Below are 115343 nucleotides of genomic sequence, written 5' to 3'. Positions count from 1 at the left end.
GATATGGTTCATTTTGGCGAAATGCCTGCAATTGTGCAGGAATTTTCGATAAAAATGAACTATAGCCCCTGTTCGCGGCGAAAAGCCTGCACAATTGCAGGAATTTTTCGCTGCCAGCACATCAACGAGCAAAAAACTGTACTTTTGCAGGTTTTCTTCGCGCAACTAGAATGCGACCCGCTTCGGCGTATGGGTTTCTGGGCTGCCCGCACTTTCGCAGCTTTCAGGGCTCCTCCCCCACAGCTTCACAAATGGCTGGGCTGAACCTGTGGGCGGCAATCAACCAAACCTTTCGCAACAACCAGCGAAAGTACATCTTTTGCCGCTTTATGCGCCTGCCGCGGAGCGCTTCCGCCCAAAGGCCCCCACCCCGCCCCGCACGAATCCCGGACGTACGGGCCGGGGTAGGGCCGGCGCCCCGCGCGAATCCCGGACGCACGGGCCGGGGTGGGCCGGCGCCCCGCGCGAATCCCGGACGCACGGGCCGGGGTAGGTCCGGCGCCCCGCGCGAATCCCGAACGCACGGGCCGGGGTAGGCCCGGCGCCCCGCGCGAATCCCGAACGCACGGGCCGGGGTAGGCCCGGCGCCCGGCCCCCGCGATTCCCGCACGCGAGTCGGCGCCGGCGCCTGGCGGCGGTCAACCCCCAGCGGCGGCCCTGCCGCTTTGGCGGCGCCGCACCGCGGGGCGACCCTCCCGCGCCTGCAACCGCGTGCGGTCCGGCGGCCCCGGCCGCCAGCGCTGCCGCGAACCGCCGGGTCACCCCGGCTCGAGCAGGCCCCTTTCCAGGCAGGCCGCGACGGACAGCCGCTTCTCCCCGGCCTGGAAACGGATCAAAATCGTTTCGCTCCCGAGCGACACGATTTCCCCGTTTCCGAATACGCCGTGCTTGACGGCGCCGCCTGCCTGCAGCCGGTCCCTCCCGCGGATCGCGCGCGGGTTGACGGGGGCCGGCGCGGCCATTTTCACCGTAACCGTAAGCGCCCGCGGCAGCTCCTTTTTAACCGGCGCAGGCTTGCCAGGCTGCAGCAAAAGCCGGACATCCGCAACAAATTGGGATTCCGCAGCCTTTTCCCCGTCCCTCGCTCTGTAAGTCAGCAGCTCCAGGTGCGTACGGGCACGCGTCATGCCGACGTAGAACAACCGCGCGGATTCCTCCATCTGCGCTTTGCTGCCTTTGGCGAATTTTTGAATATCGTCCGCAGCGGGCAGGATGCCGTCGACTAAATCGACCATGAACACCTGGTCGAACTCCAGACCTTTGGCGCTGTGCAGGGTGGACAATGTGACCGCATTTTCATGCTTGTTGAATTTCGACGTTTTCAGCGCCGATTCCAGATGCTTGAGCCGGGCCGCAAACTCCTCCATCGTCTCCAGCGTATCGGCGATCGCTTCCAGCGTGTTCAAAATGCCGATCAATGCCTCCCTGCGAAAACCGAGCCGCTCGCACATTTTATCAATCGCCTTCTCGTATCCGAGCAGCCCCCGGATCATGCGGATAGCGTGGAGCGGAGCGACGCCTCTCATTTGCTGAAAAGTTTCTTTGGCTTCCTTCAGCTGCTTTACCTGGTAATCCTGCAGCGGGACGCGGTCCAGCAATGTATCGAATACCGAGACTTGGCCGTCTGCAATGCCCATAAGCGCCGCCATCTGCTTTTTCGTAATATAGCCGATGCATTTGGTATGAATTTTCTCCAGCAGGTCCGGACGGCGGTCGCTAAAGCTCATGCGCATAAAGTTCAATACGTCTTCAACGACCCAATGGGAAAAAAAGCGGTTATCGGTGTCCTTCATGTAAAAAGGGATTCCGGCCCGGTCGAATTCGTTCATCAGCATGATCGAGGACGCGTTGTTCCGGTAAAGTACGGCCGCCTCGCGCAGATCGGCAAGCTCCGCCACTTTTTCCGCCACGTATTTGGACTGATATTTATAATCGGCGAAGCTTCTCAGGACGATCGGCTTTTGCCGGGGATTGTGCGTAAACATGTTTTTGTCGTAACGGTTCTTGTTGCGCTTGATAAAACGGTTCGCCACATCGACGATATCCTTCGAGGAGCGGTAATTTTGCTCCATCATCAGCGTCGCCGCATTCGGATACACGCTGCGAAAATGGAGCAGGTACTCCGGCTCCGCCGCCCGCCACGTATAGATGCTCTGATCGTCGTCGGCCACGACGCACAAATTGCCGTGCTTGCGCACCAGCTTTTCGATGATCGCATGCTGCACGAGCGAGGTGTCCTGACTTTCGTCCGTCAGCACGTAATCATACCTTTGCTGGTATTTCCGCAAAAGCCAGCTGTTTTCCTCAAGCGCCTGATTGCCAAGCGTCAGCATGTCGTCATAATCGATCAAAAGCTTGTCCGCTCCGGACTGCTTGAAAGTCTCGTACTGCCGCATAACCGCCTCCGCCAACGGAACGTCGCACGGAACCCCGGCCCATTCGTGCTGCGGAAGCATTTTGTTCTTGACGAAGCTGATGTATGTAGTCAGCTCTTCCATCTGGTCGTCGGTGATATTCTCGCCTGCGATCTCCTGAAACAGCCGGCGCAAAATAAACTTTTTGTGCAGCGGCGGACGTTCCGGGTCGAATACCCCCTGCTCCTCCAGGTTCACTTCCCCCTCGATCAGCTGATACGCGGTTCCCGACCTGCGCAAATGCTCCCGCATCACTTCAAACGCCAAACTATGTATCGTCGAAAAATGAACGGGCGGCACCCCGGGGAAAAAGCGCTTGAACCGCTCCTGCATGTCGGCGGCCGCGGCTCGGCTGAAGGTCACAGCCTTGATTCTCTCCGGCTTCACCCCTTTTTCCTCAATGAGGTAGCCGATTCTCATCATGAGTGTCGTCGTCTTCCCGGAACCGGGCGACGCCAGGAGCAACAGCGCTCCGTCGGTATGAAGAACCGCCCTTTTCTGGGCGTCGTTCAGGGCCACGCCCGTTTCCCGCTTTTTGCGGTCAAAAAAATGTTCCCTGGTCAACATGGTACAAACCCTCTTTGCAATGAACATGATCATTCGCTATTATAATCGATTGCCCATATTCATGCTATTCAAACCAAACGGCACTTTTGCAGATTATCTTCGCGCAGCCAGGCAGGGTCTGCGATCGGCAGGAAATGCCTGCGAAAGTGCAGGCTTTTTCCGGGAAACCGGTTCGTTTTGGCAAAAAGCCTGCGATTGTGCAGGAATTTTTCGATGAAAATGAACCTGAGCCCATATTCGCAGCAAAAAGCCTGCACATTTGCAGGAATTTGTCTGGCCAGCGTATCCATCGAGCAAAAAGATGTACTTTCGCAGGTTTTCTTTGCGCAGCCAGACCCCGCCCCCCACGTATTGAAAAAAAGCGCTGCTCGCGTGCAGCGCCTTTCATTTATGAAAAATGCATGACGGACGGCTCCGTCAATACGTCGACTTCACTGATGTTCCGCGCGTCGGGCAGCATGCTCTCGGAAATCCAGATATGCTTCAGTTCCAGCGTGTTTTTGATGCGCACCATCCTCACCTGATGCAGGTCCGGGACGTTGCATGTCTTGATCGCCGCTTGCACCGCCATTTGCTCCGTCGGGAGGAACATCGGGACTTTGACCGGCGTCAATACCGTGCTTGTAAAAGCGTTCATATAGCCTTTCTCCCAATCGATTTGGTCGAACAGGCGCTGCGTAATGACATCCGCCGGGCCGATGCCGAGCGCGTTGCCTTGCGTTTTGTCCGTCAGGCCGAGGATCACGATACGGCTGATGGCGGGAGCCGTGTTTTTCACGTAAGGCGTATTGAAGCGCCCGGTTATATTCGGGTCCATGCCGCTGCCGGATATGTCTTTGCCGATCTCATCGACGATCAGAACGTCGATCGGGTCGAACAGCAGCCGCGGCATGAACGACTTCGCTTCCAACAGCAGCTCCGGCTCTGCATGTTCGATCCGCTCGGCGGGTACGGCTACGATTTTGGCCGGGCGGTCATACGCATTTTCAACGGAGGCCAGGCCGAACGCGACCGGTAGCTTGGCAAGCGCGATGCGGGCCATCGCGGGAACATGCTCCGCCATGCTGCCGAACCCGTAGGCGTGAGCGGCATCTGCGCCTTTATGCTTGCCAAGGCCGATGGTCACCATCTTCATCAAGCCGCTTTCAATGGAACCGCTGAACGCGGTGTGCGGCTTGATCCGGTTGATGACGATAATTTTACGGCTTCATAAGCTAGTTTGTCGGTGTACACGGGCAAGCCTTTGGGCAGCCTCCCGACCTCCACGACTTCCATGCTTGACCGAATCGGCGCTCCCACTGAAGTCTCCGTGACCCCCAATTGCTCCAACACTTCGGCTTGGCCCTCCGCCGTCGCCCCGCCATGGCTGCCCATAGCGGGCACGATGAAAGGAAACGCCCCGGCCGATTTAACGGCACGGACGACTTCCCTGACCAGAATCGGGATATCGGCTACCCCTCGGCTGCCGACTGCGATCGCTACCTGGTCCCCCGGAAGAATGCGTGACATAACGCCTGCCGCTTCAATGGCTTGATGAACAGCCTTTGCCGTATCGTCAAGCTCGGGGGCAACAAAGTTTTGCTGAACTTTTGCCATTCTCGGAATCGGGATATCCCTCAGCAATTGTTCGATTTTTTTCAGCATAGGCTTTACTCGACGAATCCTTGTTCGCGGTACTCCTTCACCATCTGCTCCAGCTTTTCCTTAGCCTGCTCCGTAACAAGACCGACCGGCTTACGCGACGGTCCGGCCGGAACGCCGATCATGTTCAGCACTTCTTTCAAAACAGAGGGAAGCGTTCCGAGACTGAAGGCGCCGCGAAGTTTTCTCAGCACTCTTTGCGCCTCCTCGGCTTTTGCGACTTCGCCTTGTTTCCAGTATTCATAAATCGACACGACCTGCTGCGGGAATACGTTCGCCGTCGAGGCAATGGCGCCATGTCCTCCGGCCAGCAGCGTGGAGAGAATTAAAGAGTCCGTCCCGGCCAAAACGGAAAAATCGGCAGGATCGGTAGCTTCGAGATAAGCCAGAATGTTATCGTAGCTGCCGCTGCTGTCTTTGATGCCGACGATATTCGGGATGCGGGATAGTTGGGCTACGGTCGCAGGCTGCAAGCTGTTCCCGGTCCGTGCCGGAATGTTGTACAGCACGATCGGCAGCGAAGTCGAGCCGGCCAGACTGATGTAGTGATCCGACAGCTCCTTTTGAGTAAACGCCAAAAAGTAAGGGGTGATCACGGACACGGCATCGACACCGATTGCTTCAAATTTGCGGGTCAAAACAATCGTTTCCTCCGTGCTGATCCCGCCTGCACCCATATAGACGGGAACCCGGCCTTTTGCTTCTTCAACGACAATCTCCGCAATTCTGATTTTTTCTTCGGAAGTGAGCGAGAAAAACTCGCCGTTCGTCCCCAGAGCGAACAAACCGTGAACGCCCGAATCGATAAAACGGCGGGTCATCTGGCGCAAAGCCGTTTCGTTCAACTTATAATCCGCCGTAAACGGAGTGACCATGGCGGGAATTATACCTTTTGGAATGAACATTTCAGCATCTCCTTTTTCATTGCATCACATGCAGTAACCGTTATTATGATTTGCAGTTGTTCGTCATTGCTATTGAATCGGTTTTACTTTTCCGAGCAAGAACAAGTAATTGAGAATTCCGATGACGATGAGCGCGGCCGAGAACAGCAGAGCGGGCACGAACGAACCGTAAGCCGCAACGAAAAATCCCGTTATAATCGGCCCCACTACGCCTCCCATATTGGAAACCGTGTTCTGCATGCCGGCAACGATAGAGGTCATGTTCTTCGGTGCAACATCTCCCGGAAGCGCCCAAACCTGGGAAGCGGCTACGGTCGTGCCGGACTTGGCGATGCACAAGAGCACTACGGCCAGCACGGCCGAATGGGCGAACGCGGCAAACCCGATGCAGCAAGCCATCAGCAGGCCGACGATCAGGAACAGCTTTCTTGTCGCCGTTAACGAGAGCAGCCCTTTGGCATAAATACGGTCGGACAGCCAACCCGCCACCACTTCCATGACCATGGCGCACAACAATGGAAGCGATGCCATAAAACCCATTTCAATCAGGCCCATGCCTCTTTCTTTGACCAGGTAAGTCGGCAGCCACGTAATGAAGAAATACGAATTGTAGTTGATCATGAAAAATCCGATGCACATCGCCCAAATATTCCGGTATTTGAGCAGATGGTACCATTTCATCGGACGCTCGGCGCCGTCGCTTTCTTTTGTCGCCTGGCCGCCGCGGATATGTTTCAGTTCCGCCTCGTTTACGCCTTTATGATCTTCCGGCCTCTCTTTAAAATACCACAACCAGACAGCCGCCCATACGATCCCGAGCAAACCGATTATGGCAAACGTCATTTTCCATTGAAACATCGAAATGAGCCAGACGATCAAAGGGATGGCGACAGCACCGCCGAACTTGGAACCGCTGTCAAAAATACCGGCTACCGTCGCCCGCTCCTTATCCGGAAACCATTTGGACGCGATCCCCGCGTTGCTGGGATAAGCCGCCGCTTCGCCGATCCCCAGCGCTACCCGAAAGCCGAAAATCGACTTAAAGCCGGTCGCCAGACCGGTGACCGCCGTTGCGAGCGACCACCAGATAACGGCGAAGCCGAGCGTTTTCTTTTGCCCGATTTTGTCCGCGACCCATCCGGAAGGAATCTGCAATAAGGCATAAGACCAGAAAAATCCCGATAAAATAAGGCCCATCTGTGCGGCATTCAAACCGAACTCCTTGGTGATATACGGAGCCGCTGCCGAGAGAACAGTGCGGTCGATATAATTGATGGCGATGGCCGCCCACATCAGAAACGCGACTACCCAGCGTACGTTTGATCTTTTATTCATGTTTGCAACTCAACCTCTCCGTATCCGATTGTGTTATAGCCCGTTCATCACATGGTCGGGCCTTTTGTTGTTTACGAGCACTTCAACGATATTTTTGGCGCAGGTCAGGCTTAATGCGTTAATGGCTCCGCTCGTATACCCGGCGATATGAGGCAGCGCGATAAAATTGGGCAAAGCGAACAGTCGGTGCTCCTTCAGCGGCTCTTGCTCGAACACATCCAATGCGGCGCCGGCAATCGCCCCTGTCGTCAACGCTTCGTACAGCGCATCTTCAACGACGATGCCGCCTCTGGACGCGTTGATGAGGTAAGCGCTCTTTTTCATCATGCCAAGCTGGGCTGCGCCGATTAAATGTTTCGTTTGGTCGGTCAGAGCAATGTGAAGCGTGACAAAATCGCTGCCGGCCAAAATTTCCTCCATCGTTACGAACTTAACCCCATGCGCTTGGGCAAAAGCATGATCGGGATAAGGATCGTAAGCCAAAATCTCCATATCGAAGCCGAACGCTCTGCGGGCAACTTCTTTGCCGATGCTGCCGAGACCGATAATGCCGACCGTCGCCTGATACACGTCGGAGCCGAAAATGCGCGGCCACTCGCCTTTTTTCGTCAGGTCATTGGCAAGCGGAATCTGTCTGGCTAACGACAGCATGAGCGCAAAAGTAAAATCGGCTACCGCATGCTTGTTGGCGTTCGGAACGTTCGTCACCCAGACGCCGCCCGCTTCCAGATGAATGTTATCCACACCGACTCCATGCTTGCACACGATCTTCAAGCGCGGAGCGTGCGCAAACACGTTAGGAGTCATTTCGTTAAAAGCGACAATCGCCGCGTCCGCATCCCGGACTGCTTCAATAAACTGCTCCTCTTGAATGTCGGACGGTACGTGGACGACCTGGATGCCGTGCTTTTCCAAATAATGAATCGGCTCCTGCGAATACTTGGCAAAGGACGGTGAAGTTGATACGACTTTCATAACAGAATGCTCCTTCGCTCTAGTTTTTCGGGGACAAATCGGCAGCCGACCCGATCGCGGCCAGCATGCTTCGCTCATCCGCGATATTTTTCCCGGCGATATCGAATGCGGTGCCGTGGTCGACGGAAGTGCGGATCACACCGCCTTTTAGGCCCACGGTAATATTGACGCCTTCTTCCAGCCCCAGCACTTTGATCGGGACATGCCCCTGATCGTGATAGCAGGCGACAACGATATCGAAATCTTTGCGGACAGCCCGGAAAAATAAAGTGTCGGCCGGATACGGGCCGCTCGCTTGGATGCCTTCGGCGGCGGCTTGTTCAATAGCGGGAATCAGCTTCTCCTCTTCTTCCCCGTTGCCGAAAAGCCCGTTCTCCCCGGCATGCGGGTTGATGCCGCAAACCGCGATTTTCGGATTCGAATAGCCCGCGCGGCTTAACGTTTCATAAGCGAGCTTGATCACTTTGTAAGTCCGCTCCGGCGTAATGGCCTTAATCGCATCGATCAAGCCTACATGCGTCGTCAAATGAATCACTTTCAGCTTAGGCGAGGAAAGCATCATGGAGTAATCGGCCGTATCCGTAAGATCGGCCAAAATCTCCGTGTGCCCCGGATACAGGTGCCCGCCTTTTTGCAGCGCTTCTTTATTTAAGGGCGCCGTGCAAATCGCATGGATGCGCTTCTCCTTGGCCAGCTCGACCGCTTGCTTCAAATATTGAAAAGCGGCATCGCCGGCGGCGGGGGATATTTCCCCGAACGGCAGATCTTCCGGCAGCAGATTCATATCCAGGCAATCCACCGTGCCCGGGACGAACTTGCCGTCTTCGACCCGGCGGACGGTTTGAAGATTGACTTTCGCCTGTGTAACCTGAATAGCGCGATTCAATATGCCGGCATCCCCGATTACAACCGGACGGCAAATGTCATAAACAGAACGATGGGCTAACGCTTTCACGATGACCTCGGGGCCGATCCCCGCCGCGTCTCCCATCGTAATTCCGATAATGGGCTTCATTCTGATCCTCCTTGAAGTTTGCGGACTGCCTTGACCATAGCCTGCTGCGTACCGAAGCTGCCGGCTTTCGTCACGACAAATACCTCTTCGTCCGCAACAATTTTCCCGAGCGGAATGCCCGGTTCGACCTCATCCAGCAAATGGAACTCCTGCGCATGCAGTTGGCGAAACACTTGATGGGCCGTATCTCCGCCGGTTAGAAAAAGATGGCGCAATGCATGCCGCTTCACGAGCGAAACCGCCATCTCCCCCAGCGCCTCCGATACCCTATTGCTGATTTGAACGGGGCTGCAGCCTTGTTCGGCTCCCAATCGCTGCGTCCGTTCCACCTCATTCGAAGAAAACAGCGCAACATGCAGTCCATTGCGAAAAGCGTTCCCGGCTTCCTCCATCACCCGGTTCCGCTCCCGCTCTTTGCCTGCCCCATCTGCAATCACTTGATCCGACCGCATCTCGATTCCGGCAACATCGGCATTCGCCAGCAATTGCCGCAGCTGCTCCCGCCCGACCTTGCTGACGCTGCCGGCAACGAGCAAAACAGGGCTGTCATGCTTGGGCACACTCGCCGCGGCACGTCCGCGCCGCATCCCGTAAGCAAGCGGCAAATAATTCATCAAGCCGGCCGAACCGGCCCATATGACAGAGAACGGAGTCTGCTTCATCCATACGACAAGCGTCTCCAGATCCGACTCCGTAACGGAATCTGCCGTCACGTAGGAGATGTTCCGCTTTTTAAAAGCCGACAGCTTCTCCATAAACCGCGGATAATCTTGCTTCAGATCGTCATGCGTCAGATGACCGACTTCTCTATGTGTTTGAATTTGCATCAACCGCATAATGTTGGATTCGGTAACGGGCGTTTTCGGGTCTTTGGCCACCTCGGTTTCATGCAGCTTCTTTCCGCCCAGAAGATGAATCCCATCCTTCACCTGGCGCCCGATTTCCGGATACCCCGGGGCGATGACGACGAAATCCGGTTGAAAAACATCGTATACCGCGTTGATTTCCTGCCCGATATTTCCTCTCATCGTGGAGTCGATCTTCTTGTACACCACATCGAAAGACTCGTTTTTGATCCACTCGCTGACATTCCGCACCCTGCGGTAAGCTTCTTCCCCGGATACGGAACGGCTGTCGGTGTCCAAAATAACGGCTTCCTTCTTGCCCAGGCCTTCGGCCTTGCGGTCCATAACGACCGAAACGTCCATCCCGTACCGCACGAGCTGCCCTCCGCAATCGCTTGCGCCCGTCAAATCGTCTGAAATAACGAATATCCTCATGTTTTCATCACCTTTTAGCTAGACAAGCAATCTGCGATAAATCGTTTCCATATCGGTTAAAGTGAGCGACTTCGGATTGTTGTTGAGCAGACGCGTTACTTTGGAAGCGGATACGGCCAGGGCCGGCACGTCGTCTTCTTTTACGCCAAAGCTCCTCAAATCTTGCGGAATTTCCAAAACATTCGTCCATTCCACCATTTTCTCGACTACCTTCCCGGCGGCCTGCGCGGCGGAAAGTCCTTGAACGCCGATGCCCATCGGCTCAGCGACCCGGGAAAGCCTGTCCGTAATCGCATCCATGTTGAATTCCATCACATGAGGGAGCAGCATTGAATTGGCGACTCCGTGGGCCACTTTAAATTTGCCGCCAAGCGGGTAAGCCAGCGCATGAACCGCAGCCGTTCCGGCGGCAGTCAGGGCCATTCCTCCGTACATGGAGCCTACGAGCATGTTCTCCCTTGCATCGACGGACGAGCCGTTCCGGTACGCCTCCACGATGCTTGCCGAGATCAGCCGGATTGATTCCAAAGCGAACATGTCGCTGAACGGGTTGGCTTTGTTCGAAATATACGATTCCAGGGCGTGAGTGAAAGCATCCATTCCTGTTGCAGCGGTAATAGGCTTCGGCAAGCTTAACGTCAGCACCGGATCGAGAATGACCAGCTTGGGCAGCAAACGCTTACTTACGATCCCTATCTTCAGCTCCTCGTCGGGCAAAGTCACAATCGCATTCGGCGTTACTTCAGATCCGGTTCCCGAAGTCGTCGGAATCAAAATCGTCGGAATGCCCGGATTTTTCACCAAATCCGTCCCCAGCAGCTCGCGAACCGAATTGTCGTTAGTCGACAGCACGGATAAAATTTTCGTGGCATCCAACACGCTTCCGCCGCCAAAACCTATGAGCGCATCGTAACGCTCGCCGGAAATGCTCCTAAACACTTCTTCAATATTGTCTGCCGTCGGCTCGGGAGCAATTCCCGTATTAATGTCAGCGCTTATTCCTTGAGCGGTTAGTCTGCTTACAAGATCGTCAACGAATCCAAACGCTTTCATGGATGGCTGCGTAACGATCAAAACCGATTTCACCGCAGCTCCAAGTGTATGAATATAATCTCCTAAAGATTGAAATGAGTTGCGCCCTGCCACAATTCGCTCTGCAGTTTGAAATTGATACAGCGTATTCATATTCCACCTCCACATCATGTTCCATATTGAAACATCAAATTGAAACAAGGATTGTATAATTGGATTATAATCATAATTGTTTTATTTATCAACATATAAATTTAATAAAAGGAAAAATGAATAATATTGATGCATAATGCAATATTTTTGGGGTGAAATCCTGACTCATCCTCGGCAAGAATACTCCCGGACAGAAGCTATCGGCGCGAAAAAAGGCAGCCGCCTCTTTATTTTCTGGCCGCGTGCCTCTCCCGGGGCAGGTCGTGTAACTGCACGACTGGGCAGAAATCAGCTTGCTAGGGAAAAAAACCTGCGAAAGTGCAGGAATTTTCGCTGAAAGTGGCTTGTTTTGGCGAAAAGCCTGCGAAAGTGCAGGAATTTTCGCTGAAAGTGAGTATAAGTCTATATGTTTGGTGAAAAGCCTGCACTTTTGCAGGAATTGTCCGTGGACAGCGATCAAGGACGCAAATTCATGTATTTTTGCAGGTTTTCTTCGTGCAGGCGGGCAAATTATGGTTATCTCCTCGAACGTGGGGGCTTTTCAATTTATGCGCCGCAGTGTATATACTTCGAAAAATCCCTGCAAGCGGAACAAAGCCAAACCGATTTGCATCGCCCCTACCTTATGCCTCAGCAGGAAGCCTTCACCAAGGTCTATCGAGACGTACAACCGCATTCAGAGGCAAATTGCCGGAATGTTTTTTTGCACGCCGCTTGAACAACAGCACCATGAAGCATGCTGAGTACCAACAAGCATAATTTCCCAAACGACAAAAAACGCCCTCCGGCTTGGCCCTGTAGGCCCCAGCAAGAGAGCGTTGCAATTTCTAGTAAATTTTGCGGCCGTGTACGTCAGCGATACCGCTTTTCCGGTAAAAATACGTGTTGATCATATCGCGCCATTCCTTGGCATGCTCAGCCTGCTCGGCCAGTCGCTCTTCCACCTGCCCGTGCAATCCGTCGGCCACGATTCCCTTCAATGCGCTCCACGATTGCTCCAGCTGTTCCGCCCGCTCCACGCCTTCAAAATGAGTATCGTAAATGTGCTGGATGACCGTTTTGCCGGAATGCAGCACATGCGTGTACGGAACATGGTGGAAAAAGAGCAGAAGCTCATCGGGGCACGACTCCGCGGACTCGTACATTACCGCGTTCGCTCCTTGATATTGTCCGGCATATCCCGTTCCCGTCGCCACCGTCCGGTCGACGCCGATGCCGTGGCAGTCGGCAAAATGGTACGTGCCCCATTTCGAATATTCATAGCCGTCGACATTCGGCCCGTAGTGATGATTCGGGTTGACCATCCAGCCTACGCCGAGCGGCGACGTATAGGATTCGTAAATGCCCCACGAATCCAGCAGCATGGCCGCAATCGTCCGTACCACCCGCTCATCGCCCCCGAATGTCAGCCGAATCCACTCCTCGGCAATCGCTTCGGAGGTCAGATCCGGGTTCCAGGCCAGACGGCCGAAGCCGTACAGGTTGGCCTGCGCCAGCAGATGCCCCGTCCAATTGGCATCGTCTCCGATGTTCGAAACCGCGGCGAAGCCGTTGCAGCGGTTGCCGTACAGCGCACCGCCGGCGATCCGCTTCACCGTAGAGCCTTCGCCTTTGGCGTAAGTTTCAAAATCGAGCACCTCTTTCCACTGCGGAACGAGGTAACAGAGATGCCGCTGTTGTCCCGTGTATTCCTGCGTAATTTGAAATTCCAGCACCTGATTTGTCGCTTCCATCGCGCCGAACAGCGGCGAGACGCCTTCCCGCACCTGGAAATCCATCGGACCGTTCTTCACCTGCAAAATCACGTTATCCTTAAACCGGCCGTCCAGCGGCTTGAAATGATCATAGGCCGCCCTCGCCCGGTCCGTCGAGCGGTCGCGCCAATCCTGCTTGCAGTTGTAAACGAAGCAGCGCCAGATCACAATGCCGCCGTACGGCTCAAGCGCTTCGGCCAGCATGTTCGAGCCGTCCGCATGATCCCGTCCGTAGGTGAACGGGCCGGGCCTGTTCTCGGAGTCGGCTTTGACGAGAAAGCCGCCAAAATCCGGGATCGCCGCGTACACCTCGGCGGCCGTATCCCGCCACCACCGGCGCACATCCGCATCCAGCGGATCGGCTGTGGACAAGCCGCCGATTTCGATCGGGCTGGCGTAGTTGACGCTCAGAAACAACTTGACGCCGTAAGCCCGGAAAACGCCGGCCAGCTTGGCCACATCAGGAAGATAACGCTCCGTAAGAAACATCGTTTCATACTTATGTACGTTTACATTGTTGATCGCGATCGCATTGATTCCCGTAGAAGCGAGCAATCCGGCATAATCGCGCACGCGTTCCAGATCGGATGTAATTTCATTATCGGCGTAAAAAATCGAATTGCCGGCATAACCGCGTTCGATGCTGCCGTCGATATTGTCCCATTGATTGATCATGCGCAGCATGCCGGCCGGTGCTTCCGCGATATCGAGACCGCCGACCGCGCTGCCTGTACCGATCAATCTGAGCAAATGAAACACGCCGTACAGAACGCCCGCTGCGGTCGCCGCCCCAATCGCGATGCAGCTCTCCTCCGCATTCGCTTTGATCGCGAAGCCCTCCGCCCCCACAGCCGAACGCGCAGCTTCGCTGAAGGTCCGGCCGACAATTTCATTGCCGCCGCCAAAAGTTCCGACGGCGATGCAAGGAGCCCCTTCCGCATGCCCGGCCGCGACGGGACGCTGCCCGAGCATCGACTCGATGCCTTTTATCCATTCCGATACGGCCGTCCGGATCACTTCATCCGTCTCGGTCGCGACAATTTTGCCGAACCATGCTTCATATCCCCCGCCGGGCCCGTTCTCCGTCAATCGGTTATACCCAAGCCAGCCGTTATAGCCCGTCTCTGCGCCAAACCTCGTTACTCCACTCATCCTAGTTCCTCCCTCGCTATTACCGCTTGCAGCCTATCCTGAGTTCCCCTTACCCTTTTCTTCCATTCCCCAACATCAAACCGCTCTCGCCTTTTGCCGTTGCCTTCCAAAGCTTTGTACATTCCGGCTGCGCGGGATCGAATCCAATTTGCGCATATTGATCAGCTGCCAGCCCGGATTAACGCCCGGAACCGGCAGATTCCCGTCCATCCTAGCACAGCAACAGGCCGGCTGACCATTGACAAATCGATCAAAAATTTACCCAAATCGGGCGAGTTAGGTTATACTGACTGCATAACGATCAGCAGGCAAAGGAGAACAGCCTATGGCCGCAACATTCACCCCTCCAACATTGGGACAAATTATTCACGACATCGTGCTGCCGGATATCCGGACGACCGTCAACCTGTTCGGCATCCATCTGCGCAGCGTCAGCGGCGAATGGGAGTATCCGGCGCATGAGCATCCGCAGTACGAGATCAACTATTTGCTGGAGGGTCGGCAGCTCATGACCGTCGGCGGGCGTAAACTCGTTCAGGAGGCCGGCGATCTCATCCTGCTTCGTCCGGGGGATGTCCATTCCAGCCGCAGCGCGGATCGGGAGCCATTTACTTATTTTTGCATTCATTTTGATATCGACGATAAAATATTCCTGTCCCTGCTCAGCCGCATGGAGCAGGTGCTGTTCCCGCGGGACGGCTCCGTGACCGGGCACATCCAGCCTGTGCTATCCAGGCTGATCGACATTACGAGCCGGTCCGGGGAGGCGACGATGGCCCAGCGGATGCGGCTGCATTCCGCGATTTTTGAGCTTTTCGGCATGCTGTGGGAAGCCATTTCCCAGGAAGCCGTCCTCGTGTCTTCCACCGCTTACGAGAAGGTCGAGCTTGCCCATCAAATCCGCAACCGGCTGCAGGCGCTGGTCAGCCAGCATTTCAAGCAAGGGATCGCCGTGGAACAGCATTACGGCATCGACGACATTGCCGCAGGGCTGGGGATCAGCACCTCCCATTGCAACCGCATTTTCCGGCACGTGTTCGGCGTCTCGCCGCGCGCCCATCTGTCCGAGCTGGTGCTGCACGAAGCCAAGCTGCTGCTGTCCAATGCGCGGCTGTCGGTGCAGGACATCGCGTCCATGCTCGGCTACCGGGACATCGCCCACTTCAGCCGCCAATTCAAGCGGTGGTCGGGCTTGTCGCCGAGCGAATACCGGCGGCAGAACCCGCCGGGCAGTTGAACGGCCTGCTTTTGCAGCAGGCCGTTCGATGTCGCATGGCGGCGGTCAACCGCGCCCGATCAGGACTGCCGCGCCGGACGCCCGCCACCCTTCCTTTTCATCGCGCAATTGGTCGCGTACACCCCTGCAACGATCAGCGCAGCGCCTAGCAGATGATACAAATGGAGCGATTCCCCGGTGAATCCCGTCGCGAACAAGGCGCTGAACAAGGGAATCAGATTGAGAAAGCCCGCGCAGCGCTGAGGCCCCGCCAGCTCAATCGCCCGATTCCAGGACGAGAAGGCGATAACCGAGGCGAACAAGCCGATATAGAGCAGACCGATAAGCAGCGACGGCGTCCAAACAATCGGCGAAGCGGCAGCCGCCAGCTCAACCGCAGAAAGCGGAAGGAGCAGCAGCAAGGCGACCGCCACTTGAACAAGCAAAAACGGGCTAGCCGGAAATAAACCAGCCGCTCTTTTCATGCCGACCGAGTAGAGCGCCCAGCACAAAATAGCCAGCATCATCCACAAATCGCCTTTATTGAAAGACAGGCCGATGAGCGCGGCCAGGCTGCCCCGGCCGATAATCCAGAACACCCCCGCCATGGAAACGACGATCCCGGGGATGGCGGACCAGGCGATCTTCTCCTTGAACATCAGACGCGACAGAATGACAACCATAATGGGAGTTGCCGAGTTCATCAAAGAAGCATTGATCGAACCGGTGTACTGTACAGCCACATACGTCAGCGTATTAAAGCCCGCTACCCCTGTCACGGAGAGGAACACGATCATTTTCCAATGGCGAAGAAAGTCGGCTCTCAATCGCCACGCTTCCTTGCCGAACAACGGAAGCAGGCAAACGAAGGCAATGCTCCACCGCAAAGCCGCAAGCGTCAGCGGGGGCATTTGCGTAACCAGCGCCTTGCCGGCGACAAAATTGCCGCCCCAAATGCAAGTTGCCAGAATGAGTAATATGTAGGGCGAATTTCGAAACATTAGCGTCCAGCTCCTTCCACGCAGTAACTTTCATTAGAAAGTATACCGCCCCCGCGCAATATTTGTTAATACCTCAACCACAGAATAAGCAACCACTAGCTCCTTTGTTCAAATAATACTGCTTTCATCAATAAACTCTAGCTGTTTAGATAATGTTTTTTTGACTGGACAGTTCATTACCTTTCTTAATACTACTTCCTTGGTTTCTTTATCGATTGATCCTGAAATGTCAATGTGGTACTTAAATATAGTCTTTGCTTCGTTGCTTCTATCCATTTCAACTTTAACAGTAACTCCGTCGTAAGATACATTCATTGAGTCCAATATCATTCTCGCAGTAATATTTAAACACGAAGCAAAGCCGGATTCTATCAGATCATGTGGTCTAAAATATTTTCCACTCCCCCCTTTCTCTTCGGTAACATCTGAATAAATTTTAGAAGTACCGTTAAAAATCTCAGTAATATAAGTTTCGCTTCCACTTGTTGAGATAACCATTGTATTCCCTCCAATTATAAATTTTTCACTTCATACATCAGGATAACTTTATTATTGCTCTTGCGATGATATAAGTGAAATATATTAAAGCAATTTATTTAATAGTTATTACCTATAAATTATCCTTAATCGAAAAGTAAATGACAAAAGCTAAAGCCGCCCTTATAAATAAGGGATAGCTTTAGCTTCTTTTGCCGCCGGTTCCTGTCGGGGCCGTTGCACGGTACTACGTATTGGGATTTCTTCGAGCTACGCCTGTTTCGATGGCTGCTTGTATGACTTTCTGGCGGACAGATTCGACGACCTTGTGGTTGAACACGCTCGGAATGATATACTGCTCGTTCAATTCATGCTCTCCAATTATGGAAGCGATCGCCTGCGCAGCGGCGATTTTCATTTCTTCGTTGATTGTCGTCGCCCGGCAATCCAGGGCACCGCGGAAAATGCCGGGGAAGCAGAGCACATTATTGATCTGGTTCGGATAATCCGACCGTCCGGTCGCCATCACGCGCACATAAGGCGCCGCTTCTTCCGGGCTGATCTCGGGGGTAGGATTCGCCATGGCGAATACGATCGGATCCTTGGCCATCTTTTTAACGTCTTCGACTTTCAGAACACCGGGGCCGGACAATCCGATGAACACGTCGGCTCCTTGAATGGCGTCGGCGAGCGTCCCTTCCGCCAATTCCTCGTTCGTATTCGCCGCGTACCATTCATGTACAGGGTTGGTGTACGTATGATTGCGGTTCAGTATGCCTGTCCGTTCTACGCCAATGATATGCTTCACCCCGGCGCGCTGCAAAATTTTCGTGCAGGCCACCCCTGCGGCGCCGACGCCGGTGAAGACGACCTTGATCTCTTCCATGCTTTTTCCTACGATTTTCAATGCGTTGATCAAACCCGCCAGCAAAACGACAGCCGTGCCGTGCTGATCATCGTGGAATACGGGAATATCCAGTTCCTTCTTCAGTCTTTCTTCGATTTCAAAACAGCGCGGCGAGGAAATATCCTCCAAATTAATGCCGCCAAAAACCGGGGCAATCGCTTTTATTATTTGAATGATTTCTTCGGTATCTTTCGTGTCCAGACATATCGGAAAAGAGTCCAAATCGGCCATTTCCTTGAACAGCATCGCCTTACCTTCCATCACCGGCAGTGCGCCGAGCGGACCGATATCGCCTAATCCGAGAACGGCGGTGCCGTCGGAAATGACCGCAACCGTGTTGCGCTTAATCGTCAGCGAGTACGCCTTCGACGGATCGTGGTGGATCGCCATGCTGACTTTGGCGACGCCCGGCGTGTATACCCGGGACAAATCGTCACGGTTTTTTACCGGAACTTTAAGTTTAGTTTCAATCTTGCCTCCTAGATGAAGCAAAAAGGTCTGATCGGAAACATGCAGCACCTCGATACCCGGATGCGCCTCGAGAGCTTGTACAAGTTGGTTTTGGCGGGAGTCGTCCGAAATATTGATCGTTATATCTCGCACAGTGGAATCCTGCAGCGTTCTGATCATATCCACAGCAATAATCTCTGCGCCCCATTCATTCATCATAGACACAACTTCAAAAAAGGAGACGGCCCGTTCAATTTCCAAACGCAGAATGACGCTTTGACTTCCCTTTGTTTCTACCGACATTGTTAAACCTCCCACAAATAAAAATCCGACATCATATTTGAGATCAACCTGCGCCATCTCATATAATCATTATATTTTTCGCGACATAAATCGCAACATTAAAATATTTATTGCATACTAAATAATATTTTATCACCCATTTAATGTGTGTTATTATTTTACATCTGCATCTCTCGTAAAAACAAAAAAAACCGGCGCCGCCGGTTTTTTTATGAAAAATGGCCCCTAGGAAAAAAATGGTTGAAACCAATCCACTTTCACAAAGGTTTAAAATCGGAATATACGGTTGAGCCATGTTGGTGGTAATAGTATAATTATTCACATATGCGGTAATGGATGAATTCGTAAATGTAAATTGAGGATTAAATTTATGGGGGGACTACTTGATGAATAACAAAACGGATAACCCCAGTGATGGCTTGGAACCTCGCGACCACACGGATCGACGCGTGCGCGCCGACGCACAGCGCAACATCAATGCTTTGCTCCAGTCCGCGATGACGGTGTTCGCGACCTCGGGAGTGGACGCTCCAGTGCGGGAGATTGCGGAGAAGGCCGGCGTCGGCGTCGGCACTGTTTACCGCCATTTTCCACAGCGCTCGGACCTTATCGAGGCCGTCTTCCGTCACGAGGTCGATGCTTGCGCAGATGCCGCGGAGGATTTGGCCGCCAAGCATGAACCCGGTGAGGCACTGGCGCGATGGATGCAGCGATACGTGGACTTCATAGCGGCTAAACGCGGACTCGCGGCGGCTCTGCATTCAGGCAACCCGGCATACGAGACCTTGCCCTCCTACTTCGAAAAGCGACTAAATCCCGCGCTGAGAACCTTGCTTGAAACGGCGACCGCTGCCGGTAAGGTGCGTGCCGACGTTGAGCCAGACGATTTGCTGCGGGCGGTCGCGAGCCTTTGTACGGTGGTACACAACGGCGATCCCGTGCATGCGCGGCAAATGGTTGCTCTGCTCGTAGATGGGTTGCGCTACCGCGCGATCCCGTCAGCAAACACGCCCTCCTAGAAGTCTGTCCGATGAACCTCCAATGCAATTTGACCATGCAATAAGTAAAAGGAACTCTCGCGTACCGTGCCAACAGATCGAGAGCTCCTTCCAATTATTGTGCAGATTTTACATAGTAACAAATTGGCAGTAGGAACGGTTCAGGTTCTTACCGCCATAATAAGGTATGTACAGTCGATAGGGGAAGCCATGCAAATGGCTCCCCTTTTCTCTTAGCTAATGGAAGCCTCTATCGTTTGTTTCTTAACGAAGCTACCCGTTCGACATGCGTTCGGATTTATTCGAAACGAAGTGCCCATCAGGCCCTTACTTGGACTCGATGCGCCCCAGCGGGCTGGCGCTCTCTTCCAGAGCCGCGCGAGCTGCCGGCCAACTGGAATCGTCGAGGTCGAGCGCGTTGCGAAGGTAAGCCCACGTGAGCCGCTGGACCACAGCGACTCGCTCGGGGTTCTCGTCCGTGGTCTCGGCGACGTCATATCCAGAGACCCCGCCGAGCCCGTGCTCTGCGTCAAACAGGGTGAGCAGGGACTTGGGGCCTGGGGAGAGGAAGTACGGATCGGTGTGCCAAGCCGGACCCCGAACCGTCAGGTGAGTAGACGTGTCTTTATCGCCGGCGACCACGAGCGCAGGCGTCGTCATCTCGGAGAAGTCCGTGGTCAAGAAGAAAGGATACTTCTCGGCTGCGAACTCGCTGAGGGCATCGCCGCCTCTGCCGGGCGCGGCAAGCAGTACACCCGCCTTGATCCGGGGCTCGACCAGGTTCACTTCCGTTCCGTCGTGCGGATCGGTGAGCCGGGCGCCCAGCAGCAGGCTCGCGGTGTGCCCACCCATCGAGTGCCCGGCTACGGCGACCTTGCTTCGGTCCAGGCGCCCGAGGAGCTGCGGGACAGCGGCCTCGATCACGTCGAACTGGTCGAGGATGCGCTTCATGTCCTCGGCCCGCGATCGCCAGTACAGAGGCGCCTCAGGGTCGCCGGTATCCAGGCTCAGCGTCCTCGAGCTCAGATGGGTGGGCTGGATCACGACGAAGCCGTGCGCCGCCCAGAAGTTGGCGAGGGGGGCGTATCCGTTCAGTGAGGAGAGGTTGTTCGAGTAGCCCTGACCGTGCGAGAGGAGGATGACCGGCAGGTCGCTCCCGGTCATAGGCGCGGAGACCCGTACCTCCAGGTCCACGGCTCGGCCGGGAGCTGGCAGCACTACCGGACTGACCGAGAGGACGGGAGCGGGCGTGCTGAGGGCCTTATCTATAGCCGGCGTGGTTGTGTTGCTCATGGAATGATCTTTCATAGTAAACTCCTTTTTTCATCGATTTATGGCCAACCCGCCTTGTTGTGCTAAAGACAAACACAAACGGAACCACGTTCCAATTATATATGGAACATCGTTCCGTTTGCAATAAGTATTTCGATTAAACACTCGTTTAGATTGAAAAAGGGCACGCCAAAAGAGGTAATTGAGGTTTATCCTAGGAACTGGAGAGAAACCTCACATATTACCTGATCATCGGCTTTTCGTAACTATGGCTTACTTATAAAGAAGCTGTGCGGGCTGTATTGCTTAAGGCAGCAATCATCGTCGATAAGTTTCGTGTTGTCCGTATAGCAAACCAGGGCTTCAAAAGGAACGCAGACCTGCCGAAAAATATGGGCGATTAAAGGCTTTGCGCGCTATTCACAAACTTCCCTCTTACTCCGCGTCGTTCCCGGCATTTCCCAACATCGTGCGGATAAAAGCATCCTGTTCCGCTTGCGCGCTCAGTGAGCGGCAGCAGCTCTCCGACGATTCTATCGTCCAGCCTGCAATCCGGGTGCCTGCCGCGACCGCGGTTCCGAGGTCTTTACCGTTTGCCAGGGCCATAACCGTCCCCGAGAAAAAGGCGTCTCCGGCGCCGCTCGTATCGACCAGTTTGACCGGCTGGACAGGCTGGAACCCGGATTCGCCGGTTCGGGCATCGTGATAGATTGCCCCGCTTGCTCCAAGAGTTACGACCATCTGCTTGATGGAACGGGACGTCATGAATTGCCGCAGCATTTGCGTCTGGGCCTCCCTGCTCAATTCGGCCAGAGACGGGCTGCCGAACAACCGCGCCGCTTCGAACTCATTGCAGATGAAGCACTCCAACCCTTCCAACACCTCGGGATGAGAAGCGATCACGCTAAAGTTGCTGGGCAGCCCGTAAACGTTTTTGTTCAGCTTTTGCGCCTGACGGAGAATTCGTTTGGTCAACTGCTCGTTCAAATCAAGGACAAGCACCACATGGCTTGACTCGGACAAAATTTGCTCGCCCTTCTCTTCTACCATCCGCTCTAACGCCCCAAGCTCCGGCATGTCCGAAATAGAACCGACCAAGTTGCCGTTTTCGTCCAAAATCGCAAGCCAAAAACCCATCCCTTTCTCCGGAATGGGCTTAATGTACTCCGTCCGAACTCCGCAATCCCGCAGATGCTCCACCACGGCCCTGCCGTTGCCGTCGGCATTCACGGTAGACATCATCGATACCCGGACGCCGAGCCGGGCCAGATTTTCCGCTACATTTCTTCCGACCCCGCCGTGTACGAAACGAACAGCCCCCAGATTCCGCCCGTTGTGCCGGTAAGCGTCTGATGAAAATCCTTTGCAATCCATAAGAATAGTGCCGATAACCGTTACATTCGTATCCATCATTCAAATCCTTTGGCTAAGTATACTCATTTTTCTTCTGCCCATTATACACGCATACCCTAGCTTATGAAAGCGGGCGAATGCGCGTTTGGTTTGGAGCACAAGCAAGGCGTTTGACGGCTGGCATATGTACGAAAAACGCATCATAAATTTGTAAAATGACAGCCGACCGCATGCTAAACAGAAACGGCGGTCCGGCGAAAGGAGGACGTTTGAATGGGTGGCAGGCCTTTATCGGGGCGGCCGGCGTATGTCAATATCCCGCAGCCCATCAGAAGCGATGGCGCCGGGGCGACGGATTTCGGCCCACGGGACGTTATGCGGGATTTGGAAAACCCCGACATGCTGGTCCCGCCGGCGACGGATGCCGGAACGATTCCCAACATGAAGTTTTCTTTTTCCGATACTCATATGCAGCTGAATTACGGCGGGTGGTCGCGGGAAGTGACCGCAAGGGAACTCCCCATCGCTACCACGCTGGCCGGGGTGAACATGCGGCTGACGCCGGGCGGCGTCAGGGAGCTGCACTGGCACAAGCAGGCCGAATGGGCCATTGTGACGCTGGGGAGGGCGCGCATCACTGCGGTCGATCAGGATGGGCGGAACTTTATCGCCGATGTCGGCGTGGGCGATCTGTGGTATTTTCCTCCCGGCATCCCGCACTCGATTCAAGGGCTGGCGGAAGGCTGCGAGTTTCTGCTCGTCTTCGATGACGGCAATTTCTCCGATATCGACACTTTCTCGATCTCCGACTGGTTCGCTCATACGCCGAAAGATGTGCTGTCGGCGAATTTCGGCGTACCCGAGAGCGTCTTTGCCCATGTTCCGAACGGACAGAAATATATTTTTCAAGCCCGGGTGCCCGGTTCTCTCGAAAGTCGGCAAGTTGCCGACCCGTACGGTACGGTGCCCAAAAGTTTCACATACCGGCTGCTCGCGCAAAAGCCGCTGGTAACGCCAGGGGGAACGGTGCGCATCGCCGACTCCACCAACTTTCCTATTGCGACCGCGATAGCCGCCGCTTTGGTGGAAATCAAGCCCGGCGGAATGCGCGAAATGCACTGGCACCCTAACAACGACGAATGGCAGTATTACCTTTCGGGCACGGGGCGCATGACTGTTTTTGCGGCTGAAGGCACAGCCCGCACGTTCAACTACCGGGCGGGGGACGTAGGGTACGTACCCTTCGCTTTCGGACATTACATCCAAAACACCGGGAACCAAAACCTGTGGTTTCTGGAAATGTTCAAAAGCAACCGCTTCGCCGACATATCGCTCAACCAATGGATGGCCCTGACCCCTTACGAGCTCGTGCAAAATAATCTGGATGCGGAACCGGCGTTGATGAACGCTCTGCGCAAAGAAAAATGGCCTGTCGTCCGCTACCCGGCGCCCGCGCCCATACATAGAAAGCCATAAGACAACTAATACTAGCTGTCTTATGGCTTTTGTTTTTATTTTCCCAACCCATCGATAAAACGGCGCATCCGGAAAATTGACGAATTTTCCGAAAGCCCTGCAACTTTTTCCACGCCATTTCCGTTTTAAGGTTAACTCTAGAGGACAACAACATAAATCATGAATAATAAGGAGCGAAATAACATTGAAAAAATTAATCGCATTAACCTTAACGTCTTTAATGGTCGGCAGTCTGACATTTAGTACGGCATTCGCTTTTTCGGATGTCGAAAGCGGACAAGCGGAAGCTGTATCGGCGCTGCAAAGCCGCGGCGTCGTCAGCGGAATCGATAGCGAGCACTTCATGCCCAAAGGCAAGATCAGCTATGCACAAAGCGTGCAAATGATCGTAAAAGGCTTGAATTTAAACTTAGACACGATCAAATTTGTCAAAAAGCCGGAGGCATCGGATACTTACACCAACATTCCAAACAATGCCTGGTATGCGGACGCGTTCATCATCGCTCATTACAACGGCCTGGAGATTCCCAAGGATGTGAATCCGAACGCCATCATTACACGGGAACAGTTCGGGAACTTGCTGGTTCACGCCCTGGAGAAAGACGGGAAGTTCCCGCTGGTGAAAATGTATGTCGAGATCAAGGATGCCGATCAAATTACGACTGAGTATCAAGGCGCGCTGCAGCGCATGCTTTTGTATAAAATCACTTCGCTCGACAAGGACGGCAAGCTGAATCCGAAAGGCGAGCTTACCCGCGGGGAAGCGGCGACTTGGGTTTACAACGCGGCTAAGGTCGCAGCCGCCCACACGCAAAAACCGGCACAGGCCGAGAACGTTTCGGTGGCTGTCGAAAAAATCAACGACGACATCAACAAAGTGACGCTGTCCCGCGGTTCCAAGCCCAGCACGGGCTATGGGATAACAATTACCGGCATCCGGTTCGAGCAGGACGGCCAAGCCGTCATCACGTATACGCTGCAGGACCCGCAGCCGGATTCGATGAACTTAACCGTAATTACCGAGCCGCAGGCCGTGACTTACGTTTCCTCCAAATACAAAGCAGTGGCCGAACCAGCCGCTGCGAAGTAATGCTAGAAAAGACGCCTCCGGCACCCGCTGTACCAGTGGATGGGGGGCGTCTTTTTCGTGTTGTAGCAGCTTGGCCGGGAGCGCTGTACGATGCATGGTCGCACTGCGCTCAGCTCCCAGCGCGCGGTGGTGCTGCTGCATAACGGCGGTCGGTCGGCCACATCGTTACAACATCGATCCAAGCCTCCTTCAACGACCCGAGGCACTCTCTCCTCCAGCTGTGCACGATGCATGGTCGCACTACGCTCAGCTCCTTGCGCGCGGTGGTGCTGCTGCATGACGGCGGTCGGTCAGCCACATCGTTACAACATCGATCCAAAGCCCACTTCAACGACCCGAGGCACTCTCTCCTCTCGCTTGTACACGATGCATGGCGGTCACAACCCATCGTTACAGCACCAAGGGGGGTGTGAGGGATGTCGGAGGGTGCGGGAAGGCTGGGGAGTGCTGATAGGCAGGTTTTTGGGTACAACTTTTCAGCGGCTGGAGATAAGATGAGCGTATTGTCCGGTAACAAGTGGCTAGTTTTGTCAGTCGAGGGATGATTTCGCCCACCCGTAATCGGCTGATTCGGTTTGATCAACAGCTTCAGGGCCAGAAAAACTGCAAAAATACAGGCTTTTTCGAGGAAACCGGCTCGTTTCGAGGAAAAGCCTGCAATTGTGCAGGAATTTTCCGAAATGATGGGCCTGTGCTTGAGTTCGGGCGTAAAAACCTGCAGATTTGCAGGAATTCTTCGAAACTAGCACAGTTGGCTGCAAAAAGATGCACTTTTGCAGGCTTTCAGCGCGCGATGCCGACGATGCCTTAGCAAGCAGTGTTCCAGCACGGCATCTCGCAGGAACGGAACGACGACGCACCCGCTCCCCCCTGAAGAAAGCCAAACCCACCCCACAAGCGGCATCAGCGTTTGTGGAGTGGGTTTTGGTGCTTGCGGGGTGGCATCAGCGCTTGCAGGGCGGCTTTGGTGCCTGCAAGCGGCATCAGCACCTGCGGGGCAGTTCTTACAAGCTGGAGAGCTCTTCGAGCAGCGCGGACAGCTTTTCGCCCGGCAGGCTCACGAACGGCAGCTCCGCCAACTGCTTGAAAGTGGACTTTTTCACGATATGGAAGGCGCCGCCACCGAAAAGATCCGGCAAGTGCTTTTTCAGCACTTCGGTCGCCGCCGGATCGCTCAGCACGTCGTCGATTCTCGTGTTCACCGTGTAGATGACGCGGAACAAATTCGCATTCGTGTAGGTGAAGGAGTACGCTCCCGAACCGATCATCAGCCGCACTCCCTGCTCGCTCTCACCGATCAGTTGGATGCCTTCGGCCGAGCCCAGTTCCACACCGCTTTCTTTCAGGCCGCCGATCGTCGCGCCCCTAAGCACAACCTCAGCGGTCGTGTTCGCCGGAATCCGCACGTTCACTTCAATCCGGTCGCCGTCGACCCGCCACCCGGATTCAACCCGGCCGTACATCGATCGATGGGCGGCTGAAGCGTAAGCGAGCTTGTTCAGGCCGAACAAAGGCTCGATATGCATCCGTTTGAACGCCGGCACCGCGGCATCCATGTCCAAGCCGGCTACTTTGCGGTACATCCAGTCGCCGATGGCGCCGTAGGAATAATGGTTGAAAGAGTTCATGTCATCGCTCCAGAACGAACCGTCCGGCTTGATGCTGTCCCAATGCTCCCAGATCGTCGTCGCGCCTTTGGAGACGGAGTACAGCCAGCCCGGATAGCTTTCCTGCAGCAGCAGCTTCACGGCCGTACGGTGGTAGCCGTTATTCGAAAGCGCGAAGCACAGGTATGGCGTCCCTACGAAACCTGTCGTTAAGTGGTACTCGTTGTCCACGAGCAGCTCGTTCAAATCATGCGCGACTCTCGCTCGAACGCTATCGTCGACCAAATCAAAAACAAGCGCAAGCACATGAGCCGTTTGCGTAGGAGCGGCGACCCTGCCGGTTTTCGTGACGAACTCTTCCCGGAACGCTTGCACGACCTTCCCGTAAAGCTCGCCGTACAGCCGGGCATCGTCCTCTTTGCCGAGAGCGAGTGCGGCATCGCGGAGGAGACGCGTCGAATACGCGTAGTAAGCGGTCGCGATCAAAGCCGTCGGAGTCGCTCCGATGTAACTGTTCTCCTTGGCGTCAAGACCGAGCCAATCGCCGAAATGGAACCCCGTGTTCCATAAATATTCGTTTTCGCCTTGAGCACGAATGTACTCGACCCAGGCTTTCATGCTTTCGTACTGCTCGGCTAACAGACGCGTATCCCCGTAGTATTGGTAAACGGTCCACGGGCAAATGACCGCGGCGTCGCCCCATGCAGCCGAATTCGCGCCGCCCGCCACGTCCGGAATGACGAAAGGAACTCCGCCGTTCGGCAGCTGCTCCGCCTTCAGATCGTGCAGCCATTTGGTAAAAAACGGCCCGCCCTGGAAGTTAAACAGCGCCGTGCTGATAAATACCTGTGCGTCCCCGGTCCAGCCCAGCCGCTCGTCGCGCTGCGGGCAATCGGTCGGCACATCCAGGAAGTTGCCTCTCTGCCCCCACTTGATGTTGCTTTGCAGCCGGTTCACCCGCTCGTCGGAGCATTCGAACTCGCCGGTCGGCTCCATGTCCGTATGAATCACTTCGCCCGTAAAAGCATCCAGCGGCAGTCCGTTCTCCTGGCCCGGGAAGCCCTCCACTTTCACGTAACGGAAGCCCATGAACGTGAAATAAGGAGCATAGCTTTCCTCGCCGCTGCCTTTTGCGACATACTCAACGGTCTGCTTCGCGGGACGAAGGTTGCCGAAATAGATGTTGCCGTCTTTGTCCAGCACTTCCGCATGCCGCAGCTGAATGCGGGTTCCGGCCGGAGCGTTCACTGTAAACCGAACCCGGCCCACCATATTTTGCCCCATATCCAGCACATGATCGCCGGCAGGCGTTACAAAGTAAGAAACGGGGCGCAAGATTTCGGTTACCCGCGTCGGATCGTTCTCTTGAGCGACCAGGACGCTTAGCGGCAAACCTTCGCAAATCTGCACGGACTTCCACTGCCCTTCGCTCAGCTCCGCGCCGCTCCAGCCTTCTTGCTCCAATCGCGCATCGTAGGTTTCTCCGTGGTAGATCGTCGAATACAAAATCGCGCCTGTAGAAGCCTTCCATGACGAATCCGTGGCAATGACCGTTTCCGTTCCGTCCTTGTATTGAAGATGAAGCTGCAGCAGCGCCGCCCGGCGGTCGCCGTACTTGTAGTTTTTATTTTCAAAGCCCATCCCGCTCTTGTACCAGCCGTCCCCAAGCATGATGCCGATTCCGTTGCCGCCCTCAAGCAGCAGCTCCGTCACGTCGTACGACTGAACCTGCAGCCGGTTGTGGTAGCTGGTCCAGCCCGGAGCAAGCACTTCCTCGGACACGCGCCGGCCATTCATATACAGTTCGTAAACCCCTGCCGCTGTCGCATAAATGCGGGCGGACACAAGCCCTTCTTTCGCCTCGAACCGTCTGCGGAGAAGAAAAGCCGGCTCGGCGTCAGGATCGATCTCATCCGCATGCGGCGTAATCCATTGCGCATGCCATTCGCTTTGATCGAGAAGCCCCATTTCCCACCAGGCGGTTTCACTCCATTCGGATTCGCGGTCGAAGCGGTCCCATACTTTTACCCGATACGAGTAGCGCATGCGCGATTTCAGCCCGGGTCCCGCGTACGGAATTTGGATCGACTGCTCCGATTCGACGAAGCCCGAATCCCACAGCGGCGCGCCAAAATCGCCGTCCATGCCGGCTACGACAATCCGATATCCGCGCTGCATCGTGCTGCGGCGGTCCGATTGAAGCTGCCAGCTAAACCGCGGGCTCGCGACTCCAATGCCAAGCGGATTCGTGCGGTATTCGCATTTTAGTGCTTCAACTGTCAATTTCCCCATAAAATCTCTCCTCTTCTTTGGCCTTATGATTAACAGCATAAATATTAGCGCTATTAATTAACCTTTGACTGCGCCTGCGGTCATGCCGGCCACAATCTTTTTGTTGAAAAAGATGAACAAAATCAGCGGCGGCAAAGTAATGAGCAAAATATTCATAAACAGCAAGTTCCACTGCGTGACGTACTGGCTTTGGAAATTGTAAAGCGTAAGCTGCACCGTAGCGTTTTTCGCTCCCGGGAAAAAGTACAGCGGATTCGTAAAGTCGTTGAAGATGCCGACCGAAGAAGTGACGATAATCGTTGCGGTAACAGGTTGAAGCAAAGGGAGGATGATCCGGTAAAACAGCTTGAAGCCGCTGCACCCGTCAACGACCGCCGCCTCGTCGATCTCGCGCGGAATCGCGGACATAAAGCCTTTGTAGAGCAGGACGCCGAACGGGAAGCCGAGCGCAACCTCGACCAGGACAAGTCCTGGCATCGTTTTAAACAGTCCGAGACCGTTCAGCACCCAGATCGTAGGCACGATGGCGGGCGGAATGATCAGTCCCGACAGGACGAGAAAGTTCAGCCACGGCGTAGCCCTGTCCTGCCTGCGCTGCATGACGTACCCGGCCATGGCGCAGACGATAACGAGCACGACGATCGATACGACCGTGAGCAGCGTGCTGTTGTAGAACGCCCTTATCAGCATATAATCCCGCGCAGCGATCACTTGTTTTAAATTGTCCCAAAAATGAATCGTCGTCGGCCACGCCAAGTTCAAGAGCGAGGATTCCTGCTTATCCTTGATCGCATTGACGATAACGAAATAAAAAGGGATCCAGAAAACGACAACCGTCAGAAGAACGGCAACGGCCTCCACACTGAACCTTCTTATCCCTTTGCTCATAGGTCAACCTCTTTTCTATTCAAGTACGTATACAGCGGGAAAGCCAATGCCGTGACGAAAATAAACAGAATGACGTTGCCTGCCGTCGCCAGACCGTAATAGCCGCCTTGGTACTGCTTGTAAATGATCGAAGCGATGAGGTCGGTCGTAAAGCCCGGTCCCCCTTTGGTCATCGCCCATACGAGGTCAAAAGAGCGCAATCCGCCGATAAACGCCAAAATGATGACCGAGTTCGTCGCCGGACGGCTGAGCGGAAGGATGATGTTCCAAAACTTGCGGAATGAGCCGCCGCCGTCGATTTCCAGCGCTTCATAATAGTCTTGAGGAATCGACATGATTCCGGCAATGTAAATGACGGTGGCGAAGCCGACGCCTTTCCAGACGTCCACAAGCGCTACGGACAACAGCGCGATGCGGGTATCGCCCAACCAATCCGGCCCGGTGATGCCGAGCACGGCTAGCGAAGTATTGATCAAGCCTTGAGTAGGATGCATCATCATGCTGAAAGTAATGCCGACCGCAATGGCGCTAAGCAAAGTCGGGAAAAATATGACAGACCTCAGGTAACCTTTGGTTCTTATTTTTGAAGTTAGAAATACGCCCAGCAAAAGTCCCAAAACCACTTTCAGGACGCAAGTGACGACCGCGTAAATGAATGTATTTTTGAAGCCGATAACGAGCGATGCTTCCTGGAAAAACATTTTGAAATTGTCCAAACCGATAAATTCCCAATCCGCCAAATTCCACCTGGTCAAGCTGAAGAAAAAGGACATGACGGTCGGCAGCAGGAAGATCACCAGGTAAACAACCGCCGCCGGGATCAGAAAAGCGTATGAATACGTGCGTTTGAAAATCTTGGTCATCGAGTTCACCCCTGTATCTTAAAGAAGGGGAGCCGGTCCTGCATCTAATTTGCATGAGGACGGGCTCCCCTCAGATTCTATCCGTTAGCGACTACCATCCTTGAAGACCAAGCTGCTTCGCTTGTTTTTCTACATCTTTGTCGTATGCCTCCGCACCTTGTTTGCCCGTCTTGATGCCTGCGCCGACTTCCGTCGTAATTTGCGGCATGCTGGAGCCTTTGACAGGAGATACATACTCCAGCGCCGGAGCCGTTTTGCCGGAATTGAAATACGGGAACATATCCTTAACCGCTTGCGATACATTGTCAGGAAGCTTGGCGTCCTTGATCGCATACGGTCCCGTAGGCTTGGAAACCGAAAGCGTCGCGGCGATGCCTTCTAAAGATGCGGTGAAGTTGAGGAATTTTTTGGCTTCTTCGATGTGCTGGCTCTTCTTGTAAATATAAGCTCCATTCGGCATCCAAAGGGTCAAACCGTTTTGATCCGCGCTGTCCCCGGGCTGTGCGAAGAAGCCGATATCCTTCATTTTGTCCGGATAATTCTGTTCCAAAGTAGGAATCGCAAAGGAAAGCATCGGATATTGCGCGCCCTTGCCTTCCGCCAGCATTTTCAAACCGGCATCATAATTCGTGGCCAAAAAGTCTTTATTCATATACCCTTTCTTCGCAAGTTCCTCCAGCTTCTCAAAGCTTCTCAGAGCGGCCGGATCGGTCGAGTATTTGGCTTTGTTGGCCGTGTAATCGTCCGCGAATTTCGGATTTTTAGCTTGCACATTGTAATAGTCCGCGAGCACGACGATCTGAGAGGTCCAATCATCCTTGTAGGAGCCGATGACAGGCGTAATGCCGGCCGCTTTGATCTTCTCGTTATTGGCCATCAGTTCATCCCACGTTTTCGGAACGGAAAGACCCAGATCCGCATAAATCTTTTTGTTGTAAAACCAGCCGCCGCCCGATGTCGAGCCTTGCGGGGCCCCGTAGATTTTGCCTTTAAAAGTAACCGTAGGCTTGAAGGAATCGATCACATTCGCCATGAACGGCTCGTTAGTCAGATCCAGCAAGTTTTGCTCCGGATTAAGCGCTTGCATAAGAGAACCGGCATTATACCAGAAAACGTCGGACATATCCCCCGTAGCAAGACGGGTTTTTACGATATTGTCGCCTTCGCCGCCGCCCGGACGGGTTTCCGTTTCAACATGAATATTCGGATATTTCTTTTCAAATGCCGCGACAACCGCGTTGGAGGTATTGACGGCATCCTGCGAATTGTCTACAAGCAGCGAAATCGTCACTTTTTTCCCCGAAGCGTCGGTTTGAGCCGCCGGTTGTCCGCTTTTATCTCCGGCTTGCTGCGATGCGCCGCCGCAGCCTGCGAGCGCGCCGGAAAGCAGCACCGCGGTTGACAATGACGCGACAAGCTTTGTTCCCTTTTTATTCATCGGTTAAGCCCCCTTATGATGTTGACTTGTTGTGCAGAGTTCGATCCCCCTGCAGTTTTATTGTAATACCGGCTCATGGGGTGCGGCAGTGCTTCATTTTTTTGTTTCATGTCCGTTTTTTTCTGATTGCACCGCATCTATTTCTGAATGTGCACGTATATCCATATAATGTACATGCTGCTCTTTATATTGCCCCGGCGCTACCCCTGTATACTTTTTAAACACCTCGGAAAAATGTCTATACGTATGATAGCCTACCTTCTCGCTGACTTCGTTCACCTTCAAGCCTTTGCCAAGCAGCGATTTGGCCAGCTCCATCCGGTACCGGGTCACATATTTGATGTACGACTCGCCCATCTCCTCTTTGAACAGCACGCTGAAATACGTCTGGTTCATGCCCACGTGCTCGGACACTTCCTGCAGGGTCAAATCACGGGTGCAATTCTGCCGGATAAAATGGCACGCCCGGACGACGGCGGCATGTCGCGAATCGCCACGGGCATCGATCGTGACGTCGGCGATCCGCTCGATCTGGCTGCGGAACCATTCAGCGACCCGCCCTTTCGCGGCCATTTCGCCGAACTCGACATGCGGCATGCTGTCATGCAGCCGGAAAGACTTGTCTCCGGCGCTTTTTTTCGCTTCCTCCAGCAGCAAATAAATCAGCTTGAGCATCTCATGCTCCGTCACTTCCGGATCGAACTTCCCGCTTTGCAGCCATTGAATAAAGCTGTCGATCTGCTCAAGCAGCACCGCTTTGTTGCCCGAGCGCAGACTCAGAATGATCGCTTCCTCCCGCTCCGTCACCCCTTCGGGCACATCCGCAAGGTCGCCCAAATCCTCAAAGCGTATCATCCCCTTCTCGCCCAAAAAACGCGCCGTTCTCAGCGCGCGAAGCGCCTCTTTGCAGCTGAGGGACGCTTCCGAAACGCGCAGCTTCGTCCCGCCGCTGCCGACCGGCATTTCGGCATGCTCGAATTCGCCTATCGCATGCTCCCAGAACTCCTGCGCCGGAACGTCGTAATGGAAAAAAACGATCATCCGCTCCTGCCCGTGCCTGACGGCGACCGCATCGTACGCAGCGCCCTCCGGAGGCGCGAGCTCGTCCGCCGCAGCGGCGATGACGGTTACGGCCTGCACCCGCTGCGCGTCCGGCCCGAAGCTCTCCCGCCACTTCGCCTCGGCTTCCGCCCCGATCAGCAGCAGATCGAGCGTCGCCTTTTCGAGCAGCTCCCGCCTGTTATTTTGCGACGCCCGCTTTAATTCCCGGATCTCCTTTTGCCGGCCAATACGGTCAAGCACTTTGCGGATAGCTTTTTCCACGCTCTGGATCGTAATCGGCTTCTCCAAATAATCGACAACGTCCAGGTTGATAGCCCTTTTCACATATTCAAACTCGTTGAATCCGCTGAACACGACACAATACGTCTCCGGTGCTTCCCGCATGACCTCCTCGATCAGCTGCAGCCCGTCCATGCCCGGCATCCGAATGTCAGTAAATATCATATCCGGCCGCTCGCTGCGAAAAAGAGACAGCGCGGACAAACCGTCGCTTGCGGTACCGGCCAGTTCGATGCCGAAGCCCGCCCAATCGATCATTTCCCGAAGGCCTTTGAGCACGATATATTCATCATCAAATACGGCTGCTTTCAGCATCAGTCATCCCTCTTTTCCATAATTGGGTTAAAGCGAATTTCGATCTTCGTCCCTTGATTCACCCGGCTCGAAATCGTCATGGAACTGCTCGCTCCGTAATACAAAAGCAGCCGTTCCCGCACATTCCGCAAGCCGTACCCCTGCTCCGTCCGTTTCATATCTTCAATGCCGACCCCGTTATCCTCGACCGTAAAAATAAGAAATCCATCCTCCCTCCTGCCGGTCAGATGAATCGTGCCGTCCCCGACTTTGGGCTCCAGGCCGTGATAAATCGCATTCTCGACAAGCGGCTGCAGCAGCAGCTTCATAATCTCCATCCCCATGATGAAGGGCTCCACCTCTTCCACATATTGGAATCGGTTGTCATACCGGATATTTTGTATCGTCATATAATGCTCAATGTGCTTCAATTCCTTGAACACCGATATCATATCTTTCCCTTTATTCAAGCTCAGCTTGAAGCTTTCCGATAAAGAGACCGCCATTTGGGCGATATCGTTGTTTTTTTGCAGTGTAGCCATCCAGTAGATCGAATCCAGCGTGTTATACAAAAAATGAGGCTTGATCTGCGCCTGCAGCGCCCTTAATTCGGCTTCGCGCTCTTTGAGCTCGGAGAGGGTCAGCCGCTCGTTCAAATCCTTGTTTTCCGAAGCCAGCCGCTTGAACGTCTCGCCGATCGTTCCGACTTCATCCTGTTCGAACGTCTCCGTAAAATCGCGGGTTCCTTTTGTCCACTCGACCATCATTTTTTTGATCTGCAGGAGCGGCCGGGTAATGGTGCCGGAAATAAAAATAGATACGATAAGCGCGACAAATCCCATCGAAACCGCGATGGAGGTTGTGACCATGGCGATTCTATTCGATTTTTTCAGCAGCTCCTGAATTTTAATCAAGTGGACAAAGGTCCAGCCCGTCGTCTGATTCTGATATTGGCTGATCAAAAATCCGTTGTCCCGCAGTTCGCTAAGCACGGCGCCAAGGTCCCCTTCCCGGGAAGACGGCAAATCCGGCATGCCGTTATTAAATACGATGTTGGTCTTTCCCTGATCGGGTTCGAGCGCCATAAAGCCGCCGTAATCGTTACTTGCATTAAATATGTTGTTGAATATCGATTTCGATACGTTGACGACGAGCAGACCGATCGGCTCGCCGTTCGGATCGGAAGCGTCCCGGAACAGTTTTACCGTAGAAAACGAATCCTTCGACTCCCCCAGCACGTCATAGCCGAAAAAGACGACCCTCCCCTGGGCGTTAAAAGCGTTTCGATACCACTCCGTTTGTTGGATCAGCGCCTGCTTGTTCGGTTTCTCATAAATGCCGGCATCATCGGACCGCCCGGTGCAAAACGTCCGGAAATCGAGATTGAATACACAGACGGAATTCACGAATTTGGTGTCGGAAAGATTGCTATTGACCAGCTTCTGAAGCCTGCTGGGCGTCCATTCCAGCGAGCTGCCTTGCCCGAAGATCGGCTGCGTGCCGCTGCCGGTGTTGCTGCTGCTCAGCACGCCCCGCATTTCGTCGTTCATCACGATCGACCGGTGCAGATTGACAATATTCCGCAGCAGCAAGTCGGCCACTTCGCTGGACGTTTCCAAGTGATCCTCATTCGTCTGCGCGTTCGTCTCCATGAGCGTGCTTTTGGCGATATTGAAGGAAATGTACCCCAGTATGAACAGCGGGGGCAAAGATACGACAATCATCGCCGCGAGAAAGCGGCTTCTAAGCTTTTGGAAACGTAATTTGCTGCGAAGTAAACGCATCCAAGATTTCATGCTGACCCCCCTGTCGTCGCTTTCGTTTTGTGCGGCGTTCCGCAACGCCAATCAGCGGCCTGAAGAGACGAAACAGGTCGCTGAACAATACAAATCCTATAAGGCTATTATATATAGGGTGTACAAACATACAAAATGTACACATTTTTTTGGCGGATGTCCGATTTTTTTGGGTGAGCGGTACGCTCCCCGCATCGCACCGATACAACAAAAAAACACGCGTCAGCGTGCACCTTGTTAGCGGGGATAATTTTTTTTTGGGGGGGGCGGCTGCCGGAATGCCTCATAAACGATACCTCGACCATCGGACAGACAAAAAACACTACCCCGACCATCTGGCAGACAAAATAATGAAGAACGCTCGCCGCAAGTTCCCCCGGCAAATTCCCCCGATTGAAGAAACTGATTCCACCAAAATTTGCTCATGCACCACTCGCTATAGGTTCCCCGGTCCGACTTGGTTCCATACGTGGAAATCCTGACCTTGAAAGAACAAAATCACCCCGACGGCTGACAAAGCACTTACCCCCAACTTTATGCACACTTTATCCACAAGCAACAAAAATCATAATTTCCTAAACAGTGAGATAAACCTCTATCGAGGTCTTTTCGAAGATGAGCGACCGCGTTCAGAGGTAGGTTTATTCGCCAATAAGAATGCTGTTCTACGCGCTTTAGCGCTGTAAAGAACTTAAACATTCTTATGTGGTAAAAAAATGCTCCTTTCGGAGCATTTCTGAGACCTGTCGCAAACTCGCTAGCCCATCGCTGAAGCCGGCAGCGTGCACAATTCCTGCAAAACATACAAGTCACAAAACATTCCTGCACCATCACTCACCATCGCAGGCTGTTGAAAGACTCGCCCGCTACTCGCAAGCACATCTACTCGGCAACGCGGTGAAAACCTGTAAAAACCCCCATGACGCCGTGGACGTCACTCCACAGAATGAAAATAATCAGGCACACTGCGTTCTATTTTCGTATAAAGTGCAGGTTTTCACTCGTGCTTACGCCAGCAGCGAGAAATTCCTGCAAAAACCCCCATGACGCCGTGGACGTCACTCCACAGAATGAAAATAATTCAGGTCTACTGCGACTATTTTCGTATAATGTGCAGGTTTTTGCACGTGTTCACCCCAGCAGTGAGAAATTCCTGCAAATGTGCAGGTTTTTGCTCGTGCTTACGCCAGCAGCGAAAAATTCCTGCAAATGTGCAGGAATTTCATCGAACATACGGGCCCAAGCTCATTTTCACCAGAAATTCCTGCACTTTCGCAGGCTTTTCGCCAAAACGGACCCCTTTTACGGAAAAAGCCTGCACTTTCGCAGGTTTTTTGTAGCGCCTCCTCCGGCTGCCTGGCCAAGTATCGTGACTTTCTCGGTCAATCGCACATCTACAGCATGTCGGGCCGTGTTTTGCCTTCTATGACGTGTAGGTTTTGCCGAGCCCCAACTCGGTAAGAAGCTGGCGGTACGCGATGGAGGTGCGGTCCGCCGGAATATGCGCTTCGGCTTGCAAATCAAGTGGCAGATCTTCCGGCGTCTGCGCTTCGACCATATCCCGGTCCTCTTGGAACACCTGCAGGTTAAACTTGATGGTGTCCTCGACGGGCGCGTTTTTATCGAAATTTCGCGATATCGGGCAAAACAATCTCGTATAGCGCGCCGAAACCGGCGATGCGCAGTTCAAGATCATCAGCTTGCCGTCATTCGGGAAATATACGGTGAGCGAAGCCGCAAACGGAGGGAATACGCGGAATTCGCGGAGCCACATGAATCCGTCCGGCGCCGGATTTTCCTGGCCTCTTCCGTAATTGCTGACGGTGCTCCAATACTCGGCCAACAGTTGGTTGCCTTCACGCGTTACTTTGTATTGGGGAACTTCGGTGTTGTTGCGGTCGCCAAATGTTTCGGTATGCACAAAGGCGAAATGCGACACATCCAGAAAGCCTTCCATCTGCCGCCCTGCCGATCCCGCAATGTCGAAACTCGGCGGCAGCACGTTCATATAATCCGGATCGTCCCATCCGGGAAACGATGGAAGCTGTTCTTCCGTTGAAGCAAGCGAGGTCCATACCAAGCCGTATCGTTCAACGGCCGGGTATACGATCAATTTCAATTTCGGTGAAATTTTAGCGTCCGGATGCGCCGGAACCGCTGTACATTTGCCTTCGCAATTGTAACGGAAGCCATGATAGGGGCAGACGATTTCCCCGTTCTCCACCCAACCCATGCTCAACGGGGCGCCGCGATGAAAGCAGAGGTCCCGGGCAATCACGATTTTGCCGTTGCTGCGGTAGCACACGAGCTTCACATCCAAAAGCTTGACAGCAAGCGGCTTATCCCCCACTTCGCTGACTGCGGCTACCGGATACCAATATTTGGACAGCACTTGCCAATCTTGAGGTGTAAACGTGCAATCCCGTGGAAGCTGAACTTCGGCACTCGCTGTCATACTCTCATTTACCATCATCGTATCCACCCCATCATATTTTGGATAAAATCAAATCACGACCGGCCGGCTGCCCCGGCCTCGCATCCCACGCATGGGGTTTGGCGCCCCCGTCGTGGAGAGCCACGACGTGCGTTGGGGGAGAGATGCCTCACGCCCTATGCACGGGATCTAACCCCCGGCTACCCGCTCCGGGAAAGAGGCGGCCTCACGCCGCTTCCCTACTTCGCCAGCACGCTCGCGTCGAGGGCGCATACTTCCGGCAAATTGCGGTATTTGCCGGCATAGTCGAGGCCGTATCCGACGACGAACTCGTCGGGAATCTCGATGCCTTTGTAATCGACATGGACTTCGACCCGGCGGCCGGAAGGCTTGTCGAGAATCGTGCATATTTTGACGCTGCGGGCTTGGCGGGCCAGAAACAGCTCTCTCAGAAATTTCAGGGTGAACCCGGATTCGACCAGGTCCTCCACAATAAGAACGTCCTTGCCCACTACATCCACATCGGTATCTTTCTTGACGGTGATCTCTCCCGAAGTTTGCGAGCCGCTGCCGTAGCTGGAAACCGACATGTAGTCCGTCTCGACAGGGAACGCAATCTCCCGCATCAAATCGGCCATAAACACCGCGCCGCCCTGCAAAATACCGATAAGCACCAGGTCTTTGCCGCGATAATCCGCGGTTATCTCCCTGCCCATTTCCTGCACCTTGCGATGCAGTTCCGCTTTGCTGACCAGCACTTTTTTGATTGCTTCCGTCACCATCCAGCCCCCTTTTCCGATGCCGGTATCAGTTCGACCGGTCCTGTTCCTTCAGGATGACATCATGCGCCCCGCCCTCAACAATGCTGGTCGAGGAGACTAGCGTAATTTTGGCCTTTTGCTGCAGCTCGGGAATAGAAATCGCGCCGCAGTTGCACATGGTGGATTTGATTTTGCTGACGGTGATATCCAGATTGTCTTTCAGCCGGCCGGCGTAAGGGATGAACGAATCGACGCCTTCCTCGAATTCCAGCTTGGATTCCTTGCCTTCGCCGCCAAAATCGTACCGCTGCCAGTTGCGCGCCCGGCTTGAGCCCTCACCCCAATACTCCTTGACAAAATTGCCGCCGATCAGAACTTTGCGTCCGGGGCTCTCGTCGAAACGGGCGAAATATCTGCCCAGCATGACAAAATCCGCCCCCATCGCCAGAGCGAGCACGATGTGGTAGTCGTGAACGATGCCGCCGTCGGAGCAGATCGGGACGTATTCGCCCGTCTCCTCGAAGTACCGCTGTCTCGCTTCGGCGACTTCCATGACCGCGGACGCCTGGCCGCGTCCGATGCCTTTCTGCTCGCGGGTGATGCAGATCGAGCCGCCGCCGATGCCGACCTTGATGAAATCCGCGCCCGCCTCCGCCAAATAGAGGAAGCCGTCGCTGTCCACGACATTGCCGGCGCCGACCTTGACCCGATCCCCGAACGTATCCTTGATATAGCGGATCGTATCCGCCTGCCACTCCGAATAGCCGTCCGAGGAGTCGATGCAGAAAATATCCGCCCCGGCTTCGATCAGCGCCGGAACCCGCTCGCGGAAGTCTCGGGTATTGATGCCCGCTCCCACAATCAGCTGCTTGTTCTCGTCGTGCAGCTCCAGCGGGTGTTCCCACCCGCTGTCGTAATCTTTGCGGAAAACGAGATACAGCAGGTTGCCGTTTTTGTCGACAACAGGCAGGCAATTGAGCTTGTGCTCCCAGATCATATCGTTAGCCTCGGACAGCGTAATGCCTTCTTCGGCATAGATCAGGGAAGAGAACGGGGTCATGAGCTGAGAGATCGGAGTGTGGTGCGGGGTCCGGTTTTCGCGGTAATCCCTGCTGGTAACGATGCCCATCAGCTTGCCGGTCGGCAGCCCGTCTTCCGTAATGGCGATGGTGGAATGACCGCTGTCCGCTTTGAGCCGCAGCACATCTTTCAGCGTGTCCCCGGGCCTCAGATTGGAGTCGCTGACGACAAAGCCTGCCTTAAACTTTTTAACTTTCTTCACCATCTCCGCCTGCTGCTCGATCGGCTGCGAGCCGTAAATAAACGAAATGCCGCCGCATTTGGCCAAAGCGATCGCCATTTCATGATCCGATACGGCCTGCATGATCGACGAAGTGACAGGAAGGTTCATTTCCAGCGCGGGCCGCTCGCCGCTCCTGAATTTTGTTACGGGGGTTCGGAGATTTACATTTTCCGGAATGCAATTTTTCGCGGTCAGATTGGGAACAAGCAAAAATTCGCTGAAAGTTCTTGAGGGCCGCTCGTAATAAAACGCCATGTCCATCCTCTCCCAAAATAAAGTTCTGCCGATTATACCTTACTTAAAAACCGCGTCGGAATCCCGAAGTCATCCTCGAGCTTCCGGTAATGCTCGCCTTTGACGAGAATGACTTGCACGCCGACAAGCCTGACTTCCATTTCTTCCAATTGCTTGACAATAGAGCGAATCGTAGAGCCCGAGCTGATTACATCGTCGAGGATCAACACGCGGTCATTTTTTTGGAAACCGTCAAAATAAATATAATTTTCGTTATATGCGGTCTCCCGTTTTATGCAAATTTGGAAATCTTCGTACAATTCCGTGCTTAGCCTGAGAATGTTCATCGGTTTTTGCAGCTTGTAGGCCGTCAGCATCCCCCACGTATGACCGCCCGGCTCCGGCGAAACGATATAGTCGAATTCCGGAAATTGCTCCAAAATGCTCTCCGCGAGATTGTCCGTAATCTCCGTCAGCAGCTCGGGAACGATATACGTCCCCCGCTCCCCAAAGGGATACAACTTAAAATCGTAGACGGTATCGCGGTCTTTCATAATCTTTACTGTTTTTGCGCTGCTGATCGACTCATTCAGCCTGGCACACATGTTGTTCATATTCGTTCACTCCTTCCGAGGTCACCTGCGCGTATTGCAAATAACCCCAGAGACAAGAGGCGCAGTACGGACAATCCCCTACCTGAACACAGCGATGCGCCCAAAGGGAAAGGAATTCGTTAACTGCTGCCTCTTATAGCCTGGGGCAATTTACGGTTGCCTGTAGAAACGCTCACACCATATTAATGAGCTTATACAAGAGTTATCGCGCTTTAATGTTATAATTTCTAACATTTATTATTTTTTACATAGTATCACCGCACTTTTTCGCTGTCAATAACTAACTACACATTAAAATACATTACATAAATCTGCACAAAAAGAAGCCTTGTTTTTGTATATGTAACACAAATATCACAACAAATATGATCAACCGACCGCCATCAAGCAGCGCATCAACGCGCGCCGGGAGCTGCGCGGTGCATGCTATCAAGCAGCCTCAGCTCCGCCCCAGCCACCTCCCGCCGCCTGGTCACCCTCCGGCAAGAGCATGCCAGGCTCGCCGAAAACCGCTCGAACGCGACGGCAAAAAAGCCGCTCCCGATTGGAAGCGGCCTGCCGGCAAAAGCACTTATGCGTCGTACCCTTGTTTCTTGGTCAACATAACGATCAACCCTACGACAATCAACCCGATCGCCAGCGAAGACTGCCCCATAATGTTCAGGCTGATGATACTCCCAAGCGTGAAGATGGCGAAAAAGATCACCGAAACGCTTCCCAGAATAAAGACGGGAAGGAGGATCCATCTGTTTTTGCCGCCGAACCAGTAAAACTCCAGCAGCCCGAACGCTACCGCCAGCGGGAATCCCGGCCACGTATACTCCCAGATGTCGAACAGCATGGAAATCTGGCATACGCCTCCGGCCACAAGGAGAATCCCTCCCGGAATCAACAATCCGGCCCCACGCCGCCGAGTCGCATAGAAATACATCCAATGAAACAGGAGCCCCAAAGGAATGACAAACAAACTTGGCCAAAAATAGGCGAACACCATCCCAGGATCCATCGCATTTCCCTGACTCGTAAAGAAGAAGAAAATTCCCGCCAAGACGAGAAGTGCTCCAAGCAGCGTCTTCTTATCCACCGTTTACCTCCGCTATTCCATAAAATCAATATTTACTTCATTCTAGAATAAATCGGCTTGCTCCGCCAGCACCCCTGGAACGATTTTCCCTACGTCCCGAGACGGAGGCGCGGCCCCCTCCCGGGTACAGGTACGGTTAGCGGCGGCGCATGAGAAAACGGTTAGCGGCTTAGCAATTCGTTGGCGGAGACAATGTTGTCGTTTTTCTTTTTCGGCTTGTTCCAGAACTGCTCATTTCCGGGCAAATCATCGAACCAGGCCGCATGCTCAGGGCAGTCGAGCGCCATAAATTTTCCGTACTGGTCGTCCCGGGATTGATGGTATTTCAAATAAGCCTTCCCATTCTCGATGGCCAAAATTTCGATTTTGCCGGAAGTGTGACTCATCGATAGGCGGACACGCTTGCCCAGGCCGGACGTGAGGGCCTTCGCCTCTTCCACGATCCGGTACACGCGTTCCAGCGGCAGTACGAAATCTTTATTGCCGGCGACGGGCCGGTTAATGAAAAAATAATAAGGCGTGACACCCGCCCACGAAAGCTTATCCAGCAGCTCCGCAAGCACCTCGGGCCGATCATTGATCCCTTTTAGAACAGGCGTTTGGTTCACGACAATCGCTCCCGCTTGATGGAGCGCTTCGAAGCCCCTCTTCGCTTCCGCCGTAATTTCGCGCGGATGATTGATATGCGCCATCACGTAGATGCGGCGCTCCGAGTCGGAATGCTTCCGGATGGACTCCAGCAGCTTCTCGTCTTCGTAGATCCGCATCGGATTGAACACGGGAATTTTCGAGCCGAGCCGAATGATCTTCACATGGTCGATCGCTCTCAACCGTTCGAAGATGCCGTTCAGCCTTGCCGTGGAAAGGATCAAACTGTCCCCTCCCGTCAGCAGCACATTGTTGATCTCCTTGTGCCGGGCGATATAGGCCAGCCCCGGGTCGACGTTCGACATCGCCTCGCTGACATCGTTGCGGAACAACCGCTTGCGGAAACAATAGCGGCAGTAAGCGCCGCAAACCTCGGATACGATCAAAAGGGCCGTCGTCCTGTATTTATGCTGGCAGCCGGGAACGACGTAATTCGTGTCCTCATCCGACGCGTCCCACCTTCCATATTCGGACAGCTCCCCGTCATTGGGAACGATCAATTTCTTGATCGGATCTTCCGGGTTGTTCCAATCTATCAGTTTCAAGTAATAATCGTTTACGCGAAACACGAATTTTTCCGTTATTTGCTTCAACCTTGTTCGATCGCGTTCGGGAATCTCCAGGATTTTATCAATATCGGTAATATATTTCGGTTGCGGCATATTTCATCCTCCTTGAAAAGACAGAATGTTGGCTTTCAACGAATCCAAGACGGCTATCTATCTCCTCCTTCCGCGGATCAAAGCTGCAAAATAAAAATGACCCGTCTTATAGCCGGCAAGAGGACATGTCGATGCCTCCGGGCCGAAAACTATACGTCGGGTCCAATTGAACGCAAAAAGACCCGAATAAACGGGTCAGCAAATGCAAATATAACACAATGCAACTATGACCCACCTACTGCTGACGAGGTTAGCTGCCGGGCTCGGGAAAGATGGTTCCCTACATAAACATCATGATTCGCCCCAAAAAGATTGGTTCCCCCGCTTTCCGATTCGTTAAACCGGAAATTAAGCGTATTTTTATCTTACACAAACACCGCCGGAGAGTCAATGACGCAGCGGGATTCCGCATTAAATCAGATCGGACTTTCGCAGAAGTCTTTGAACAATAACGGAAACCTCCGCTCTTGATATGAAGGCTCCAGGATCCAGCACGGCGCCGTTTCGTCCGGAAAAGATCCCGGATGCCAAGCAGTCGGAAATCCCGTTCTTCGCCCAATTCGATATCGTACCCGCGTCGGTGAAGGAGTTCAATAGCTGTCCTGCATTTGCGGAAGACTTCGCTTTGAGCCCTGTAATAGCCATTGCTCTGGCCATGATCACCATCGCTTGTTCGCGTGTAATCTTATCATTCGGGCGGAAGGTGCCGTCTTCAAAACCACTAATCAGGTTGTACGCGAAGGCCGTTCCAACCGCGCCGGCATACCAATCTTTCGAATTAACGTCAGAGAAAGACAGTGCCCCTGCTTTTGGCTGCACTCCTAATCCGCGAATCAAAATTGCCGCAAACTCCACTCGTGTAATATCTTGATCGGGATTGAAGAAGCCTTTGCCGACGCCATTGATGATCATACGCGATCCCATATCGTTTATCGCTTCTTTGGCCCAGTGCGCCTCCGCATCCTTAAACTCAACCGGATGCCATACGACGGAATAGGCACTATTCGTCATGCTGTTTATCTTGGCATAAAGCTTGCCGTCCAGCCGCACGATCTTGGTCGGCACATGGCGCAGCGTTCCATCCGTTTCAACCACGACACCAGTTGTGATTTTGTCAGGATCAACGCCATCCGGAATCGCTATTGTACGTTCAACATAAGCTTTGAACCCGTTGACTTCGATCGTCTTGTCCTTATAAAAAGCTCTTACCGTAAAATCAAGCGGCGGGACAACGACCGAAATTTTCCCTTCCCCGGATTCTTTCAGAACCCCTTGCGCCGGCGTTTTTGACACAGCAATTTCGATTTGAATCTTGATATCCTCCAAGGCTGCCGATTTGCCCAACTGATTCGAAATCGATTGGATGTCGATCTGCCCGGCCGGTAAGTTATAGGTCGCTTTATCTGTTTTTATTTCCAATACCGCTTGCTGCAGTTCCATTTTGCTGATCATCTGTCCGTCAAGCTCTCCGCGCACGACATCGGATTTGGCATCCGCCAGCATCGTCACCACAGCGAATCGCCCTTCCTTCGCCAATAGATCCCCCAGCTTGTCCCGGTCAATGCTGATGGTTGTTACCGTCTGTGAATTTACGCTCGTCACCTTGGCCGTCCCAACATTCACCGATTTGCCGTTAATGAGAACGGTAACGCCCGTTTTATCAGGTTGCGATGTAGTCGAAGGCATCGACTGTGGCGGCGTACTTCCACCACTGTCGCCGTCGGAAGGGATCTCCAGTCTTACGGTATTAGAAACGGCAGAAACAGGGCTGCTGCCAACGCTGTTAATCGCCGCCACAGTAAACGTATAGGTCGTGCCATACGTTAAGCCCGTAACTGTGATTGGGCTGCCGGTTCCGGTTGCAGTCAGTCCTCCCGGAATCGAGGTCACGGTGTAGCCGACGATCTCACTGCCTCCATTGCTGGATGGCGCATTGAAGCTTACCTTCGCTCCGCCGTTGGCTGCAACGGCGGTTACGCCCGTCGGGGCGTCAGGTACCGCAGCAGGCACTCCCGGCGCTGTCGGTGTCACGCTGTTCGATGCGGCCGAAGGGCCGGAGTTTCCTGCGCTATTCGTCGCTACAACCGTAAACGTATATGCCGTCCCATACGTTAAGCCCGTAACCGTGATTGGGCTGCTTGTACCCGTCCACGTCAATCCTCCCGGACTTGAAGTTACCGTATAGCCGGTTATGAGGCTGCCTCCATCGTTGAGCGGGGCCGTAAAACTGACCTTTGCTTGCGATTGGCCTTCCGCCACCTCCGATTTTACATCGGTCGGTACGTCCGGAGGGGTAGTTATCTCAGATAATTTCTGGATACGGTGGTTGCCGAAATCAGCGACATATACAGTGTTTCCGCTATCTATCGCTACACCGCTTGGACTAATAAATTCCCCAAGGCCGCTTCCCTCTCCGCCTCCGCTCTTCTTCCATTCTCTCCACACCCCCGTGGAAACGTCCAGCTTCTGGATGCGATTGTTGCTCATGTCAGCAACGTATACATTCCCGCCGGCATCTACCGCCACGCTGTAAGGCTCGTCAAATTCTCCAAGGCCTTTCCCCGAACCGCCGCCGCTCTTCTTCCACTCACTCCATACTCCTGTAGCTGCCGTCAGCTTCTGGATACGGTGGTTATTGGTATCCGCTACATACACATTTCCGCTGCCGTCCACCTCGATGCCGGAAGGTCCATAAAATTCTCCGAGGCCGCTTCCCGCGCCCCCTCCGCTCTTTTTCCACTCGCTCCATACTCCCGTGACTGCATCCAGCTTCTGAATACGACTGTTATTCGTATCCGCCACGTACACATTCCCGCTGCGATCTACCGCCACTCCGCTCGGATAATCAAATTCCCCACGGCCGCTTCCTTTGCCGCCTCCGCTCTTCTTCCACTCTCTCCATGCTCCCGTGGATGCCGTAAGCTTCTGGATACGGTGGTTATCACGATCGGCCACGTATACATTCCCATTGCTGTCTACAGCAACGTCGGTCGGATTCTCAAACTCTCCAAGACCGTCACCCGAACCGCCTCCGCTCTTCTTCCACTCGCTCCATATTCCTGTGGAAACCGTCAGCTTCTGGATGCGATGATTATCGTAATCGGCCACATACACATTCCGCTCGCTGTCCACCGCCACACCGCTCGGATAACTAAACTCGCCCAAGCCTTTGCCGGCAACCGCTCCCCTATATACCCATTCGATCCATACTCCTGTGGATACCGTCAGCTTCTGAATGCGCTCATTGCCAGAATCGGCCACATACACATTCCCGCTTCCATCCACCGCTATGCCTTTGGGTTGATTAAACTCTCCCAGGCCGCTGCCCGAACCACCGCCGTTCTTCTTCCACTCGCTCCATACTCCTGTGGATACCGTCAGCTTTTGAATGCGATGGTTGCCATACTCGGCCACGTATATATTCCCGTTGTTGTCTACGGCAACGTCGTACGGATTATTAAACTCGCCCGGACCGCTTCCCGCGCCTCCTCCGCTCTTCTTCCACTCGCTCCATACTCCCGTGGATACCGTCAGCTTCTGAATGCGATGGTTGCCGGTATCCGCCACGTACATATTGCCGCTGCTGTCCAGCGCAACGCGGGATGGAAAATTAAACTCGCCTAACCCGCTCCCTTTACCGCCCCCGCTCTTCTTCCACTCGCTCCACACGCCAGTAACTGCATCCAATTTCTGAATGCGATGATTCCAAGCATCCGCCACATACACATTCCCGCTATTGTCTACAGCCACGCCTCTCGGATTATTAAACTCGCCCAGGCCGCTTCCCGCGCCCCCTCCGCTTTTCTTCCATTCGCTCCATACTCCTGTGGATACCGTCAGCTTCTGAATGCGATGATTACTGGTATCCGCCACATACACGTTCCCGCTGACGCCTACCGCTACGCCTGCCGGATTGGAAAACTCGCCCAAACCGCTTCCATACGCCGGCCCATCGCCGCTCTTTTTCCACTCGTTCCACACTCCGGTGGCTGTATCCAGCTTCTGGATACGATGGTTATTGTTATCCGCCACATATACATTCCCACTACTGTCTACCGCTACTCCGGTCGGATTCGAAAACCCGCCGGGCGCATTATTGCCGGTCGATCCGATCTTGGCATATTGACTCCATAGTTCCGCTGCTTGCACAGGAAATGTGAGTAATGTATTACAGACCATAATAAATACAATGCCCCACACCCATAGCTTTCCTGCAGCCGGTTTTGCATATCTCCGATTCATAACTCCCATTCTCCTCCTCTGGCTGAACTTACACGCAATCCCTCCTGCATTTTACCAGGCATCTCTCTCAAAATTCTCACAAATGTGCCTTCAACAACAAAATGAAAGCGCATTCAAATGTGAGCAAAGTACAAGCATGCCAAAAATCGCAGGACAACGATGATAGCGGGGCATTCAAAAAATCACAGGACAACGATGATAGCGAGACATTCGAGGAGATAGTTTGCGCCGCTCCGAAAAATCGAAGAATTGTAACCACCGGCACCGGCTTAGGCGCTAACTTCCATCGCCCCCTATAAGGGAGGGCATGTTAATCATTCGAGTTCAAGGGATGTCTAACTCGTAGCTATAAGCTTTCCTGACGCACGAATATTTGCGGCGGCGATCTGCAGGGCCGGGGCGGCAAATCCGGCACGGCCTGCGTTTATTATCCGGCGGCAGCTAAGCCGGATTCGTCATAGCGGAACGGGCCGCTGCGGGAGGATCGGCAGCACCGCCTGGAGCAACCGCCGGCCGGCCGGGTGGCGCAGTTCGTCAAGCCGCGATGCGTCATCCAGCGTCTCGACGATTTCGCCCCGCTCCATGACCGCTACGCGGTCGGCAAGAACCCTCACGGCCGACAAGTCGTGGGAGATGAATAAATACGACAGGCCGAACTGCTCCTTCAGCCGGCCGAGCAGCCGCAAAATACCGGCCTGCACGAGCACGTCCAGGCTGTTGACCGCCTCGTCCAGCACGATCAGCTTCGGCCTGAGGGCAATCGCGCGGGCGATGCCGACCCGCTGCAGCTGCCCGCCGCTGAACTCGTGCGGGTATTTCCCGGCGTCGTCGCCGTGCAGGCCGACCGCTTCCAGCAGCTCCCGGACGCGTTGCCGCTGCGCAAGCGCAGTCATTCGCTCGTGAACGCGCAGCGGCTCGGCGATGATGCTCTGCACGTTCATGCGCGGATTGACCGCGCTGTGAACGTCCTGAAACACCAGCTGCATGTCGCGTCGCAGCTGCTTGCGCTCCTTGGCCGAGACGTCATGCAGCCGACGGCCCAGAAACAGCACTTCCCCGCTGTCCGGGCGCTCCAGTCCGAGCACGATTTTGCCCAGCGTGCTTTTGCCTGAGCCGCTTTCGCCGACGAGCGCAAGGCACGTCCCTTCGTCGAGGCGAAGGGAGACGTTTTTAACCGCTTCGATCGCGGTGCGGCGGTTCCAGCCAAGCCGGCGGGAGCGGTACGTTTTTGACACGCGATTCAGTTCCAATATGTTCATCGTTTCACCCCGCCCCCGAAATTCGCCACCCAATGCCCGGGCGCCGCCTCGAACAAACCATCGTCCGCAGCGCCATCCCCTTCTGTGTTTGCAGGCTGGGCCTCGTGCCAATCGGCCGCCATGCCGACGCTGCCGTCGACACCGCCTTGCCGCGCCGCAAGCAGCGCCTGCGTATACGGATGGCGCGGGCGGTTCAGCAGCAGCGCCGCCGGGCCTTTTTCCAGCAGCCGCCCCTTACGCATCACGGCCACTTCGTCCGCAAGCTTGGCGATGACGCCAAGATCGTGGGACACGAGCAGCATGCCCATGCCGCTCTGCCCGCGCAGCATTTGCAGCTCGTCCAGGATAGCGGCCTGCGTGGTCGTGTCGAGCGCGGTCGTCGGCTCGTCGGCGATCAGCAGCGCCGGATTCAGGCAAGCGGCCATGGCGATCATCGCCCGCTGCAGCATCCCCCCGCTCAGCTCGAAGGGGTACATGCTCAGCAGCCTTTCGCCATGCGGCAGCCGGAACCGCCGGATTTGCGCCGCCGCAAGCTCGCGAGCTTCCGCTTTTCGCATGGGCAAATGGGCGCGAATCGTCTCGATAAAATGGCCGCCCACCGTCATCATCGGATTGAAGGCGGACATCGGATTTTGCATAATAACGGCTATGTCGCGCCCGCGCAGCCGGCGCATTTTCTCGGCGGGCAGGTCCAGCAATTCCTCGCCGCGAAAGCGGATGCTGCCATTGACCCGCTGCCCTGCGCCGAGCAAGCGGACAATCGCCGAGCATATCATCGTTTTGCCGCTTCCGCTCTCTCCGACGATCCCCAGCACCCGCCCCTGACCGAGCGCCAAGCTTACATTGTTCACAACGCGCTTCGCCGCCCCTCCAGGGACAGGCAAATCAACTTGCAATCGCCGGATATCCAGCAATATTGGTAGTCCCATACACAACTCCTATCGTTTAGACGGATTTCGGATCAAGCGTATCGCGCAGCGCGTCGCCGAACCAACTGAACGCCACCACGGTGGCGAAGATCATCATCCCGGGCGCGATCATCAGCAGCGGATGGCTGCCCATCAAAGATTTGCTGTCGTTGATCATCATCCCCCATTCGGCCATCGGCGCTTGCACGCCCAAACCGAGAAACGACAATTCCGAAATTTGCAAAATGACCGCACCCATCTGCAAAAATTGAACCGCCATCATTTGCGGCAGCACGAACGGCACAATATGCCGAAGCACAATTCCGAAGCCGGAAGCTCCCGTGATTTTCGCCGACAACACATAATTCCGCTCTTTTAAACTGACGACCGACATCCGGATCATCCTCGCGTAGCCGACCCAATTGACGACGACCAGCGCAACGACCAGATTCACCACGCCGCCGCCCAGCAAACCGACAATAGCCAGTGCGAAAATCAAGCTCGGAAAAGCAAGAAACAAATCGCAAATGCGCATCAAAAGCCTGTCCAACCAGCCTCCTCTGTAGCCCGCAGCGATTCCTACAATCAGGCTCAGCGCAAGGGTGATCGCCGTAACGACAAAAGCCGCAGCGAGCGATACGCGCGCGCCGGCGATGATCCGCGACCAAACGCAGCGGCCCAGATGGTCCGTACCCAGCGGGTACTCCCAGGAAGGCGGCTGCAATTTGCGGACGATATCGACCTCATACGGATCGTGCGGCATCAAGTACGGACCGAGCACGGCCATCATCACGAGCGCCAGCAGGCAAATCCCGCTGATCATCAGCGCCGCCGGACGGCGAAGCTTGAGGTTAAAGCGTTCGCCCATGCCGTCACGCTCCTTTCGCGCGAATGCGCGGATCGATGATGGCGCAGACGATCTCGGCCAGCAAATTGACGACGACGAAAAAGACGCCGATCAGCAGCACAAAACATTGCACAACCGCATAATCCCGGTTCATCATCGACTCGATCAAGTATCGGCCGATGCCCGGGATGGCAAATACGTTTTCAACGATGACGGTGCCCCCGAGCAGATGGCCCAGCGTAATCCCGAGCGATGTTACGACGGGCAGCAGGGCGCTCTTCAGCACATGGCGGACGATGACGAGCGGTTCCCGTACCCCGCGCGACCGCGCATACCGGACGTGCGGCTGTTCCATATGCTCCAGCATGCCGGTGCGAATGAGCCGGATGTAATACGTGCTGTAGGTGAGCGCCAGCGCGAGAGACGGCAGCACCATATGCGCCGCCGTCCCCCGTCCCATGAGCGGAAATAAGCCCCACTTCAATCCGAGCCAATACACCAAAACAAACGCCAGCCAAAAACTCGGCATCGAGGCGACTGCAAATACACCGAGCCGGGTTATCCGATCGAACCAGCCATTTTTGCGCACCGCTGACCAAATGCCTGCCGGCACGCTGATCAGCAGCATCAAAACGAAGGATACGACCCCAAGCTGAGCCGTCACTGCGAAGCGCGCTCCCAGCTCGGCCAATACAGGCTTTTTCGATATAAAAGAAACGCCGAAATCCAGACGCGCCGCATCGCGCATCCACTGAACGTACTGTTCGAGCAAAGAGCGGTCGAGTCCGAGCTCCTTGCGTGCCGCCTCAAGCGCAGCTTGCGTAACGGGCACTTTGGACAAATTCAGGTAAGCTTCCGCCGGATCAACCGGGATAAGCCGGATTAACAAAAAAGCTACGATCGTTATTCCCAAGACGACAACCAGCATACTGCCGATTCTTCCGGCCACAAAGGATACCATGACCGCACCTATTTGATGTCGAACGCATCGAAAGGAATTTCAAACTGCATCGGGTAAAATGAAACACCGCTCACATGATTGTTCGCAACAGCCACATTGACCGTGTAGGAGATCGGCAGGTACACCGCCTGCTCATGCAATGTCGTCAAAATGTATGTATACAGTTCCTGCCTCGTTTTCTCGTCGGTGCTCGTGATCACTTGCGTAATTTTATCGTCGATTTCTTTTTTCATCGGCAAGCCCGCCTGCGCCTGATAGTCGGCATGACCCGACTCGCGCATCGAGGCCACGACCGTATGCGGATCGTAAGGAATGCCCCACGTTTCGTTGAAAGCGAGATTAAATGCGCCTTCTTTTTGCCGGTTCGTAAAAGCTTGCTTCTCTTCGCCTATCATGCTGCCTTTGATCCCGATTTTGCGCCATTCTCCCTGCATGTACTCAAAAATCGTTTTTTGAACCTGGTCGTTGCTGTCATAGGCCAGATCGAGCTCCAGCACTTTCCCGTCTTTTTCGCGAAACGGCTTGCCGGCCACCTCTACCCAACCCGCTTCAGTCAAAAGCGATTTTGCTTTTTCCAAATTGTACTCGTACGGCTTCAAGTTCACGTTGCTGTAAGGCAAAGTCGGCGCAAACAGCGTGTCAGCCTGCTTCTCGATGCCATTGAGCACATGCTCGATCACGGTCTTTTTGTCCAGCGCGTATTCAAGAGCCTGGCGCACGCCCAATTCCCGCGTCGGACCTCTGTTCGAGTTGATCGCCAGCGATCGCGTGGACAGCGGCTCGGAGACGTACGTCTGGTATTTGCCCGTATCCTTCAGCGATTTGAACGCATTCGGGGTCAACTGACCGCTGCCGAAAATCAAATCGATGTCTTTATTCTCCAACGCCATCGCCCTGGCCTGCGGGTCGGGAATGATTTTGATCGTCACCTTTTCCAACTTCGGCTTCTCGCCCCAGTAATGTTCATTGCGCGTAAATACCGCTTGTTCGTCTTTTTTATAGTCGGTCAGCACCCAAGGGCCCGTTCCTATCGGCTGTTTGATCGTCTGGGCCGTACTCCCGTCATCGGGAAAGCCGGCATTGCCGAGGATGCGAAGCGGACGAATAAGCGACAGCTCCTGCAGGAACGGATAGTATGCATTTTTCAGCTCCACCTTAAAAGTTTGCGCATCCACCGCTTCCGTTTGCCGGATTTCGTTTACCGCCTCAAGCCAGCTATGGCGCTTGCCGTTAGCCAATACGGCGTCGAAATTTTTCTTCACAATCGCCGCATCGAATGCCGAGCCATCGGAAAATTTTACGCCCTGGCGCAAATGAAACGTGTAAGTTTTGCCGTCCGGCGCAACGTCCCACCTCTCAGCCAGCGCAGGCTGCATGCTGCCATCCGCTCCGTATTTCACAAGCGGCTCATACACCATCGCCTGGGCGAAAAGCTCGTTCGGCGCATACAGATGCGGATTCAGGCTGCCGACATCTTTGACCCAGGACAGCGTGATGGCTTTCGGTTTCGCCGCATCCGCTCCCGCAGCGGAATCTCCCGCAGACTTGGCGCAGCCGGTCAATGCTATCGCACTTACGGCGGCCGCCACAATTAATTGAGTTACCCGTCGTTTCATCGTTCTCATTCCCCTACACTTTCTACGCAAAAATCTTAATAGTAATAATTACTATTATATGAAAACGGACATATATTGCAATACTTTATTTACAAGCCTCTAATGATATATGATGAGATGGGGATTCCCCCAGATTGACTTGCAGAACAGGAGCGATTCACAGCTATGATCATCCAATTCATTCGTTTGCGGTAATGTGAGGTGCAGATCATAAAACCGGCCTTTTTTTCAAATTCAAAGGTCAGGTTTATTTGTCTGTGCCTTTTTTCATTCACCGAATCCGAATGAATGGGGTGCTTTTTTTTATGAATACCGCTCATTTTATCGCTTCTTTTCGCGATATTTTCCGATGTCCGCTATGCTTCGCTTCAATGAATGCCGCGAACGACGGTAAAAGTTTCGTATGTCCGAATAAGCATTGCTTCGATCTGGCCAAACGCGGGTATATCAATTTGCTGCCCCGCCCTGTCGCAACGAAATATGACAAGCAGCTTTTCGAATCCCGCAGGGCTATTGGCGTCAGCGGCTTTTGGAAGCCGGTGGATGCGTATATTTCCGAGCAGATCATTCATGCGCTTGGAACAAAATGCGATACGACAAAAGTGCTCGACGCCGGCTGCGGCGAAGGTTCTCATTTATCGGGCATCAAAAAGATAATCGCCCGTGCGACCGGGAAAGACGTGCTCGGAGTCGGCCTCGATATTTCCAAAGAAGCAATCGTCCTGGCCGCCAAAAACGACGCCGATTCGATTTGGTGCGCAGCCGATCTGGCCAAATGCCCGCTCGCCGATAAGCAATTCGATTTTATTCTTAACATCCTCTCACCTTCCAACTATTCGGAATTTCAAAGATTGTTCAAAGGTGGCGGGAAGCTGATCAAGGTCATACCCGGGAGCAGTTATTTGCAAGAGCTGCGGGCCCTTTTTTACGATCAAACCGGCAAACAGGCGTACTCCAATCGCGACACGCAGGAGCGCTTCGGCATGCATTTCGAACTGCTGGAAACCAAGCGTTTGCACTACAAAGCTCATCTGCGCCAGCCCCTTATTGAACATTTGGTGCGCATGACGCCGTTAACATGGGGAGCGCGGGCAGAGCGCCTGCAAAGAGTTCGTGCAATGGAGATTATGGAGGTCACAATCGATTTGACCGTTTTGGTCGGCAAAAAGCGCGGCTGATTTAGCGTGAAGCGTTGCCGTTACTGACAGCGAGGAGATTGGAGCAGGTGCCGCAGCGCCTGCTCCAGTTCGTTGAAGTAACGGGAGATTGTGCAACAATCCAACAAGGCGATAGCATAATTATCGGCTAACTGGATAAGTCTCACAAAAAATTAGTTGCAATAACATCCTATTTGCCGTATAGTGAAATTAGTTGCAATAACATCCTATTTTCACAAACAAGGAGGAGGCTAATTTGAGCGAGCATTGGAGACAAAATGACAAGGGTCCAGCGGAATCGCACGGTCAATACATTTCAGCCATCTATCGGCACATGCAGATATTCATCTCAGCCGAGTTGGCGCCATATCGAATCGGAAGCGGACAGTATATTTTTCTGATGGCGATTGCGTTTCAGCAACCAATCACTCAGAAGGCGCTAAGCGAGAAACTGCTCATTGACAAAACGACTACCGCTAAAGCGATTACCAAGCTGGAAGCAGAAGGTTACGTGCGGAGAGAAGCCGATCCCGCCGACAACCGCTATCATCTGCTCTATTTGACGGACTCGGGACGTGAGGTGGTACCTAAGGTGCAGGAAGCACTGGCCCGCGTTAAGAACAAAACCCGGAAAGGCATTACCGATGAGGAGTATGACTTTTTACTGAGCCTGCTGAACATCGTGCTTCGCAATCTGACCGAGTAGGAGGAGAGATGAAACATGATTAACGAGGCATTCCCTTATGAGAAAAAGCGAAATCAAGTATTCGGGTTAGAGATGGCGTATGTGGAGGAAGGAAGCGGTGACCCGATTGTTTTCCTGCACGGCAATCCGGCATCCTCCTATCTCTGGCGCAACATTATTCCTTATGCCCGGAAGTTTGGCCGCTGCATTGCGCCCGATCTCATTGGAATGGGCGATTCCGCAAAGCTTCCGGACAGCGGGCCTCACGCATACACCTTTGCCGAGCACCGCCGCTATCTTGACGAGCTGCTCAATCAGCTTGGCGTGAGCGAGCGTGTGACTTTCGTGGTGCACGATTGGGGATCGGCACTGGGCTTCGACTGGAGTAAGCGGCATCCCGACGCGGTCAAAGGCATCGCATACATGGAGGCGATTATTAAGCCGCGCAGTTGGAGTGAAATTCCGGAGACTGGACGCAAAATCTTCCAGACGCTCCGGACGCCGGAAGGAGAGCGAATGGTGTTAGAGCAAAATTCGTTCATCGAGTTCAACTTGCCGGTCAACATATCGCGCAAGCTGACGGATGAAGAGATGGCACAGTACCGTCGACCGTTCCTAGAGCCGGGCGAAAGCCGCCGTCCTATGCTCAGCTGGGCACGCCAACTTCCGTTCGACGGAGATCCGGCTGATATAACGGAGATTGTCACCGAGTATGGAGAATGGCTGGCGCAAAGCGCTGTTCCCAAACTATTCGTTCAATGCGACCCCGGCTTATTGCCGCAATCCCACATCGATTTCTGCCGTACATGGCCATCGCAGATCGAAGTTACTGTGCCAGGCCGCCACTATCCCCAAGAAGACGCACCCGATGAAGTTGGCGAAGCGCTTGCCGCATGGCTGAAAAATTTGGATTAACGTTACGCGGGTAAGAGGTTGTTCCATAAGTAAAAATTAAAGAGGCGTAGGATACGTTTGATACTCAAAAAAATGATTTTTAAAATAAACAAAGGAGTTAAGCGGCTTGCATGTGCCTAACTCCTTTGCTTTTTGCGTTTACTGCTGCTTCCTTCAGCAAATTATGGGCAAGCGAAAGCCACCCGACCTCCAAACTTACTTTGGGTAAGCCTCGAAGCAGGAATCTTTTGAAAGGATACCGGCGGAGAGTCTTGCTTATACAACAACATATGGCAACAAGAGATCCTTAGCAAATCGACTGCGGCGGATTCGGGATAGAAAGGAACTGAACATTTTATCCTTTATTACAAAAATAAAAAAGACGCTGAGAAATTTATTCTCCCGTCTACTTAAGCCACTTTATAAATCCTTATGCTCCTGCCGATTAAATCCTTAGGCAGCAAACTAACGTCCTCTTCGTTGTAGTTACCAACCTCAAAATCTCCGTCCAATGTCAGAAATAAATCACAATGGTTCCAACGGGCACTCGCAAGATGGATGGCATCGGGCATATCAACCTGAAATAAATATGAATACGCAAGTGCCAATTGCTCAGTAGATTCATCTGATTGAACATACTGAACATGGAAACCATATTCACGAAGAAGCCCCTTAAACTCTTCAAATGTTTGCGTTGCGCTTTTATAAAAACTTGCAAGCAACGCCCTCTGACGGGGAAGCTGCTTCAAAAATTTCACAAGTTCATACGGCTTCACACTAACATAGCGACCTTTTATGGTCAAATAATCCTTCGCCTTTGCTTGTGTGTAAATCGAGGCTATCGCACTTTGTTCGATGATTTCATCCTTTTGTTCCGCAGTTAGTGGCTTTCGACGATTCTCCGGGATAGAAACAACCTTTTCATGATACACTTGTAAAGCGCGTAGAATTTTGATTTTAAATAAATTACTGACAACCTCAGAAGCTACGTGTATATTGGTAATCCAACATACCCCTTGGTCTGCCATATGGTCTAATACATCCAGCACTAAATCATGTCGCCTATCCTCAACGTTTATAGCGGCCAAAATAAAACAAGCATCCAAGTAAACGGATGCTTGTGTAACATTCTCTCGGAGAACACTCTCAGCAGTTACAACAAAACTCATCCTTACTTTCCCTTCCGATCATAACGATGCAGATCAACAGCCGTTACACCAAAAGCTGATCGTACACCAATTTTTTTAATAGCTTGGGAAAGCGGAACACGTGTTGTATTACTCTCTGTTATTTGCTTCGTCCGCGATGCCATGTTTTTCTCGACTACTGCCATGGCCATCAACTCCTCGTTTTTTACGATGTTTATGCCATTACTATACTTCTTTTGGGAAGGTTTGTCCATGTTTAATCCTTTTCTAAACCGTGGAAATTGCGGTTTTTTTAAGCTTTTTAGTATCCTTTCTCCCCAATCCTCCCCCCTTTTAAACTTGATGTGCCTGGGAATAGAAAGAGACCGGGTGATGCCCGGCCAATGACCACAAGAGTTTAACGAGCTCGTATTTTACATCAAATAACAAAATAACGGAAATAAATATACGCGCTGGACAGCAGTATGGATAGAATCATCAACGGAAATCCGTACTTCATATATTTTACAAATGTGATCGGATACCCCTCTTTTCCGGCCATCCCGGCTACGATCAAGTTGGCGCTCGCTCCGATCAATGTCCCGTTGCCGCCAAGACATGCGCCCAGGGCAAGGCTCCACCATATTGGCTCCAGATGGATAACCCCCAGATTCCCCATCTCTTGAATCATCGGAATCATCGTGGCGACGAAAGGAATGTTGTCCAGGAATGCGGAAGCAATTGCGCTTAGCCAGAGAATCAGCATAGAGGTCGCAAGCGGATCGCCCCCTGTAAATTGTATGGCCTTTGCCGCCAGCCGGGCGATCACTCCGGTTTCCACCAGTCCTGAGACAAGTACAAACAAACCGACAAAGAAAAACAGGGTCATCCATTCGACGCTATGGAACGCTTTTTCCAGCATCGTCTCCCCGGTCAAAAGCAGCAGCAGGAACGCGCCGCTTAACGCTACGGTCGCCGATTCCAAATGCAAAGCTTGATGAAGGAAGAAACCCAGCATCGTTAGTCCGAGCACGACGAGGCATTTGATCAGCAGCTTGCGGTCGGTAATCATGGAATTTTCGTCCATGTCCATCATGCTCCGCTGCAGCTCGGGCGTGGTACGAATTTGCTTGCCGAACATCCATATGAACAAAGGGATATAAGTCAACATAATAATGACCGCCAGTGGCGCCAAATTATAGATGAACGCCATAAAAGTCAGCTCTTTGACCGCGCTGCCGATCATAATATTGGGCGGATCGCCGATTAGAGTGGCCGTACCGCCTACATTCGACGCAATGATTTGCGTGATCAGAAATGGGACGGGATTTACGCAAAGCTGTCTCGTAATGCCGAGCGTGACCGGGACCATGAGCAGGACGGTCGTGACGTTGTCCAAAAACGCCGAGCCGACTGCCGTAATGGCAACAAGCGCGATCATGATGCTGACCGGCTTCCCCTTGGCGGACTTGGCCGCTTTCACGGCTATATATTTGAACAGTCCGGTTTCGGCGGTCACGCCTACAATAATCATCATCCCGACAAGCAGCCCCAGCGTGTTGAAGTCAATGTGATGCAGCGCCGTTTCCTGGTCCACAATGCCCAGAACGACCATCAAAACGGCTCCGAGCATAGCCAGAACGGTACGGTGAATTTTTTCAGAAATAATCATTGCATAAATAGCCAAAAAGATGCCAATTGCCCAAATAGCTTGCTGTTCCATATACTCCCCCTTATAAACCCGTTGATTTTGAAAAAAAGACAAAAAGAGCCCGCTGTTGGCAGGCTCCTCCGGTAATCCCATATATACGTTTTACTGTACCTTTTTTCGAAAGGAAAGTAAAGCATAATGATTTTACGTGAGTTAAACTAACACAAAATTACTTTATTAACACTTAAAATGACATATACATAACACCATCAAAGCAGATTATGAAATTTTATTTTATAATTTTATTGATATTTATGAAATATTGATTTATTATTATCCCATGAGTTGTTACCGGTAAACAACGATCATCCAGTTCCAAACGATTGATTAATTAAAGGTGGGATCCGCTATGCATGGTGGGCTCGTGAGTATCAAGGAAGTTATCCACACGTTAAAACCCCAGGAACGGATTGTAGCCGATTTTATTCTGGAGCATCCGGAGCAAATCGTGAATCTATCCGTTCAAAAGCTTGCAGAGCTGACTGGTGTCAGCGAAGCTACCATTGTTCGACTTTCACGCTCGCTTCATTTCAAAGGGTTCCAGGATTTGAAAATGCGGATTGTCGCGGATTTGGCACAATCGGCGCAAGCCTCCAAGGAAGCGGACACTTATCAGGAAATTCAACCTAATAGCTCGGTGACGGCTTTAATTAACTCGATTTCTCACAACAACGCCCAGTCTATTCAGGATACGCTGTCGGTTCTGTCGGCCGAAGAGGTAGAACGAGCTATTGAAGCAATCGGCGCAGCCAGAAAAGTATGCGTCTTTGGCATAGGCGCTTCCGCCGTCATCGCCCAGGATTTCATGCAAAAACTGACGCGTATCGACCGATGGTGCGAGGCTGCGTTTGATTTCAACTCGCAAGCTACGCTCGCAGCCAATTTGAAGGAGGGGGATGTGGCGTTCGGCGTTTCATATTCGGGGCAGACGGAAGACATTATCGGCTCACTCTCGATTGCGAAGCAAAACGGAGCTACGATTATTTCCCTCACCAAGTTCGGCAGCAATCCCGTCTCCGAGTTGGCAAACGTCCGATTGTTCACCAGTTCATTGGAGAAGAGCATACGGAGCGGAGCGATGGCTTCACGCATTACGCAATTAAATGTCATCGATATTTTGTATGTGGGCATCGCCCAGCTGCATTACGATGAAACGGTAAAATTGCTGGAAAGAACAAGAAAAGCCGTGAGCCCTTCAAAGCGCAATGGATACATTGAACCGATTAATTAACAGTTGGATTCGGGAGAAGCGGATTCCTGGCGCCGTGCTGGATATTCGAGTCAAGAATAAGAAGAGGGTCCAATGCTCGTTCGGCAGTTCTTCACTATCGACCTTGTTTGATGTCGCTTCTCTGACGAAAGTGGTCGTCACTTTGCCTGCTGTCATGCTGCTGGTCCAATCGTCGAAGCTGTCTCTGAGCGACCCGGTACAGCAGTTTATACCGGAATTTCGCCACGCGGAGGTGACGATCGGACATTGCTTGCAGCACACCTCCGGATTGCCGGCCTCGCTCCCCGGTTATCGAGAACGGCATGCAAGCAGGGATGTCCGGCAGGAAATCCTCTCGCAGGCGCTGGAATTCGAACCGGGCAGACGCGTGCAATACAGCGATCTGGGCATGATCATTCTCGGATGGATCGTCTCGCTGGTCACCGGCAAAAATTTGGACGTTTTCGCTAAAGATGAAATACTCGCGCCGCTCGGCCTAACGGATTGCCGCTTCAATCCGCCCGGGAATTGGAAAGATCGGATTGCCCCGACGGAATGGGACGGCGGCAAATACATCATAGGCGAAGTCCACGATGAAACCTGCTGTCGCCTTGGGGGCGTGTCCGGCAGCGCAGGCTTGTTCGCATCAGCCGAAGACTTGGCACGGTATGCGTTGTGCTGGCTCTACCCCGAACGTTTCCCGCTCTTAACCCGAACGAATGTAGACGCGTGCACGAAATTCCCGTTTGAGGGACGCGGCCTTGGATGGCAAATACAGGACGGCCGCGATTCGACACTCTCTTGCGGGCCGAACTGGTCTATCGGCAGCTTCGGCCACACGGGCTTTACCGGTACGAGTCTGTGGATCGACCCCGTACGGGAGCTCGTCGTTGTGTTTCTTACGAATGCGGTTCATTACGGCAGGGACAATCCCATTAGGCAGCTTAGACCTATACTTCACGATGCCATAATCTCCTCATTTATAGATGAATAACAAGCATTTTTACTCCAAGGGAGGAATCTAATAAATGAAACGCTTATTCACGCAAGCTACGATTACGCTGCTTTTAACATCAGCCGTCTTGACGGGGTGCGGGGACAACAAAAATGCAAGCGAATCGTCGCCCGGCAGTTCCGCCGCACCTAAAGCCTCGGCAAGTTCCGGCCAAAAAGTGAAGCTGGTTATGGGCAGTTGGAGAACCGACGACAAAGCTGTGTACGAAAAAGTATTTGCGGAATTCAACAAGCAATATCCGAATATCGAAATTCAATTTTCGCCTACGAAAAGCACGGAATACAACACGGCTCTAGGCGTTGCTCTGCAAACGGGCGAAGGCCCCGACATCATTCATCTGCGTCCTTATGCGGCGGGAATCGGACTCGGCGACGCCGGTTATATCGAGCCGATTAACGGACTGCCTGGCTTGAATGCGTTCCCGGCCGATGTGCTGGCTGCAGCTACAGGCAAAGACGGCAAAATCTACGGTGTGCCTATGGCGCTCAACACGGTAGCGGTCATGTACAACAAGAAAATTTTCAAAGATAACAATCTCGAAATCCCCAAAACCTGGGATGAACTGCTGCAAATCTCCAAAACCCTCAAAGATAAAAAGATCGTTCCGTTCGGTTTCGGGGCGAAAGACGGCTGGATTTTATCGATGACGCAGGGCGCAATCGGTCCGGCGGGATACGGAGGCAACGACTTCGCCGGCAAGCTCGTAAAAGGCCAGAAGAAATTTACGGATGCGGAATATGTGCAATCTTTGCAAATGATGAAAGATCTGTCCCCTTACTTCCCTGACAAATTTACCGGCATCAGCTACGAGGATATGAGAACGTTATTCGCAACCGAGCAAGCGGCTATGTATGTGCTGGGAGATTTCGATGTAAGCGTCATCCGCTCCATGAATCCTAATCTGGATCTGGGCGTATTCCCGATTCCTCCGAAAACTGCCGGCGGTTCGCCGACGGTGACGACCTATGTAGACGGCTCCTATGCGGTTAATGCCGCATCCAAGCACAAAGAGGAAGCCAAAAAATTCCTAGAATTCGCAACAAGCAGTACTTTCGGCAACTTGTTCGCCAATGAAATGAAACGGGTCAGCCCGATTCCGGGAGTTAAGGTCAACGATCCAGTCATTGCGCAATTCGCCGAATATGCCGCCAAAAATTCAACCCCCTATTTGATGGTTACGAACTTCAACAGCGGCAATCCGACAACCAAAGTTACGCTGGAGAATTCGCTGCAAGCCTTTTATTTTGACAAAAAGAACGCGCAGCAAGTAGCTGAAGACCTGCAGAAAAACGCAGACACCTGGTTTAAGCCGTAATCTCATCTTGTAAACCGCAATTCATGGCCAGCCCCGGAAATCAAAGTCTCAACGTCCGTGTGGAAACGTTCGTCCGCTAACGCGCTTGGAACTTTTCGGGGCTGCTCTTGCGTTCTATTCATGTAAGCGAGGTGTAAACTTACCATGGCCGACAAACCCAAACGTCTCCAACGCAACAGTTGGTCCATCCACCTTTTGCCCATTCCAGCCCTCGCCATCTATTTGCTGTTCATCATCTATCCAATTTGCGCCGCCTTCTTGTATAGCTTGTATGATTGGCAAGGCATTAAGAAGCTTGGTTTTATCGGAGCCAAGAACTTCAAAGATTTATTTACGCTTGAGCCTTTTAACACGATGTTCTGGAACGCGCTTGAACACAATGTCATCTATTTTGTCGTGCAAATGGTCGTGATGAACGGCATTGCGTTCCTCCTTGCCTATCTCGTGTTCAAAAAGCTTAAAGGGTCCGGATTTCTCAAAGTGGCATATTTTTTGCCCAGGCTGTTATCCGTAATTGTCATCGGTTTTTTATGGAAATTAATTTTAAATCCGACGTATGGCACGATTAACGTTCTGCTGAAAAAGTTAGGCCTGGAAGCATGGACCATGTCTTGGCTGGGCGAGCCGAGCACCGCACTCATCTCCATCATTCTCGTCAACAGCTGGTTTGGCGTCGGATTGTCTCTGCTTATTTTTCTCGCCGGCCTGCAAGCTATTCCCACCGAGGTTCTGGAAGCGTCCCATCTTGACGGAGTCAAAGGGTTCAAGTTCATTCGGACTATGATTGTTCCCTTAATGGCCCAATCGATTATTATGGTTACGGTGCTGACTTTTATCCAATCGTTTGAAGCCTTTGAGCTTGTGTATGCCATGCAGGGCTCGACAGGAGAACCGTATTACTCGACCGATACGTTGGCTGTCTTCTTTTACCGTACCGCATTCGGAGGTTCCTCCGGCGACTCGGTCGCAATCGGTCTCGGTTCTGCGCTGGCTGTCGTCATGTTCGCGATTATCGCCGTTATTTCAGCAGGTTTCATGGCTTTGACAAGGAAGGTGACCCAGGAATGAAACCAAGCATATCGATACGCATCACACAGCATGGGATCGGCTATCTGTTTGCCTTGCTCAGCCTGTACCCGGTATTTCTCATGGTTTCTTCATCCTTTAAGTCAACTGTCGAGATATTCAAGGAACCGCTGGCATTGCCTTCAAAACTGTCATTCGCCGCTTATGAAAAGCTGCTTGATCAACTGCCGTTCGGCAAGTTTTTATGGAACAGCATTTTCGTTTCCGGAGTCAGTGTCGTTATTATTTTGATTTCATGCTCCTTGGCTTCTTATTATATTTCTCGAACCTCTTTCAAATGGAACGGAGCTTTGCTGTTTATTTTCATGCTTGGCATGATGATTCCCATCAAGCTGGGCATTGTGCCTTTGTTTCTGCTAATGAAAGGCATCGGCTTGATCAACACGGCTTGGTCGCTCATATTCATTTATACGGCTATGGGAATACCGCTCGGCGTCCTGATTCTTTCGGGTTTCTTTCGAACGCTGCCCAAAGAACTGGAAGAAGCCGCCAGAATCGACGGCTGCACCGATATGCAAATTTTGCGGCTTATTATCACACCGCTCATGCGTCCGGCGTTAGGCACCGTCATGATTATTAACTTCGTAAACGCTTGGAACGACTTCTTCTTCCCGCTCATCTTCATCCAAAGCGAGACCAAGAAGACGATTCCTGTCGGAATGATGTCGCTGTTCGGCGAATATGCCTCCGATTGGAGCACATTATTCGCAGGGCTTACGCTTGCTTCGCTGCCCATGATCGTCATGTTCATTATTGCCTCCAGGCAGTTCATGGATGGAATGACGGCTGGCGCAGTTAAATAAAGAGAAAGACCGGAAAGACAACAGGAGGAATATGGGATGGATACCTTACAGCATCTTGTGACCGAACAACGCAACGAACGAACGCTTGATTTGAGCGAACTCAGCATCAAAGAAATTGTTGAAATCATGAATGACGAAGACGGCAAGGTGGCCGGGGCGGTTCGGCAAGTACTGCCTAAAATAGAACTTGTCATCACTGAAATTGTGAAGGCATTGGAGCAAGGCGGCAGATTGATCTATGTCGGGGCCGGGACGAGCGGAAGATTGGGTGTGCTTGACGCCGCCGAATGCCCGCCTACTTTTGGCGTAGATTATCATACTGTCGAGGCGCTGATTGCCGGTGGAGAGCGTGCGTTCATCACCGCGGTGGAAGGCGCCGAGGATGACGAGCAGCAAGGAGCCAGCGATTTGCAAAATAAGAATTTGACGGCGAAAGATGTTCTTGTCGGGCTGGCGGCCAGCGGCAGAACGCCTTATGTCAAAGGCGCTTTGCTTTACGCCAAGGAAGTCGGAGCGGTCACGGCTACGATCACCTGCAATCCGAACTCCCACCTGAGCGAATACGCCGATTTGCCCATCGAAGTCGAGGTCGGCCCCGAGGTGCTGACGGGATCTACGAGGCTGAAGGCGGCAACGGCTCAGAAAATGATCCTGAATATGCTGACGACGACGGCCATGATCAAAAGAGGTAAAGTTTACCAGAATCTGATGATCGATCTGCATGTCAGCAACCAGAAGCTGCAAGAGAGAGCGCGTAATATTTTGATGCAGGCAACGGGCGCGACTGCCGAGGAAGCGGCGGGCAAGCTGCTCGAAGCAGACAATCATGTGAAGACGGCAATCGTGATGATCGAAGCAGGCGTAAGCAAACCGGAGGCATCCCGTTATCTGGATGAGACGAATGGGTTTGTCACTCAAGCGATAGCCCGTGCGCGTGCGGAGCTTGGAAAGTAGGTCGATGGACGAATGAAATACGTCATTGGGATTGACGGCGGCGGGACCAAAAGCCTCCTGCACATGATGGATTTGGCGGGAAATCCGCTGTTTGAGCTGCAAGGCGGACCGACCAATATGTATGCTACGAGCGTGCAGGCGGTTGAGCGGGAGCTGACCGAGCTGCTTGCCCGTACGGCGGAGGCTTCGGGGAGAAATATCGCCGATTGCGCCGCATTATGTCTGGGCAGCGCCGGCGTTGATCGGCCTGATGAAAAGCAGGTGCTCATCGATATATTCCGCAAATTGGGCGTAATGGGCCAGCTCACGATTACCCATGATGCCGAAACCGTTCTTGTAGCCGGGAGCGGCAAGCAAGAAGGGATCGTGCTCGTATCCGGGACGGGCTCGTTAGGATTCGCCTGCGATCTGGCCGGCCATCGCACCCGCACCGGCGGGTGGGGGCACTTGCTCGGAGATGAGGGCAGCGGCTATTACATCGGCATTAACGCCGTTAAAGCAGCCGTCCGCAGCCATGACGGCCGCGAAGCTCCGACTCTCCTGCTCCCGATGATTATGAAGGAGATCGGCATCGACCGTCCGGAGCAATTTCTGCAGTATGTGTACAAAACGGCGGAAAAGCCGCAAATTGCCGCTTTAGCCAAAGTCGTCTTGGCAGCCCACCTTGCGGGAGACCTTAGAGCCACGGCGATTTTGGACGATGCGGTAAACGAGCTTTATTTGATGGTGGGTACACTTGTTCGGGCGCTTCATTTTGAGGATCGCGACGTTACGATGGTCGCCAACGGCAGCATATTCACTCATATTGATTATATGTACGAGAAGCTAACAGAGCTTGTCCGCGTGGCTTACCCGCGGATAACGGTTGTCAAACCCGCCCGCAGCGCGGCATACGGGGCAGCGCTGAATGCTTTGCAATCCCTGGCGGATTAGAGAGCTCTAGCCGGAACGCGGCGGTCCCATACGTAGCGGCCAGGCCAACAAGACTTGACGGTTCCCGAATAAACAATTACCATTAATCTGGGAATTCCCGCTGCAACCCGCCCTTTCCAGACTGTCCGGGAAAGTCGCGACACTTTGTTTAGGGTTCGGCTCGGAGAACCAGAGAGGCCAACACGCGCCTCTCCTAGTGCAGGTCGTGGAACTGCGCAACTGGACAGGAGACGGTTTGGCAGGGAGAAAACCTGCGAAAGTGCAGGTTTTTTCTGCGAAATTGGCTTATTCGGTCGAAAAGCCTGCAAAAGTGCAGGAATTTTCGCTGAAAGTGAACCTGAGCCCGTGTCCCCGCTGAAAAGCCTGCACTTTTGCAGGAATTGTTCTTAACCAGCGATCAAGGACGCAAATTCATGTATTTTTGCAGGTTTTCTTGGCGCAGCCAGGCAGATTGTGGCTATCGCCTTCTACGCGGAGGTTTCTGGGCAGCCTGTATTATCACAAGTTTTCTTGGCACAGCCAGGCAGATTGTGGCTATCACCCTCTTACGCCGAGGTTTCTGGGCAGCCCATACTTTCGCAGGTTTTTCGGCTGTGAGTCTGTCCGACGAGCGACGTAGAAAGTGTCGATGCAGCGTTAGCGGCAGTATCCCCGGTATGCACAAAAGCAACTCCGCCCGCCAGACTCCTGGGCAATTGCTGTAGTCGGGGGATTTAGAACATACGCGGATCGGGGGATGGTTATGAAAACAGAACGGATCGTTGTGGTTGCCATGATCCTGAATGTAGTCTTTATATTGTTCGCTTTATTGGGGCAAAATTATATAACCTACGCTCCCGCAATAGGTTGGATAGGCGTATTGGTTGCATCGTTATTCATTTTGGTAACGTTCCTAATCCGAAGAAATCGAACATAACTTCCACCCCACTCTAGCGTAAATTCACATTAAAAAAGACGCCCTCATTCCCACTTGTACTGTGGTTTTGAAGGCGTCTTTGCGTTACGGTCGCCGTCCCCTTGCGGGACGGCCTTGCCGCGCATGCCAATGCAATGCCGATTACCCTTTGTTCGCGCCGCTCATCGTAAAGCCGGTGGACATGTACTTTTGCCCGATGACGTACAGCACGATTGCCGGGAACGTGTACAGTGTCGAGAACGCAGCCAGCTTGCCGTATTGCACCATGCCGTACTGGCCGAAAAATTGGAAAATGGTGACGGACGCCGGCAGTTTCTCCGGGCTTTGAATCAGTATGAACGGGACGAGAAAGTTGCCCCAACTGCTTGAAAAAGCCGAGATCAGCACAGTGAACAAGCCGGGCAGCATCAAAGGCATAATAATCCGGCCCAGCGCCTGCAAGCTGGACGCGCCGTCCACCCATGCGGACTCCTCCAGGTCGACCGGAATCGAGTCCATGAAATTTTTCATCATCCAGATCGAAAAAGGAAGCACGGAAGTAGCCTGGAATACTAACGTCCAAAATAGCGAATCCTGAAAATTAAAGTATACGAACAGCTGGTATACCGGCACCATTACGGCCGTAATCGGCAGCCCCGTACAAAACAGGATAACGTAAAGAAAAGTGCGTTTGCCGCTCATTTCATAGCGCGATAACGGATATGCAGCCAATGCCGATACGATCAGCACCAATATCGCCTGCCCCAGCGACAAATAAATACCGTTCAAAAACGACCGCTGGTTCCCGGAATCCCCCAATATCGAGCTGAAATTACTTAACGTAAAATGTTTGGGCACATGAACCGCCAGTGTGGCCTCGGCGTCGAAAGCCGCGAGCAGCAGCCACAGGAGCGGGACCGCAAATATGGCTCCGATCAGAATAAGAATGATATTCGGCAGCCAGCCGCTTAATTTGGAGCGTTTGGTCATCTCTCGTCTCTCCTCTCGCTCAAAGTTTTACTTTCAGCACGCGAATGTAAACAAAGCTGGCAACGATGCCGATCAACAAGAGCACCATGGATATCGCTGTGCCGTAGCCTAATTGGTAATTTTGGAACGCTTGATGATACATATAGAGCGGCATCGTTTCGCTCGCGGAGCCGGGTCCGCCGCCGGTCATCGCATAAATCAACGTGAATACGCCCAAAGTCGAGAGCGTGTTCAACACCATATTGGTAACTACCGAGCTTTTGATATGCGGTAGAATTATTTTCCAAATTCTTTGCCACGCCGTTGCGCCGTCCATAGATGCCGCTTCCAGCATGTCTTTCGAAACATCACCCAGCGCCGCTTGGTACATCAGCATCGAGAAGGCAGTGCCGTGCCAGATGTTCGCGATAACTACGCAAGTCATAGGAAATGTATACAGCCAGGTCACCGACTCCAGATGGAAATAATTGAGGACGATGTTGGCCGTGCCTTGATCATTAAAAAACGCAAACCATACGAATGCGCAAATGATTTCGGGAATGACCCAGCCCGCCACGACGATAGCGCCGATCAGGCTCCGCAAAAACTGCGGTCTTTCATTCATCAGCAAAGCGATAATAAAGCCAAGCACCTGCTGGCCGATCAGAGATGAGAAAACAAGAAAAACGATCGTGTTTTTAACGCTGGTGCGAAATGTGTCGTCTTGGAACATGGTGACGAAATTGTCAAAACCGATGAACTGCCCATGTGTGGAAGCTCCTGTCAACGTCTTGTCCGTAAAAGATAAATAAAACGTCATTGCAGAAGGAGTGAAGAAAAAGAATATGAGCAAAATCCACGCGGGCAGCAAAAACAACAAGCCCTTTATGTTGACGCCCGAGATCCATTTGCTGCTTGAAACGCCTTTTTTACCCGTATGCTGAGCACTGTATGACATGGTCTTACTCTCCAATCCATGGATGCGGGAACCGCCGCAGTTGATTACGGCGATTCCCTCCCCATCGCTTTATTTCTCTTCGATCTTGCTGTCGCCCACGATTTTCTTCACTTTGTTCGCGTATTGCTCCATCGCTTTCTCTGGTGTCAGCGATTTGCCGACGACTTTCTCTACCGCATCCTGAATTTCACTGGAAACTTGCGGATACTCAGGGTATGCCGGTCTTACGTGCGTAAAGGAGATGAATTCGGAAGCTTTTTTGAGCAGCAGCCCTGGCGTATTGGCGTATTCAGGGTCTTGAGCAACGTCGGTACGCGTCGCTACGCTGCCTTCGGTCATGGTCAGTTTTTTCATATTGTCGAAGTTGGTCGCCATTTGAATGAACTCCCAAGCCAAATCCTTGCTGGTCGAGTTCTTCGGAATCGAGAGCGCCCAACCGCCGGACATCGATACGTGTCCTGGAGCTTGACCGTTCTGCGTCGGCATCGCCGTGAACTCATACGTTTTGATGCCTTCCGGCCAAGGCTTGGAGCCTGTCGGCAGCCATGTCGCAGGAACCCAGTTGCCTTGCAGCACGATTCCCACTTTTTGGTTCGGCATCGTCTCGTTCTGGTTGATCGAATCCGCCTGTGCATTCAAAATTTTGGACAGGTCCGGGCCGAGCTTGTTGCTATAAATTTGATCGATGAAAGACAAGGAATCCTGGAAGCCTTTGCTTTTCACAACCCATTTGCCGGAGCTTTGATCGTAAAGCGTATCGTTCGTTCCGTACAGCAGCATCTCAAACGTTTGCATCGATGTGCCTTCGCCGGCCGCTTTGCTGGAGAACGCCCAGAAAGGCGTAACGTCAGGCGCTTTTTCCTTGATAGTTTTGGCGGCGGTCAAAATGTCATCCCATGTTTTCGGCTCCCATGGAACCGGAAGTCCGGCATTTTTGAAAATGTTTACGTTATAATACAGCCCGCGGGTATCCGTGTTGTAAGGAACGCCGTAAATTTTGCCCTCTTTGCCCGTTACCGCCGGGATAATCGATTTGTTGAAGTTCGGCCAATCTTTCCACGCTTTGACTTGATCGTCCAGAGACGTCAGGTAGCCTGCCGTGCTGTCGGAGTTGACCATGAAGGTGTCCTCTACAATGACATCCGGCGAGTTCTTATCGGTCGAAAGCATGAGCGGCAGCTTGGTGCCGTAGTCTTTGCCCTGAACCTCTTGCAGCGTTACGGTCACGCCCGGGTGGCTTTTTTCAAACTGGGTTTTCAGTTCGGGGAACCATACGGTAAGCGGGTGGCCTTCGTTCCATTTTGGATATACGATGGTCAGCTTTTTGCTTTCTGCGCCTTTCTGTGCCGCTGCCGTACCGGCCGGCTGTGCCGTATTATCTGTTTTTGCGCTGGAGCAAGCGGATAAAGACAAAGCAAGCAGAAGTCCTGCAGCTCCAATTTTCCACATTTTCGATGTGTTCATTCACGTACAACTCCTCTTTGTAATTTGTTTGCAGACCGTCCCTGATTCGTTGGGATATACCATGCAGATCTTCCGCACATCACCTCCCGCAGCATGTAAACTTCGCAATAAACCGCTTACATTATAGTCAAATTAGCCAGTTATAACTGGCTAACCTTACTATTGCGCTGTTCCAGCCATTTGACGACGAATTCGCCGAACAAGCTGTTTGCCCAGGCAAACCATGGCCGCGTAAATGTTTCCGGCTGGTCGGGATCAAAGCTCTCGTGCATATAGCCCGTGCCCGCCGTCGTTGCAACCAGCATGTCGATGATTGCATTGCGTTCGCTCAGCGAGTTTGTCGTGAGCCCCTGCACGATCAGGCCGATGTGCCATACATTGTTGCCCGGCGTATGCGGACTGCCGATCCCTTTGGCGTAGCTGCCTTCGAAATAGTACGGATTATCTTTGCTAAGAAGAAATGAACGCGTTCTCCGGTAGAGATCATCGTCAATAGGGCGATAGCCCAGATATGGAATGGAAAGCAAGCTCGGCACGTTCGCATCGTCCATAAGGTTATAATTTCCAAAACCGTCGGTTTCATATGCGTAAATCCGGCCATAGCTCGGGTGGTGATACACGCCGTAAGTTTCAATTCCGAATTCGATCTCCGATTTCAGCTTCGCAGCGTCAAGCGCCAGCGCCTCATCGTTATAAAATTGCTCCGCAAATTGCTTGATATGTCCAAGTATAACAACCGCGAACATATTCGCCGGGATCAAATACCCGAACTTGCAAGCGTCGTCGCTGGGACGAAACCCCGACCAGACCATGCCCGTATAATTGGACCTTGTCCCCTTGCCTTGAAAAGGAAGCGTGTCGGACGGAAGAATAATATCTTCCCTTTCGAACGAATACGGAGATTGCTCGTCATGATGCTGTTCGACTTTCATCGTATCGACAATTTTGCGCAGCATTTCATGAACTTCTTTTGTAAAGACAGTCGAATCTTCCGTGGCTGCCCAGTAATCCTGGCACAATTGCACCGGATAGCACAAGGAATCAAGCTCGAATTTCCTTTCCCAGATCCACGGGCCCATCTGCGTATCATCCGTCTGATGGCCGTTCCCGTTAGCTTCCTCGTTGAAAGCATTGGCATACGGATCGATGATCAGACATTGGGCCTGCCGCTGAATCAGACCTTTAACCGCTCTTTGCAGATCGGCGTCATGCTTGACCAGCGGCATGTATGGCCTTACTTGAGCCGATGAATCCCTCAGCCACATGGCAGGAATATCTCCCGTAAAAACGAACGTGGTCCCGTCGTCAAGCAGCTTTGTAGTCGTTTGCAAAGTATTCGGATAACACTGCTTGAACATAGGAGCGAGAACCGGATAAACTTCTGACAAATTAGCCGCGACGGAGTCGATATAACGCTGTAATGTCTCGTACATACTTCAGAATTCCCTTCACAAAACATATGATGTTAATATATCTTTTATGGATTTAATATATCAACAACATATCATTATGTCAATATATTAGAGAATTCATGTTGCAAAAATATATTCAACCATGTTCAGCAGCGGCGGCTGGATACCGCTCCATTGATCGACCAGCAGGTCCACGGCCTGGATCCCCATCTCTTCCTCATTTTGTTTCACATGGATGAACGGCGGTTTGGCCATAACGGAATCCGGGGAGTCGAAGCAGACAATTTCGAACGGCTTGTCGTTGGAGGCGGAGGCGTGAACGGAGCGAAGCTCCTGGTCCAAAATGACGGCCAGATTATATTCACAGGCCACGAATCCGGTAACTTCCGCATGCCGCTCCGCGAAATGGCGGATCAGCTTTTGATCGGCGGCCATATTTTCCCGGGTCAAGGACCTTGGCAGCGTACTGGAAAAATCGGTCAGCAGCAGCTCGGCTTTAAACGTCTGCCCATGCGCCGCCAGCGCGTTCTGGAAGCCTTGAATCCGCTCCTCGATCGTCGTCGTATTTTCCGGAGGCGTAGAAATAAAAGCAACATGCTCGTGGCCCTGCTCCAGCAAAAAGCTCGTCAATTCAAACGACGCTTTCTTATTGTCCGTACAGACCGAACAGGCGGCAATCCCTTTCAGATAGCGGTCGATCAATACGATCGGGAAGCCGTCCAGCACGAGACGCACCAATTCTTCGTTGTAGTGCTCGCCATGGACCGGAAATACAATCAGCCCGTCCACGCCCAGCTTGGTCAGGAAACGAATGGCTTTTTGCTCCTCTTCCCGCTCGTCATTGGTCAGTCTTACAATCAAGCCGAAACCTAACTCCGAACAACGCTCTTCGATAGCCCGAAATAACTTCAATCCGTAGGATTCTCCAATATCGGGAAGAATAACCCCAATTAATTTTTCTTCCAGGGGCTTGTCCTGCGGGGAGACCGCGTCTTTAGCATGACCCGCAAGTTGAGGCAGCTGGGCCGGCTGCCGGTGGCTCACGAAAGAGCCCTTGCCGCGCACTCTCTCTACGACTCCGGCGTTCGCCAGCATTTCCAGCGCTTTCTTCGAAGTTATTCTGCTGACTTTAAACTGCTCGGACAGTTCCTTTTCCGAAGGGACGCGATCCCCTGGCCGCAATATTTTATTGTGAATTTGATTAAACACATAGTTATATATTTGTTCGTATAACGGGCCTTCCATGATATAGCCTCCCATGACTTGATATATCAACTATATTATAACTCAGGTGAGTTAGCAAGATAGCGGTTTTTCAACTCGATGTTTATGCGCTGCGGGAGCCCGTTTTCAGACAAAAAAAACAGCCTTCTCCGCAATGAGTGCGAATACGAGCTGTTTTTGTATCGTTCAATTGTGCCGGGAAGGGGAATCATGAACCATCCGGACGGTTAACCCCCCGGATCGAAGTGGAGGCGCCGTGGACCGATATTGGAGCCGTCGCCCGCAGTCTGATCGAGCGGAAGTTCTCCGGAAAAGCCGTACTCCGAATAAGCTGATTCGGTTCCGGAACATCTGCGAACAACACCGGAATGATCTGGCAGCTTCCCGCGGAATTTATTGTTCCGCATTTCCGCCCAGGCTTATCGATTGCTGCTTTGGGCAATGCGACTGAGGAAATTATTCATCAACAGGGGCAGGGAGATCAGAATCGGCGGGTCGTCCAAGCGAGGCAAATAGAGAGTAACTTGTTGATGCGGAACCGTGGAATAGGGTCTGACTATGACAGGTTCCCTGGAACGGGTGCGCAGCGTCGTGTGCGGGAGCAAAAAATCCATAGCCTTCATCTTCCAGCAAACCGACGTAGCCATCAAATAATAAATGCCTGGCTTCACATTATTAAAGCAAAAGTCTCCCAAAGAAGACAGCAGCGTTCCGTGTATGGGCAGCCCCTCGGGAATCGGCTTGGCGAACAAGCCGATCAAAACGACGCCCTCAAAAGGGATCTCCGCCCGGACGGTCCCTTCAATCCTGCCGTATGGGTTGGTAACAGGAAGCGGCGCAAGCCAACTACCAAGCTGCTGCAAGGAACGGAAATGGTTGTCGGCCTGCAGCCTTGAGTTCCGAAAGTGCGAAGGCGTCACGCCTACCCGTTCGGTAAACCGGGTGGTGAAAGTCCCCAGGCTCTGCTGGCCGATCTCCAAGCCGATATCGCGAATGCTCAAATTCGTATGCAGCAATAAGTCTTTGGCCTTCTGCAGCCGGAGTGCGGACACGTAATAGAGAGGCGAAAGACCCATTCTTTCTTTAAAAATACGCGTGAAATGGTAAGGGCTATAGGATACATGACCGGCCAGACGGGAAAGCGGAAGCGGTTCATAAATATGCCGGTGAATATAGGCGATCACTTCGTCGATTTCTGAGTTCCTGACAATTGCCATTCTACCCTTCCTTCCACTTATTTTATATACGGCTTTCAGTCGAACAGGAGGCTTAACAAACATCAAACAGAACGTTTGTTCGTATTTATTCTATCACATATTTCTTCTTTTGGGAATGGCTGTTTTATATTAAAAAACCCGCCCTGGATCATCAAGGATCAAGGCGGGTTATCGCTTGCGCTATTTTAAAACGGAAACCATTTGCGCATGGATTGCCGGGGTCGAAGCCATCACTCCGCCATGATGCGTCCAGGCAATCTCATTGCCTTCCAAATCCGAAAACTTGCACCCGAGTTCCTCCAGGATCACTCTGGAAGCGGCATAGTCCCAGGCGTTTACCTTGTACTGCAAATATGCCCCAAGTTTCCCCATGGCAATATCGCAAAGCTCAATCGTGGTCGCACCGAAAACCCGGATCCCTCTCGATTTAGCCACAAGCTTCAAATAAGGCCCCCACTGATCGACTTTATCCGCTTGGCTCCAGGGAAGCGTGATGGCAAGAAGTTCATTTTCGAGCCGTGTTTCCTGCGAAAGCGGCTGTAGCATCGTATCGTTCAAATATGCGCCCTCGCCCTTAAACGAACGGAACAGACGATCCCCGGCCACATCGTATACAATTCCGAAGACCCCGGCGGAAGTGCTGCAAAAGGCCACTGAAATGGCAAAATCCTCCTGCCGGTTAACCATATTGGTTGTGCCGTCAATAGGATCTATAATCCAGATGTACTCCCCTTCCGAGGACGTATTGCCGATGTTCTCTTCCCCCATAATCATATGGTCCGGGTAATGCGTTTTGATTTTTTCCACAAAAAATCGTTCCACTTCCCTGTCGACAACGGTCACCAAATCCGAATGGCTTAATTTTGTTTGAACGGTCAAGCCGTTTTTCATAAGTTCTTTAATGATTTGTGCCGCTTCCGCTACCCAACTTAAGGCGTTCGTGTAAGCTTGCTGCTCCAACATACTGCACATCTCCCTTAACGAAAAAATTCACTTAAAATAAGTAATAATTTTATCTATTATTTGGTATAAATTTACCAAAATTAATCCGTTTCGTCAATATTTTCGTGCTGAAGCGGCGAAAGACGAAACAGGAGCTCCGGCTCGCTTGCCGGGCCCCCATATCGCAGGCTGCCCACCACCACCCCGCGGTTCAGAGGCCGATAGCACCAATCTGCCCGGCTGCACTGTGGTCGACCGACCGCCGTCATGCAGCGCAACACCGCGCGCTGGGAGCTGCGCGCAGTGCGAAAAGAAAAAAACCTGCAAAAATACATGAATTTGCGTCCTAAATCGCTGGCCACAAACAATTCCTGCAAAAGTGCAGGCTTTTCGCCGAACAGATGGGCCCAGATTCACTTTCAGCGAAAATTCCTGCACTTTTGCAGGCTTTTCGCCAAAACAAGCCGATTTCATAGAAAAAACCTGCACTTTCGCAGGTTTTCTCCCCTTCCAAGCTGCCTCCTGCCCAGCCGCGCGGTTTCCACGACCTACACCGGGAGAGGCGCGCACCCAGAAAAGGCAGCTGTCTCACGACTTTCTCGGGCAGCCTGACAATCGCAGATTTTTCGCCGCAACGAACTACTTTCGCGGAAAAAGCCCGTAGACCTGCTGCTTATTTTCATTCTGTGGGGTGATGTTCGCGGCATCATGAGAGTTTCCCGTCCGCATCCTGAACGCCCGCGCCAAACAAAGGAATCCCCCCATCGCGGGATAACCCTTCCCCTCCGATCAAGAGATCGGCAGCATCACGCGCCGGCGCTTCCTATACACGGCGATCTCCCGGTACCCCGTATCTATCGCCAGCTTCAGTGCATCGTCCAAATGCATGCCGATATCATCGGGAAAATGAGCGTCCGACGACAGCGTAATCGGCACCTGCTGCTCGTACAGCGCTTGCAAAAACGACGGGCTGGGACACATTTCCTTGACGGGGTAACGGTACAGCAAGCCTGTGTTGATCTCGGAACCGATGCCGGCGGCGCTAAGCGCGGAGGCTATTTCTCTGTATGCCGGGAGCAGCCCCGCTTCGTCCGGCCGGTAGCCGAACACTTTTAAATTGTCCAAGTGGGCGATAAAATCGAACATTCCGCTGGCAATCGCCAGCTTGACGGTGTCAAAGTGCCGCTTATACAAGCTTTCCAAATCGGCGGTTTGAAACCGATCCTGCACCTCCGGGTTGTCGAAGCCCCAGCCGTCCAGCATGTGCACGGAGCCGATGACGTAGTCGAGGTCTAAAGGAGCCAGCAGCGCCCGGAGCTGGTCCTCTCCCCCGATGAAAAAGTCGGCCTCCACGCCGATCGACAAATCCTCCTCGCGCTCGGCCGCTTTGCGCATCGCCTTCATGTAGGTCTCGATCGAATAAGCGCTGACCTGATCCAGCCATTTTCGCTGCAGCCGGCCGAGCGGCGTGTCATCCAAAAGCATGAACTGCTCGTAATAGCTTTTGCATTCAACAAAGCGGTACAAATGATCGACCACGCCGAAGCGCTGAATGCCCCGTTCGCGGCCCTTTTGCAAATAACGCTGAATCCAGTCCTCGTGAAAGCAGCCCTGCTCCATTCTCGTTTGCAGCATTTGAAAAACGCGCTCCATCCAATCCCGCGTATGCGCATCCCCGATTGTATCACCGCTTGCGGTGTTGACGAGCGCCCGTCCCGTACGCTGCAGCCATTGCAGAGAATAAGGCCCTTCCTCCAGATGAAAATGAAAATCTACCTTCACAGACGTACCTCCTGAGAAATTTCATGCAAAACTCACAGCATAATCGTATGTTTAAAAGCCGGGATTTCCGATTCCGTCATGCCTTCCCCAAGCGGAAGGGAGAGCAGTCTGCATACCATCGGAGCTACAGCCAGCTGCGGAATGACTTCCTCGTAATAGCCCGGTGTGAAAGAAGAGCCGATGAGATAAAAAGGAACTTCCCTCTCCGCTGCGCCCGTGCCGCCATGGCTGCCGTCCGCATTCATGCCGTGGTCCGAAGTGACAATAATTTCGTAATCCATTTCGATCCAAAATGGCAGCAATGAAGCCAGAATACTGTCGACTTCAATCGCTTTGTCGCGGTACGCTTTGGACTCCCCGCCGTGCTTGTGCCCGGTGTCATCGATGCCCATCGGATGGATGTACAAAAAGTGAGGGTCATGATTGCGCCGTAAAATTTCGGCATCGGCAAACAAATGCGAATCCGGGTAAGCATCGTCAAAATAAAATGTGCCGTGCTGAATCGGCTTACTGAGATCATGCTGCTGACGGTCTTCAATCCGGTCGAACGGCGACCGGTTGTACAGCTCGCTGACCCAATAGTAAGCCGCCGCAGCTGTAGTCAGGCCCTGCTCGGCCGCCAGATGGAAAATGCTCCGTCTGTTGGACAGACGCACGATATGGTTGGCGGTAATTCCGTTCACAGAGCTGGGAGTTCCCGTCAGCAGCACTTCATACAGCGGCCGCGATAAGCTGGGCAGCTCGGACTTTACTTTATGGCAAGCCGCTTTGGACGCCTCGACCAGATGGTTCAAGTAGCCCATGGAAGCGCGGGCCGTATCATAGCGCAATCCGTCCAATACGATCATGATCACTTTGCTCATTTTATTTCACCTCTGTCCTCTGTATTCGTCGAACAGGCATCGATCCAAAGCACTCCGCAGCGGTCGATCTCCCGCCTCCACTCATCCGGAACCCCGGTGCTCGAAATAATAATATCGACCTGCTCAAGCGGTATGACATGGGCAAATGTCGTTATGCCCTGCTTGGAATGATCGGCCAGCACGATGACTTCCTGCGCCGCCGCGGCAAAAGCGCGCGACACCGCCGCCTCGTTGAAATCGTAATCGGTAATTCCGTCCTGGAGCGAAATGCCTCCGACCGAAAGAAAAGCTTGATCCACATGGAATTGCGCCATCATTTGCTCGCACAGCGTGCCGAAGATCGACCATTGCTCCGGATTCGCTTCGCCGCCCAGCATGATCACCCGTCCGCCGAACACGCCCCGGCTGATCGATTCCAGCAAGGCCGATGCGACCGGAATCGAATTCGTCAAAATCGTCAGCCGCTTCTTGCCCTGGATGGCCTGGGCCATCTCCAGCGTCGTGGTCCCAACGTCGATGACGATCGTGCTGCCGTCCTGGATCAGCTCGGCCGCACGCACGCCAATCGCTTTTTTCTCTTCGGGATGGATGCTTTGGCGGAGCGTGTAAGGCGCTTCATCGTTCAAAAAAGTCGGCTTAATGGCGCCGCCGTACACCCGCTTCAGCTTGCCTTCCTTCTCCAGCACGAGCAAATCGCGGCGAATCGTTTCCGGCGACACCTCCAAATGATCGGAGAGCGGAATCACCATCACTTTGCCGTCTTTTTGCAGCCGTTCCATAATGACCTGTTTTCTCTCTTCAGCTAATACGGACAATATTATGCACCACCATCATCGAGTACTTTGCAGGCTTCGCGGGGAATCCAAAGCTTGACTTCACCGCTGGCTTCCAGCTCCGGCCGCTCGTCGCCATTCAAAAGATCGACGTTCAACGCCAGATCCCCAACGTGTACATGAAAGCGCAGCACATTGCCGAGCACAATGACTTCCTCGATGCGGCCGACGGCCTCGAAGCCTTCGCCTGCGGGCCAGCCCGGCTCGGCATCTTGGCGCGCCAGGCGGATCGCTTCCGGGCGGATGGCGAAGCAGCCGCCCCGCCTGTCCCGATTGCCCGTCAAGCGCTCCAGCTCCTGCGCGCTCAACACGTTGTAGCTGCCGATAAAACGGGCAACAAACTCATTGCGCGGATTCGTGTAGATTTCCTCCGGCGTTCCCATCTGCACGATCTGCCCTTGATGCATCACGCAGACCCGGTCCGAAATGATCAGCGCTTCTTCCTGATCGTGCGTGACGAAAATCGTCGTCATGCCCAGACTTTTTTGAATGCGGCGCAGCTCGATGCGCAGAGATTTGCGGATTTTGGCATCGAGCGCGCTGAGCGGCTCGTCCATGAGCATCAGCTTCGGCCGCACGGCCAGCGACCGGGCCAGCGCGACCCGCTGCTGCTGGCCTCCGGACAATTCGTGAGGATACGATTTCATTTTATCCTCAAGACCTACGAGACGCAGCATCTCCTGCACCCGGCCCGCGATGTCGGCCTTGCCGAGCCGCTGCATTTGCAGCCCGAAAGCGACATTATCGCCGACATGCAGATTGGGGAACAAGCCGTAGGACTGGAACACCATACCGACCCCGCGGTCCTTGGGCAGGCGGTTGGTGATCGGCTTGTCTTCAAGATAAATCTCGCCTTCCTCAAACGAAGCGAGCCCCGAGATGCAGCGTAGCAGCGTGCTTTTGCCGCATCCGCTCGGCCCCAATAGCGTCACCAGTTCCCCTTTTTCCACGCGCAGATTCAGCTCCCGAAGCACAGAAGAGGCTCCGAATCTCTTCGATACGTTCTCAATATGCAAATAGCTCATGCTAGGCTCCTTTCTTGGCTGTTTCCCATTCCACGGGATTTCCTCTGCCGAGCAGCCGCTTGCTGAGGCCGAGCAGCAATCCCGACAGCAGCAAAATAAACACGAAATAAGCAATCACAATGGCGCTCGCCAAATGGCCGCTTTCGCTGAGCCGCCGGTATAAGTAAATTTGGATCGTTTCAAAATGACCGCCGACCAGCAAATTGGTCAGCACGAACTCCCCGAACAGCACGGAGATGGAGAGCAGCGTCGAAACGAGAATACCCGGCAAAATGTTCGGGACAATGATGCGGCGGAAGGCGGTCATTTTGCTTGCGCCCAGCAGCTCTGCAGCCTCCATCAGCTCGGGAGCGTTGACCGTCCGGATGCTGTTGCGGATGCCCTGGTACATATAGGGCAGAATCGCCACGAAATAGGCGGCAATCAAAATGCCGACCGTACCGGAAATCGCCAAAGGCCCGGACGAGTACAGCTTGATCAAGCCGACTGCGGCTACAACGCCCGGAATCGCGTACGGAATCAGCGCAGTCAGATTCAGCCAGCGTTCCCATTTGGGAAAGTACATCGTCACTACGAAAATGGTCGGCAGCATGACGAGCACGCTAACCGCCACGCTGATCAAGCAAACATACAGCGTCCGTCCGAGCGCGTCGGCAAAGCGGGCATCGCGGAACAGCTCACCGAACCAGCGCAGCGTCCATGATTCCGGCAAAATTGTCGTCTGCCAGTTGCCGGCGATTGAATAAAGCAGGGTAGCCAGCAAAGGAATCAACAAATAAACCATGGCAAGCAAAATAATGACGCGGGGAATGGCACGATTGCGCTTCACTGTAAATCCCTCCTCACCCTGCGCATCAAGCGCTCGTTGATCCACATCGCCAGCACCATCGTGCCGCCGAGCAGCACGGCCAGCGCGCAGCCAAGCTGCGGACGCGTCACGACATTGCCCGCCACAAGAGAGCCGATGCGGATCGCGAGCAAATTGTAATTCCCGCCGACCAGCGCATAAGCCGTTGCGTAAGCCCCCATCGAATTGGCGAAAAGAATCGTGAACGTCCCGGCGATGCCGGGGAGCAGCACGGGCAGCGCAATTCGCCGGGCAAACTGCCACATGCCCGCGCCCAGCAAGGAAGCGGCTTCCCACCACTGCTCACGCATGCCGTAGAAGGTCGGATACAGCAGCAGCGCGCCGAGCGGCACCTGAAAATACACATAGACAAAGGCGAGCCCTGTCCACGTATACAGATCGAAGCCGGCAAACAAGGACCAGCCCCACGTTTTGAACAAAATCGTGAGAACGCCGTTGTTGCCGAGCAAAATAATATAAGCAAAGGCCAGCGGCAAACCTGCAAAGTTCGAGGTCATGTTGGAAATCATCAGCACGAAATTTCGCGTCCGCTCCGACGTCCGGGTAATCGCATAGGCAAGGAGCAGGGACGCTATGATGCCTGCCAAACTGGAATACAGCGAAATCAGCAGGCTGTTGCGAATCGCTTTTAAGTAGAAAGGATTTGTCAGCGAAGTGATATACTGCTGCAGTGTAAACTGATCACCGTTGTCCGACAAAAAGCTGTTGATCACCAGCACAGCCGCAGGCAGCAGCTCAAATCCGACGATCAGGATCACAAAAGGCAGAAGCACGGTAAGTAATAAAAGCTTCGAAGGCACTCTGTTTTTCATCGTTTACCCCTCAGAGTTTTCATTGGAAAACTTGCAGCTCATGCATTCGCTTAGTAAAACAGTTACCTTCCCCGAGAAGAAGGTAACTGTCCGCTATTTCGTACTAATTGAGGTTAACCAAAACTTTTTCCTGCCATAATTGCGGGAGGGTTTTCGAAGTAGCGTCCCAAGTCTTGAAATCCTTGATCGGCTTGGCGTTCTTGTACTGCTCGGTAGGAATCAGCTTGCCGGCTACGTCCGCAGGGAGCTTGACATCGTCGCGGATCGGTCTGGCGAAGCCTTTGGCCAGGTTGATTTGTCCTGCATCGCTCAAAATGTATTCTCTTGTCAATTTAGCGGCATTCGGATGCGGAGCGTATTTGTTGATGATCGTCGCGTAGGCGCCGATGACGCTGCCTTCTTTGGGAATAGCCACATCATAATCGGCAGGGTTCAACTGTTGACGGTAGCCCAGTGCGTTGAAATCCCACACCAAAGCGACTTCGATTTCACCTTTTTCAAAATTAGCCACTTTTACGTCAGATAAAGAAATCCGCTTTTGCTTGGACAGCTTTTCAAAGAAATCGATGCCCGGTTGAATGTTTTTCTCGTCTCCGCCGAAAGCGATCGCTGCCGCCAGAATCGCATTTTGCGCCTGGGACGCTTTGGCAACGTCGCCGATAGCTACTTTGTAAGTTCCTTTGGCAATATCGTCAAAGCTTTTCGGAGGGTTTTTCACCAGTTTGGTATTCGTGATGATGGCGATCGTACCTTGGTAGCCGACCACCCAATGTCCGTCTTTATCTTTCGCCCAATCGGGGATTTTGTCCCAAGTTGTCGGTTTGTAAGGCTGCGTCACATTTTTCTCAACGGCAACGGATGTAAAAGCCATCCCTACATCGCCGATATCGGCCGTAGGCTTGTCCTTCTCGGCTTCGAACTTGGCGATTTCCTCGGCGCTCGACATGTCGGTATCGGTATGTTTCAGGCTGTATTTGCTCGTGATATCGTTCCACGTATCTTTCCAATCCGCCCAATCATCCGGCATGCCTACACTGACGATGGCACCTTCTTGTTTCGCTTTGTTTTGCAGGTCGTCCAGCGATACCGTTTCATTTGCTTTCGGGCTGCTGCTCGCAGGCGCCTGGCTTGCAGCCGGAGCTTTGCTTTCTGCGGGGGCCGCCCCCGTTTTTGCCGCCTCTTTCGCCCCGCAAGCGGCCAAACTGCCCGCCAAAGTGACGATTGCAAGAAGCGAAGCGGTTCTTGTCCAAATCTTATGCATGTTTCTTCCTCCCTATAGTCATGTTATTTGTTGTTTGATCCTGTTGTTTCTTTTCTGATTCAACTATAAGACGGAAATGTTTGTCGTGTTTCAACTGGGTGTTGAGAGCTTGTAAATTTTAGCGCAGCAAAAAAAGGGCCGGACGAATGTTTCGTTCGTCTGCCCTTTCGGTCTTGAAATAACATTTGCATCTCCAGCTTGTAACCGTTTAGCTTTTCACGGCGCCGCTCGTTAAACCGGAAATCACATACTTTTGCAAAAACACGTATACGACCAAAACCGGCAAAGATACGAGCACCAGATCGGCAAATACCAAGTTCCAGTTCGCCGAATGCGCTCCGAAAAACAGAAAAGTGGTCATAACCAGATTGTACTTGGACTGCGAGTTAAGAAAGTAGACGGAAGTGCTGAAATCGTTCCATACCGCCAGGAATTGAATGACGATATTCGTCACGGTAACGGGCGTCAGCAGCGGATAAATAATGCGGAAAAACAAGGTGTAGGGTCCGCACCCGTCCAATAAAGCGGATTCGTCGATTTCTCTTGGAATCGTTTTGAAAAAACCGCTGTATAAGAAAACACCTACCGGGAAATTAAGAGCGACGCAAACCAGGATCATCGCTTCCAATCCGCCCGTCAGATGCAGCTTTTTCGCAAGAATGTAGGTAGGCACGATAAACTGCGGAATGACCAGGCCGAATACGATAATCAGGTTGATCAGTTCCGTTATTTTCGATTTCTTGCGCTGAATCACATACCCGGCCATGGCCGAGAACACGACCAGCAGCGTGACGGAAACGATAGTAATAATCAGGCTGTTTTTAAAAGCATTGCCGATCTTGGCTTCCCGAATGACGGTGGCGAAATTATCAAAATGAATCGCCGATGGCAGCGACAGCCCCATCAGCGAGGCTTGCGTCTGGTCTTTCAATGAATTGACGAGCAGCATGTAAAAGGGGATTAGAACCAGCAGCCCGATGATCAAAGCTGCAAATTCGGATACGTTTCTGCCGAGTTTCCGCTCCATCTAAAGCTCCACCTCCCTCTTCCTGAGCACGTAATACGTGGACACGGATACAAGCGCTACCAACACTGCCAGCACAACACTTCCGGCGCTGGACTCGCCGAGCCTTGAGGCGCCGTAGGATTTGTAAATCCACGTATTGATGACTTCGGTTGTCGTTCCCGGTCCTCCGCCCGTAGTCGCTGAAATCATATCGAACACTTTCAAACCGCCTATCAGATTCAAAATGAGAATGTTATTGAAGGCCGGCATAACTAACGGCAGCGTAATGTGAACGAACTTTTGACCGGATGTAGCCCCTGCGATCTCTGCAGCTTCGTAATAATCCTTCGAAATCGTCTGCAAGCCGGACAAAATGATGACCATATTGAATCCCGTCCATTTCCAGATCTCCACCGCCGAAGCAGCGTACAGCGCAATCTTGGGATCGTGCAGCCAATCGTGCGCGAGCGCCCCTAGCCCGATTTCATTCAAAAATTTATTGAGAATCCCTGTTTCGGGATGCAGAATAGCGACGAAAATCAAGCCGACGGCAACGTTGCTGAGAATGGCCGGGGAATAAAAAACAGTCCGCAAAAACCCTCTGCTTTTCAGCTCCCGGTTCAGAAAAACGGCCAACAAAAGGCCCAGCGCCACTTTACTCACCGTTGTTACCGCTGTGAAAATGACCGTATTGCCGACAATATGTTTGAGGCTGGGATTGGAAAAAAACGATGCAAAATTGTCCAACCCGATCCAGCGCGCGTGGAATCCGTCCCAGTCCGTGAAGGAATAATATACCCCTTGCAGCGTGGGAATGACGAAAAACACGAAAAAGATAAGGCATCCCGGAATCAACATCGTGAGCGGGTAGCTTTTTTTCAGGCTGCTGCTCATTTCTCCACCTTCTTTATTTGCAAGGAGCCGGTCTCAAGAAAGAACCGGCTCCCCGTCCTTATTTCTTTATTTTTTCCAATTCGGGTCGTTTTTCGCTTTCGCGCTTTTGGCTGTAGCGTCGTCCATATTTTTCAAAATTTGATCCGGCGTTTTGCCGCCGAGGAAATAGTCCAAAATGTCGGCATTCTGATCGCCAAAATCATACAAGTTCAAATTCCCCCAGAAGCTGTCCCCGTTGCCGGCGTCGATGATTTTCTTAAGATCCACCTGCGCGGGCAAAATGCTGGCCGTAACACCCTTCTGATACGTAATCCCGCCTTGCGCGTCAAAAAACTTTTGCTGCGTCGGCACTGAGGTGAAGTAATCGATGAACTTTTTCAGCAGCTCTTTATCCTTGAATTGATCGGTCACCGATAAATTAAAAGGAACGAACAAACTCGTTTTCTTATCTTCGTCGAAAGGTACCCGGAAAGCGCCGATATCTTTGGCCTGGTCCGGGAATTTCTTCTTGATTTCATCCATAATCCAGGTCGCATTAATCGTCATCGCAGCGGTTCCATCGACTAGCGCTTTTTGCGAGCCGTCATACGTATCGGCCAAATAATTTTTTTGAATATAGCCTTTATCCAGCAGCTCTTTGTGCTTGACCAACGCATCCTTGACCAGCGGAAAATCGGCATAATGCGCCTGATTCGCATTGATTTTGGCAAAAACGTCCGTCAGTGGCTTATTCTCCCGCAACCAGCCTTCGTGATCGAAAATATTGACCGTCCACGTATCTTTGGCAGGCAAATAAATCGGCGTAATGCCGGCAGCTTTAATTTTCTCGCACGCGGCCAGGAAGTCCTGATACGTTTGCGGTACGGCAATGTTCAGCTTTTCAAAAACTTTCTTATTATAGAAAATGCCTGAAACGTTAATGCTGTCAAAAGGGATTCCGTATACTTTGCCTTGATACGTGAACTGCGGCGCGCTCATGATCGAATCGGGGATATTTTTGGTCCAATCGCCGCCGATTTCCTGAAAATGGTCCAAACCGCCCATGTTTCCATTCAGCCAGTTGACTCCGTAATTGGAGATCAACATAGGCAGTTCGCCGGCAGCGGCTCTCGCCTTGTATAAATCCTCGCCCTGTTTGCCGCCGGCCACCTTCTCGATATTGAGCTTGAATCCGAGCTGATCGGCATGGTCGTTCACATCTTTCTCAATCGCTTGTATTCCCGGTTTGTACCAGTCGGTGAACATCAACAGCGAAATCTCCTTCACTTTCTTCGAAGCTTCGGCCGTTGCTTTGCTCTGACCCGCCGTGCCGGCCGGCGAGCTGCTGCCGCCGCTGGGAGCCGCATTGTTTCCACAAGCGGAAAGCGATGCAGCCAGTGAAAGAACGATCAGGCTTCCTGCAATCTTTTTCATGATATTGCCCCTCCTTCATGTATAAGAACGTTATTTCTAAAAACAACTATACGACAGCCGCACGCGGAAAAAATTATGATATCTTCCGATTCGCTACGATATTTTCCGATTCAGGCATCGTTACTCGCTATCTCTGACATTCACGAACTCTTTGGGCGTGATGCCCAGCTTTTTTTTGAACACGTGCAGGAAGTAGTTGTAATTGCTGAATCCGCACTGTTCCGGGATATCCTTCAGCTCGGTTTTGCCGCCCTTCAGCAGCTGTTTCGCTTTCTCCACCCGCAAATCGTTCAGGTAATCGACGAACCCGACGCCGACCTCCTCTTTAAACTGCGAGCTTAAATAGTTGCTGCTAATACCGATCGATTCGGCGACGCCGGCTAGAGATAAAGCTTCGTGATAGTGCTGGTTCATATGTCGAACCGCCTTTTGGATATGAAAAGAGTACTGCTCTTCGGTGCTCAAATGCAGCCGCAGCAGCAGTTCGCGGAATAAGCCGGTAATCCATTCCCGGATTTCCTGCAACGTTTCCAATTGGGCCAGCACCTCGTGCGGCACTTCATTATTTTTGTAAATCGCCCGGACATCAAGCGAATTTTCTTTATATTGGCGGCTGACGATGCCCAGCAGTTCGTTGAACATCATTTTGGAGCTGGCAAGACTCGCTTGATTCCGCTTAACTTGCGTGAAAATGTTGTCCAACACGCGCATCGTTTGTTCTTCGTCGATCCGTTTTATGCTGGCGATCAGTTCTTTTTCGTCCTCAATCGCCAGGCCCGTCATGGCATGCTCGCCGCTTACGGGACGAAAGCTTTTGACGATGCTGTTTTTCCCCATAAAAAATTTCCCCTGCAAAGATTGCGCCGCCGCTTCATAGCTGCCGGCCACTTGCCCTAAATCGGCGCACAAGCTTCCGATGCTGAAGCTCGCGGAAACTTTGACGAATTTTTTCAAGCAGATGCTCGTGCGGTTCAAAATTTCGGTCAACGCATGGTCAACGGCATGGCGGCTTCGCACAGTAACGAAAGAGAGCAGCATAATAAACCTGCCGCCCGCGATATGAGAGACGACCCCGTTCCCGTGGTCGCCAAATATTTCTTCCACTATGTTGACGATGGCGAATCTCAGAATGGATTCTTCTTTTAACCCCCGCTTGGCCACGATACCGTGGAAATCGTCGACCTCCATCACAATCGGCACCAGGTTCGCAGTGCCAAGATTCAATTGGAGCGCCTTCATATGATCGCGGATTTCATCGTTATCGTGATAATAGCCGCTCAGCAGTTGGATGATGAACTTTTCACGAAGCGCATACAGTTGGTCTGCCCGCGGCCTTTCCAATTGCAGCGGACTGCGCCGGCGAATGCGTTCCTTGGCCCGCTCCAGCGTCTCCAGCAAGGTTTCTTTATTCAGACGATGCTTCAGCAAATAGTCCATTGCGCCGTTGCGCAGCGTCTCCCGCACAAGGTCGAAGTCGTCGTAGCTGCTGAGCATAATCAGCACCGTGTCCGGCCACCTTCTATGAACGACGCCCGATAATTCAATACCGTCCATATGCGGCATCCGAATGTCCGAAATGATCATATCCGCCTTTTGCCGCTCCATAAAGGCCACCGCCTCCGCACCGTTAGGCGCTTCGCCGCAAATCGTCAAGCCGTGCTGTTCCCAATTGATCATAAATTTCAAATGGGTGCGGGGCAGCAATTCATCGTCCACAATCAGGATGTTAAACATATCGCTCCATCTCCTCGTTGGTAATGACAGGTAAGGTGACCTCGACAATGGTGTAGAGGTTACGTTCGCTAACGATGCTTACGCCGTAATCGTCCCCAAAGTTGGTCTTAATTCTGGAGATGACGTTCCGGATGCCTACATGGCCTGCGGAATTGCCGTTCGCAACGATGTCTTCTATCGTGTTCTCCCCGATGCCTGCGCCGTTATCCTGAATTTTAAAAACAAGCTTCTTGCCTTCCGCGTATCCTTTGATGAGAATGGCTCCCATGTCCTTCTTGGGTCCAATGCCATGGATCAGGCAATTTTCTATGAACGGCTGCAGCAGCAATTTGGGGATCAAATAAGGCTTCACACTCTCGCTGATGGAAAAGCTGTAGGTGAACTTGTTGCTGTACTTGTACTCTTGAATATTTAAATAGCTCTTCAGGTACTCGATTTCTTCCTCAATCGTGATGAACACCTTGTCCTGCATGTTGATGTGCATCAATCTCGATAAAGACTCGGCCACATCGTGAATGTTATCGGCCCCTTGGTAAATGGACAAATATTTGATCGTATTCAGCGTATTATATAAAAAGTGAGGGTTGATTTGCGCCTGCAATGCGCGCATCTCCGCTTTGCGCTTATCCTGCTCGCGCTGTTTCGTATCCTGGATCAAATCTTTGATCCGATGCACCATGGAGTTGAATTGCCGGGACAACTGGCCGATCTCATCGTTCGAATCGATCTCCAATTGCACATCCAGATGGTTGCCGTCAATTTGTTTGATTGCGCGGTTCAATCTCAGAATCGGTCTGGTCAAATAGGAGGACGCCACCGTGGAAACCAGCAGGGCGATCAGGCAAAATGCCATGGAAAGCAGCAGCGAGCTGTTTCTCGTTTTACTGAATTCCTCGAGCAAAATCTTTTTCGGAACGATGCCGATCAGCATCCAATTCGTCGTAGGCGAATAACGGTATACGATCAAATTATCCTCATGACCGATCTGGCTGTAGAAGCTGCCCTCGTTTCCCTGCATGCCGCCGATCATAGCGCTGATATCCGGATCGGGCATCTTCTCCTTCTGCGAATTGTAGACGATCTCGTTCGAACTGCGGTCGGCGATCAAAATGTTCACCTTGTTCAGGTTGCTTGCGAACATGTCGCGCAGCAAATCGCTTTTGATATCGGCGATCACGAACCCGATCACGCTGTCTTGATATTTAATGGGACGGGCGATCGAAGCCACTCTATCGTCCCGGTAAGGCGTAATATAAGGATTATCCGAATTATAATGGGGAGGAATGAACACAGACGCCCCTTCGTCATTGATCAATCGGGGATACCAGCTCTGCTTGGTAAGGAATTCCCAGGAAATTGTATTTCCGTTCGAAAACGTCCTTCCGTTTAAATTGGCAATCATAATATCGTTCAAATAATGCTTGTATGTGAACAAATTGACCAAATAATCGTCAATTTTCCTGTTTTCTTGCAAATAGGAAAGTCCTGTCGATTCCTCTCTTTTCGACAAAATGGCGACAATATCGCTTTCTGTCGATGTAATCGACACCAGCGCATAAATATCTTTGAGAGCCACTTCCAGATTGTTGCCGGAAACCCTCAACATGTCGTTGATGTAGTTGCCCGCCGACTCCCGGGTATCCTCCGAAGTCCGGTAATTCCAGAAATAAATGATAAGCAGATTGAATGAAATCATCAAAATCAGGTTGACAAACAAAATCTTGTATTTGACACTGTTGAACGTATGCGGCTTTATTCTCATCAAATGTCCCCCCTCTCCTGAAATTGTATCTGCTGGTTCACTATTCAGCAATAACTTTAGGGAATTGTCGGCGGACCCCGAGGACGAGCCCGTCACACTGCCGCTGTTCGTCATCCAGTAAGGCGACGAATTGTAAATTTTACCGTGCTAATCGAGTAAAAATGAAACGTTGCCTGCCCTTGAATAAATGACATGATCGGCGCCAAGCCCTTTGTAAATAAGCCTGGCATAGTCGCGTTCGGTAATGACATAGACCGCTTTTGAAGTCCATTTGCGGGTGATTTGAAGATAGCGGCAGCATAAAGGCAAACTATTTTCAAACAAAAAGATTTTACCTATCGGATATTCGGGAGCGACCCAAGTCTCATGTTCGACCGTATCCACAATCATGATATGATTCACACCAAGCTTGGAAAAGCGCTGCTGGTCCTGTCTATTGTTCGTTACAACCGCACAAGGCAGCCCTTTAAACTTTAAATGACGAATAAATTGCTCGCCGGCTTTCGTAGGAGCTGCAACCAATATAAACTCCGATTCATTCATTTCTTACTCCTCCATGTCATTGCGGCTAATCATAAGCCCAATTTTTAACACGTGGTACTGCCCTTTCTCGGCTTTCCCCACGGTCACATTGAGATCTTAATACGGAACGCTGTAAAAAGGAGGTAAAAGAATCCGGGTCCATGCATTAAAAAAACGTAAAAAATGATTAAAATTCCCCACACATCTGCCCTAAAAAGAGACATATGCCTCTGAACGGTCAAATAAATAAGCATGATCCCCTAAGAAACCCGATTCATTGCCGCCGGCAGATGAGTGTCTCAGCTTTTCATCCAAATCGTTGAATGCCGATTCGATTAATTGCGTTCTGGCAAGACCCCACTGCTCCTTATTCCGCTGAATGTAATGCAGTCCATCTTCGAGAGTTAGACCTTTGATCCTCTGGAAAACACTTACCCACTGTACGAGATCACCTTTCACAGCGCAGCTTGGCATGATGAATTCTCCGATACCGTACACTGCACCGCCTGTTGAAATCGCCAGGATACCGCAATGATAGTCAGTTCCATGTCCGGGCATCAGCTTGTCCGTTAGCTCGGAATTAAATCGAAAATATTCGATCCTGACAATTTTACAATTTTTTGTGCGTTCTTCTTGCAGTGCTGTCATGGGTTCAGGATACATTTACAGTCACTCTCCTCAATGTGTGGAAAAAAAGCAAAAAGAAGCCTGAGAGCAGAGAAATTCTACTCTCGGGCTTCTTTTCAACGTAAAGAAACGAACTGCTGAAAGCACGATCGAAGGTCTCTCTCAATACGCTTACGAGGTTAGCTGTCGGATTCGGGCTTGAGAGTGCCCTACTGCGGCAAGCAAACGCCTGCTTTAGATTCACCCCGCAAAACCGCCCCCTGTTCGGATCGGTTTCTGGTGGTTCCCCCGCTCCCCTTTCAGGGACTCAGCGATTTGATTTATGATGTGAAGTTGTTGAATCAAATGGTACCCCTAATTACCGTTTATGTAAAATAAGAATACGGGGCTTTATTTTGTTTTTTTGATGATTTTCCCAAGTGAAAGCGTAATCAAATATAAATTTCGATCATTATCGTTCCATTTTCTTTGGAATGCTTTTGCCGGTGACATTGAACCGCAAAGTAAAGAGACGAGCCCCTCGGCCCGTCTCCTGATTCAAGCTTATCCATCGATTAATCCCGCTTTTTGCAGCATCCGGTAAAGAAGTACGGTCGTCTCGGCACGAGTTAACGGCTTCTGCGGACGCAATTCATTGCCATACCCCTTCACCAAGCCTATATGAATGGCTGTCCGCATCGCATCGCTCGCCCAGCCGCCGATTTGATTGCTGTCGGTGTAGGCGGCCAAGTTCACTTGCGCCCCGGCATTGCTCGTCACCGAAGCGGCATCGGCCATGCGCAGCGCCCGAACGATCGTTACGATCGCTTCTTGCCGCGAAACCTCTCGGTTGGGCCCAAACGTTCCGTCACCGAAACCGTCCATAATTCCGTATGCTTGAACTGCTTTCACGGCCCGGCTGTACCAGATCGACTCGCTCACGTCTCGGAAACCGGCACGATCTCCGCCCTCCGGCAAGCCCAACGCTCTCGCAAGCAAAGCGGCGAGTTCAGCCCGCGTAATAACGGCTTCGGGAGCAAACCGGTTTTCATCTACGCCAAGTACGATCATTCTGCTATTCATCCTGCCAATTTCAGCCGCGGCCCAATGTCCTTGAATATCTGTAAATTGGGACGTTTTGGACACCAATGCATAAACGCTGTTCGTGAGGCTGCGAATAACGGCCGCCTGATGTCCGTCAACTTTGGCAAATTCCGTCGGCACCGGACGTACACCGAATGTCGGATCCCATACCACGGCCGTTGCAGCCGTTCCGGCATCCGCCGGCAAATAGAGAACCCTTTGTACATAGCGGTTGAAGCCGGAAATCTCGCTTTTCTCGCCATGATGCGTCACATATACGTTAAAATGAATCGGATCCGCCGCCAACCGGAAACCGCCTTTATTCGCCGCATCCTGCAGTCCGGGTATCGCTTCAATTTTGCCGCGCTCGATCGTTATTTGAACTTCCGCATCGTTCGTCCACTCGGACTCCTGATTTACGACTTCCGCCAGAGGCAAGCGATACTGGCCATGCTGAGTTTTTAAAGTGATCTTATCCGCTTTCCCGGCAAGGAGCTTGACAGCTTCACCGGGAAGCCGCAGCGCTGTTTGGTCCGCCTCATCTTCAATCGATACCGAGAGATTCCGTTCAGGCGAGGAGGATAAAGAGTCAAGCACCTTCTTTAAAGTATCCTTATCCAATCGAACATCAACGGACTTCACTCCATTGGCATCTGTTTGAAGTGTGGCAATCCCGGACACCTTTGCATCATTGATCCAAGCCGCGATCGAATTGCCGGGCGACGAATGGCTTGACGAGCTTGAAGTCGAACCAGAATCGGAACCGGAGCTTGCAGCCGAACGAATCACGCTCAGCGTATATGTTTTAACTGAACCGTCTTGCGCTTTGACGTTGACTTCGAACGTGTTTTTGCCTGTTGCAAGCGAATATTCACCGGTCATCGGGCTGCCCGCAACCTGCAATCCGTTCACGTAGACGGCAGAATAGACGTCCGAGGCTGTCAGCACCATTTTCAAGCCATAAACCGAATGGCTTACGTCTACCGTATAGTTCACTGTCCCCGGGTCAAAATCGAACTTTACCGTCCCGCCCAATCCCATAAGCTGCCAGCTGCTCAAGCTCGCATTGCCGCTCAAAGGAACGATGTTCCGGACTTCAATCGAGCTAACGTTCGCGTTGCCCGCCGCATCGGCCACATAGACTGAATAAACCCCGTTCTCTTGTACGGTAAAATGGTCCGTGATTTCTACGCCCTGCGTCCCAAAATACGAGACAGGACGGTTTCCTGCTGCCCATTTGATCGAAGAGACGTTATTGAATTGACCATAAACCGACGCCGTTACGGTAACGGTCACGCTTCCGAAGGTTGGACCGGCAGGAGCCGCTTGCAACACGATATTCGGAGGCTGATCGTATGTAAACCTAATATTCACGGTTTGGTCCAACGATAGACCGCTTGCTTCTTCCTTTGCAAAATAAGTCACGTTCTCTGCCGTTGTATTGCTTACCGCAAATAAGGCAAGACCATCCGCATTGGTCAATCCGTAAACGACATCGATGACCGATCGTCCGCCATTCGCTTCGAGCAGTACCCGTTTTCCGGCAATCGGATGGTCGTAATCGTCCTTCAGCTTCACGAAGATCGAGGCTTTGCTGCTGCCATCCGCCCGTACGACAAGATCGCTTGCGGCAACCGTTGAGCGAGATGAACTCACCTCTCCATGGAGAAACTGAACGCTCGCCGTCGCCGACAGCACACTTCCGCCTACGCTCGCGCTCACCGTCGCGGTGCCCGTCGTCGTCGGGGCCGTCAGCGTCGCCACGTAGCTGCCGTCTCCGTTATCCGTCACTGGGCCTACCGTGCCCAGTGTCGAGGCGATCACGATCGTCGCTCCACCGGTCGTCAAGGCATTGCCCTGCGCGTCCTTCAGCTTCACACTGACCGCAGTCTGGCTTGCACCGTCGGCTGCCAGCGTCGCGCTGCCCACGGTGACCGTGCTTGTCGCCGCCGACACCGCTCCGGGCACGAACTGCACGCTCGCCGTCGCTGTCAGCGCGCTTCCGCCTACGCTCGCGCTCACCGTCGCGGTGCCCGCCGTCGTCGGGGCCGTCAGCGTCGCCGCGTAGCTGCCGTCTCCGTTATCCGACACTGGGCCTACCGTGCCCAGTGTTGATGTGATCACGACCGTCGCTCCGCCGGTCGTCAAGGCATTCCCCTGCGCGTCCTTCAACCTAACGCTAACCGCAGTCTGGCTTGCACCGTCGGCGGTCAGCGACGCGCTGCCCGCTGTGACCGTGCTCTTCGCCGTCGACGCCGCTCCAGGCACGAACTGCACGCTCGCCGTTGACGTCAGCGCACTCCCGCCTACGCTCGCGCTCACCGTCGCGGTGCCCGCCGTCGTCGGGGCCGTCAGCGTCGCTGCGTAGCTGCCGTCTCCGTTATCCGTCACTGGGCCTACCATGCCCAGTGTCGATGAGATCACGACCGTTGCTCCTCCGGTCGTCAATGCATTCCCCTGCGCGTCCTTCAACCTAACGCTAACCGCAGTCTGGCTTGCACCGTCGGCTGTCAGCGTCGCGCTGCCCACGGTGACCGTGCTTGTCGCCGCCGACACCGCTCCGGGCACGAACTGCACGCTCGCCGTCGCCGTCAGCGCACTTCCGCCGACACTCGCGCTCACCGTCGCGGTGCCCGCCGTCGTCGGGGCCGTCAGCGTCGCCGCGTAGCTGCCGTCTCCGTTATCCGTCACTGGGCCTACCGTGCCCAGTGTTGTCGCAACTACAACCGTCGCTCCGCCGGTCGTCAATGCATTCCCCTGCGCGTCCTTCAGCTTCACACTGACCGCAGTCTGGCTTGCACCGTCGGCTGTCAGCGTCGCGCTGCCCACGGTGACCGTGCTTGTCGCCGCCGACACCGCTCCGGGCACGAACTGCACGCTCGCCGTCGCCGTCAGCGCACTTCCGCCGACACTCGCGCTCACCGTCGCGGTGCCCGCCGTCGTCGGGGCCGTCAGCGTCGCCGCGTAGCTGCCGTCTCCGTTATCCGTCACTGGGCCTACCGTGCCCAGTGTTGTCGCAACTACAACCGTCGCTCCTCCGGTCGTCAATGCATTCCCCTGCGCGTCCTTCAGTTTCACGCTGACCGCAGTCTGGCTTGCACCGTCAGCCGTCAGCGTCGCGCTGCCCACGGTGACCGTGCTCTTCGCCGTCGACGCCGCTCCAGGCACGAACTGCACGCTCGCCGTTGACGTCAGCGCACTTCCGCCTGCGCTCGCGCTCACCGTCGCGGTGCCCGCCGTCGTCGGGGCCGTCAGCGTCGCCGCATAGCTGCCGTCTCCGTTATCCGTCACTGGGCCTACCGTGCCCAATGTCGTCGCAACTACGACCGCCGCTCCGCCGGTCGTCAAGGCATTGCCCTGCGCGTCCTTCAGCCTAACGCTGACCGCAGTCTGGCTTGCACCGTCGGCTGTCAGCGTCGCGCTGCCCACGGTGACCGTGCTCTTCGCCGTCGACGCCGCTCCGGGCACGAACTGCACGCTCACCGTCGCCGTCAGCGCACTTCCGCCGACACTCGCGCTCACCGTCGCGGCGCCCGCCGTCGTCGGGGCCGTCAGCGTCGCCGCATAGCTGCCGTCGCCGTTATCCGTCACTGTGCCTACCGTGCCCAGTGTTGTCGTAACTACGACCGCCGCTCCGCCGGTCGTCAAGGCATTCCCCTGCGCGTCCTTCAGCTTCACACTGACCGCAGTCTGGCTTGCACCGTCGGCTGTCAGCGTCGCGCTGCCCACGGTGACCGTGCTCTTCGCCGTCGACGCCGCTCCGGGCACGAACTGCACGCTCACCGTCGCCGTCAGCGCACTTCCGCCTACGCTCGCGCTCACCGTCGCGGCGCCGACCGTCGTCGGGGCCGTCAGCGTCGCCGTGTAGCTGCCGTTGCCTTTATCCGTCACTGGGCCTACCGTGCCCAGTGTCGTCGCAACAACGACCGTCGCTCCACCGGTCGTCAAAGCATTCCCCTGCGCGTCTATCAGTTTCACGGTAACCGTCGTCTGACTTGTCCCATCGGCAGTCATCGACGCGCTGCCTACTGCCAGCGTGCTCTTCGCCGCCGATGCCGCTCCCGCCACGAACTGCACGCTCGACGTCGACGTCAGCGCGCTTCCGCCGACACTCGCGCTCACCGTCGCGGTGCCCGTCGTCGTCGGAGCCGTCAGCGTCGCCGTGTAAGTGCCGTCGCCGTTATCCGTCACTGGGCCTACAGTACCCAGAGTCGTCGCAATCGCGACCACCGAGCCTCCGGTCGTCCAAGCATTGCCCTGCGCGTCCTTCAGCCTCACGGTAATGGCCGTCTGGCTTGTCCCGTCCGCTGCAAGGCTGGATTGCGCGCTTGAGATCCCGCTCTCTGCCGGGGATATCGAATTATCCGCAATCATGTACGTTCTGAAGGAGTAATCGTAACCAAAAGCCGGAGAGAACCCTCTTGTATAAACATCGCCGCCGATCATGTACCATCCAAACCCGGCAGATCCTCCGTTTTCCGTTGAGGCAACCATTCTGTACATTGTTTCCCTCTTCAAATATGGCGCCGCCCCGGAGAAATCGAACGATACCCAGCCTGATCCAGCCGCCGTTTGCGCTGTTGCAAGCGGAGTCGCAAGATCGCCTTCTTTATAAATGCTCAACTGAAAGGCCCCGGTCGAGCCGTATGAGCCGGCTGTGTTGAGATCGATTTTGCTGAGATTGCCGCTAATTGCCGGAGTAAATGTTTGATAACGCTGATAGTCATGGTTGACCCAACTATTCCCGCTCCCACTTGCCTGCTCTTGATCCAGGACAACCGGATCCGCAGCAATGGCATACCCGCCGGGCAACACCCCAAAAATAACCATGACGATAAGCATCATGGAAATCCATCGTTTTCCTTGCTTCAAGCCTTTCATCCATATCCTCCATTCTACTGCAGAACCCTAAAATCGAATCATTCCTGCGAAAGTACACGCCCCGACAATCAGCGCCGCTATGAAAAAAATGACAAAAAACCATTTTGTAAATGCAAGGCTCGTAGACGAGCCGTCCCACCATAGCTTAATGAAGATGACCACTCCAAGAAGCATAATGCTGATAAAAGCAATAAAGGCGTTAAACATTTAACCACCAAAACCTCTCTGGATTTGTTAATGCAGTTAATAAGATAATAATAAGATAAAGCAAAACCTTCAAATTCTCTATACCTATAAAGGAGTATTTACATGAAAATAAGCGCTGAATTGCTTGCCGGATTCCTATTTTTATCTGTAATATGAGCCCTTCTTCCATTACAATAGAAGGTAACCGCTAGTAAGTTGACGTCCGAGGTGTACCAGAATGAATGCGAACAATTATATCGAGAGTCGAACTGGCATGACTCTTAGGGATTTTATGAATGAACAAACATGCATGAAGCCGGATGTGTTTCTCCCGCTTGCCAGAGCAATTGCGGCCTGTGTCGGGAATCTTCACCAGCAGCAGACCATTCATCTCGATTTGCGGCCTGAGCGGATAGCTGTACTTGCAAATGGCCAAGAGGCATATTTGAGCGATTCAGGCTATGCGGTGCAGCGTTCGGATGACCGCTATGTCCGTCCGGCCGGCAGCGGCATATCCGAAACAAGTCTGCCCTACTGCTCACCCGAGAACACGGGCAGGATGATGCGTTCCGCAGACGAGCGCAGCGATCTGTATTCGATTGGCGTCATTTACTACGAAATGCTGGCTGGCCGCCTGCCTTTTCTTGCCGGGGATCCGCTCGAATGGGTGTATATGCATTTGGCGCAAAGCCCGCCGCCGCTGACGAATCATAGAACGGATTTGCCCGAAGGTCTGGAATCTATCATCATGAAGCTGCTGGAAAAAAATCCGAATAAGCGCTACCAAAATGCCGGGTTTCTCATAGCGGATTTGGACAAAATAGGACGCCCTCATGATACGTTCTTCATGGAGGCGGGGTTTCACGGCAGAGAGCATGAGCTTGCCATGCTTACGCAAGCCTTTTATTCCGCTTGCTTGGGGTCAACGGAAATGGTTTATATTTCGGGCGAAGCCGGCATCGGTAAAACAAGCTTGATGAATGAAATGTTTCGAAAACAAGAGCATTCGCGAGATTTTTTCTATATTACCGGAAAATTCGAACAAATATCGAAAGAAAGCCCTTATCATCCGATTATTCAGGCATTTCGCGGGTTAATGCGTCATTTGCTGGGAGAACGAAAGGATCAGTCCGAGCTGTGGAAACAAAAGCTGCAAGCAGCTTTGGGCGCCAGCGCCAACGTCATTACAGCGATTATTCCTGAAGTCGAGCTGATATTGGGCGCTGTGCCGGCTGCGGAAGAGCTTCCGGCCAATGAATCGAAAAAACGGTTCATTTATGTTTTTCGCAAATTTGTACAAGCATTGGCATCTAAGGAACATCCTCTCGTCCTGTTTATCGATGATTTGCAATGGGCGGACTCATCGTCCCTCCAGCTCATTCATGCGCTGCTATGCGACCCGGAATGCCAGTATTTGATGTTCGTCTGCGCTTATCGCCATACGGAAACGGACCGAAGCAAGCTGCCGGGGTACGAAACGGATGGAAGCGTCGCAGAGCAAGCGGTTGTCCGCCATATTCATCTGTCGCCGCTGAACCTTTCGCAAATGAACCGCATCGTTATGGAGACGCTTAACAGCCCCGCGGACACTACGATGTCCTTGACGGAACTGCTGTATCATAGATCAGGCGGCAATCCGTTTCATTTCAATCAAATCTTACTCCGGCTGCAGGACGACGGCACTCTGCTGTACAACCACGGGAAGCGGTGCTGGCAGTGGAATTTGGGGCAAATTATCGAGCAGGAGCCAAGCTATGCCATCCATGATTTGATGGAGCACAAGCTGCTTCGCCTTTCGAGCGACGCTCAGGAGCTTCTTCGGATTGCGGCCTGCGTAGGAAGCACGTTTCACCCGCATTTGATAGCTTGCGTTGCGAACCGGGCGATGGAAGACATGCTTGCAGAATGGTCCGCAATTGAAGCCGAAGGAATGATTGTGCCGTTCGAAACCGATGAATTCCGCTTTGCTCACGACAACATCCAGAGGCTGATTTACAGTCGGATCGATGACGAATCGAAACAGGCCATCCATATCCGAATAGGCAGATGCCTGAATGGGGAAGACAGCGGACATGGAGAGAACTCGTTTGACGTTGTCAACCATCTTAATCGGGGCTCCAAACAAATAACGGACGAGCAGGACATGCTGCAGCTCATCAAGCTGAACCTGGATGCGGGAAACCGCGCCAAAGCCTCTTCCGCCTACGATGTCGCATTAGGTTATTTTGGCAAAGGAGTGGAGATGCTGCCTGCGGAGGATTGGGGCAATAAGTTCGAACTTTGCTTCGAATTGCATGCGCAAAAAGCGGAATGCGAATATTTATGCGGCCACTACCGGAAGTCCGATCAGGACATCGATTTCTTGCTCGGCCGTGCGCGCAACCGGGTTGAGCGAAGCAGAGTGCAAATGATCAGAATCATGCAATACATCAACCAAGGCAAATATTTGGAAGGCACTGCCCTCGGTCTCGAAAGCCTGAGAGAGTATCAGATTATCATTTCGCCCAACCCGGGAAGCTTCACGCTGCTGATTGAAGGGAAACGCATTGAGGCGCTGCTGCGCAATCGGTATGACAGACTCGCTCAATTGGAGGAAATGTCGGATAAAGATCGGATTGCCGCAATGAACCTGATTGCCGCGATTATTCCTTCCACCTTTTTCACGAATAAAAAGGTCTTTTTTCTGCTGACATGCAGAGCCATTCAGCTTTCGCTTCAATATGGCAACACCCCCGTTTCCGCGGCGATCTACTCCTCATACGGGATGCTGCTGGGGATTGCATCAGGCAAAATCGATAAGGGCTACGCCATTTGCAAAGTAGGCCTGGAGCTATCCGAGCGCTACAACGTCACTTCCATTAAAAGTATAACCTATACCGTATTCGGCGGAGTACTGTGCCTATTTGCCGGAAATGCCCGCGAAGGGGACGCTTACTTGACAAAGGCGCTTCGTTTCGGTATGGATTCGGGGGACTATGTATTTGCCAGTTATGCCATCGGCGCGCATATCAATTCATTGTACACAAGGGCGTCGTTAAGCGAATTGGCAAGAACGATAGCGGAATATATGACGGTGCTCGATACGACAAACGATGAATTCGTGAAGCAAAACTGTTACCTGTATCAGCAATATATTCTCGCCCTGCAGGGCGGGACGGCGGCGCCGGACTCGTTCAGCGGCGCCGGCTTTGACGAAGAGGAATTTTTAAACCTGATTCGCAAGGGGGAGACTTCGGCCACCACCTTATTTCAATACAGCACGTATAAGACTCAGATTTACTATTTGTTGGGCAATTATGAAGAAGCCGTCCGCTGGGCCCGGCAAGCGGGGTCTTATGAGGCATATGCCACTCATTTGCCTCATTTGCCGGAATGTCTATTTTATGAAACGCTGGCCGCATTGGCTTGTACACAGTCACCGAAATGGCCCAATCTGAAAAAAAACCTGACTCGCAGTCTTCGCCGTTTCAGCAAATGGGCGGAATACAGCCCGGCTAATTTCCAATCCAGGCAGTATCTCCTTCAAGCTGAATATGCGCGTGTCTCCGGCGAATTCACAATGGCTGAGGAGCTGTATGACAAAGCCATCCGCGAGGCAAGGGAGCAAGGCGATGTGCACGTGACAAGCCTTGCAGGCGAGCTCGCAGCCGGCCACTATTGGCGGCAGGACAAAAGAAAGTCAGCTATATTTTATTTGCAATTGGCTATTAAGGGGTACAAGCAATGGGAAGTGCATGTGAAGGTAATACAATTGGAGGAGCTGCTGGCGCATTGGCAGCGGCAAGAGGAAACCGGTCCAACGTCTGAAAGCGCACAGAGCCCGATACGCCGGAACGATGCGGAGCAAGCGGCCGGAACATCCGGCTTTCGGAATGAGCACAATTCCTTGGACAGCGTCGATCTCGCGGCGATCCTTAAAACAACTCAGGCGATATCGAATCAGATGGACATGGATGCCATGCTTGCGGAAATCATGAATACCATCATGAAATATGCGGGCGCAAGCAAAGGCGCTCTGCTGACGGGCAGCAATGACGCGCTTTTTATTCAGGTATATGCGGATTCGGAGGCGCAAGCTATCCCTTCTCCTTTAGAAATGAATGACAGCGCCCTCTTGCCGGAAGGGATTGTCAGATATGTCTTTCGTACACAGGAGGAGGTTCATTATACCGGGGGAGAGGAAAGCTGGCTGATCCATAACCCGTATATAGCGAAGCACCGGCCTCAATCGGCCCTGTGCATCCCCGTAACTGTCCATGGCGCTCTGCTGGGCGTACTTTACCTTGAAAACAAGCTTGCAAGCGGCGTGTTCGCGCACGATCGCATGGCTGTTCTTCTCGCTATGGCGTCGCATGGCATATTGATGTGCGTGCTGCAAAGCTCGACGGAACCATCATATGCAGAACCAGGCATGGAAGAAGAGGTGCAGCCGTCGCCCGGCATGATAGAGGAACCGCTCACCGAACGTGAGCTGGAGGTGCTTGCGTTATTATCGGCAGGGCTGTCCAATAAGGAAATTGCCGATCACCTGATTATTGCCATAGGTACAGTGAAAGTTCATGTCAAAAATATTTTCGCCAAATTAAAGGTTAATCGGCGCACAAAAGCAATCGCACAAGCCAAGGAGCTTAATCTGCTCGGTCAGAGCCCCCGGCCCCCTGCTTGATCGCAAGAAGGTTGGACCGCGGGCTTGAAACGATACCCCATAGCCGGAATATTTCCCGGTTGCAAAAAATAGCGGCAGAGAGGGACGTAAGATACAAATCCCGGACTGCCGCTTGTTTTATTATGCTAACGTCACTCTTTCACAGCTCCGACCACGATGCCTTTTATAAAAAACTTTTGCAAAAACGGATAAATAAGCAGTATGGGCAGCGCCCCGATAAAGATTTGCGCCGATTTCACGGTGCGCTGGGATAAATTTTCCAAATCCTTGGGATCAATGCTTATCTTGCTGAAATCCTGCTGTACGACGATCGTTTGAAGGAAGGTCGCCAGCGGATATTTATCCGTGTCCATCATATAAATTAACCCGTCGAACCAGGAGTTCCAATGAAACACCAGCGTGAACAGCGTAATCGTCGCAAGCGCCGGTGTCGAGATCGGCAAATGGATCTTGAACAAAATTCGGATGATCCCCGCCCCGTCCATGAGCGCGGCTTCCTCCAGTTCGGCAGGTATCGTTCGAAAAAAATTCATCAGCAGAATCATATTATACACGCTTAGCGCCGAAGGCAAGACAAGTGCCCATATCGTATTGATCAAGCCAAGATTCGTTATAAGAATGTAGCTGGGAACCAGCCCGCCGGAAAACAGCATCGTAAATACGAAAAACCACATATAAGCATTCCGGCTTTTAAATTCCGTATACGTTTTCGATAATGCGTAGCCTGCCAATACAGTAACGGCCATGCCGATCCCGGTACCCAGGACGGCCCGGTACACCGAATAAAGCAGCGATTGGACAAAATTCGGGTTGTTCAACGTCTTCATATAGGACTCCAGCGTAAAGTCGACCGGCCATAGGTTGATCATATTGGCGGTTGCCGCAGCTTTGCCGCTAAAAGAAACAGCCAGTACATGTATAAGCGGCAGTATGCACAGCAGCGATATACCGATGAGAACCAGTTGGTTCACGGCATTAAACCATCGATAAGCTGTCGTTTTATGGTACATCTGTCGCGACACCCCCTTTTTTCAACTAAAAAATCCGATAATTGGCAAATTTATAGGCCAGCCTGTACGAGATGACAATCAGAACGAGACTGGTTGCCGATTTGAACAACCCGACTGCCGTCGCGAAACTGAAATCCCCCTTGAGCATAGCCGACCTGTAAACGAAGGTATCGATCACGTCCCCTTTGTTATACACGAGCGGGTTGTACAAGTTGAAAATTTGATCAAACCCCGCATTCAACACGTTCCCGAGCTGCAGCGTAGCGACAACGACAATAATCGGCATCATGGCAGGCAGTGTCACATGCAAGGTCTGCTGCAGCCTCGTCGCACCGTCTACTTCAGCAGCTTCATACAAAGAGGGATTCACTGCTGTTATAGCAGCCAAGTAAATGATCATGCCGAACCCGAATTCTTTCCAAATATCGCTTACAACCACGACAAAGCGGAACCAATCCCCGTCACCCAAAAAGAAAACAGGCTTCGTGCCGAATACGGCCGACAGCATCCGGTTCACAAGCCCGCCTTTGACCGACAGCAGGTCGAGCAGAATCCCTCCGAGAATGACCCACGACAAAAAGTGGGGCAAATAGACCAAAGTTTGAATACTCCGTTTGAGCCCGCTTTTTCGCACCTCATTCAGCAGTAAAGCAAATACGATCGGCACGAGCGTTCCGAAGCCAATTTTCAATACGGAAATAATTAACGTATTCCATATGACTTGAGCGGATTCTTCAAACATAAACAAAGAATGAAAATGCTTGAGGCCGACCCATTCGGATTTAAAAAAACCGAGCCAAGGCTTATAGTTCTGAAATGCCATCACAAGCCCGCCGATTGGAATGTAGTGAAAGATGACAGCGATCACTAACGCCGGAAATATCAACAGGTGAAGCGGCCATGTTTTTTTCAATCCGCGGATCCATTTGCTCTTCGTTGAACTTGAGGATATTTTGCCTAGAACAATAGCATCCTGAGTGCTTTTCATATGTTTTCCCCTTCCTGCAACCAAGTCATTGCACTTTCGACTGCTTCTGCTACTATTATATCAACGCGATCTTTCGCTACCTATGGCACGTTCTTAACTTCTATGTCCCTTGCCATAACCTCTTGCCCACGATTATTCTCCAGGCGGTGAACACATGGTAAAATATAAAATATTCCGCAACATGCTGATCATGCTGGTCGTCCTGCTCCTTCCGGCTACCTTGCTTTTCTATTATTCCAACAAAGCCGGCGAGGACTTGGTCCGGGAAACGCTTGAAAATTCAGCCGCCAAACAGCTGGAGTTCACGATGCTTCAGCTCGAGCAGTCCATAAGACAGCTCGAAACGCAGACGCAGCTGCTCGTGAACGATTCCAGCATCAAGGCATATTCGAGCTCGTGGGATTTCCCCGAGTATGTCGACCATTTACTGATGCGGAAATATGTCGAGGAAAAGCTGATTCTCCAAAGCCAGGCGGGTTCGCTCAATCACGATATAAGCGTTTACTGGCCGCATATTAAGGAAGCGCTTTCCACCCAAGGGAAGTTTGCCTACGATGACGCCCAACTGGTCTCCGCGCCGAAAAACAAGTGGTTCATCCGCAAAGATGAGCAAGGAACGGCTTCGTTCCATTTGCTCTTCACGAATCCGTATACTTCAAATTCGGATTTGAGCCATGTAACCTCCATTGTTGAAACTTCCATTCCAGGCGACTATTTGAAGTCGGTTCTTAAGGGTCTTGATGCGTCGGGTAACGGAACGTCTTTCATCTATTTGTCCGATTCCACGACAATTGCCAATCAGACGATTAACGGGAAGTTCTTATCGCTGTTGAATCAGGTAGATGCGCTCCATGACGATGCTTCCGCCACAAGGCCGCAGTTCTCCATTCTCAAGATAGACGGTACGGAATACATGGTGCAAACGATCCGTATTCCTTCTTTGGACGGTATGCTTGTCAGCTGCATTCAGTTGAACGAATTTTTGAATCCTCTCAAGAAGGTAAAGCAGCTCGTGAATACTAGCCTGCTCCTTCTCTTTGTTTCCGGCGTAGTCATGTCCTATTTGCTTTACCGGCACTTTCGGATTCCGTTCGGCTACATGGTCCGCAAAATCGAGAGCCTTGGTTCAGGCGATTATAACAGCAGAGCGGCCGTCAAAACAAACAACGAATTTGATTATTTATTTGCCAAATTTAACGAAATGGCATCGCGGATTCAAGCTCTGATCGAAAATGTGTATGAGGAGCGGGTTCGAACGCGCGAAGCGGAATACAAGCATTTGCAGTCGCAAATCAATCCTCATTTTCTTTACAACTGCATGTTTTATATTGTGAGTATGGCGCATAAATCTCCGGAAGCCGTCACTTCCATGGCCAAAAACCTGGCCCAGTTTTATCGCTTCATTACCCGCAAAGCCGGAACGGATTCTACGCTGGCAGACGAAATAAGCCTTGTCGATAGCTATCTGCAAGTCCAATCGCTCAGAAACAAGCGGCTGACTTACGAAATCGACATTTTGCCGTCGATGCTGGAGTTATCCGTTCCGACCCTTCTGCTTCAACCGTTGGTCGAGAATGCCGTCGTACATGGACTGGAGAGCAAAAGAGAATCCGGAATCATTCGCATTCGCGGCTCCTGGAGTCATGACGACTACACCATTACCGTCGAAGACGACGGTGCAGGCATGTCGGAACAAGCCATTCGCGAGCTGGCGGTACAGGTATATCATCAGCGCAATTCGGAAGAGATCGGCTGCGGTTTATGGAACATTCATCATCGGCTTACGAACAAGTTCGGTCCGAAATCGGGCTTGCATTTTGCTAACAATTCATGGGGAGGCTTCAGCGTTACCATTAAGATCCCCTCGATGAGACAGGAGGTTATCCCTTATGAACGTATTGTTGGTGGATGATGAGGAATATGTGCTTGATTACTTGCAGGAAAGTGTGGAATGGGCACAGTGCGGGATTGCGGATGTATACCGGGCAAGCTCGACGGATGAAGCGCTCGACATTGTCATGAAATATCAGATCCCGCTGCTCGTTACCGATATCCGGATGCCCGAAAAAAGCGGCCTGGATTTGCTGGAAACGATTCACAACCGGCACCCCGATACGAAAGTCATTCTGCTGTCCGGATATTCGGAGTTTGATTATGCCAAAAGAGCGCTGCAAAACGGTGCCGCCGACTATTTGCTAAAACCGGTCACAGGCGACGAGGTTGCCGCAGCCGTTCGAAAAGTGATGGCGCAAATCCAGGCGGAAAACAAGCGGACACAGGAGGTGAACAAAGCCGAAGCGGTCATCAGACTGGGGAACACCCGGATGAAGGAGCATCTACTGCTTGACCTGCTGCTTGGCAAACAATATGCAGAAGAAGAGCTGAGACAGCAAATGAAAGCTTTGGATTTGCCCTTGCATCCAAACGATGACTGTACGCTGCTCCTCATTCGTCTGCAAACGTATCCTAACGAATCGCGGGAGGATATCGAGCTTTTTTCTTACGCGCTGCTGAACATAGCGGAGGAAATTTTGTTCCGGGACATTCAAGCAGGCTCCTCCCTCTGGTGGTGCAAAGACTCGTATCAGTTTATTTCCATTGTCCTTTCCGCGGCTGCCTTGGGCGAACGGGACATGCGGGAGGAGCGGATCGCCGAGCTGCATCAAGCTGTCCGGACTTTTTTAAAGAGACATATTTCCGTGCTGTTCACGGAGCCGTTTCCCCTTAGGACTCACATAAACAGTTCATATTTGCAAGCTGTGAACGATTTTGGGTGGCGGATCGGATTTCAGGAAGGCGTTATTTTACATAATGGCGCGTTAAGCGGCAAACCGGAGTATAAACCGTTAACGAAGCTTTATGAAGCACCGACTCTCCTGCTAGGGATGGAAACGAACCGGTGGAATGAAGTGATGGAGAAGTTCCACAGCATTCTGCAAGAACTGAACGAACCGCCTTTTCGGACACAATATCACATCGTCGAGGCCGTTAACTACTTGTACGCCTGCTTCACTTACATGGCAAATAAGCAAGGGGACCCTTTGACCGACATGATCGGCAGCCTCTCCTTGATTTCCAACCCCTATTATTTTCACTCTGTCGAACAGATCAGGGATTGGGCGCTCCCGTTAATCGAACAGTTCAGACGAACGCTCAACGATTCCATAACCGGCCGAAGCCATATCATCCGTCAAATTCAGGAATTTATTCAAACGTATCTGCATGAGGATGTCAGCCTGACCAAAATAGGCGAGCACGTTTATCTGCATCCGGTATATTTGTCTCGTTTGTACAAAAAGGAAACCGGCGAAAGCATTTCCGCCTATATTACCCGTGTCAGAATGGAGAAAGCGGCCCGATTGCTGACCCAAACGAATAAAAAAGTGTCGGATATCGCCCATGAAGTCGGATATCTGAAAACGCAGTACTTTATCCGCTTGTTTAAAGAATACTACCATCACACCCCGCAAGGATATCGGAATCAGTAACATATTCGCTAAAAAAGAAGAGAGCCTCATACCCGAGGCCCCTCGTTCTCATTGATTCACGCTTTTGTACCAATCGTTGACTTCTTTTTCAATTTGCGTCCCGCCTTTACTTTTCCAATCCGCGACGAACGTATCGAATTTATCCAGCGGCTCTTTGCCGTAAATGATTTTGGCGAAAGTCTCCAGCTCCATCGTTTTCAAGTTCTCGCCTTTGCTTCGCTGCGTTTCCGTCGGAGCTCCCAGGAATTCTCCCGGCGCATTGCTGTTTCTCATCTGGTAGTTGAGCGATCCGGCGCGAATCTGCTCCTTGTCCGCCACGGCAATTCCCTTTTGCGCTGCGGTCTCCGGCTTGTTCCCCTGGAACATATAGTCCCAATCCTTCGATTCCATGAAAGGAATCCTCGGCACGTTCCAGAACAAGTTATACTTGCTTGAAGTTGCGGCTTTTTCGAGCGGCTTTGGAAACTTTTTCGGATCATACACAGGTTCCCCGTTTACGATCGCATAGTCGTATCCCTCAAAGAAACCGTTTTTAAAGTCGCCGGTTCCAAATTGGCTGTCATAAATTTTGTCCATATACAGGAAAAAGGCGTCCATGTGCTTAAAGTCTTTGTTGAACATCATGACTTTATTTTCGTTGATCGCACCGGTGAAGCGCGCCGTCAGGCCGTTCGGTCCGACAGGCAGAGGATAAGCTCTGACAACCGCGCCCGGATTGCTCTTGGCGACATCGCCGAGCGGCCAGCCATTCGCCCAAAACGGCGCTGCGATGATCCCCGATTTACCTTGAATAAAGCTTTCGGTCGCTTTCATTTCATCAAGAGCAGCTAATTCCGGATCGAGATATCCTTTTTCATACCACGAACGCAGTTTCCCCAAAGCGTCTTTGATGCCCGGTTGAACCGAGCCGTATTTGAGCGTCCCGTCGCTCGCTTTCTGCCAGGCTCCAGGAAGGAATTTCCCCGTGTAGGCGCCGAAAACGAAGCTGGCATCCGACATCCAGTTCGCGAATGCGTTCTTGGACGAAAAACTGAACCCGAAGGTATCCTTCTTGCCGTTACCGTCAGGGTCCTGGTTCGTAAAAGCGTCCATCACCTTTTCAAACTCTTCGATCGTCGTAGGCGCTTTCAAATTCAGGCGATCCAGCCAATCCTGCCGGACCCACATCACGGGATTCGTTCCGTCGCCTGCGGAGAAAATCGGCAATCCGAGCAGCTTGCCTTTTTCTTTCACCTGATTTAGCGCAGTTTTGTTATCCGAATAAAGCTTCTTAACCCGCTCCGATGCATATTGATCAAAAGCCTGCTGGATATCCATCACTTTTCCGGATTGCATAAGATCGGCAATCAGATTCGGATCCTGCACGATGAACACGTCGGGAAGCTGATTTTGCGAAGTCAGCGAAAGCCTGATTTTCGTATGGTAAGCCGCATTATCCGGCGTATCCCACAGGTCCTTGATCTCAATGCCTAATTTCTCTTTAGCCCACTTGTTATGAACATTATTCGCGATTGTCTCGCCATTGATAAATACGTAGTCCGATCCAACGACACGGGCCGTTGTGATTGTAACGGGCGGTTCAAACTTGCCGTTCGCCGCTCTTGGGGCAGTTTCTTGTCCTTGCGGAGTCGGTGATGGCTGACTTCCCGTATTTGAGCCGCAGCCCGCTGCAACCGCGCTTGCCAGGATAAGACTCGTCATCATCGAAGCCAACTTGTGTCTCTTCATATACTTCCCCTCTCTCTCATTCTGCTTCACTTATCATAATTATCGTAGCAAATGAGATTCTTTCGCGTATATGCCCAAAAATAAACTATCATGGCCTTCCTGTAAACCGATACTTGCCGTCCATGCAAAAAAGGATCGGAAATCGTCAAGATAACTTGACTGATTACCAATCCTTGAGAGAGGCCGCAGGTTTCAATATGATTACCCGTATTCCGCAACCAACGGGCTCACCTTTACCGCACATACCTTAAATCCCGGCATTTTGCAGGTCGGGTCGAGCTCATCATGCGTAATTTTGTTGACGTTCTGCGTGCCGCCCCAATGCATCGGCACGAATACCGTGTCTTCGCGGATATCGCTGCTGTACCGGCTTCGCACATAGATAGCTCCGCGTTTGGACTCCAGCTTCACAAGCGATGCGTCTTCGATCCGGTGTTTCTTCGCGGTTTTCGGATGAATTTCCACGAAAGATTCCACATCCTGCGCAGCCAGAGAATGGCTTCTTCTCGTTTGCACGCCGGTCAAATAGTGAGCAACGACGCGGCCGGTCGTCAAATACAGCGGAAAATCTTCGCTGACCTGCTCCTTCGGCAAATGATTGTCCACAACAGTCAGCAGCGCCCTGCCGTCCGGCAGCGGGAATGACGCTTCAAACAACCGCCTTGCCCCCGGATGCCCCGGCTCCGGACAAGGCCAGTACACACCCTCTTCCTTCCGCAAACGTTCGTACGTGATGCCGTAGTAGTCCGCCGTACCGCCACGGCTGGCCAAACGAAGCTCGTTAAAAATATCCTCAACCCCGGCATAGCCGAAATACCGGCCTCGCCCGAACCTTTCCGCCAAATCGCAAAGGACCTGCCAGTCATGCTTGACTTCGCCCGGCGTCTCACGGCCGGCTTCCCTGAGCAGTACGCGTCCTTCGAGGTTGGTCAACGTTCCCGCATTTTCCAAATACGCGGATACCGGCAAGACCAGATCGGCCAACTGTGCCGTCTCGGACATGAGGAAGTCGGCAACGACAAGGAAATCGAGTTTCTTCAGTCCTTCTTCTACGAAATTGGCATTTGGGCTGGATACGATCGGATTGGAGCCCATCACGAACAAAGCGCGAATCTCCTGCTCGTACACCTTCTCCATCATTTCGTAAGCGGAGACACCCTTGCCTGGAAGTTCGTCCGGGTCAATCCCCCATACGCCCGCGACATAGGCGCGATCTTCGGTGTTTTCGATCAGCCGGTAGCCCGGAAGCTGGTCGGCCTTTTGCCCGTGCTCCCTGCCGCCCTGCCCGTTCCCTTGGCCGGTGACGGCGCCGTAGCCGCAGCCCGGCTTGCCGATTTTGCCGGTCAACAGCACGAGATTAAGAAAGTTGCGAACCGCCATATGCCCGTCCGTCTGCTGTTCCACCCCTCTTGCCGTGAAAACCATGCCTGTCGCCGCCTTGCCGTAAGCCAGCGCCGCTTTGCGGATCAGTTCGGCCGGAACTCCGGTTAACCCGGCAATCTCCGCCATATCGAGCGAATCCAGATGCGCTTGCAGCTCGGCAAATCCTTTCGTGCGCTGCCGGACGAATGCCGAATCGACCAGCCCCTCTTCCATTACAACCTTCAGCATACCGTTAGCCAATGCCGCATCCATCCCCGGCTTCACCCGCAAATGCAGATCGGCGATACGGGTCGTGCCGGTTTCCCTTGGATCGATCGCAATGATGTAGGCTTTCTTCTCTTTAGCTCTTGTAAAATAGGGCATGAGCGTCGGCTGGCACTCCGCGATATTCGTCCCGGCCAGGATGATGCAATCGGCAAGCTCGATATCCGACAGTTGGTTCGTTAAGCCGCGATCAATCCCAAACACCTTGACGCCCGCAGAAGCAGCCGACGACATGCAAAATCTGCCGTTATAGTCGATGTACTTCGTCTGCAGAGCCACGCGTGCGAACTTGCCCAGCAAATAGGCGGTTTCATTCGTTAACGAGCCACCGCCGTAAAGGCCGACAGCATGGTTCCCGTATTGTCCGCGAAGCTCCTCGAACGTTGTCGCTATCCGTTCATAAGCTTCTTCCCACGATACGCGGACGAACCGGCCATCCTTCTTCATCAGCGGATGCAGGATGCGTTCGCCGGTCAGCACGTGCTGATACGCGTTCATGCCTTTGATGCAGAGCCGTCCTTCCGAAGCGAGATTCGGCTTCGGAACGACTATATAGGTCGGACGGCCCTCCGCCCGGCCCCTTTCCTCGATCACCTGCATCTTGCATTGAACGCTGCAAAAAGGGCATTGTGTATCCATCACATGGAGAAAACCGTTCCCGGCTTGTTCTTGCTCTGCCAACTGACTCATATGCTCTCAGCTCACCTTATCAAAGCAGCCGTCGGCTGCGGATTTACTTGCCGTTGCTCCGTCCGTTGCCGCTCTGCGTTCATTCTCGCTATCAATTCCGCCCGGAATAGCAGGTGAAACAAACCTTCCCGCAGCTTCGTTATGCCGAGGCGTTCCACCCATTGTCCTGTCGTTTCGCCGTACTTCGCCTCTTCGCGGTACCACTGCAAAAATGCGGCCGATATTTCCAGCACCGTATCCTCCGAAGATTCCACCGTCAGCAGCTCTCCCTTACGGAACTTCGCGCCGGAACTGCCGCCAACGTAGATCTCCCAGCCTCCCGGCACGCCGACAATACCCAGATCTTTGCCAAGCGTCCCCGCCCGGTGCAATGGGCTTGCCGAGACGGCCACAGCTGCTTGCGCCGGCATTTGCAGATGCTCCAACCGGCGTTCGAGACGGGCCCCCAGCCGGACGGAGTCCTGCAGCGCGCCGGGATCGTAGCCGATACCGGCGCATGTGGCTACAGAGGCGATCGTTTTGCCGTAGGCAGGGGCTGCCTCAAGCGGCTGACCGAGCTCCATGCCGACCGAACCGATATGCCCGGCGTCGATGCCCAGCAGGTCCAGATGCGCGCCGCCGCTCAGCTTCACTAACGGGATGTTGTACTTGTCGATCACATCCGCAATCCGCCTTAGCTGTTCGGCGGTCGTGACGCCGCCGTACATGCGCGGCGTCACGCCGTACGTGCCGTCGGCGAGCAAGCCCGCTCCCGGAGCCGCCGCGGCCGCTCCGGCTTCGATGTCGGCCGCCAGCGCCTGGCCGACATAATACCGCAAGGCCGGCCGGCAAACTTCGCAGCCGTCCGGCTTGCTCCAGCCCAGCGCGGACATCGCTTCCCGCGCTGTCGCAAACCCGCCTGCGCGTATAGCCTCGCGCAGTTCGTCATGGGTGCAGCCGGTGCAGCCGCACACCGTTTCCTTCGGCGCTGCCTTGCTCTGCAGCGCAAGCCCGAGCATCGCGGACACAAGCGGCTTGCAGCCGCCACATGTGCTCGATGCCCGTGTACAAGCGCGAACGTCTTCGACACTTTCGCAGCCTTGCTCGCGGACCGCCTCCAGAATCGCGCCCTTCGATACGCCGTTGCAGGAGCACACGGTCGCGTTCAGCGCCAGCGAAGCTGCATATGCCTCATCCGCGCCGCTTCCCTTCGCTTCTTCTTCGTCCAGCACGGACACATCCGCCTGCCGCTTGATATAGCCTAGCAGCTTGTTGCCCTCGCTGGCGTCGCCGTACAATACGGCGCCGACAATTTTGTTGTTGCGGACTGAAACCTTTTTGTACGTATGCCGAATGCCGTCATACACTTTCAGGGAAGTATCGATGTCCGAATCACGGATATCTCCCGCGGAAAATACCTCTACGCCGGATACTTTCAACTGCGAATACAGGATCGAACCGTGGTAGCCTTCGCCGCCGGTGCCGCAGATTGTTCCGGCCAGAACTTTGCCCTGCTCGTATAACGGCGCTACGAGACCGTAGACCGTCCCGCGATGCTCCGCGCATTCTCCGACCGCATAAATACCCGGCACATTCGTTTCCATATAATCGTTGACGACGATCGCACGGTTCGTCTCTATTCCGCTGTCTGCCGCCAGCCTGATGTTCGGGCGCACGCCGACCGCGATAACGACCAGATCCGCTTCTACTTTGCTTCCGTCCTTGAATTGGAGACCTTCCACCCGTTTTTTTCCGATAATTCTCTCCGTCTGTTTTTCAAGCAGAAACCGCATCCCCTGCTTTTCCAGATCTTTTTTTAACATGTTCGCCGCCGCAGCGTCCAGCTGCCGTTCCATCAAAAAACCGTTAAGGTGTACGACGTGAACGTCCATGCCCAGGTTCAACAACCCGCGGGCCGCTTCCAGGCCGAGCAAACCGCCGCCGATGACGACAGCCTTTTTATACGACTTGGCGGTTTCCATCATCGTGTTGCAATCGTTAATATCCCGAAAAGCGGTAACACCCGGTTTGTCGGCTCCAGGCAGCGGAAGCATGAACGGCGAAGAGCCCGTAGCCAGAATCAATTGATCGTACGGAACCGTACGCCCTTCCCGGCTGATCACGACGCGTTTCGCTTTATCGATGCTAACAACGGGGTCGCCCGCATAAAGCGTTATGCCGTTATCCAGGTACCACTGCCAGTCATTGATGGTAATGTCCTTCACGGTCGTGTCGCCTTGAAGCACCTTGGACAGCATAATCCGGTTATAATTCGGATGCGGCTCGCCGCCGAAGATGACGATCTCGAACCGCTCCGGAGCGAGCCCCAGAATTTCTTCCACGCAGCGCACGCCGGCCATGCCATTGCCTATTACAACAAGCTTTTGTTTCCCCATGTCTGCTTGACCTCCACATCCCAGACTGAAGACGACTCATTCCCATCGCCGCTTTTCGCCCCGCTCAAGCCGCCGCACCCGGTTTGGCCGTATTCATGCGAATCGTCGCACGGTTCATCCAAAGGCAACCTAAGGCAAAGAGCATAAGCAGCACAAACCCCAGCGTGTAGGAGCCGGACCAATCTTTAATGAAACCGAGGGCGATCGGCGGGAAAAATCCGCCTATACCTCCCGCTGCGCCGACGATTCCGGTTACCGCCCCCGTATTGAAAGGCGCTGCCTCCGGCACCATTTTAAACACGGCACCATTCCCTATACCAAGCAAAGCGGCTGCAATCAGGCAGCTGGCGCTGAACCCGGCAAATTGCTGCAAGGTCGCCGCCATAGCAAGCGAGGTTAGCATAATTCCCGCAAACACAACCGCCAGAACTTTACGCGACCCGACGCGGTCCGCCGCATATCCGCCCAACGGGCGGATCAGCGTGGCAATGACGACGAATCCCGCTGTTTTCATACCGGCGCTTGTTGCCGACAATTGAAACAAATCTTGAAGCAGCGTGGGTAAGTACGCCCCGAAAGCTACAAAACCGCCGAATGTCAGAAAATAAAATACGGATAAATACCATGTCGATGGTTCCTTAAGCACCGCCATCGATTGTTTGAACGTCTTTGCGCGGGCCGGAGCCGGCAAGTCCTTCGTCCCGGTCCAAAAGACCGCGGTTACGATTACAATCATGATCGCCAGGCTCCAAAATACCCAGGGCAAGCCAAAGCTGTTCAACACGAAAGGCAGCGCATAACTTGCCGCCGCTCCGCCCAGGTTGCCGAGCCCGGCCAATCCGAGCACTAGACCTTGCCTCTCGGCGGGAAACCACCTCGAAACATAAGTCAGCGAAATGGCGAACGTCGTTCCGGCCATCCCGATAAACAGCGCGCAGATCAGCAGCAGCAGGTAGGAGTGCGCCCATCCGGCTGCCAGCAGCGGAATAACAAGAAACATCATCGTTGCCGCAAATACCCGTTTGCCTCCAAAACGATCCGTATAAACCCCCATCGGAATTCGCAGAATCGACCCGAGCAGCACCGGTGCAGCGATCAATACGCTTTTTTGAACCGTACTAAGATGAAACATTTCTTGAATTTGTCCGGCAATCGGAGAAAATACGCTCCAGATGACGAACGAGGCCATCATCGCCATCGTCGAAAGTCCCAGAGCAAGGGCAGATTCGTTTCGTCGCATGATTCGGCACCTTTTTCCAGGCTAGGAGGCCAGGATACTTTCTTCCGCAATGTGAAGATACAACTCGCCGCCGGCAGCGTCGATCTCCACCCGGAAGGTCGTTACGCAGCCTTCGTCGGGTGCTTGAACGAGCCCGTCGTGCAGATCGATTTTCCAGTCATGGAGCGGACAAAATACGTGGTGATCGCACACTATGCCTTCGGACAGCTTGCCCGCTTTGTGCGGACAACGGTTTTCAATAGCCTTGACAGTGCCGTCCGAAAGCTTGAACACGGCGATTTCCAACGTCCCGATGCGGACAATTCTCGACCTTTTTTCAACGATTTCCGATATATTTCCAATATGGATCCGCTTCATCCCCATCATCTCCTCTATTTCAAAATCGACTCTGCCGATTGCTCCTCCAGCGGTACGAACGTCTTGTGCAGCGATTGCTCCTCAATGATTTCTTTCCATGGATCTTTCATCAATTTCAGCGTCTTCTCGATTCGCTCCACAAGCTTGGCGCGGTCTTCTTTCGTTTCCAACGCCGCCTTGATCGTATCCAGGCCTACGCGTTCCACCCACTCGGAAGTCCGTTCGTTGTACTTCCCGGTTTCACGGTAGTACTGCAGGTAAGCACCCGACCATTCCAGCACTTCCTCTTCGGTCTTGACTTTGCACAGCAGGTCGGTTCCGCGAAGCTTCGTCCCGCCATTTCCACCGACATGCAGTTCCCAACCGCCGTCGATCGCGACAACGCCGAAGTCCTTGATCGTCGCTTCCGCACAGTTGCGCGGGCAACCCGAGACAGCCATTTTCACTTTGGCCGGCGTGTACAGCCGCTCGTATTTTTTCTCAAGCTGTATGCCCATGCCGATGGCATCCTGCGTGCCGAAACGGCAAAATGTCGAGCCTACGCACGTTTTCACAGTGCGAAGCGATTTGCCGTAAGCGTAGCCTGAAGGCATATCCAGCTCGGCCCACATGGCGGGCAAGTCTTCCTTCTTCACGCCAAGCAAGTCGATTCGCTGTCCGCCTGTCATTTTAACGAGCGGCACTTCGTATTTTTCCGCGATTTCCGCGATTTTCTTCAAATCCTTCGGCGTCGTTACGCCGCCATACATTCTCGGCACAACCGAGTACGTGCCGTCCTTCTGAATATTCGCATG

The 115343-nt window shown here is 52.8% G+C and carries 83 protein-coding genes, 2 pseudogenes and 3 riboswitches (2 of these 88 cut by a window edge); of the genes and pseudogenes, 20 read left to right on the top strand and 65 right to left on the bottom strand.

Annotated features, from left to right (window positions below; translation table 11 throughout):
- Positions 1–264: the 3' portion of a hypothetical protein gene (locus AC3G2T_RS15490; RefSeq protein WP_488436060.1), read on the top strand. It extends 69 nt beyond the left edge of the window; only the last 264 of its 333 coding nucleotides appear in the window; its start codon lies beyond the left edge, outside the window; it ends in the stop codon at positions 262–264.
- A gap of 494 nt (positions 265–758) precedes the next feature.
- Here the strand turns inward: AC3G2T_RS15490 and AC3G2T_RS15485 are convergent, their stop codons facing one another.
- Positions 759–2981: an ATP-dependent helicase gene (locus AC3G2T_RS15485; protein ID WP_488436059.1), complete on the bottom strand. Its 2223-nt coding sequence runs from the start codon at positions 2979–2981 to the stop codon at positions 759–761.
- Positions 2982–3194: 213 nt separating this feature from the next.
- Between AC3G2T_RS15485 and AC3G2T_RS15480 the strand changes: the two genes are divergently transcribed.
- Entirely contained in the window at positions 3195–3386 is a 192-nt protein-coding gene (locus AC3G2T_RS15480) for a hypothetical protein (protein WP_488436058.1), read from the top strand.
- Here the strand turns inward: AC3G2T_RS15480 and AC3G2T_RS15475 are convergent.
- The 8 genes and pseudogenes from AC3G2T_RS15475 to AC3G2T_RS15440 form a co-directional block, all read right to left on the bottom strand.
- A pseudogene (locus tag AC3G2T_RS15475) lies at positions 3370–4622 on the bottom strand (nickel pincer cofactor-dependent isomerase, group 22). The gene AC3G2T_RS15480 and the pseudogene AC3G2T_RS15475 sit on opposite strands and share 17 nt — an antisense overlap.
- Positions 4623–4630: 8 nt before the next feature.
- Positions 4631–5527 carry a 4-hydroxy-tetrahydrodipicolinate synthase gene (gene dapA, locus AC3G2T_RS15470; RefSeq protein WP_488436057.1) on the bottom strand — a complete coding sequence of 299 codons (897 nt, stop codon included), beginning with the start codon at positions 5525–5527 and terminating at the stop codon, positions 4631–4633.
- Between the two features lie 69 nt (positions 5528–5596).
- Positions 5597–6862 carry an MFS transporter gene (locus AC3G2T_RS15465; RefSeq protein WP_488436056.1) on the bottom strand — a complete coding sequence of 422 codons (1266 nt, stop codon included), beginning with the start codon at positions 6860–6862 and terminating at the stop codon, positions 5597–5599.
- 33 nt (positions 6863–6895) lie between these two features.
- The gene (locus AC3G2T_RS15460) at positions 6896–7837 is read right to left on the bottom strand and encodes a phosphoglycerate dehydrogenase (RefSeq protein ID WP_488436055.1); all 942 of its coding nucleotides are present in this window, start codon (positions 7835–7837) and stop codon (positions 6896–6898) included.
- A gap of 19 nt (positions 7838–7856) precedes the next feature.
- Positions 7857–8852 carry a 4-hydroxythreonine-4-phosphate dehydrogenase PdxA gene (gene pdxA, locus AC3G2T_RS15455; RefSeq protein WP_488436054.1) on the bottom strand — a complete coding sequence of 332 codons (996 nt, stop codon included), beginning with the start codon at positions 8850–8852 and terminating at the stop codon, positions 7857–7859.
- Entirely contained in the window at positions 8849–10132 is a 1284-nt protein-coding gene (locus AC3G2T_RS15450) for a four-carbon acid sugar kinase family protein (RefSeq protein WP_488436053.1), read from the bottom strand. Before AC3G2T_RS15450 ends, pdxA begins: the two co-directional genes overlap by 4 nt.
- Before the next feature lie 18 nt (positions 10133–10150).
- The gene (locus AC3G2T_RS15445; RefSeq protein WP_488436052.1) at positions 10151–11317 is read right to left on the bottom strand and encodes an iron-containing alcohol dehydrogenase; all 1167 of its coding nucleotides are present in this window, start codon (positions 11315–11317) and stop codon (positions 10151–10153) included.
- Positions 11318–12144: 827 nt separating this feature from the next.
- The gene (locus AC3G2T_RS15440; protein WP_488436051.1) at positions 12145–14223 is read right to left on the bottom strand and encodes an alpha-glucuronidase family glycosyl hydrolase; all 2079 of its coding nucleotides are present in this window, start codon (positions 14221–14223) and stop codon (positions 12145–12147) included.
- A 325-nt stretch (positions 14224–14548) separates the two neighbouring features.
- On the opposite strand from AC3G2T_RS15440, the gene AC3G2T_RS15435 reads away from it, so the two are divergent.
- Positions 14549–15460 (top strand): helix-turn-helix domain-containing protein, encoded by a 912-nt coding sequence (locus tag AC3G2T_RS15435; protein WP_488436050.1) that lies wholly within the window; start codon positions 14549–14551, stop codon positions 15458–15460.
- A 59-nt stretch (positions 15461–15519) separates the two neighbouring features.
- Here the strand turns inward: AC3G2T_RS15435 and AC3G2T_RS15430 are convergent, their stop codons facing one another.
- The 3 genes from AC3G2T_RS15430 to AC3G2T_RS15420 form a co-directional block, all read right to left on the bottom strand.
- Complete coding sequence (locus AC3G2T_RS15430) at positions 15520–16440, bottom strand: DMT family transporter (RefSeq protein ID WP_488436049.1); 921 nt, start codon at positions 16438–16440, stop codon at positions 15520–15522.
- Between the two features lie 108 nt (positions 16441–16548).
- The gene (locus AC3G2T_RS15425) at positions 16549–16938 is read right to left on the bottom strand and encodes an OsmC family protein (protein ID WP_488436048.1); all 390 of its coding nucleotides are present in this window, start codon (positions 16936–16938) and stop codon (positions 16549–16551) included.
- Positions 16939–17164: 226 nt separating this feature from the next.
- A complete protein-coding gene (locus AC3G2T_RS15420) occupies positions 17165–18577 on the bottom strand; it encodes an NAD-dependent malic enzyme (protein ID WP_474684131.1) in 1413 nt (470 codons plus the stop codon).
- Between the two features lie 386 nt (positions 18578–18963).
- Here AC3G2T_RS15420 and AC3G2T_RS15415 point away from each other — a divergent pair, with 386 nt between their 5' ends.
- Complete coding sequence (locus tag AC3G2T_RS15415) at positions 18964–19596, top strand: TetR/AcrR family transcriptional regulator (protein WP_474684130.1); 633 nt, start codon at positions 18964–18966, stop codon at positions 19594–19596.
- Between the two features lie 306 nt (positions 19597–19902).
- Here AC3G2T_RS15415 and AC3G2T_RS15410 read toward each other — a convergent pair whose 3' ends face one another.
- Complete coding sequence (locus AC3G2T_RS15410; protein ID WP_474684129.1) at positions 19903–20883, bottom strand: alpha/beta hydrolase family protein; 981 nt, start codon at positions 20881–20883, stop codon at positions 19903–19905.
- A 399-nt stretch (positions 20884–21282) separates the two neighbouring features.
- The gene (locus AC3G2T_RS15405; RefSeq protein WP_488436047.1) at positions 21283–22260 is read right to left on the bottom strand and encodes a carbohydrate kinase family protein; all 978 of its coding nucleotides are present in this window, start codon (positions 22258–22260) and stop codon (positions 21283–21285) included.
- A gap of 213 nt (positions 22261–22473) precedes the next feature.
- Here AC3G2T_RS15405 and AC3G2T_RS15400 point away from each other — a divergent pair, with 213 nt between their 5' ends.
- Together AC3G2T_RS15400 and AC3G2T_RS15395 are read left to right on the top strand one after the other, a co-directional pair.
- A complete protein-coding gene (locus tag AC3G2T_RS15400; RefSeq protein ID WP_488436046.1) occupies positions 22474–23676 on the top strand; it encodes an oxalate decarboxylase family bicupin in 1203 nt (400 codons plus the stop codon).
- 184 nt (positions 23677–23860) lie between these two features.
- Positions 23861–24766 carry an S-layer homology domain-containing protein gene (locus tag AC3G2T_RS15395; RefSeq protein ID WP_488436045.1) on the top strand — a complete coding sequence of 302 codons (906 nt, stop codon included), beginning with the start codon at positions 23861–23863 and terminating at the stop codon, positions 24764–24766.
- A gap of 1004 nt (positions 24767–25770) precedes the next feature.
- On the opposite strand, the gene AC3G2T_RS15390 is transcribed toward AC3G2T_RS15395, so the two are convergent.
- The 18 genes from AC3G2T_RS15390 to nikA all read right to left on the bottom strand — a co-directional run bounded on the left by AC3G2T_RS15390 (position 25771) and on the right by nikA (position 52858).
- Positions 25771–28665, bottom strand: coding sequence for a family 78 glycoside hydrolase catalytic domain (locus AC3G2T_RS15390; RefSeq protein ID WP_488436044.1), 2895 nt, complete (start codon positions 28663–28665; stop codon positions 25771–25773).
- A 57-nt stretch (positions 28666–28722) separates the two neighbouring features.
- Positions 28723–29553, bottom strand: a complete 831-nt coding sequence (locus AC3G2T_RS15385; protein ID WP_474684124.1) for a carbohydrate ABC transporter permease — start codon at positions 29551–29553, stop codon at positions 28723–28725.
- A complete protein-coding gene (locus AC3G2T_RS15380; protein WP_488436043.1) occupies positions 29550–30416 on the bottom strand; it encodes a carbohydrate ABC transporter permease in 867 nt (288 codons plus the stop codon). The genes AC3G2T_RS15385 and AC3G2T_RS15380 overlap by 4 nt, the downstream gene beginning before the upstream one ends.
- Positions 30417–30507: 91 nt before the next feature.
- Positions 30508–31854: an ABC transporter substrate-binding protein gene (locus AC3G2T_RS15375; RefSeq protein WP_488436042.1), complete on the bottom strand. Its 1347-nt coding sequence runs from the start codon at positions 31852–31854 to the stop codon at positions 30508–30510.
- A gap of 93 nt (positions 31855–31947) precedes the next feature.
- Entirely contained in the window at positions 31948–33510 is a 1563-nt protein-coding gene (locus AC3G2T_RS15370) for a response regulator transcription factor (protein ID WP_488436041.1), read from the bottom strand.
- Positions 33510–35285: a cache domain-containing sensor histidine kinase gene (locus tag AC3G2T_RS15365; RefSeq protein WP_488436040.1), complete on the bottom strand. Its 1776-nt coding sequence runs from the start codon at positions 35283–35285 to the stop codon at positions 33510–33512. Before AC3G2T_RS15365 ends, AC3G2T_RS15370 begins: the two co-directional genes overlap by 1 nt.
- Before the next feature lie 1423 nt (positions 35286–36708).
- Positions 36709–37755: a Rieske 2Fe-2S domain-containing protein gene (locus tag AC3G2T_RS15360; RefSeq protein ID WP_488436132.1), complete on the bottom strand. Its 1047-nt coding sequence runs from the start codon at positions 37753–37755 to the stop codon at positions 36709–36711.
- A gap of 203 nt (positions 37756–37958) precedes the next feature.
- Positions 37959–38501, bottom strand: coding sequence for a hypoxanthine phosphoribosyltransferase (gene hpt, locus AC3G2T_RS15355; protein WP_474684766.1), 543 nt, complete (start codon positions 38499–38501; stop codon positions 37959–37961).
- Positions 38502–38526: 25 nt separating this feature from the next.
- Positions 38527–40038 (bottom strand): IMP dehydrogenase, encoded by a 1512-nt coding sequence (locus tag AC3G2T_RS15350; RefSeq protein WP_474684767.1) that lies wholly within the window; start codon positions 40036–40038, stop codon positions 38527–38529.
- A 32-nt stretch (positions 40039–40070) separates the two neighbouring features.
- Positions 40071–40631 (bottom strand): phosphoribosyltransferase, encoded by a 561-nt coding sequence (locus AC3G2T_RS15345; protein ID WP_488436039.1) that lies wholly within the window; start codon positions 40629–40631, stop codon positions 40071–40073.
- Between the two features lie 116 nt (positions 40632–40747).
- Positions 40748–40850, bottom strand: a riboswitch (purine riboswitch).
- 352 nt (positions 40851–41202) lie between these two features.
- A complete protein-coding gene (locus AC3G2T_RS15340) occupies positions 41203–41715 on the bottom strand; it encodes a hypothetical protein (RefSeq protein WP_474684769.1) in 513 nt (170 codons plus the stop codon).
- A 161-nt stretch (positions 41716–41876) separates the two neighbouring features.
- On the bottom strand, positions 41877–43025 hold the full coding sequence (locus AC3G2T_RS15335; protein ID WP_488436038.1) for a KamA family radical SAM protein: 1149 nt from the start codon (positions 43023–43025) through the stop codon (positions 41877–41879).
- A 225-nt stretch (positions 43026–43250) separates the two neighbouring features.
- Positions 43251–43390: riboswitch (cyclic di-AMP (ydaO/yuaA leader) on the bottom strand.
- A 46-nt stretch (positions 43391–43436) separates the two neighbouring features.
- Positions 43437–47267, bottom strand: coding sequence for an S-layer homology domain-containing protein (locus AC3G2T_RS15330; protein WP_488436037.1), 3831 nt, complete (start codon positions 47265–47267; stop codon positions 43437–43439).
- 455 nt (positions 47268–47722) lie between these two features.
- Positions 47723–48526, bottom strand: coding sequence for an ATP-binding cassette domain-containing protein (locus tag AC3G2T_RS15325; RefSeq protein WP_488436036.1), 804 nt, complete (start codon positions 48524–48526; stop codon positions 47723–47725).
- Positions 48523–49455 (bottom strand): ATP-binding cassette domain-containing protein, encoded by a 933-nt coding sequence (locus AC3G2T_RS15320; RefSeq protein WP_488436035.1) that lies wholly within the window; start codon positions 49453–49455, stop codon positions 48523–48525. Before AC3G2T_RS15320 ends, AC3G2T_RS15325 begins: the two co-directional genes overlap by 4 nt.
- Before the next feature lie 16 nt (positions 49456–49471).
- Positions 49472–50302 carry an ABC transporter permease gene (locus tag AC3G2T_RS15315; protein WP_488436034.1) on the bottom strand — a complete coding sequence of 277 codons (831 nt, stop codon included), beginning with the start codon at positions 50300–50302 and terminating at the stop codon, positions 49472–49474.
- 4 nt (positions 50303–50306) lie between these two features.
- Complete coding sequence (nikB, locus tag AC3G2T_RS15310; RefSeq protein ID WP_488436033.1) at positions 50307–51242, bottom strand: nickel ABC transporter permease; 936 nt, start codon at positions 51240–51242, stop codon at positions 50307–50309.
- An 8-nt stretch (positions 51243–51250) separates the two neighbouring features.
- Positions 51251–52858 carry a nickel ABC transporter substrate-binding protein gene (nikA, locus tag AC3G2T_RS15305; protein WP_488436032.1) on the bottom strand — a complete coding sequence of 536 codons (1608 nt, stop codon included), beginning with the start codon at positions 52856–52858 and terminating at the stop codon, positions 51251–51253.
- 305 nt (positions 52859–53163) lie between these two features.
- On the opposite strand from nikA, the gene AC3G2T_RS15300 reads away from it, so the two are divergent.
- From AC3G2T_RS15300 to AC3G2T_RS15290, 3 genes are all read left to right on the top strand, one after another.
- Positions 53164–54036: a putative RNA methyltransferase gene (locus AC3G2T_RS15300; protein ID WP_488436031.1), complete on the top strand. Its 873-nt coding sequence runs from the start codon at positions 53164–53166 to the stop codon at positions 54034–54036.
- A 235-nt stretch (positions 54037–54271) separates the two neighbouring features.
- On the top strand, positions 54272–54721 hold the full coding sequence (locus tag AC3G2T_RS15295) for a MarR family winged helix-turn-helix transcriptional regulator (RefSeq protein WP_474684778.1): 450 nt from the start codon (positions 54272–54274) through the stop codon (positions 54719–54721).
- 15 nt (positions 54722–54736) lie between these two features.
- Positions 54737–55615, top strand: a complete 879-nt coding sequence (locus AC3G2T_RS15290; RefSeq protein ID WP_488436030.1) for a haloalkane dehalogenase — start codon at positions 54737–54739, stop codon at positions 55613–55615.
- A 389-nt stretch (positions 55616–56004) separates the two neighbouring features.
- Here AC3G2T_RS15290 and AC3G2T_RS15285 read toward each other — a convergent pair whose 3' ends face one another.
- The 3 genes from AC3G2T_RS15285 to AC3G2T_RS15275 all read right to left on the bottom strand — a co-directional run bounded on the left by AC3G2T_RS15285 (position 56005) and on the right by AC3G2T_RS15275 (position 58444).
- Entirely contained in the window at positions 56005–56763 is a 759-nt protein-coding gene (locus AC3G2T_RS15285; protein WP_488436029.1) for a type II toxin-antitoxin system VapC family toxin, read from the bottom strand.
- 2 nt (positions 56764–56765) lie between these two features.
- Positions 56766–56996: a hypothetical protein gene (locus AC3G2T_RS15280; RefSeq protein WP_474684781.1), complete on the bottom strand. Its 231-nt coding sequence runs from the start codon at positions 56994–56996 to the stop codon at positions 56766–56768.
- Between the two features lie 164 nt (positions 56997–57160).
- On the bottom strand, positions 57161–58444 hold the full coding sequence (locus tag AC3G2T_RS15275; RefSeq protein WP_488436028.1) for an ArsB/NhaD family transporter: 1284 nt from the start codon (positions 58442–58444) through the stop codon (positions 57161–57163).
- A gap of 337 nt (positions 58445–58781) precedes the next feature.
- On the opposite strand from AC3G2T_RS15275, the gene AC3G2T_RS15270 reads away from it, so the two are divergent.
- The 7 genes from AC3G2T_RS15270 to AC3G2T_RS15240 all read left to right on the top strand — a co-directional run bounded on the left by AC3G2T_RS15270 (position 58782) and on the right by AC3G2T_RS15240 (position 65748).
- Positions 58782–59663, top strand: a complete 882-nt coding sequence (locus AC3G2T_RS15270) for a MurR/RpiR family transcriptional regulator (protein WP_488436027.1) — start codon at positions 58782–58784, stop codon at positions 59661–59663.
- On the top strand, positions 59638–60636 hold the full coding sequence (locus AC3G2T_RS15265) for a serine hydrolase domain-containing protein (protein WP_488436026.1): 999 nt from the start codon (positions 59638–59640) through the stop codon (positions 60634–60636). Before AC3G2T_RS15270 ends, AC3G2T_RS15265 begins: the two co-directional genes overlap by 26 nt.
- 34 nt (positions 60637–60670) lie before the next feature.
- Positions 60671–61972 (top strand): ABC transporter substrate-binding protein, encoded by a 1302-nt coding sequence (locus AC3G2T_RS15260; RefSeq protein WP_488436025.1) that lies wholly within the window; start codon positions 60671–60673, stop codon positions 61970–61972.
- Positions 61973–62116: 144 nt separating this feature from the next.
- Positions 62117–63040, top strand: a complete 924-nt coding sequence (locus AC3G2T_RS15255) for a carbohydrate ABC transporter permease (protein WP_474684786.1) — start codon at positions 62117–62119, stop codon at positions 63038–63040.
- The gene (locus tag AC3G2T_RS15250) at positions 63037–63861 is read left to right on the top strand and encodes a carbohydrate ABC transporter permease (protein ID WP_488436024.1); all 825 of its coding nucleotides are present in this window, start codon (positions 63037–63039) and stop codon (positions 63859–63861) included. Before AC3G2T_RS15255 ends, AC3G2T_RS15250 begins: the two co-directional genes overlap by 4 nt.
- A gap of 36 nt (positions 63862–63897) precedes the next feature.
- The gene (gene murQ, locus AC3G2T_RS15245; RefSeq protein ID WP_474684788.1) at positions 63898–64815 is read left to right on the top strand and encodes an N-acetylmuramic acid 6-phosphate etherase; all 918 of its coding nucleotides are present in this window, start codon (positions 63898–63900) and stop codon (positions 64813–64815) included.
- A gap of 12 nt (positions 64816–64827) precedes the next feature.
- Positions 64828–65748: a BadF/BadG/BcrA/BcrD ATPase family protein gene (locus tag AC3G2T_RS15240; protein WP_488436023.1), complete on the top strand. Its 921-nt coding sequence runs from the start codon at positions 64828–64830 to the stop codon at positions 65746–65748.
- Between the two features lie 1057 nt (positions 65749–66805).
- On the opposite strand, the gene AC3G2T_RS15235 is transcribed toward AC3G2T_RS15240, so the two are convergent.
- The 5 genes from AC3G2T_RS15235 to AC3G2T_RS15215 all read right to left on the bottom strand — a co-directional run bounded on the left by AC3G2T_RS15235 (position 66806) and on the right by AC3G2T_RS15215 (position 72691).
- Positions 66806–67633, bottom strand: coding sequence for a carbohydrate ABC transporter permease (locus AC3G2T_RS15235; protein WP_488436022.1), 828 nt, complete (start codon positions 67631–67633; stop codon positions 66806–66808).
- 19 nt (positions 67634–67652) lie between these two features.
- Positions 67653–68570: a carbohydrate ABC transporter permease gene (locus AC3G2T_RS15230; protein ID WP_488436021.1), complete on the bottom strand. Its 918-nt coding sequence runs from the start codon at positions 68568–68570 to the stop codon at positions 67653–67655.
- A gap of 69 nt (positions 68571–68639) precedes the next feature.
- On the bottom strand, positions 68640–70034 hold the full coding sequence (locus tag AC3G2T_RS15225; protein ID WP_488436020.1) for an extracellular solute-binding protein: 1395 nt from the start codon (positions 70032–70034) through the stop codon (positions 68640–68642).
- 140 nt (positions 70035–70174) lie between these two features.
- The gene (locus tag AC3G2T_RS15220) at positions 70175–71467 is read right to left on the bottom strand and encodes a glycoside hydrolase family 125 protein (RefSeq protein WP_488436019.1); all 1293 of its coding nucleotides are present in this window, start codon (positions 71465–71467) and stop codon (positions 70175–70177) included.
- A gap of 96 nt (positions 71468–71563) precedes the next feature.
- Positions 71564–72691 (bottom strand): GntR family transcriptional regulator, encoded by a 1128-nt coding sequence (locus tag AC3G2T_RS15215; RefSeq protein ID WP_474684794.1) that lies wholly within the window; start codon positions 72689–72691, stop codon positions 71564–71566.
- A gap of 200 nt (positions 72692–72891) precedes the next feature.
- Between AC3G2T_RS15215 and AC3G2T_RS15210 the strand changes: the two are divergent.
- A pseudogene (locus AC3G2T_RS15210) lies at positions 72892–73005 on the top strand (zinc-binding dehydrogenase); the annotation flags it as partial.
- A gap of 84 nt (positions 73006–73089) precedes the next feature.
- Here AC3G2T_RS15210 and AC3G2T_RS15205 read toward each other — a convergent pair.
- The 17 genes from AC3G2T_RS15205 to AC3G2T_RS15125 all read right to left on the bottom strand — a co-directional run bounded on the left by AC3G2T_RS15205 (position 73090) and on the right by AC3G2T_RS15125 (position 96174).
- Entirely contained in the window at positions 73090–73887 is a 798-nt protein-coding gene (locus tag AC3G2T_RS15205) for a helix-turn-helix domain-containing protein (protein ID WP_488436018.1), read from the bottom strand.
- Positions 73888–74067: 180 nt separating this feature from the next.
- The gene (locus AC3G2T_RS15200; protein WP_488436017.1) at positions 74068–74850 is read right to left on the bottom strand and encodes an inositol monophosphatase family protein; all 783 of its coding nucleotides are present in this window, start codon (positions 74848–74850) and stop codon (positions 74068–74070) included.
- Between the two features lie 768 nt (positions 74851–75618).
- Entirely contained in the window at positions 75619–76611 is a 993-nt protein-coding gene (locus AC3G2T_RS15195) for a PHP domain-containing protein (RefSeq protein ID WP_488436016.1), read from the bottom strand.
- A gap of 32 nt (positions 76612–76643) precedes the next feature.
- A complete protein-coding gene (locus tag AC3G2T_RS15190) occupies positions 76644–77474 on the bottom strand; it encodes an alkaline phosphatase family protein (RefSeq protein ID WP_488436015.1) in 831 nt (276 codons plus the stop codon).
- Positions 77471–78289 carry a DeoR/GlpR family DNA-binding transcription regulator gene (locus AC3G2T_RS15185; RefSeq protein WP_488436014.1) on the bottom strand — a complete coding sequence of 273 codons (819 nt, stop codon included), beginning with the start codon at positions 78287–78289 and terminating at the stop codon, positions 77471–77473. Before AC3G2T_RS15185 ends, AC3G2T_RS15190 begins: the two co-directional genes overlap by 4 nt.
- Positions 78290–78291: 2 nt before the next feature.
- A complete protein-coding gene (locus AC3G2T_RS15180) occupies positions 78292–79332 on the bottom strand; it encodes an ABC transporter ATP-binding protein (RefSeq protein ID WP_488436013.1) in 1041 nt (346 codons plus the stop codon).
- Between the two features lies 1 nt (position 79333).
- Positions 79334–80161, bottom strand: coding sequence for an ABC transporter permease (locus AC3G2T_RS15175; RefSeq protein WP_474684801.1), 828 nt, complete (start codon positions 80159–80161; stop codon positions 79334–79336).
- Positions 80158–81012, bottom strand: coding sequence for an ABC transporter permease (locus AC3G2T_RS15170; RefSeq protein WP_474684802.1), 855 nt, complete (start codon positions 81010–81012; stop codon positions 80158–80160). The genes AC3G2T_RS15175 and AC3G2T_RS15170 overlap by 4 nt, the downstream gene beginning before the upstream one ends.
- 103 nt (positions 81013–81115) lie before the next feature.
- A complete protein-coding gene (locus AC3G2T_RS15165) occupies positions 81116–82273 on the bottom strand; it encodes an ABC transporter substrate-binding protein (protein WP_488436012.1) in 1158 nt (385 codons plus the stop codon).
- Positions 82274–82481: 208 nt separating this feature from the next.
- The gene (locus AC3G2T_RS15160) at positions 82482–83300 is read right to left on the bottom strand and encodes a carbohydrate ABC transporter permease (RefSeq protein ID WP_474684804.1); all 819 of its coding nucleotides are present in this window, start codon (positions 83298–83300) and stop codon (positions 82482–82484) included.
- Positions 83301–84173: a carbohydrate ABC transporter permease gene (locus tag AC3G2T_RS15155; RefSeq protein WP_474684805.1), complete on the bottom strand. Its 873-nt coding sequence runs from the start codon at positions 84171–84173 to the stop codon at positions 83301–83303. It abuts the gene before it with no gap.
- Between the two features lie 66 nt (positions 84174–84239).
- Positions 84240–85586 (bottom strand): ABC transporter substrate-binding protein, encoded by a 1347-nt coding sequence (locus AC3G2T_RS15150; protein ID WP_488436011.1) that lies wholly within the window; start codon positions 85584–85586, stop codon positions 84240–84242.
- Between the two features lie 120 nt (positions 85587–85706).
- Positions 85707–87320: a response regulator gene (locus AC3G2T_RS15145; RefSeq protein ID WP_488436010.1), complete on the bottom strand. Its 1614-nt coding sequence runs from the start codon at positions 87318–87320 to the stop codon at positions 85707–85709.
- The gene (locus AC3G2T_RS15140) at positions 87313–89082 is read right to left on the bottom strand and encodes a sensor histidine kinase (protein ID WP_488436009.1); all 1770 of its coding nucleotides are present in this window, start codon (positions 89080–89082) and stop codon (positions 87313–87315) included. Before AC3G2T_RS15140 ends, AC3G2T_RS15145 begins: the two co-directional genes overlap by 8 nt.
- Before the next feature lie 147 nt (positions 89083–89229).
- Positions 89230–89625, bottom strand: coding sequence for a hypothetical protein (locus tag AC3G2T_RS15135; protein ID WP_488436008.1), 396 nt, complete (start codon positions 89623–89625; stop codon positions 89230–89232).
- A 189-nt stretch (positions 89626–89814) separates the two neighbouring features.
- Entirely contained in the window at positions 89815–90267 is a 453-nt protein-coding gene (locus tag AC3G2T_RS15130) for a hypothetical protein (protein WP_488436007.1), read from the bottom strand.
- Positions 90268–90383: 116 nt separating this feature from the next.
- Positions 90384–90554, bottom strand: a riboswitch (cyclic di-AMP (ydaO/yuaA leader).
- 220 nt (positions 90555–90774) lie between these two features.
- Positions 90775–96174: an invasin domain 3-containing protein gene (locus AC3G2T_RS15125; protein WP_488436006.1), complete on the bottom strand. Its 5400-nt coding sequence runs from the start codon at positions 96172–96174 to the stop codon at positions 90775–90777.
- Between the two features lie 460 nt (positions 96175–96634).
- Here AC3G2T_RS15125 and AC3G2T_RS15120 point away from each other — a divergent pair, with 460 nt between their 5' ends.
- Positions 96635–101026, top strand: a complete 4392-nt coding sequence (locus AC3G2T_RS15120; protein WP_488436005.1) for an AAA family ATPase — start codon at positions 96635–96637, stop codon at positions 101024–101026.
- Between the two features lie 131 nt (positions 101027–101157).
- On the opposite strand, the gene AC3G2T_RS15115 is transcribed toward AC3G2T_RS15120, so the two are convergent.
- Both AC3G2T_RS15115 and AC3G2T_RS15110 read right to left on the bottom strand, forming a co-directional pair.
- The gene (locus tag AC3G2T_RS15115) at positions 101158–102036 is read right to left on the bottom strand and encodes a carbohydrate ABC transporter permease (protein ID WP_488436004.1); all 879 of its coding nucleotides are present in this window, start codon (positions 102034–102036) and stop codon (positions 101158–101160) included.
- A gap of 25 nt (positions 102037–102061) precedes the next feature.
- A complete protein-coding gene (locus tag AC3G2T_RS15110; RefSeq protein WP_488436003.1) occupies positions 102062–103024 on the bottom strand; it encodes an ABC transporter permease in 963 nt (320 codons plus the stop codon).
- 154 nt (positions 103025–103178) lie between these two features.
- On the opposite strand from AC3G2T_RS15110, the gene AC3G2T_RS15105 reads away from it, so the two are divergent.
- Positions 103179–104936 (top strand): cache domain-containing sensor histidine kinase, encoded by a 1758-nt coding sequence (locus tag AC3G2T_RS15105; protein WP_488436002.1) that lies wholly within the window; start codon positions 103179–103181, stop codon positions 104934–104936.
- On the top strand, positions 104914–106512 hold the full coding sequence (locus tag AC3G2T_RS15100; RefSeq protein WP_488436001.1) for a response regulator: 1599 nt from the start codon (positions 104914–104916) through the stop codon (positions 106510–106512). Before AC3G2T_RS15105 ends, AC3G2T_RS15100 begins: the two co-directional genes overlap by 23 nt.
- A 48-nt stretch (positions 106513–106560) precedes the next feature.
- Here AC3G2T_RS15100 and AC3G2T_RS15095 read toward each other — a convergent pair whose 3' ends face one another.
- From AC3G2T_RS15095 to nirB (AC3G2T_RS15070), 6 genes are all read right to left on the bottom strand, one after another.
- Complete coding sequence (locus AC3G2T_RS15095; RefSeq protein WP_488436000.1) at positions 106561–108240, bottom strand: extracellular solute-binding protein; 1680 nt, start codon at positions 108238–108240, stop codon at positions 106561–106563.
- 201 nt (positions 108241–108441) lie between these two features.
- The gene (gene nasC, locus AC3G2T_RS15090; protein ID WP_488435999.1) at positions 108442–110577 is read right to left on the bottom strand and encodes an assimilatory nitrate reductase catalytic subunit NasC; all 2136 of its coding nucleotides are present in this window, start codon (positions 110575–110577) and stop codon (positions 108442–108444) included.
- An 11-nt stretch (positions 110578–110588) separates the two neighbouring features.
- A complete protein-coding gene (nirB, locus tag AC3G2T_RS15085; RefSeq protein ID WP_488435998.1) occupies positions 110589–112952 on the bottom strand; it encodes a nitrite reductase large subunit NirB in 2364 nt (787 codons plus the stop codon).
- 64 nt (positions 112953–113016) lie between these two features.
- Entirely contained in the window at positions 113017–114192 is a 1176-nt protein-coding gene (locus AC3G2T_RS15080) for an MFS transporter (protein ID WP_488435997.1), read from the bottom strand.
- A 21-nt stretch (positions 114193–114213) separates the two neighbouring features.
- The gene (nirD, locus tag AC3G2T_RS15075) at positions 114214–114549 is read right to left on the bottom strand and encodes a nitrite reductase small subunit NirD (RefSeq protein ID WP_474684819.1); all 336 of its coding nucleotides are present in this window, start codon (positions 114547–114549) and stop codon (positions 114214–114216) included.
- A gap of 14 nt (positions 114550–114563) precedes the next feature.
- Positions 114564–115343: the 3' end of a nitrite reductase large subunit NirB gene (gene nirB / locus AC3G2T_RS15070; RefSeq protein WP_488435996.1), read on the bottom strand. Its footprint extends 1653 nt past the window's final position; the window shows 780 of its 2433 coding nt (coding positions 1654–2433); its start codon lies off the right edge, out of view; it ends in the stop codon at positions 114564–114566.

Source organism: Paenibacillus sp. sgz302191 (assembly GCF_057749925.1).
Note: the sequence above shows the minus strand (reverse complement) of the source record. Positions and strands in the feature narration are given on the sequence as shown.

Coding starts and splice junctions, on each gene's coding strand:
- AC3G2T_RS15100 (WP_488436001.1), top strand. CDS start 104,914: ATGAACGTATTGTTGGTGGATGATGAGGAATATGTGCTTGATTACTTG.
- AC3G2T_RS15125 (WP_488436006.1), bottom strand. CDS start 96,174: ATGAAAGGCTTGAAGCAAGGAAAACGATGGATTTCCATGATGCTTATC.
- AC3G2T_RS15390 (WP_488436044.1), bottom strand. CDS start 28,665: ATGGGGAAATTGACAGTTGAAGCACTAAAATGCGAATACCGCACGAAT.
- AC3G2T_RS15365 (WP_488436040.1), bottom strand. CDS start 35,285: ATGAAATCTTGGATGCGTTTACTTCGCAGCAAATTACGTTTCCAAAAG.
- AC3G2T_RS15145 (WP_488436010.1), bottom strand. CDS start 87,320: ATGTTTAACATCCTGATTGTGGACGATGAATTGCTGCCCCGCACCCAT.
- AC3G2T_RS15095 (WP_488436000.1), bottom strand. CDS start 108,240: ATGAAGAGACACAAGTTGGCTTCGATGATGACGAGTCTTATCCTGGCA.
- AC3G2T_RS15150 (WP_488436011.1), bottom strand. CDS start 85,586: ATGAAAAAGATTGCAGGAAGCCTGATCGTTCTTTCACTGGCTGCATCG.
- AC3G2T_RS15400 (WP_488436046.1), top strand. CDS start 22,474: ATGGGTGGCAGGCCTTTATCGGGGCGGCCGGCGTATGTCAATATCCCG.
- AC3G2T_RS15330 (WP_488436037.1), bottom strand. CDS start 47,267: ATGAATCGGAGATATGCAAAACCGGCTGCAGGAAAGCTATGGGTGTGG.
- AC3G2T_RS15115 (WP_488436004.1), bottom strand. CDS start 102,036: ATGTACCATAAAACGACAGCTTATCGATGGTTTAATGCCGTGAACCAA.
- AC3G2T_RS15275 (WP_488436028.1), bottom strand. CDS start 58,444: ATGGAACAGCAAGCTATTTGGGCAATTGGCATCTTTTTGGCTATTTAT.
- AC3G2T_RS15240 (WP_488436023.1), top strand. CDS start 64,828: ATGAAATACGTCATTGGGATTGACGGCGGCGGGACCAAAAGCCTCCTG.
- AC3G2T_RS15485 (WP_488436059.1), bottom strand. CDS start 2,981: ATGTTGACCAGGGAACATTTTTTTGACCGCAAAAAGCGGGAAACGGGC.
- AC3G2T_RS15140 (WP_488436009.1), bottom strand. CDS start 89,082: ATGAGAATAAAGCCGCATACGTTCAACAGTGTCAAATACAAGATTTTG.
- AC3G2T_RS15320 (WP_488436035.1), bottom strand. CDS start 49,455: ATGGGACTACCAATATTGCTGGATATCCGGCGATTGCAAGTTGATTTG.
- AC3G2T_RS15415 (WP_474684130.1), top strand. CDS start 18,964: ATGAATAACAAAACGGATAACCCCAGTGATGGCTTGGAACCTCGCGAC.
- pdxA (WP_488436054.1), bottom strand. CDS start 8,852: ATGAAGCCCATTATCGGAATTACGATGGGAGACGCGGCGGGGATCGGC.
- AC3G2T_RS15425 (WP_488436048.1), bottom strand. CDS start 16,938: ATGGTTATCTCAACAAGTGGAAGCGAAACTTATATTACTGAGATTTTT.
- nasC (WP_488435999.1), bottom strand. CDS start 110,577: ATGAGTCAGTTGGCAGAGCAAGAACAAGCCGGGAACGGTTTTCTCCAT.
- dapA (WP_488436057.1), bottom strand. CDS start 5,527: ATGTTCATTCCAAAAGGTATAATTCCCGCCATGGTCACTCCGTTTACG.
- AC3G2T_RS15180 (WP_488436013.1), bottom strand. CDS start 79,332: ATGAGCTATTTGCATATTGAGAACGTATCGAAGAGATTCGGAGCCTCT.
- AC3G2T_RS15290 (WP_488436030.1), top strand. CDS start 54,737: ATGATTAACGAGGCATTCCCTTATGAGAAAAAGCGAAATCAAGTATTC.
- AC3G2T_RS15285 (WP_488436029.1), bottom strand. CDS start 56,763: ATGAGTTTTGTTGTAACTGCTGAGAGTGTTCTCCGAGAGAATGTTACA.
- AC3G2T_RS15410 (WP_474684129.1), bottom strand. CDS start 20,883: ATGAAAGATCATTCCATGAGCAACACAACCACGCCGGCTATAGATAAG.
- AC3G2T_RS15345 (WP_488436039.1), bottom strand. CDS start 40,631: ATGAACAACATGTGTGCCAGGCTGAATGAGTCGATCAGCAGCGCAAAA.
- AC3G2T_RS15445 (WP_488436052.1), bottom strand. CDS start 11,317: ATGAATACGCTGTATCAATTTCAAACTGCAGAGCGAATTGTGGCAGGG.
- AC3G2T_RS15190 (WP_488436015.1), bottom strand. CDS start 77,474: ATGAGCAAAGTGATCATGATCGTATTGGACGGATTGCGCTATGATACG.
- AC3G2T_RS15420 (WP_474684131.1), bottom strand. CDS start 18,577: ATGTCGGTAGAAACAAAGGGAAGTCAAAGCGTCATTCTGCGTTTGGAA.
- AC3G2T_RS15370 (WP_488436041.1), bottom strand. CDS start 33,510: ATGCTGAAAGCAGCCGTATTTGATGATGAATATATCGTGCTCAAAGGC.
- AC3G2T_RS15265 (WP_488436026.1), top strand. CDS start 59,638: ATGGATACATTGAACCGATTAATTAACAGTTGGATTCGGGAGAAGCGG.
- nikA (WP_488436032.1), bottom strand. CDS start 52,858: ATGAAACGACGGGTAACTCAATTAATTGTGGCGGCCGCCGTAAGTGCG.
- AC3G2T_RS15325 (WP_488436036.1), bottom strand. CDS start 48,526: ATGAACATATTGGAACTGAATCGCGTGTCAAAAACGTACCGCTCCCGC.
- AC3G2T_RS15135 (WP_488436008.1), bottom strand. CDS start 89,625: ATGAATGAATCGGAGTTTATATTGGTTGCAGCTCCTACGAAAGCCGGC.
- AC3G2T_RS15155 (WP_474684805.1), bottom strand. CDS start 84,173: ATGAGCAGCAGCCTGAAAAAAAGCTACCCGCTCACGATGTTGATTCCG.
- AC3G2T_RS15260 (WP_488436025.1), top strand. CDS start 60,671: ATGAAACGCTTATTCACGCAAGCTACGATTACGCTGCTTTTAACATCA.
- AC3G2T_RS15385 (WP_474684124.1), bottom strand. CDS start 29,553: ATGAGCAAAGGGATAAGAAGGTTCAGTGTGGAGGCCGTTGCCGTTCTT.
- AC3G2T_RS15080 (WP_488435997.1), bottom strand. CDS start 114,192: ATGCGACGAAACGAATCTGCCCTTGCTCTGGGACTTTCGACGATGGCG.
- AC3G2T_RS15200 (WP_488436017.1), bottom strand. CDS start 74,850: ATGTTGGAGCAGCAAGCTTACACGAACGCCTTAAGTTGGGTAGCGGAA.
- AC3G2T_RS15375 (WP_488436042.1), bottom strand. CDS start 31,854: ATGAATAAAAAGGGAACAAAGCTTGTCGCGTCATTGTCAACCGCGGTG.
- AC3G2T_RS15280 (WP_474684781.1), bottom strand. CDS start 56,996: ATGGACAAACCTTCCCAAAAGAAGTATAGTAATGGCATAAACATCGTA.
- AC3G2T_RS15160 (WP_474684804.1), bottom strand. CDS start 83,300: ATGGAGCGGAAACTCGGCAGAAACGTATCCGAATTTGCAGCTTTGATC.
- AC3G2T_RS15450 (WP_488436053.1), bottom strand. CDS start 10,132: ATGAGGATATTCGTTATTTCAGACGATTTGACGGGCGCAAGCGATTGC.
- AC3G2T_RS15235 (WP_488436022.1), bottom strand. CDS start 67,633: ATGACCAAACGCTCCAAATTAAGCGGCTGGCTGCCGAATATCATTCTT.
- AC3G2T_RS15380 (WP_488436043.1), bottom strand. CDS start 30,416: ATGACCAAGATTTTCAAACGCACGTATTCATACGCTTTTCTGATCCCG.
- AC3G2T_RS15130 (WP_488436007.1), bottom strand. CDS start 90,267: ATGTATCCTGAACCCATGACAGCACTGCAAGAAGAACGCACAAAAAAT.
- nirB (WP_488435998.1), bottom strand. CDS start 112,952: ATGGGGAAACAAAAGCTTGTTGTAATAGGCAATGGCATGGCCGGCGTG.
- AC3G2T_RS15255 (WP_474684786.1), top strand. CDS start 62,117: ATGGCCGACAAACCCAAACGTCTCCAACGCAACAGTTGGTCCATCCAC.
- AC3G2T_RS15120 (WP_488436005.1), top strand. CDS start 96,635: ATGACTCTTAGGGATTTTATGAATGAACAAACATGCATGAAGCCGGAT.
- murQ (WP_474684788.1), top strand. CDS start 63,898: ATGGATACCTTACAGCATCTTGTGACCGAACAACGCAACGAACGAACG.
- AC3G2T_RS15465 (WP_488436056.1), bottom strand. CDS start 6,862: ATGAATAAAAGATCAAACGTACGCTGGGTAGTCGCGTTTCTGATGTGG.
- AC3G2T_RS15220 (WP_488436019.1), bottom strand. CDS start 71,467: ATGTACGAGACATTACAGCGTTATATCGACTCCGTCGCGGCTAATTTG.
- AC3G2T_RS15315 (WP_488436034.1), bottom strand. CDS start 50,302: ATGGGCGAACGCTTTAACCTCAAGCTTCGCCGTCCGGCGGCGCTGATG.
- AC3G2T_RS15350 (WP_474684767.1), bottom strand. CDS start 40,038: ATGGCGTTTTATTACGAGCGGCCCTCAAGAACTTTCAGCGAATTTTTG.
- hpt (WP_474684766.1), bottom strand. CDS start 38,501: ATGGTGACGGAAGCAATCAAAAAAGTGCTGGTCAGCAAAGCGGAACTG.
- AC3G2T_RS15440 (WP_488436051.1), bottom strand. CDS start 14,223: ATGAGTGGAGTAACGAGGTTTGGCGCAGAGACGGGCTATAACGGCTGG.
- AC3G2T_RS15480 (WP_488436058.1), top strand. CDS start 3,195: ATGAAAATGAACCTGAGCCCATATTCGCAGCAAAAAGCCTGCACATTT.
- AC3G2T_RS15225 (WP_488436020.1), bottom strand. CDS start 70,034: ATGAACACATCGAAAATGTGGAAAATTGGAGCTGCAGGACTTCTGCTT.
- AC3G2T_RS15110 (WP_488436003.1), bottom strand. CDS start 103,024: ATGAAAAGCACTCAGGATGCTATTGTTCTAGGCAAAATATCCTCAAGT.
- nikB (WP_488436033.1), bottom strand. CDS start 51,242: ATGGTATCCTTTGTGGCCGGAAGAATCGGCAGTATGCTGGTTGTCGTC.
- AC3G2T_RS15405 (WP_488436047.1), bottom strand. CDS start 22,260: ATGATGGATACGAATGTAACGGTTATCGGCACTATTCTTATGGATTGC.
- AC3G2T_RS15435 (WP_488436050.1), top strand. CDS start 14,549: ATGGCCGCAACATTCACCCCTCCAACATTGGGACAAATTATTCACGAC.
- AC3G2T_RS15360 (WP_488436132.1), bottom strand. CDS start 37,755: ATGGTAAATGAGAGTATGACAGCGAGTGCCGAAGTTCAGCTTCCACGG.
- AC3G2T_RS15460 (WP_488436055.1), bottom strand. CDS start 7,837: ATGAAAGTCGTATCAACTTCACCGTCCTTTGCCAAGTATTCGCAGGAG.
- AC3G2T_RS15205 (WP_488436018.1), bottom strand. CDS start 73,887: ATGGCAATTGTCAGGAACTCAGAAATCGACGAAGTGATCGCCTATATT.
- AC3G2T_RS15170 (WP_474684802.1), bottom strand. CDS start 81,012: ATGAAAAACAGAGTGCCTTCGAAGCTTTTATTACTTACCGTGCTTCTG.
- AC3G2T_RS15215 (WP_474684794.1), bottom strand. CDS start 72,691: ATGGAAGGCCCGTTATACGAACAAATATATAACTATGTGTTTAATCAA.
- AC3G2T_RS15430 (WP_488436049.1), bottom strand. CDS start 16,440: ATGTTTCGAAATTCGCCCTACATATTACTCATTCTGGCAACTTGCATT.
- AC3G2T_RS15250 (WP_488436024.1), top strand. CDS start 63,037: ATGAAACCAAGCATATCGATACGCATCACACAGCATGGGATCGGCTAT.
- nirD (WP_474684819.1), bottom strand. CDS start 114,549: ATGAAGCGGATCCATATTGGAAATATATCGGAAATCGTTGAAAAAAGG.
- AC3G2T_RS15165 (WP_488436012.1), bottom strand. CDS start 82,273: ATGCATAAGATTTGGACAAGAACCGCTTCGCTTCTTGCAATCGTCACT.
- AC3G2T_RS15335 (WP_488436038.1), bottom strand. CDS start 43,025: ATGCCGCAACCGAAATATATTACCGATATTGATAAAATCCTGGAGATT.
- AC3G2T_RS15105 (WP_488436002.1), top strand. CDS start 103,179: ATGGTAAAATATAAAATATTCCGCAACATGCTGATCATGCTGGTCGTC.
- AC3G2T_RS15300 (WP_488436031.1), top strand. CDS start 53,164: ATGAATACCGCTCATTTTATCGCTTCTTTTCGCGATATTTTCCGATGT.
- AC3G2T_RS15230 (WP_488436021.1), bottom strand. CDS start 68,570: ATGTCATACAGTGCTCAGCATACGGGTAAAAAAGGCGTTTCAAGCAGC.
- AC3G2T_RS15270 (WP_488436027.1), top strand. CDS start 58,782: ATGCATGGTGGGCTCGTGAGTATCAAGGAAGTTATCCACACGTTAAAA.